The sequence below is a fragment of the Micromonospora sp. B11E3 genome (assembly GCF_039871625.1).
Lineage (GTDB): Bacteria > Actinomycetota > Actinomycetes > Mycobacteriales > Micromonosporaceae > Micromonospora.
The window spans coordinates 1-115,343 of sequence record NZ_JBDPMC010000008.1 but is presented as its reverse complement, the minus strand read 5'-3'; the positions used below and the strand labels follow the sequence as shown (position 1 = coordinate 115,343).

Sequence of the window (115,343 nt, the reverse complement as noted above, 5' to 3'; positions counted from 1 at the left end):
TGCGGAAGCCCGGCCGCGATGCCCTGCTGGAGGAAGCGGGCATCGCCGGAGCAGAACAGACGCGGCGGTAGGACCTAGTCCTCGGAGCTGTCCGCCGGGCCGGGAAACGGCCGCCGCGGGTCGAAGAGCCCCAGGGGATGCTCGGTCGAGCCGGACATCGCCAGGTCGGCGAGGATCTCCCCGACGACGGGCACGAACTTGAAGCCGTGGCCGGAGAACCCACACGCCACGGCGACCTCCGGATGCTGCGGGTGCGCCGAGATGACGAAGTGCTGGTCCGGGGTCAGCGAGTACATGCAGGTCGCCGCCTTCAGGTAGCGCCCGGGCAGGGTGGGCAGCACGCCGGCCAGGTGGGCCTGGATGGCGCTGACCTCGGCAGGGCTCACCTGCCGGTCGATGGTCTCCGGGGTGCAGACCTGCCCGCGCCGGAAGAACGCCACCTTGGCGCCGCCCTGCGGCCCGTCGATGGCGGGGAAGCCGTAGACCTGGCTGCCGGCGGCGTCCTCGTGGATGTAGATCGGCTGCCGTTCGGGCGCGAAGGCGGCCACCCCGTGCTGCGGCTGGAACCAGAACATGACCTGCCGTTCGATGGTGATCGGCACGCCGAGGTCGGCCAGCAGTTGCGGCGCCCAGGCGCCGGGGCAGATGACGAGCCGATCGGCGTGGTAGAGCCCGGCCGCGGTCGCCACCCGTACGCCGCCACCGGGCAGCACCTCCCAGCGCGACACCGGCTCGTCGTACCGCAGCTCGGCGCCGTGGCTGGCAGCGAGCCCGGCGTGCGCGGCCACGGCCGCCTCGGGGCGGACGAAGCCCGCCTTCGCCTCGAAGAGCGCGATCTCCTCGGGCCCCGGGGCGAAGGTGGGGTACCGGCGACGGAGTTCCGCGGCGTCGAGGATCTCGTGGGGAAGGTCCCACTCCCGGGCGGCACGCAGGCTGCCGGCGAAGGTGCGGCTGTCGGGTGAGCCGAGGAACAGTCCCCCGGTCTGCGAGATGACGTCCTGCCCGGTGTCGCGTTCCAGGCGTTCCCAGAGCTCGTAGGCTCGCAGCAGCAGCGGCACGTAGGCCGGGTCCTCGAAGTACGCCTGCCGGATGATGCGCGAGCCGCCGTGGCTGGAGCCCAGGTTGTGCGCCAGGCCGAACCGTTCCAGGCCGAGCACCCGCTGCCCGCGCGACGCCAGGTGGTAGGCGGCACTGCTGCCCATCCCGCCGAGCCCGACGACGATGACGTCGTACGCTGCCACGCTGCGTCCTCCTCGCGAAACCGACGCCTGCTCCCCCGGCAGCCTGCCACGCCAGCGGCACGATATCCCAGCACTCCGGCGACCGGGACGTCCGAGGTGCCCGGCTGCCGCGCCTGGTCGCGCCGCCGGCTCCGGCAACGGCTTCGATCACACGTCGTGGCCGGCCGCCTCCGTCCGGCTGGGCTGACACCCGGCCGCCTGCCAGGCCGAACGCCGGCACCGGTCAAGGCAGCGGGTCGGCAATGCCGCGCGGCACCTCCGGCCGGCAACGACGCAGCCGGGCCGCCGCGAGCCGCCCGCCGACGGCCAGCCCGTACCGGTCGACGGCGGCGAGTCCGTACGCGCTGCACGTCGGCGTGTACCGGCACCGCCCCGGCCAGCGGTGCGACAGCCAGCGGCGGTAGCCGCGGATCGCGGCGAGACCGGCCCGGTCCAGCGTCCCCGGCCGGTTGCCGGCCGTCCGGTTCGGACGGGCGGGCGCCTGGCCGGCGGCGCCCGCCACGACGGCGCCCAGCGTGAGCAGGGTGGAGAAGAGCCCGAGGTCGCAGCAGCCCGGGCTGCTGCACGGGTCGTCGCCACAGGAGTCCAGGGCTCCCTTGCGGCCCTTGCAGCCGGGTCCCTGACGCCGCTTGCCGACCTCGCTGTGGCAGTGGCCCATGGCATGGCAGTGGGCCGGATTGCGGCAGCGGCAGGGCGCCTGGCCACCGGAGTGGCCGACGCTGGTGATCTTCACAGGTGCAATCATGCCCGGCCCGGGCAAGACGTCCGGCCACCGAGGGTCACCGGCGGCATGGTCGGGTGGCCACGGTCAGGCGAAGGCGAGGGACCCGTCCGGTCGCACCGGAAGCGACCGTTCCCAGTGCACGTAGTCGTCGGTCGCCAGCGCCGTCTCGTCGATGGTGACGCCCCAGCCGGGACGGTCCGGGCGGAGTTCCAGGTGGCCGTCGACCGGCAGGTAGGGGTCCGGACACCAGGTCACGTCGTCGAACTTGTACTCGAGGTACGCGAAGTTGCTGCACGCGGCGGCACGATGCCCAGCTCGCCGAGTCCCCCGCGATGGCCGCGTGGTAGTCGATCCAGCCCTGGCTGGAGATGTACGGGTGCAGCGGCTGGTGCACCATCGCCATGGTGGCCCCGGCCGACTGCGCGAGCCGGCCCTCCTCGACGGCGGTCTGCACGTCCAGGCCGATTCCGGCGACGAAGGTGGCCCGGTCGGCTACCGTGCGGCCGCTGAGTTCGAGGAGTTCGCGCCGTTCCTGCGCGGTGAGCGCGTAGAACTCGCTGGTGTTGCCGTTGGGCGTCACGACGTTCACGCCCGCGTCGAGCAGGCGCTCGAGGAGACGGACGAAGGTGGCCTGGTCGACCTGGTTACCGTCGAACGGCGTCACCGGGATCGCGACGACGTCGGCGAGCGCGCTGCCCGAGGGGCTCATGTGCCGGACTCCAACTGTTCAAGGGCCCGCTGGGCCCGCTGACCGAAGGTGAAGATGTGCGCCTCGGTGAGGCGGCGGGCCTCGTCGCTGTCACCGCGGCGGGCCGCGTCCAGGATCGCGGCGTGCTCCTCCGCCTCCGTGTCCCAGGACGGGAGACTGTTCCAGGCGGTGACCGTGATCAGGGCGGTCTGGTCCCGCAGGGAGTCGAGGATGCCGACGAAGACCGGGTTGTCGCAGCCGGCGTACAGCAGCCGGTGGAACTCCCGGTTCGCCATGCTCCGCTCGGCCCCGTCGGCCGCCTCGGCCGCGCGGTTCAGGGCGTCCTGGGCGGGCCCCGTGTCCAGCCCGGCCTCGACCGCCCGCTGCACCGCCGCCGGCTCGAGCAGCACCCGGACGTCGAACACGTTGTGCGCCATACGCGCGTCGACCACCCGGACGAGGGCCCCCCGGTAGTCGCTGATCGTCACCAGGCCGACGCCGGCGAGTGTCTTGAGCGCCTCCCGGACGGGGGTCTTCGACAGCCCGAACGACCGCGCGAGGTCGGCCTCGACGAGTGGCTGACCGGCGCGAAGTTCGCCGTTCAGAATCGCCGTCCGCAGCACATCCACGACAAAGCCGGTCCGGGACGCGTAGACGACGGTGGGCGCAGCAGGCGCGCGGGCTTCACCGGCTCGCTCGGCGGCGGCCGCGCGCTGTTCGACCTCGCCAGCAGCCGGCCGACCCCGATTCCCTTCTTCGCCGAGATGAGCAGCGTCAACCCGGTGGTGGTCACGGAGCTGGCCGCCAGACGCCGAGGCGCGAGCCTCGGCGCCCTCCTCGGCCAGGCCGTCGTCGGCAGTGTGGGGCAGCTCTGCACCAAGCCCGGTCTCGTCTTCGTGCCCCGGGCCGGCGCCGCCGAGCTCGTCGCCGGGATCAGGGACGCCATGACCGCGGCCGGGCCCCAGCGCATGCTCTCCGGCCCGATCGCGGCCCGGTTCGCCGAGGGACTGGACGGCTGGCGGGGCGGCGTCCGATTCGAGCTGGACGGGGTGCTGGACGCCGACGCGGCCGCGCCGTCACTCGCGGCGGTGTCGATCGCCGACCTGCGGCCGTCCCTCACCCACGAGTTGTTCGGCCCGGCGGCGATCATCGTGTGGTACGACGCCCTGGACCAGGTCACCGACGCGATCGAGGCGCTCGGCGGCCAACTGACCGTCTCCCTCCACTTCGAACCGGAGGACCGTGCCGCGCTCACGGCCCTCGTCCAGACCGCCACCCGGCAGGCGGGCAGGGTGCTCGCCGCCGGGGTGCCGACCGGCGTACGGGTGGGCTGGGCGACGACGCACGGAGGCCCCTACCCCGCGACCACCGCCGCGGGCACCACCTCCGTCGGCGCCGCCGCCATCGCTCCCTGGATGCGTCCCGTGACCTGGCAGGACGTGCCCGAGTGGATGTTGCCGGACGAGCTGCGGGACGAACCCGAGACACCGTTGCCCCGTCGGATCGACGGTCGCCTGTCGGCCCGACCATAACGCCGGCGGGGTCGATCGGGCAACAATCCAGCAATTTTCGGTTCATCGAAATGTCTCGTGCGAAATACGTCATAGTCGGTGGCCATCGATAAATCGTGTCACCTCTCCCCAGGTGGGGACGGCCGAAACTGGGAGCCCGCACACCCGCAGGCAATGCGGAGTGTCCACCCGACACATTCGCTCCGTCACCACCGGCCGACCATTCTGGTCCCCGCATCCGCAGTAGGAAAATGAGGGGGACGCAGATGTACCGCACCATTGGCCGGATCGGAATCGCGCTCGCCGTCGCGGTCGGGCTCGTCGCCGGGGCCGGCGCCGCCGCGCAGGCTGCCACCAACCCGGTCACGCCGCAGTCGCTCTGCGGGCTCGGCTACACCGCCCAGGACCAGGACCCGATCCACCACGCGCAGACCGGCGAGCTGCTCGGCACCGTCTACCTGATGTACAACCCCGTCGTCGGGTACGGCTGCACGGTCACCATCAAGTCCGCGTACGCCGGCTCGCTGACCCGCACCCAGGTCTACCTGGCCGCGCAGTACCTGCCCACCCAGGTCGACGACGGCGACAGGCTCTGGGCGGCCGGCCCGGCCAGGGCGTACGTCAAGGGCGGCTGCACCATCTGGGGCGGCTTCATGGCCGACCCGGCCGGCACGATCCATTACCACGACCGGGCGAACCCCGCGATCGGTGGCATCGGCACCTGCTTCTGACGGAGCTGACGGGGAGGCCCGCGACCCGACGCGGGCCGCTCCGTTCCGCAACCGCCCGTTCGGCGGCGTCCGACGGACCGCGGAGCGCTCCGTGGCCTCGCCGAGGAGGCGCCGCAACGTCAGGAAGCGGCCCCCGACCGGCTCCCGGCCGGCGACGTCCGTCCCGCGCTCCACAGAGCCAGAGCCAGCGCCAGCCAGACCGATCCGACCGCTATGAGCAGGCCGTGTGCGACCCGGACGGCCGCGGGCGTGTAGAACTGCGGGAGGAAGAGGGCGAAGCCGAGCGCGAAGAGGATGCCGCTGAGGCGCGGCAGCACCCCCGAGCGCCAGATCGCCACGGCGGTCACGATCGCCGACACCGCGAGCGCGATCAGGCCGATCCCGAACGTCGTGATCGCGGCCGGGGCGTACCGGACCGTGTCGACCAGGTCGAGCAGATCGAGAGGCTGGCCGGCGGCGTACTTGCCGGCGACGGCGTGCAGGCCGAAGTCCTCGGCGCCGTAGTAGGGCAGGACCAGCCCCACGCCGATCCAACCGGTCACGACGGCGGCGAAGGCGAGCCGCTCGGCCCGGGTGTGCCTGACCGCGTCGCGCACGGCGAGCAGACCCAGCGTCACCAGGATGAAGCCGATCATGGCGAACAGGTGCGAGGCGACCCACCAGTCGGAACTCATCGCCCGCGTCGCGCCGTCGACCGTGGCTTCGTCGTGCCATGGTCGGGTCGCCGGGTAGAGGGCGAACAGGACGCCGGCGACAGCGAGGGCGGAAGCGCCGAGCCGGGGGCGGGCGGGGGGTGTGGACACGTCGTTCTCCAGCGTCGAGGTCAGGTGCGGGGCAGGCTTGCGATGAACATGCGGACCAGTTGCTCGTGGGTGGTGTCCAGGTCCTCGGGCAGGCCGAAGCCGCCGGCCGCCTCGATCGAGGCGAAGCCGTGGACGATCGCCCGCAGGCAGCGGGTGGTGTGGATGGCGGCCGCGCCTTCGAGCCCGTAGCCACGAAGCACCGCGAGGAAGACCTCGAGCAGCCGGGCGCCGGCGCTCGCCAGGGCGGGGTCGTGCAGCGGATCCGGCGGGATCGCGGCGTGGCGGGCCGGATGTTCGATCGCGTAGCGGCGGTAGGTGCGCATCAGGGTGGCGACCGCGTCGGCGCCGCCGCGGCCGACCAACGCGGCGGTGAAGCGTTCGGTCAGTTCTTCCATGATCCGTACGGCCATCAGCGTCCGCAGTTGAGCGAGGCCGCCGACGTGCTTGTACAGCGAGGGCGCGGCGACTCCGGTGCGTTCGGCGACCGCGGCCAGGGTCAGGGCGTCCAGGCCCCGCTCGTCGACGAGGTCGAGAGCCGCGTCGACGACGGCCGCGGTGGACAGCCCGGCCCTAGGCATGATCGCGTTCCCGGCCGCCGGGGCCGGCCCGGCGCGAGCTATGGCTAACCTTCATAGCCATGAGGCTACGGCGAATAGCCGTAGCCGTCAACGCGGCCGGTTCGAACCACTCGCCTCGACCGTTCTCCGCACCGCGTCGACGACCAGCTCGGGCTGGCCGTAGTGCACGTAGTGATCCTCGGTGGCCGCGACCACGTGCTGTCCTGCGCTGGACAGCGCGGCCAGCCGGGCGTCGTGATCCAGCGCCTCCCGCGGCTGCCCGGCCGCGGAGATCACCACCACCGGCCAGGCCCGCCACGCTTGCGGACGTACCGTCGACCGGACCAGGCGGGCGCTGTCCACAGACGCCTCGGCCTCGTCGGCGGCCGCGGCCATGCTGGTGCTGCGGTAGACGACCGCGGCGTGCTCACGTACCGGCGAAGGCGCCGCGGCGGGCACGGCGAGGCCCGGAAACAGGCGCACGGCGCCGATCCGGGCGGCGAACCGGAAGGCCGTCATCTGCGTACGGATGACCGGCGAGCTCGCCTTCAACGCGCCGACCGCGCGCTCGTCGGTGACGTCCACCAGCACCATGCCGGCGGTCTCGGCGGGCCAGCGGTCGGCGAACAGGCGCACCACGAAACCACCGACCGAGTGGCCCACCAGGATGAAGGGCCCTCGTTCACCAGCCCTGTCCAGGAGCGTGTGCAGCTCCTCGGCCAGCCGCCCGGCGTCCCGCCGCCCGGGTCCCGACTCACTCCACGCGTAGCCGGCGCGGTCGTAGCTGCACGCCCGCACCCCGGCGGTGTCCGCCAACTTTCCCTGCACCGTCGCCCATGTCGTGGACGACTCGCCGAGCCCCGCTTCGAAGACCACCGTCGGCGCGTCGCCGGCCGCTCCGGTGCAGTTCAGATGCAGCCGGTGGCCCCCGACGTCGACCAACCGGCCCGGCGCCGGATGCTGTCGGCCGTCGTCGCGCCTCGACAACGTCTCGTAGGTCCACCCGGTGCCACTGAGCACCGCGAACGCCGCCACCAGGCCGGCGAGAATCCGTAGCAGGGTGCGCCGCCACCGCGCCCGGGCGGGTCGGCCGGTGCCGGGCACCTCGGTCCGCTCGAGATCTTCTTCCACGGCTCACGACGCTAGGTGGTCGCCGCCCTCGCGCCATCGTCCTGCGGTCGCACCCGCCGTACGACGGGCGTCGCTGGCGCTGCAGGCGGCCCTCGGTCCCGGGGCGGATGAACGGCTGCCACGGGTCAGGGATCACCCCGGCGATGGCCCGCAGCAATGGCATTCCCGCCCGCCGGGTGGACGAGTGGCCCGACACCGTGGGCCCGACCAGGGTCGCCGGCAAGCGGGCCGGCACCTCCTCCCCCGGCATGGGCCCCGACCCGACCGGTGGGGGGCAGAGCGGCCCCACCACCGGTGGCCGGCCGCCGAGCATCAGTGCCGGTCGTCGCGGAGCATGCCCGGGCCGAACACCTCGTACGCGATCCGCTCTGCCGGCACGCCCCGGCGCAGCAGGCCGCCCCGGACGATGTTCATGAACGGCAGCGGCCCGCAGAGGTGCACGTGGGCGTCGGAGGAGAGCGGGATCAGCGCGGGGTCGACGCGGCCGCCGGCCACCTCGGCGGTCAGCCCGCCCAGTTCGGCGTCGGTGACGTCCTCGTACCACAGGGCGATACGCAGGTTTGGCAGCGCGGCGTGCAGGCGCGGCAGTTCGCCGCGGAACGCGTGCGCCGCGCCGGCCCGGTCGGCGTGCACCAGCACCACCGGGCGCTGCGGCGCGGTCGCGGCAAGGTGCTCCAGCGCGGCCATCGCCGGGGTGAGGCCGATGCCGGCGCTGACCAGCAGCAGCGGGCCCTCCCCGGGCACCGCGCTGACCTCGCCGAAGGGCGGGCTGAGCCGGAGGATGGCGCCCTCGGTCACGTGCTCGTGCAGGAAGGTGGAGACCATGCCGTCGGGGGCGCCGCCGGTGCCGCGTACCCGCTTGACGGTGATCCGCCAGTGGTCGACCCCGGGCCGGCCGGAAAGGCTGTACTGGCGGATCTGCTGCCCGCGACCGCCGTCCAGGTCGACGGCGACCGAGGCGTACTGGCCGGGGACGAAGCTGGGTGCCGGGCCGCCGTCGGCCGGGACCAGGGTGAACGAGACGACGTCCAGCGCCTCGGTGGCCCGGCCGGTGACCCGCCAGTCCCGCCAGACCGTCTCGCCCTCGGCGAGCCCCGCCCCGGCGTAGAGGCGGGCCTCCCGGGCGATCAACTCGCAGGCCAGCAGCCAGTACACCTCGTCCCAGGCCGCCGCGACCTCGGGGGTGACCGCGTCGCCGAGCACCTCGCCGACGGCGGCGAGCAGGTGCCGGCCGACGATCGTGTACTGGCCGGGGGTGATGCCGAGGGAGGCATGCTTGTGCGCGATCCGGTCCAGGACCGGGCCCCACGGCATGTCGCTGCCGCCGGTCAGGTGTTCCGCGTACGCGACCACGGCCGCCGCGAGCGCGGCCTTCTGCGCCCCCGTCCCCTGGTTGCCCCGGTTGAAGATGTCGAGCAACTCCGGATGGGCGTCGAACATCCGCTGGTAGAACCGGCCGGTGATCGCCTCACCGTGTGCCTGCACGGCGGGCAGGGTCGCCGTCACCACTGCTGCTGAGGACCCCGAGAGCACGACTTGCCTCCTTCTTCGCTGAACCGTTCGGTCCCCACCAACAAAACAGGTATTTCAGATACCTCTTCAGGGCCGAAGGTCCCGGATCGGGGGTCAGGTGGATCACAGACCGGGCCGCCGGCCCGTGGTGGGCGGCTTCCGTGCCGGTTAGGGTCGATACGTGAAGCTCAACCGGGCTACCGACATGGCCCTGCGGATCGCCATGCTCACCGCCGCGAACCAGCGGCGGATGACCGTGGACGAGCTGGCCGACCAGCTCGCGCTGCCCCGCAACCACGTCGCGAAGGTGGTGCAGCGGTTGCAGCGGCTCGGTGTGCTGGTCACGATCCGGGGCCGCGCCGGTGGGGTCGCCTTCGCCGAGGGCGGCCACGACGTCACGGTCGGGCGGGTGGTCCGGACGTTCGAGGGCGAGGACGAGGTGGTTTCGTGCGACGAGACCGCCTGCCCACTGCGTGCGGCCTGCCGGCTGCGGGGCGAGCTGCGCCGGGCCCGGGACGCCTTCCTCGCCGTGCTCGACGGGGTGACCCTCGGCGGTCTCATCGACGGGCCGACCGGTCCGGCGCTGCTCGCCCTCGGCCTGCCCCGCGCCCGCCCCGCCCCCGACGCCCCGCCGTCGCGCGCCGGCGCCCCGCAGGGGGCCGCACCCGGCACGACCTGACCGGCGCCCATGCCCGGCGACCCCGTGGCGAGTGGGTGTGGTTGGCCGGTCATCACCGACAGGGCGTCAGCGTTGATCGAGCCGGTGCTGACAGCGTGGTGGGCGGCCCAGGTGGGCTTGGGCATCAACCGGCAACTCGGGAGCGTGGACGGTAGCAAGGTCACGTACAACTCCTAATCCTCGCAGATTATTTGGCGACGTGATGGGGATGCGCCTCAGGTGGGTGAGTTGGAATTTCGGGACTCCCCGTCGAACGGAGGTGTTGTCGTGGCTACTACCGGCCGTCGAGCGACCCCGGCGGACCCCACCCCGCATCTGACGCCGGAAGATCAGATCCCCGCCCGGCTGGTGCGCAGCCTCCCGCCCGAGTTGGGGCCGAACGCGGTCGCGGTGCTGCAGGCGCATACGTTCATGTATTCCGACGCGGCCGGCAATGTCTCCGTCGGGTCGATCGGTGGCTTGGTGCACGACGACACCCGCTTCGTTGATCGGTGGGAGTTGACCCTCGGCGGGGCGTCGCTGATGGTGCTGAGCTCCGGTCAGGAGAATCCGTCCGCGGCGGCGTTCTTCCTGACCAACCCGGAGTTGCCCGGTCTGCCGGCGAACCACGTAGGGGTGCGCCGGCAGCGGTTCGTCGATGGGGGGCTGCACGAACGGATCGGGTTGCAGATTTTCACTGGTGAGCAGGTGCCGATCGAGCTTCGGCTGACGGTGGGGACCGACTTCGCGGATCTCTTCGAGATCAAGGAGACGGTCCGGGACCGGTCGGCGCAGATCACCCGCGCACACGCTTCGGACGGCTCACGGTTGGTGTTCACGTATCGCAATGACACGTTCGAGGCGCGCACGGTGGTGGAGGCTCATCCGGCAGCCAGTCGGGTGGACGGCGACGCGCTGGTGTGGGATCTTCGCTTGGCGCCGGGCCAGGAGTGGGAGTGCGAGGTACACGTGCCGCTGCGGGCGCGGCCGGAGGAGTTGCGCCCGCCATCCCGACCGTTCGACGAGGTCTTCGGTCGCGGCGCGACTGACCGGCGCGCCCAATGGCGGGCCATCCTGCCCAAGTTGTGCAGCGACAACGAGATGCTGCATCGCACGTGGGAACCGGGAGCGATGGATCAACTCGCGACGACTTCCGCGACGAGGAGCCGGGCAAGATCCTGCACGAGATCCGCAGCGGCGAGTTGACCCAGCTCGGCATCAAACCGCACAACCCCTACTACGGGACCGCCGACGCCACCCAACTCTGGCTGATCCTGCTGTCGGAATACTGGCGCTGGACCGGCGCAGACGAATTCATCCGCGGGCTGCGCGACAACGCGTACGCGGCGCTGCGGTGGATCGACGAGTACGGCGACCTCGACGGCGACGGCTACGTCGAGTACGCCACCCGCTCACCGCAGGGACTCGGCAACCAATGCTGGCGCGACTCGTGGGACGGCATCCGGTTCGCCGACGGGTCGATCCCGGTGCTGCCGATCGCGACCTGCGAAATTCAGGGCTACACCTACGACGCGAAACTCCGGCTGGCCGAGCTCGCCGACGGCCCACTCCAGGACCCGGAACTCGCCCGGCGGCTGCGTGCCGAAGCGGACGAGCTGCGCGACCGGTTCAATCGGGACTTCTGGATCGACGATCGGGGCGGCTACTACGCCGTCGGCCTGGACGGCGACAAACAGATGACGGTACCGGCGGGTGCAACGGAGGCGATTTTCCGACTGTACAACGGCATGCAGGGCGTTCCGGGAAATAGGTGCAACCGGCCCAACTCCGCATGCCAGCGACCAACATCAACATCCGTCACAGGCAGACCAACGAACCCGAACCGAACTCGATTCGTTGCGAGGTGCCGGAAAGCCATTGCAGGATCACGACAGGCGTTCGCCAATGCGACGCGGGCAAGACAGGGAGATCGGACGGCGCCAGAAAGAAGCCGGTACCCGAGGCCGCCCCGCCGCGGACCAATTCCGCTCCGCACCACCGGCCGACCAGACCCCCGCGAGGGCGCGCCGCCGGCCCACCCTGCACCTCAGCGGCCGACGCAGCCGCGAGGACAGCCGCGAGCGAGAGCCGCGCAACCGGGATCGAGCATCGAGCAGGAGCCCGAGTTTGCCACAGAAAAGGAGCCCGACGGCGCCGGGGGTAGCGTATTCCATTTTACTTTCGGCTCGATTCAGACACGCTCGACCCAGCGGGCAACCCATTGACCTGCATCTTTATGGTTTTACCGCACGACTCCGACAAGTCCGAATCATTGAATTTACCACCTTTGCGCCTTTATCGGATCGAAAAAAACATTTGCAAACCTTGCCGACCACGGAGCGCGTTGCTAGCATTACCGTCGCCCGCAAGATTCAGAACAACGGTCCATCAATCACCGTACTCCTACCCTGTGCCACCCAGAATATGCCGGCTGTCCACTCGCAACCGCCTATGACCAGACGGTGAATGAATGCCGCAGGGGGAAATCATAATGGTGTCCCACGCCAACCACGGGCAAACTGACCGCGCATCCGCACCCGCGAACCACCATGGCTGATCCGGTCCCCGCCCCGGCGCTGCGGTTCAACATCCTCGGCCCGCTGGAGGTCTACCGGGACGGCGAACCGTGCGCCCCGACCGCCCCGTTGCAACGCACACTGCTCGCCCTGCTCCTGTTGCACGGCAACGAACTGCTCCCGGTCACCCGGATCATCGACGCCCTGTGGGGACACCGGCCGCCACGATCGGCCCTCGCCGCACTGCAGATGTACGTCTCAGCGGTCCGCCGGGTCCTGACTCCGTCCGGCGCCGGGGCCCGGGGCGGGATGCGCCAGCATCCGGTCCTGCGGACCCAGCCGTGCGGATACGTCATCCGGGTCGAGCCCGGCCAGTTGGATCTCCACCGGTTCCGGTCCCTCGCCGCCGACGGCCGCCGCCGGGTCGCCGAGGGCCGGTGTGCGGAAGCCGGCGAGCTGTTCCGGCAGGCCCTGGCGATGTGGCGCGGACCGGCGCTGGCCGATCTCAGCCGCTCCGACCTGATGCAGCGGTACGCGGTACGCCTGGAGACCGAACGCCTCGCGTTGCTCCAGGAACGGATCGGGGCCGACCTGTGCCAGGGGCGCAGCCTCGAACTGGTCGGCGAGCTGGCCGAGCTCTCCGCCCGGTACCCGCTGCGGGAGAGCTTCCACCAGCAGTTGATGCTGGCGCTCTACCTCTCCGGCAGTCGGGTCGAGGCGCTGCAGGTCTACCAACGGGCGCACCGGATCATGGTCGACGAGGCCGGCGTCGAGCCCGGGCCGGGGCTGCGTGCCATGCAGCAGATGATCCTCGACGGCTCGGCCACCCCGCACCCGCACCACTCCGCGATCTGGTGTCCGGCCTGCGCCGACCGGCCCACCACCGACTGCCGGTGCCGGGTCAGCACCTGCCAGGCCGGCAGGCGCCACCCCGCCACCGTCTCGAACCGGTAGTCGCCCGGCGACCGATCACCGCGGGCCGCGGCTGGGCGGTTCCAGCCGCCAGTCCAGAGCCCGTCGGTAGTAGACCAGCGGCTCACCGTGCGATATCTCGCCGTCTGCCACCTCGCCGATGAGAATCGCGTGGTCGCCGTGTTCGAACACGCGCCTGCGCAGGCAGCGCAGATAGACGGGTACGTGGTGCAGGCGCGGCACCAGGTCGTCCCACCCCCAGTCCAGGCCGGCGAACTTGTCGTCACCCCGGCCCGCGAACACCTGCGCGACCGGGCCGTCGCCGCTACCCAGCAGATGCACCCCGAACTCGGCCTGCCCGAGCAGGGCCCGGTACGACCGGGACTCCCGCCCGATGGACACCAGCACCGAGGGTGGCCGCACGCTGTAGGAACAGATGGAGGAGACCAGCAGGCCGCAGGGCGCACCGTCCGGCTGTCGGGAGGTGACCACCGCGACCCCGGAGGCCAGCCGCGCCATCGCCTCGGTGAAGACCTCGGTCCGCGACGGGACCGTGCGCTCCTGCGTGGTCATCTCGGCGACCCTACACGCCGGCTGACGCGGAGGCCGCCCGCAGGCAGTCGTCCAGCCGTGCCGCGGCATCGGTGTCGTCCGCCACCTCCAGGACGGCCCGGTAGTCGGCCGCCGCCTCGGCGAACCGGCCCGCCGCCTCGTAGACCACCGCCCGGTTGTACCGGATCTCCGGGGCGCCGAGCAGCTCGACCGCGCGGCTCAGGTCGGCGATCGCCGTCGCCAGGTCACCGGACTCGTAACCGAGACCACCCCGGATGGCCCACGCCTCGGCCAGGCCGTCGTCGATCCGCAACGCGGCCGACACGGCCTCCCGGGCCGCCTCGGCTTCGCCCCGTTCGACCAGCACCCGTCCCTTGACGCAGAGCAGGTGCGGATTCTCCGGCGCGAGCGCCAGTCCGGCCGTGACGTCGGCCCAGGCACCGTCGACGTCGTCCAGATCGCATCGCAGCCCGGCCCGGTTCAGCCTCGCGTCGACGTGCTCCGGGTCCAGTTCGAGCACCCGGTCGAAATCGGCGAGCGCCCCGTTGACGTCGCCCAGTTCCAGCCGGGCGTCCCCCCGGTTGTAGTACGCCTCGGGGAACGGCGGGGACAGTCGCAGTGCCCGCTCGTAGTCCTCGACCGCCTCCTTGTTCCGGCCGAGGCGGCGCAGGATGTTCCCTCGGTTGAAGTAGTGGTCGTGGAAGTTCGGGTCGACCTCGATGACCGACGAGTAGTCCGCCAGCGCCTCCTCCAGCCGGCCGGACATGCCGTACACCTGCGCTCGGTTGTAGCGCAACCCGGTACGGTGCAGCAGTTGCTCGCCGGGTTCGAGTTCCTGGTCCAGCCGGGCGATGCCCTCGTTGAGCAGCCGCAGGGCCTCCTCCGGCCGGCCCTCCCGGGTCTCCACCAGGGCGATGCCGTTGCGGTGGAACACCGAGTAGAAGGCCCGTTCCTTGGGGTCGGGCAGCAGCGACGCGATGGCGACCGCCTGGTTGAGCCAGCGCCGGGCCCGCTGCGAGTCGCGCCGCTGGTCGCCGTAGTGCCGGGCGAAGAGCATCGCGGTGCCGTACGCGGCGTGCATGTGGATCAACGGGTCGGTGGAAATGGCCCGAGCCTCGCCGTAGAGCGCCTCGGCCTCCTCGGCCCGCCCGATCGCGGAGAGCGAGGTGGTCACGTCGCCGGTGAGATCCCACCACAGCTCGGGCCGGCTCGCCCGGTCGACGACCGCCCGGCCGCGCTCGCCGAGCTCCGCCGCCGCGTGGTAGAGGCCCAGGTTCTTGCAGTACAACTGGGCCTCACGCAGCGCCGCCGCGCCCGCGCCGGTCGGGTCGCTGCCGTGCTCGGCGTGGTAGGGAACCGCGCCGAGCAGCAGGGACCGCTCGCCCCGGGCCAACAGGGCCTGCCGGCGCTCGTCGTGCAGCGCGGCCCGGTCGGCGGCGGACAACGCCCGGTACGCGGCCCGCTGTCGCGGGTCGTCGCCGGTGCACTCGGTCGCCACGTACGCCCGGGCCAGCTCGCCGAGCGCGGCGGCGTCCAGCCCCGCCGACGGTGTCGCGTCGGACCCGCTGCCCGCCACGCCCGCCGGGCCACCGGACGCGCCCGGCGCGGCGGGCGCGGCGAGCCGGACGGTCCGGTCCCGCAGCGCCGCCAGCAGCGAGATGCTCACCGGCCCCGGCGCCTCGGCCGGCGGCTCGGCGGCGGTGCCCACCACCACGGTCAACTGGCTGGGCGCCAGTCGCCGCAACAGCACCGCGACGAACTCGTGGTCGGTCGGATCGGCCTCCTGCACGTCCTCCACCACCAGGGTGCGCGGACCGTCGCCGAGTGCCGCGAGGTAGTCGCGGAGAAACTCGGTGAGTCCGTGCGCGATCCGCAGCGTGTGCAGCCGGGCCTGGTAGCGGGTGCGGGCGCCGGACTCCGACTCCTGCTCCAGCGTGGACCTGATCCGTGGTACCGAACCCTCGAACTCGGGCGCGGCGGTCAGGATCTCGATGTGGTGCCGGGGTCCCAGCTCCGGGCACCGGGCCAGCGCGTCGCCCCCGACCGCCCGCAGCACCGCGCCGGCCGCCGAGTACGGGCCACGCAGGCGACGGTGCGCCTCGACCCGGGCGAGCAGCGGCGGCAGGTCGAGGCCCGCCCGGAGCCGGTCGCGGTCCGCCCGACGATCGGCGCTGATCCAGTAGTGGCTGCCCATGCTGGCGACTCCTTCAGGCGATGACGTGCTGGAACTGTTGGTTCTTGCGCTGCCGGCGTTCCCGCACGGCCAGCCAGACGGTGAGCGCGATCTGGGCCAGGTTCAGCCCGAGGAAGACCACCGAGTCGAACGTCTGCCCACCGGTCGTGGCGCCGCCGAAGAGCCGGGCGATCGAGCTGGCGAACATCCGGTACACGGCGGGGGCGACCGCGACCAGGAACGTCGTGATGCTGAAGGTGCATCCGGCGACGATCAGCCAGGAGTACCAGCCGGCGGCGCGCCGGTCGACCGGGTGCCACTGCGTCTCGTCCGTCGCCCGCTCCGGCCGGCCGAGCAGCCGCACGGCGCGGTTGCGCAGCAGCCGCTTCGCGGTGGTGTGCAGGTCGACGCAGCCGAGCAGGGTGGACATCAGCACGTACAGGTCGGTGCGCAGGTAGAAGAAGAACTGCCAGAGCACGCGCAGCACGGTGGCGAAGGCCAGGGCCAGGCAGAGGCGGCCCGCCATCGAGAACGACCCGTCGGGCCGGCGGTTGAGGTCCGCGGCGACGGTGAGCGCGGCCAGGGCCAGCACGTCGATCAGCATCCCGGCGAGGATCGGCAGGTACCGCTTCCGGCGGGGTATCGCGACCAGTCCGTCCAGGCTGGTCTCCAGCACCACGTAGTAGAACCTGCGGCCGATGCTGACCCGGGAGCGTACGCCGAGGCGGCGGGCGGCGAGCACGTGGAACAACTCGTGCAGGATCAGCAGCGGCACGGCGCCGGCGAACAACGCCAGCTCGATGAGGGTGAAGTAGTCGGTGAAGAACAGGTTGCGGTAGTTCGGCACGAGATCGGGCGAACGGACCATCGCGACCACCGCCCAGGCCACCAACGCGCCGTAGCCGATCCAGGCCGGCACCGAGAAGAGCGCGGCACCCAGCCGCTGCCAGCGCACCGGCGCCAGGTCGACCGGCGCCTGCTCCGGGGTGGCGATGAAGCCCAGTTCGTCCAGGGCGGCGAGGACGTGCTCGATGTCGGCGCTCTCGCCGTACTCCGCCTGGTACCACCGGTCCACCTCGCGCGGGGTGTCCCCGGCCGCCAGCCGGCGGACCACCTCGGCGCCGTCCGGCGGGAAGATCCCGTACGAGTCGATGTCCGGCCGGCCGATGGTGACCTCGTCCCCGTCGGCGAGGTACACGAGGGGATGGAGGACCACCCCGCGGTCCTGGTCGTACTGCACTCCGGTGTCCACGGCCGTCCTCCCCTGCGTCCGCGATGCAGAATGAGACGTCGGGGGGGGGGGGCCCCCCCCCCCCCCCCCCCCCCCCCGACGCCGGACCCGTTAGAGCTTGGTGGGGTACTGCGGGCAGGCGGACGCGGTCAGCCGGACCGGACCCGCCTTACGGATCTTGATCTTCTTGAGCTCCTTCTTCTCCATCTGGGGCACCTCCTCTCGCTGAGAGTTCCTGCCTCAACGGTGTCGCCGGCCGCCAAAGTCTCGCCATAGCCCCACCAATACGCTCGGCAACCGACCCGACTCGCGTCGTAGTCGATCCCCAGTCGACGGCCGCGATCGGCCGCGCCGACGGGGATGGCCGGCGGTCGCCCAGGTGTGGCCTGGATCACTTCCCCGCCCGCCATCGGGCCGCCGCCCGACCGCGCGCGGCGCATCCCGAATCGGCCGGACCTGCGGCTTCCGCGGGTTCGGCCTTTCCTCGTCGCCGGCCCCGACCCCGGTACGCCCACCGCCGGATCCCTGTCGTGTCGGTCACTACTGTTAGCGTGCGCTGCGTTGTTGATCGTGGCCGATTCATCGCGAAATCTGGCTAATTTGCCACTGCGGAGGGTATTCCTGATGGGCTGGCTACCGGTGGGAGACTCGTACGAGATCTCCCTCGTGGACGGAAAGGTGGCGGCCCGGTCCGTCGGCCCGCGGGCCACCGGCCGTCCCCTGAAGACCCTGCCGAAGGCGCTGCGGGACGACCCCGAGGTGGACCGGTTGCGCCAGCTCGCCCAGTGGCTGGACCGGCACGCCGCCGAATGCCTGGCCCGGGTCGACGCCTGGGTGGTGTCCTCGTTGCCGGTGCCGACCGGACTGCTGGCCCGGGTCTGGCCGGACCCGGCCTGGCGGGGCGCGCTGCACGACCTCGTGGTCCTCGGGGACGACCCGGCCGAGCCGGGCTTCCTGCGGGACGTCACCGACACCGGTGACCTGCGTGTGGTCAACCTCGACGGGGAGACCGTCCGGCTCTCGCCGGCCAACGCCACGCTGCCCCACCCGGTGCGCCTGACCGACCTGGCCGACCTTCGCGATTTCGCCGACGAGCTGGACGTCACCCAGCGGATCGACCAACTACACCGGAGCACCTGGGGCAAACCCGCCGATCTGAAGGACCGGGACACCACCGTCACCGACTTCCGGGGCACCACGGTCCCCAACCGGCTGGCCGCCCGGGCCGCCACGCTCGGCTTCCGGGTCTCCGGCTCGCAGGTCAGGTGCCGGGTCTGGGAGGCCGGCCGCACGGTCGAGGCGGCCATGTGGTTCGACGAGGACTACTGGGACTCCGAGGCGACGCTGGGCGCCCTCTCCTGGTCGGTCGTGGACGGACCAACGCTGCGGTTGACCGAGGTCGGGCCGGTGGCCTGGTCGGAAGGAATGCGGATGGCGACGGCCCTGTCCGGCGCCGTGACCGGAACGGGGAAGAAGGCATGACCGGGATGACGACCGTGTCGGGCGAGGACTCGGCGGAGAGCCTGCTGACCGCCGGCGCGGTGCTGCCGGCCGACGCCACCGGGACCGGCGACCGGGCGGTGCCGCTCACCGCCCGCACCTACCGGCACCCGGCCCTCGACGACCGGCCGGTGGTCCGCCTGGTCGACGCCGCCCTCGGCGAGGGCGAGGACATCGCCGTCGGGTTCCTCGGCCTGACCCCGGACGCCGAGCCGGCCGTCGTCGGGCTGGGCCCGCGGCGCCCGCTGGCCTTCCCGGAATGGGTGCTGGTACACCACCCGGCCGACGGCCGGCACGCGCTGGCGGTGGTGCCGGAGTTGCAGAAGCTGGCCAAGCAGGTACGGTCGCGGCCGAAGGCCGCCCTGGGCGGGCACCAGGGGATCGCCGACCGGTTCGCCCGCACGCTGCCGCACTTCCTGCCGACGTTCTACGAGCAGGCGGCGCGGGTGTTCCTGGCCGCCGGGCAGGACACCTACGCGACGCAGCTGTTCAACAAGGCGCGCAAGGCGGAGGCGCAGCACGGCCTGCCGGTCGACCTGCACCGGCTGGACGAGGTCTACCTGGAGTTCGCGTCGGCCAGGGTGGTGTCCGCGACCGCGTTGGCCGGCTACGCCAAGGAGCTGTCCGCCCAGTTGCCGGCCGGCGAGGCGCTGGACCGGTTCTGCCGGCTGGCGCTGCGGGCCTCGGCCGCCGGCGTGGTGCCGTCCGCGCAGGCGGCCACCGCCGTGAACCGGCTGGTTCGGGCCGCCGCCAAGGCCGCCGGTAGGGCCGGCGCCGCCGCCGTCGCCGACCGGGAGGCGGCCTACCTGACCGAGCTGCTCCGGCTACCCGTGGCCGCCGAGGCGCCGGCCGGCTGGTGGAAGGCGCACCTGCCGGCGGTGACGGCGCTGACCGGCCGCGACCCGGCGATCCGCGGCAGCCTGCTCGACCTGATGCCCGCCGACCGGAACAACCTGGTCCCGTGGCTGGCCCTGTTGACCGACACCGGCGCGCTCGCCGGACTGTTCGACCCCGACGTGCCGGACGCGGCCCGCCCGCAGGACGGCTCCGTCGGTTGGCTGCGCCGCTTCGTGAGCCGGGCCAACTCCGGCCACCACCACCGCCGCCGCGTGCCGCAGCTGTACCCACTCGTCGAGCGGATGGCCGACCGGCTGCGCGCCGAGCTGACCGACAGCGGCGAGACCCTGACCGCCGACGGCGACCTGGACCTGCTCGACCTGCTGCTCGCCCTCGACCTGCCGGTGGCCCCGCCGAAGGAGCGCGACACCCTGGACCTGGCGCACTGGGTCAAGGTCGAGGGAGAACGGGATCTGCTCGCCGTGGCCGGCGACGACCGGTTCGCCGGGGCCCTGCGCCGGGGCCTCGACCAGCTCGACGACCAGCAGCACGCCCTGCGCCGGCTGGTCGGGACGCCGGGCATCCGGCCGTTGCTGACCGACTGGCTGCGGGCCCGGATCCGCCACCGGTTCGCCGCCGGGCTGCCGTACCTGCCGGAGTCCGTGAGCTGGCTGGGCAAGCTCCCGGTCGAGGCGCTGCGCCTGGTGTTCGACGACCTCGACCGGCCCGGCGACGCCGGTCAGGGCGGCGACCTCGGACGCGCCCTCGGCGTCGACCTCGCCGATCGGGTCGCCCGCAGCCTACGCGGCGGGATCATCGACGAGTTGGGCTGGCCGGACTGGGAGCTGGCCTGGCAGGAGGTGACCGGCGGCGACCACCGGGTCGAGGTGACCCGGCAGGAAGCCTGGCCGTACGTGATCCTGGGTGGGCCGACCACCGTGCGGGTGCTCGGCGCCGAGGGCATCGTGCTCCGCCACGACCTGCGCATCCCGGCCGGCGACGTGTGGGGCCGGCCCGGCTACCAGTACGTCGACGGCCAACTGCTGGTCTGCTGGCATTCCAAGGCGCTCGGCTACAACCTGTGCGGCTACTGGCACTCGTCGCCCGATGAGGCGCAGCCCGTCCACGGCAACCACCACGGCAGCCAGCCGCGCGCGAACCAGATCACCCTGCCGCTGCCCGGCGGCGGGCGGACCACCGGCGGCGGCGTGCTGCACGCGGGTGACACCACCCTCCCGGTGGAGCTGCCGGTCATCACCGACGGCACCGCCCACTGGGTCTACCGCCGCGGCGAGGACGACGGCGAGCACGGCTGGCGAGAGTACGACCCGGCCGGCAACACCCACGGCCGGCGCAGCCTGCCCCGGTTCCTGGCCGACCTTCCGGTCGCCGGAAGCCACCTCAAGGAGTCGGCCAGCTGGCTGCGGCCGGCCCTGTCCGACCGGGCCACCCCGGCCGCCGTTCCGGTGGACGGCCTGCTCGGCTGGCGCGTGGTCACCCTGCCGGACGGCTCGGTACGCGGTGCGGACCTGGCCGGTCGTACCGTCACCGTGGCCCCCGGCCAGGAGCCGATCGCGGCGCTGGTGCTGCCCGGCGACGACCGGCCGCGGGCCGTCCTCAAGAGTTTCGCCCTGGTCGACCCGGACGGGGTGGTGTCGGCCGCCGCCGGCAGCCGAAGCTACACCCCCGACGCGGTTCCGCTGCCGGGGCAGCGGTTCCTCGGGCACCTGGTGCCCCGGGACCCGGCCGGCTCCGCCGCCCTGCGCCGGATGGACCGGGACACCGCCGCCGCGCTGTTCAAGGCCGCCCTCGACGAACGTCGCGCCGCCCTGGCCGAAGCGGCCGCGCGGGCCGCGGCGCAGACGGCCGCCCGCTTCCGGTCGCCCACAGCCGCGCAGGCCGTCACCGGCCGTCACGCCGCCGTCGCGGCGTCCCTGGTCGGCGCGCCGGCCGGCGCCGCCGGCTCCGGACCGTCCACCACCGGCGACGAGGGCGACAGGGACGAGCTGGTCGAGCTGGTCCGCTCGACGTTGCCGACGGTCAGCCACAATGCGGTGCTGGCCGGGGTGGCCGGGGCGCTGCGGCTGGCCGCCCGGGTACGCACCGACCTGGACGCGGTGACCGAGCGGCTCACCAGGGCGTTGTCCGCCCCGAAGGCGGCGGCCCCGGTGGCCACCGCGGCCGGACCCACCGACGAGCAGCTCAACGCGGCGCTGGACGGCCTGCGTGGCTCGACCTACTGCAGGGGCAGCTCTGCCCACACCTTCACCCAACTCCAGGCGTTCGCCGCCCAGCGGTCCGCCCCCACCGGGGGCGAATCCGCCGTACGGCTGCACCTCGACGGACCGGCCCTACCGAACGCCCTGGGGTGGTGGCCCCTGCTCGGCGGTGTCGCGGCCGTCGCCTACCGGGCCGTCGCGGCGGTCACCGCGGACGAACACCGGGAGACGCTGCGCGCCCTGCTCACCGAGCTGGACCGGCTCGACCTGGGCGCGGCGGCCGAGCCGGCCCGGTGGCGCCGGTTCACGCTGCACCTGCTGGACGGCCACCTGGACAACCCCGACGGCACGCGCCGATACGTCACGCCGGGCATCCTGCCGCTGCCCGACGGGGCGTTCATCGCCGTCCTGGACTCCGGCGGCACGGCCACCGGCCACTCCTTCGACGCGCTGTACCACGATCCGGCCGGCGTGTTCGCCGTGCCCGAGCCGTACACGGTGCAGTCCTCGGCACCGGTCGGCGACGAGCGGCCGGCCGGCTGGCTGGCCGGTCTCCTCGAAGCGTGGGCCGCGCGTGGCCCGCTGCCCTGGCGGCCGGAGGCGGCCGAGCAGTTCGCCGAGCTGACCGGTGTCACCGCCACCGCCGCGAAGCTGGTGCTGGCCGGCATGCCGTACGCGGACTCGGCGGGCACCGTGCCGACCGAGCTGCGCAGGGCGCTCGGTATCAGGCAGGTCGGCGAGGTCAAGCTGGCCTTCGGCGTGCTGAAGGAGGCCAGCGCGCCGCTCCGGCGGGCCGTGCTCTCGGCGCTGCTGCCGGCCGACCCGGCCCGGCTGTGGACCGACGGTCCGGACGTGGCGGCCGCCGCGGCGGTCTGGAACGCCGCCCTGGGGCGCCGGGTGGTGGTGCCCGAGCAGCTGCTCGCCGATGCGGTGCGCGCGATCCGGACCGGCTGGGGGCCCGCGAAGGCGCTGCCCGCGCTGCTCGACCCGGCCCGCTCGGTCGAGCTGAGCACCGACCTGACCTTCGAGATCAATGGCGACCGGGCCCGGCAGGTCGACGGACGGGCGGCGGGCTTCACCGGCGGGGTGCTGCGCTCCACGGTCGCCCTGGCGGCCTGGGTCGCCCACCACACGCCGGCCGGCGACCCGTGCCGGGCGGCGCTGCCGGCCGCGCTGGCCGTGATCCGGGACCGGCTGGCCAACCCCGGCCTGCTGCTCGACCTCGACCAGTACGTCTCCCTGCCCGCGTTCCGCCAGGTGGCGGGCACCCCGTCCGAGACCGGCCCCGGCTGGGAACGGTATGGCGCCATCGTCCTGGCCACCTACGACAGCCAACCGTCGCCGGCGCTGCGGCCGGACCTGCTCGACGCCGAGGGGACGGACCCGTACCTGCCGGCGCTGCGGGAGGACGCGGCCAAGCCGTACCCGATGGAGGTGGCGCTGCGCCTGGTCCGCGACCCGCGGTTCGCGGCGCTGCTCGGCGATCCGGGGGAACCGGACGGCGGCGCGCGGGCGGCGGACGGGACCTGGTGGCCGCAGGATCCGACCCGCTCGGTGTCCGATCTGGTTGCCGAGGTGGCCGGGGAGCACGGCCTGGGCGCCGACGCCGCGGCGGTGTACCTGATGCTGCTGGCCATGCCGGATCCGACCGATCGCAACACGGCGAAGTGGACCGGTTGGAGGCCGGCCCGGCTGAAGGCCGCCCGCGCCGAGCTGGCCGGCACCGACCTGGTCGTCGAGGCCGGCCGGCCCCGGGCCGGCCGGTCGCTGTTCCTGCCCGGCCCGTGGCTGGAGCGCCGCGGCGGGCACGCGCCGATCGAGGGCTGGAAGGTCGTCCTGTTCGACCTCGCGCCGGACGGTACGGCCGGGCTCGGCGTGACCGTGCCCTTCGAACCGGCCGCCGACCTGTACCGGCGGGCCTGGCAGCGCCTCCGCGACGGCGACCGGCCCCGCTTCGACAACCTGCCCACCCGCGGCACCCGCCGCTGACCCCTGTCCCGAACACCCCTTCCGAGCCAGAGAGATCGAGGAACACACCCGTGACCGTGACGGAACACGTCCGCCCCACCGCGGCACCGGAGACCACCGCCCAGGTCCTCTCCGCCGAACAGCGGTACGCCGACGAGCTGGCCTTCCTGGCCGCGTACGACGACGGGGCCCGGCCGCCGGGCTGGGCGCTGACCCCGCGCGCCGTGGTCACCTTCGTCCAGGGCAGCGACGGCGAGGCGTTGACGCTGCCCGCCGACCGGCGCATTGGCCCGGACGGCGCCGAACTGCCGGCCGGCATGATCATCCCGCCGAAGTTCGTCGGGGAGCGGAGTCTGGTCGAGCGGTGCGTGGTCACCCTGGCCGGCGAGCGGGGTCTGCTGCTGGTCGGCGAGCCCGGCACCGCCAAGTCGATGCTGTCCGAGCTGCTCGCCGCCGCGGTCTGCGGCACCAGCGCGCTGACCGTGCAGGGCACCGCCGGCACCACCGAGGACGCCTTCCGGTACGGCTGGAACTACGCCCTACTGCTCGCCCAGGGCCCGACCCCGCAGGCACTGGTCGACTCGCCGGTGCTGACCGCGATGCGCACCGGCCGGGTGGTCCGGATCGAGGAGGTCACCCGCTGCCTGCCCGAGGTGCAGGACGCGCTGGTGTCCATCCTGTCCGACCGGCGGATGAACGTGCCGGAGCTGGCCGGCACCGAGGGCGGCCTGATCCGCGCGGTGCCCGGGTTCACCGTGATCGCCACCGCCAACCTGCGGGACCGGGGCGTGTCGGAGATGTCCTCGGCCCTCAAGCGCCGGTTCAACTTCGAGACCATCCACCCGATCGCGGACGCGGACACGGAGACCGACCTGGTCCGCCGGCAGGCCACCGCCGCCGTGCGGCGCGCCGGGGCGGCGTACGCGGTGGACGACGCGGTGCTGGACGCCCTGGTCACCGTGTTCCGTGACCTGCGTTCCGGCCGGTCGGGCGAGGGCTGGGACGTGGAACGGCCCGGCACGGTGATGTCCACCGCCGAGGCGGTGCAGGTGGCGGTGTCGCTCGGCCTGTCCGCCGCGTACCTGCCCGGTCAGGACGCGCTCGACCTGGTGCCCGGGCACCTGCTCGGCGTGGTCCGCAAGGACGACCAGAACGACCACGCCCGGCTGCTCGGCTACTGGGACGGCCCGGTGCGCCGCCGCGCCGAGGACGGCTCCGCGATGTGGCGCCGGCTCTGGGACCTGCGGGAGAGCCTGCGTTGAGGACCCCATCCAGCACATCGACCGGTGCGGCCTCGCCGACCGGCGACCTGGCGGCGGCCGGCCCGTCGACGGTCGATCCGACGGCGGCCGACCTGTCGACGGCCGATCCGCGCGCCGTGGTCGACGCGCTCGCCGGATCGGTCCGGCCGTACCTGATCGGGGTGCGGCACCACAGCCCGGCCCTCGCGGCGGTGGTCCCGGCGCTGCTGGACGCCGCCGGGGCCGAGGTGGTCTGCGTCGAGCTGCCGGCCGACTTCCAGCGCTGGTTGCCGTACCTGTCCGACCCGGTTGCCCGGGCGCCGCTGGCCCTGGTCGGCAGCCACGGCGCGGACGGGCCGACGGGCTTCTACCCGTTCGCCGACTTCTCCCCCGAGCTGGCCGCGATCCGCTGGGCCCGGCAGCGCGGCGTCGAGGTGGTCTGCTGCGACCTGCCGCTGGCCGACCCCGGCTGGACCGCCGACACCACCGCCTCGGCCGCCGACGCCGAACCGACCGTCGGTTCCGAGCCGGACGCCGGCGGCGATACCGACCCGGACGCCGCCGAGGCGGCGCCCGGCCCGCGCCGGACCGGCTACGCCGCCGCGCTCGGCGCCAGCGGCACCGGCCGCGACGGCGACGACCTGTGGGACCGGGTGGTCGAGGTGCGCGCCCCGGGCTGCCCGCCCGAGGCGGTCCGCCGGGCCGCCCTCGGCGTCGGCTGGGCGATGCGTGCCGACAGCGACGGCGGCGACGGCGTACCGGCCCGGGACGTGGCCCGCGAGCGGCAAATGCGCCGGGTGCTGGCCGAGGCCGGCGCGGACGGTCGGCGGGTCGCCGCCGTCGTCGGCGCCTTCCATGCCCCGGCCCTGCTCGGCGCCCCGTCGGACAACGTCGGCGCCCCGTCGGACGGCATCCGCGTCCCGGCTGCCGGCGCCGCCGCTCCGGCGTTGGCCGCCGGTGTCGCCGCCGCGCCCGCCCGGCCCGTCGCTGCCCCGGCCGGACCGGTCCGTTCCGTGGCGACCCGGTCCGGGCCGGCCGCCGCCAGCGGCACGGCGGTCACCTCGCTGGTGCCGTACGCGTTCGACCTGCTCGACTCCCGGTCCGGCTACCCGGCCGGGATCCGCGACCCGCGCTGGCAGCAGGCCGTCTTCACCGCCGCCGGCGACCCGGAACGGATCCGCGCCGCCGCCGCCCGGGCGGTCACCGACCTGTGCCGGGAGCTGCGCGCGGCCGGTCACACCGCCGGTACCGGCGAGGCCGCCGAGGCGGTGCGGCTGGCCGGCGACCTGGCCCGACTGCGCAACCTGCCCGCCCCCGGCCGGGGCGAGCTGCTGGAGGCGGTGACCACGGTGCTCGGCCAGGGCGAACTCCTCGGCCGCGGCCGGGCGCTGGCCAGGGCGCTGGAGACCGTGCTGGTCGGCGCCGAGCGGGGCCGCATCGCCCCCGGTACGCCGCGGTCCGGGCTCGGCCCCGCGGTCGAGGCGGAACTCGCCGCGCTGCGGCTGCCCAACCCGGACAGCCCGAAGTCCCGCGAGGTGCGGCTGGACCCGCTGCGCACCGAGCTGGACGGACGGCGGGAGATCCTGCTGCACCGCCTCCAGGTCTGCGGCGTCGGCTACGGCGAGCCGATCGCGGTGTCCGGCACCGGCGACGGCGCCGCCCTGACCACCCGCTGGCAGCTGGCCTGGACGCCGTCCGTGGCGGCCCGGCTGGACCTGGTCGGCGTACGCGGGGTGACCGCGGCGCTGGCCGCGGCCGGCACCCTGCGGGAGCGGTTCCGCCGGGAGACCGCCGACGGTGGCCCCACCGCCGCGCAGCTGCTCACCGGGCTCCGCGACGCCGCCCGGTGCGACCTGCCCGAGCTGGTCACCGACCGGCTCGAACTGGCCGCCGCGGTGCTGCCGGGCACCGGCACGCTGCCCGAGCTGCTGGCCGCACTGGACCTGCTGGAGGCGCTGCGCCGGGAGCACCTGCCCGGCACCACCGCCGACGGCCGGGCCCGGGCGGCCGAGCTGGCCGTCGTGCTGCTGGACGCGGCGGTCCGCGGGCTGCCCGGCCTGGCCGGCAGCGATGCCCCGGCCGACGCCGCCGCGCTGGTCGACCTCGCGGTCCGGGCCGGTGAGGACCGGATCGGCCTGCGCCTGGACGACGCCCTCGGCCACCTGGCCCGGGCCGGTTCGCCGCTGATCCAGGGCGCCGCCCTGGCCGCCCGGGTGCTGCTCGACCTGACCGACCTGGAGACCCTGGGCACCCGGGTGGCCGGCTGGATCGACGCGGCGACCGGACCGGACACCCGGCGGCACCTGCACCGGCTGCTCGGTGGTCTGCTCACCGCGGCCCATCCGCTGCTGCAGTCCGCCCCGGCCGCGCTGGACCCGCTGCTGGACCGGATCGAGCGGCTCACCGACGCCGAGTTCCTGGACCGGCTGCCGGCGCTGCGCGGCGGGTTCGACGTGCTCACCCCGGCGGCCCGGGACCGGCTGCTGCACACCGTCGCCGAACGGCTGGGCGACCGGCTCGACCTGGCCCTGTCGGCCCCGCCCGAGCTGTTGGGCCGCTGGGCCGCCGCCGACGCGGCCGGCCGGGCCGCCCTGGTCGCCCGCGGCATCCCGATCCCGGGCACGCCGGCCGACTCCGCCGACGCCCCCGCCGGCGCCGAACCCGGGCCGGACACGCCGGCCGCCCGGCTCACGCCTGCGGACCGGTGGCGGCTGCTGCTCGGCCGCCAGCCCGACCGGTTGCCGGCCGACGCCCGCCGCTACGCCCGCGCGCTGGACGAGCTGTACGGGGCGGGTCAGGGCGAGGGCGCCACCGACCTCGGCAAGACGTCCGGCGGCGGCCAGGATGCCTCCTTCCCGACCGCGCGCGAGTGGGCCGACGAACTGGAGGCGCTGTTCGGCACCGCGGTACGCGAGGAGGTCATCGCCCGGGCTGTCGAGAGCGGCCGTACCGACGTGCTCGCCGAGCTCGACCCGGCCGCGGTACGCCCCTCGATGGAGCTGCTGACCTCGGTGCTGTCGCTGGCCGGCGGCCTGCCCGAGGCGCAGCTGGCCACCCTGCGGCCACTGGTGCGGCGGCTGGTCGAGGAGCTGACCAGGCAGTTGGCCACCCAGGTGCGCCCGGCGCTGACCGGGCTGACCAACCCGCGTCCGTCCCGCCGCCCCGGCGGCCGGATCAACCTCGCCCGTACGCTGCGGGCGAACCTGGCGCACACCCAGCGGCTCGGCGACGGCCGGACGGTGGTGGTGCCGGAGCGCCCGGTCTTCAACACCCGGACGCGGCGGGAGGCCGACTGGCGGCTGGTGCTGGTGGTCGACGTGTCCGGCTCGATGGAGGCGTCGGTGGTGTGGTCGGCGTTGACCGCCGCCGTACTGGCCGGGGTGCCCACCCTGTCCACCCACTTCCTCGCCTTCTCCACCGAGGTGGTCGACCTGACCGACCGGGTCGACGACCCGCTGTCGCTGCTGCTGGAGGTGCGCGTCGGCGGCGGTACGCACATCGCCGCCGGGCTGGCCCACGCCCGCTCGCTGGTGACCGTGCCGAGCCGCACCATCGTCGCGGTGGTCAGCGACTTCGAGGAGGGCTACCCGCTGGCCGGGCTGCTCGGGGAGGTCCGCGCGCTGGCCGGTTCCGGCGTGCATCTGCTCGGCTGCGCCGCGCTGAACGACGCAGGAGTGCCCTGCTACTCGGTGCCGGTCGCCCAGCAGCTCGTCGCGGCCGGAATGCCGGTCGCCGCTCTCAGCCCGCTCGAACTCGCCCGCTGGGTGGGCGACCGCGTACGCGGAGGATCACGTTGACGGACCGCACAACCACCATCGTGGACACCGACCGGTTGCCGCCGGTGCTGCCGAGGGTCGCCGCCGCGGCGGTGGCGGCCCTGCCGCCCCGGCTGCACAAGCGGCTGGACGCCACCGTCGAGCGACTGGCCGGGGTACCGGTCGGCCGGGTCGACGGCGCCGTGTCGGTCGACTGCGGCCCCGAGGCCCTGGTCACCCTGACGCCCGGACCGACCGGCGCGGTCACCGACCCGCGGCAGGCGCGGTGCAGCTGCCTGCTGACGCCCCGCTGTCTGCACCGGACGGCGGTCCTGGTCGCCTGCCCGGCCGCCGACCCGGCCGGCCACCCCGATCCGGCGTCCACCACCGTCGCGTCGTCCCACCCGGACGGCGCCGGCGCGGCCACCGGCCGGACGGGGCGCGCCGGAAAGTCGGCTGGCCCGGCCGCCGGTCGTACCGGCCGGAGCGCGGCACCGACGAAGGCGCAACGGGCCGCCGCCGGCGCGCTGTGGCGGGCGGCCGCCGCGGTGCTCGCGGCCGGCGTGCCGGCCGCCGGCGCGATTCCCCAGGCCGAACTGCTGCGGGCCGCGCACGGCGCCCGGCTGGCCGGGCTGCCGCGGGCCGAGAGCGCCGCGCTGCGCGCGGTACGCGGCCTGCGCGCCCACCGGGGACGGCAGGCCGGCCACCGGCTGGCCGAGCTGGTCGACGTGCTGCACGACCTGCTGTACGTGGCCGGCCGGCTGGCCGCCGGCGATTCCGACCCGGCGCTGGTCGGCGTCCTCCGGCGGGCCTACCAGCCGGACGGCACGCTGGAGGTGTACGGCGTCTGTCGGGAACCGGTGATCAGCGCGACCGGGTACGCCGGCGTGGTCACCCACCTCGTCGCCGCCGACGGGCGCCGGCTCTCCTTCGGCGACGTGAAACCGGGCGGCCCGGAGCGGGCACAGAACGGCGCCCGGGCAGTCACCGAGATGGGCGCGGTCGCGGTCAACCACGCGGTGCTGGCCCGCGGCGGTCTGCGGATCACCGGCACGACCGTCTCCCCCGACGGCCGGCTCGGTGCCGGCAAGGGGGTCCGGGCCACCCCGCTGCCCGGGTCCGACTGGTCCGCCGGGCCGCTGGCGGAACTGTTCGCCCGGCCGCTCGCCGAGGTGGTGACCGCCCAGCTCGCCGCCGACGACCCGGAGGACCCGGCCCGGGCCGGGACGGCGCTGCTCGGCTGCGACCTGATGGTGGTGGGCGCCGTCGGTGACCAGGTGCTGGCCCGCGAGCTGGCCCCCGCGACCGACGCCGGAGGAGACCGTGCGCCGGTATCGGACGGGCCGGTGATCCGGCTGGTGCCGGTCAACTCCCACCCGGTGCTGGCTCACGTGGCCAACCTGCGGCGGCTCGCCTCCCGGCCGGGTCTGCGGATCCGGGTGGTCGGCCGGCTGGACCCGGACCGGGCCAGCACCCTGCGCCCGCTCGCGGTGGGCCCGGTGCCCGGTGCCGCCGCGACGCTGCGGCTGCCGGCGGACTGGCAGGGCCGGGCGGACCTCGGCTACGACCAACTCCAGGGCAGCCACCTGCCGCCGGGCGACGCGGCCGCGACGACCGAACCGGTTCTCGCGGTCGGCGCCGACGCGGTCGCGGAGTCCCCGCTGTGGCGGGTCCGCAGGCTGGTCGAGCTGGCCGTCTCCGGCGGTCGCCGGGCCGTCGCCGAGGCGGCCCGCGGCGAGGGTGCCGGGCTGGTCGGTCCGCTGCGCCGCGCCGGCTTCACCACCGCCGCCGCGGTGGCCGCCGGGCTCGCCGACGAGTCCGACCGGCGGGGCCGGGACGCGTTCGGCCGGCTCACCGATCCCGACCCGGACCGGTACGCCTGGGCGTGGCTCGCCGCGGCCGCCCACCTCGCCGCCACGGAGCGGGAGCTGATCCGGTCCTCCTGGACCGCCCCACCCGCCGGCTGACCCGCCGGGATCTGGTAACGGGGCGATCGAGCTGCGGGCCGGTGGGTGGCAGGCGAGGTGAGCGCAGAACGTGACGCGGCCACCGGTGCCCTGGCGCCCGCCCGAATCTCGGGCGGGCGCGTCCACCGGCGCGGAGTCGGCGTCGGGGGCGTCCGCGGCCGTGCTGTTTGGCATCGTCTGAGGCCGTTGGTCGGCGGCCGTCGCGGGTACGCGGGGCGAATGGCCGAACTGCTGGAGGACGGGGACATCTACTTCCTCTACCGACCCCGCGTCGAGGAGGAGCACGTCGACTCCCTGGAGGAGGTGCAGCGGCTGCTGGTGGTGCTGCACCCGTGGCACGGGAGGCACCTGCGGCTGCTGGTGATAGGGCGGAAACGCCTGCCCGACATCGAGGAGCACGACCGCTTCTGGGCGTTCGTCGACGAGGTGGTGGACCGGCCGGAGCAGTTGCACGAGGCACTGCGGGCGCGCGCGTACCGGACGCGGACCCGCGGCCCGCGGGAGCAGCCGCCGGCCCGGCCCGCCGCCGAGGGCGCGTACGTGATCGCCCGGCACGACGACCACACCCACCTCGCGTACGAGCTCGAACTGCCGCTGCGGCTCGGCGAGGCGCAGCACGACCTCAACATCGAGTCGGAGGCGAGCTACATCGTCACGGTGAAGAACCCGCAGGCGCCCTCCCCGCCCGGGGTCGGGCTCCAGGGGTCCCGCAAGGTCAGACTGCCGGGCGCGTTGCAGCGCAGGTTCCACGACCGTCGGTTCGCCCCGCTCGACCCGCCGGCGTTCCTCGACCACCCCGGGACCGAACTCGTGCTCATCGGCGCCGCCCACGACGCGTCCGAGGAACTGCACATCGACCTGGACGCGGAGGTCGACCGGGCGCAGCGGAGCACCGTCTTCGGGGACCTACGGATCGGCCGCCGGGAGCGCCCGGTCACCCCACTGTTCGAGGGAGATTGGGCCTGACCGGCGTACCGGGCCGTGATCCCGACCGGGCGGACCCCGCGGGCCACCGACCCGGTGCGGACTCCCGGTCAGCGCGAGGTGGCGGACAGGTGGCCCAGCGCGCCCGTCACCGCGAGGTGGCGGGCGGTCTCGGCTCGGACGCCCTCGGCGGCGAGGACCTGCCGCTGCGCCTGCGTGTAGCCGATGCAGTCGAGGAAGACCACGTCGGCCCCACCCGCGGCGACCCTTCGGCCGGCGGCCGCCACCTCGTCGGGTCCAGCCGTGTAGGGGTCCACGGCCGCCGCGACGACCGACCGGCCCAGGCGTTCCTCCCACCGTTGGCGGATGTCCGGCAGCTGCTCCGGCACGGGGCACAGCACGCCCAGGCGCCCCGCGCCGACGAGCCGCACCATGAGGTCGTGGGCGATGTCCTCCGCGTGGAGCACCGGCACCGACGCCGGACCGTGCTCGACGCGGCCGGTGCACAGCACGAGGACCGCGCCGCAGCGGTCGGCCACGCACCGCCTGATGGCGTCGTCGAGCGCCGGGCCGATGCTCGTCGCGCCGAGGCGGGCCCGCGAGCCGTCGCGCAGCCGGGAGACGAGGGTACGCTCCCCGCCGCGCGGAGCGAGCCGGGCGACGCCGTCCGCGTCGAGGAGGTCCAGCGCGCCGTGTTCCACCCAGTCGACGCCGGAGAGGGCGGCCTCGACGTCGGGGATGAGGTCGACGCGGGGTGCCTGGCCGATCGTGACGAGACCGAGTTTCGGCCGTACGCCGGTTGACCCGCCCGCAGCCGCCGCGTGCATCAGGCCACCGCCTTCTCGGGCAGGTCGGCGGCCGCGACGCCACGCTCGACGATGCGGCGCCGCACGGCCCGGTCGACCCGCGCGGTGGGGTCGGCGACCGGGATCGCGGCGAGGAGCGCCTTCGTGTAGGGGTGCTGCGGCGCCGTGAAGATCTGCTCGACGCTGCCCCGCTCGACGACGCGGCCCTGGCTCATGACGACGATCTCGTCGGCCATCATCTCGACGACGGACAGGTCGTGCGAGATGAAGACGTAGGTGAGTCCGAGGTCCCGCTGCAACCGCTTCATGAGGTCGAGCACCTGGGCCTGCACCGACACGTCGAGTGCCGACACGGGCTCGTCGCAGACGACGAGGCTCGGGTTGAGGATCAGGGCCCGCGCGATGCCGATCCGCTGGCGCTGGCCCCCGGAGAACTCGTGCGGGAAGCGGTCGATGTCCTCCTCCCGCAGGCCGACCGTCTCCATGACCTCGACGATGCGGGCGCGGATCGCCGCGTCGTCGAGGTCCGTGTGCAACCGCAGCGGCTCGGCGAGGGCCCGGTGGATCGTCCACCGCGGGTCGAGCGAGGCGTACGTGTCCTGGAAGACGATCTGCATCTGGGCGCGGAGGCGACGCAACTCGTCGTCACCCGCCGCGAGGAGGTCGACCCCGTTGAAGGTGACCGCCCCCGACGTCGGCTCGTGCAGGCGCAGCAGCGCCCGACCGGTCGTCGACTTGCCCGAACCGGACTCGCCCACGATGGCGAGCGTGCGGCCGCGGCGGACCCGGAAGGACACGCCGTCGACCGCCTTGACGGCCTCGGCCGGACGTCCCAGCCGGCGGCGCCGCCCGGTGAAGACCTTCGTCAGGTCGGTGACCTCCAGCAGCACCGGCGCGTCGTCGTCGGCTTCCTCGGGGCGGGCGTCGGCGGGTGTCTCGACGCGAGCCGAACCGGGCGCGGCGCCTCCCTCGGCGAGCGCCTCGACCGCCTCGACGACGTGCTCGTTGGCGGAGGGGATGAAGCTGAGCAGCCGCTTCGTGTAGTCGGCCCGCGGCGCGGCGAAGAGCTGCTCCGTCGGCGCCGTCTCCTGCAGCTCACCGCCGTACATCACGGCGACCCGCTGGCAGGTCTGGGCGACCACACCGAGGTCGTGCGTGATGAGCAGGACCGCCGTCCCGTGCTGCTCCTGCAGGTCCATGATGAGGTCGAGGATCTGCAGCTGGGTCGTCACGTCGAGCGCCGTGGTCGGCTCGTCGGCGATGAGCAGCTTGGGCTCGCACGCCATGGCCATGGCGATCATGACGCGCTGGCGCATCCCGCCGGACAGCTCGTGCGGGTAGCCGGCGAGGACCCGCGCGGTGTTGCGGATCCCCACCATGTCGAGCAGTTGGCCCGCCCGGTCCGCCGCCTGCCGGCGACCGAGGCGCAGGTGCCGGCGCAACGGCTCGGTGAGCTGGTCGCGGATCGTGAAGACCGGGTTGAGCGCGGTCATCGGCTCCTGGAAGATCGTCGCGATGTCCCTGCCGCGGATCTCGCGCAGCTGCCGGTCCGACAGCGCGGCGAGGTCGCGCCCGGCGAAGCGGATGTGCCCGCCGGTGATGCGCGCCTGCCGCGCCGGCAGCAGTCCGGTGATCGACATGGCGGTGACGCTCTTGCCCGAGCCCGACTCGCCGACCAGTCCGACCATCTCGCCGCGCGAGATGGTCAGGTCGAGGTTCCGGACCGGATGGATCGGGCCGCGGGACGTGTCGATGCGGATCGAGAGGTTCTCGATCGACAGCAGGGTCTCAGCCATGTCCGTGCTCCTTGTTCCGTGGGCCGCCGGGCTCGGGCGCGGGCGTCCGCTCAGGCCTGCGTGGGGGCTGTTCCAGTCGTCTGCAGGTGGGTGGCCGGGCCGTAGAGACTCTCGAGGAGCGCCGCCTGGGCCTCGTCGTGGAAGGACACCACGCCCGCGGTGAAGCCCTTGGCGACCTCGACGGCGAAGCGCGCGGCCAGTGCGATGTCGACCTCGTGGCTCGCGCCGGTCGCACAGCCGGCCACGGGCGTCACCGTGGTGATGGCCACGCCGACGACGGGCGCGGCCGTCGCGACGGCCGGCTGGAGGATCGAGTTGATGTGGTAGAGGCCGTTGCCGTACGGCGTGATGTCCTGCGTCGACAGCGGGAAGACGACGGCGGGCTCGCCCGACACGGTCTCCAGGACGCTGACGAGGTCGGCGCTCGTGGGGAGGATGTAGCCGGCGCGGACCGTCGGGGAGATGGCGATGCCGCGGTGGTTGACGATGCGGTTGCCCTTCGTGGTGTCGATGGACAGGACAGCGTCCATCTCCGAGGTGACCTCGTGCTCGTTCATCGCGGTGATGTCGACGGGCGAGTCCATGAAGGGCACGGGGTCGTGCGGCCGGGTCGGCGCGTCGGGGCAGATGTGGGTCGAGATGACGACGTCGCCGGGCAGGATGTCGCCGCGGGCGTGCATCGCGAGGAGCTTGGCGGCCGTGGCGACGGCGGCGGTGGCCCCGTCGCCGTCGGACACGTAGCCGATGAGCTCCGGCCGGGCGCCGATGCCGCCGAGGCGCCCGACGACACCGAGCGTCGGGGCGTCGCCGCCGACGGTCCTGCCACGGCTGCCCGGGACGGTGACCTGGATGAAGTCGGTCGAGCCGCGCTCGCCCGCCACCGTCTCGACGGTGATCGAGCAGGCGTCGTCACCGAGGGCGCGCAGGTGCTCGGCGACGAGCTTGCCCGAGGCGTCGGGACGGTCGAGGAGGTCGAGGGCCGTGAGGACGTGGGACAGCACGATCATTCGCTTTCGACAGCGGTCTCGGCGACGCCGAGGTACCGGAGGGTGGTCAGGGCGTAGGTCTTCGCGGCGAGGACGACGTCGGCGACGGGTGCCTTCTCGTCGAAGCCGTGGATGGTGGCCAGCTCGGCCGGCCCGTACTGGAGCACGGGGATGCCGTGGCTGCGGAAGGTGCGGGCGTCGGAGGACGCCCACTGGAGCACGCCCTCCGCGGTGGGGTCGCCGGTCAGCTCGCGCAGGGCCGCGACGAGCTCGGTGACGACGGGGTCGCTCGGCAACGTCCAGTTCGGCTCGCTGCGGAAGCCGATCGGCTCGATCGTCGCCTCGACGCCCGCCTCGGCGAGCAGCTCGTCGACCCGGGCGAGGACCTCGGCGCGCGACAACCCGATCGGCACGCGGGTGTCGACGTCGACGACGCAGCGGTCCGCGACGACGTTCGAGGAGGTGCCGCCGTGGATCGTGCCGATGTTGACGGTGACGTGCTCGAAGACGGCACCGATGCCGGGGGCGTAGCCCTCGCGCTCCTCGGCGAACGTCTTCGACCGCTCGATGAGCTCGACCACGTCCTCGGGCGGGGACGGCTTCATGTCCCACAGCCGCTGCAGGGCGACGACGGCCCTGGCCGCGAGGAGGTTCGCGCTGACGCCGTGCAGCGGCTGGAGGCTGCCGTGCCCCGGCCTGCCGTCGATCGTCATCCGGAACCAGTTGCTGCCCTTCTGGCCGATCGTCGGGTGCGTGCGCTCGGCGGGCTCGGCGATGATCGCGCCGGTCGCGCCGTCGAGGACGCCCTGGTCGAGGAGCCAGTCCGCCCCGCGCGAGCCGCCCTGCTCCTCGTCGGGCACCGCCGCGAGCGACAGCTTCCCGGCGAGCGGGACACCGAGGCGGTGGAGGACGACGAGCGTGTGGATGACGCCGGCGAGGCCGGCCTTCATGTCGCTCGCCCCGCGACCGCGGAGGTAGCCGTCGACGATGTCACCCGCGAAGGGTGGGAACGTCCAGCGGCTGAGGTCACCGACGGGGACGACGTCGGTGTGGCCGGCGAGCACGAGGTGGCGCGCCGAAGTGGGGTCGCCGTCCACCGCGGCGTTGCTCGCGGCACGGTGGACGACGACGCTGAGGCGACCATCGCCCGCGTCGTGGACCTCGGGGTCGAGGCCCTCGGCACGCAGGTGGTCGGCGATGAACCTGCCGACGTCCGTGCAGTCCCCCGGCGGGTTCTCGCTCGGGATGCGGATGAGGTCTCCGGCGAGCGTCAGCAGTTCGTCCCGGGTGCGCTCGATCTCGTCGAGGACCCGGGTCTCCCAGTCGGGGGATGTCGTGGTCAAGTCAGGCTCCAGGTGTCGTATTCGCCTGCGGGGAGGTGGGTTCGCGGTGGTGTGGAGGAGGCGGCCGCCGGGCGCGTCGGGGATGGCGGCGGGCCCGGCGGCGCGCCTCTCCTCAGGGCGTCAGCCCTTGCTCATCTGGAAGAACCGGATGATGCCGTCGGGGTACGAGGTGTACCCCTGCACGCCCTCGCGCTGCGCGACGACGATGTTGTACTCGTAGAGGTACGCCCACGGCGCCTGGGTGTTGATGATCTCCTGCGCCTTGCCGTACAGCTCGTTCCGGACGTTCTGGTCCGTCTCGGTCGAGGCCTGCTTCCAGAGCCTGTCGACCTCGGCGTTGTGGAAGTTGGCGTAGTTGCTCGTGCCGTCGCTGGTCAGCAGGAGGCCGAGGTGGTAGCCCGGGTCGTTGACGAACGAGGTCCAGCGGGTGATGTAGCTCTGCACCTTGTTGGTCGCGAGCGCCTCGAGGAACTGCGGACGCGCCATCTTGTTGATGTTCATCGTCACGCCGATCTTCGCCAGCTCGGCCTGGATGAGGACGGCGTCGTCCGACCAGTCGTCGAAGCCGCTGCCGAGGGTGAAGTCGAAGCTGAAGCCGTTGGCGTAGCCGGCCTCCGCGAGGAGCGCCTTGGCCTTGTCCAGGTCGTGCGAGTAGACGTAGCCGGCGTCACTGAAGCCCGGGGTCGAGCTGGCCACGGACGAGCGCATCGGCGACGCCTGGCCCTTCATGACGTCGCTGATGAGCTTGTCGTACGGGATCGCGTACGAGATGGCCTGCCGGACCTTCGGGTTGTCGAACGGCTTGATGGCGTTGTTCATCCCGAAGAAGAGGACTTTGTTGCTGGCCCGGGAGTCGATGGTGACGCCGGACTGCTTCGACAGGCTGTCGACGTCCTTCGCCGGGACCTCGAGGGCGAGGTCGACCTCGCCCTTGCCGAGGAGCTGGACGCGGTTGCTCGCCTCGCCGATGAACTTCGTGTTGATCTTGCGCAGGGCCGGCTTGTCACCCCAGTAGGTGTCGTTGCGCTCGAGCACCGCCTCGGTCGCCGGGTCCCACTTCGTCAGCCGGTACGGGCCGGAGCCCGCGGTGTGGGTGTCGAGCCACTTGGCGCCGCCCTCGGCGTTGACCTTGTCGATGTTGATGATCGAGAACGAGTACATCGGCAGGATCTGCAGGAAGAGGTGGTTCGGCGCCTTGAGGTCGATCTTCACCGTCTGCGGGTCGACCGCCGTCACGGTGTCGATGCCGGCCATGCCGTAGAGGAAGCTCGCCGATTTCGACTTCTTGATGAAGTCGAAGCTCTTGACGACGTCGTCGGAGTCGAGGGCCGAGCCGTCCTCGAACTTCACGCCCTGCCGCAGGGTGAAGGTGTAGCTCTTCGAGTCGGCGCTCGCCTTCCACGACTCCGCGAGCATCGGCACGATCTTGTCCGTCTTGGCGGTCGGCTTGCCGTTCGTCGTCGTGCGGTCATACGTCACGAGCTGGTCGTAGGCCGCCACGACGAACGTGTCGGACGTGACGTCGTTCGCCTCGGCGGGGTTGAGGGTCTTGCCGCCCTCCGAATAGGCGGCGACGAGGGTGTCCTTGGCTCCGTCGGCCTGCGAGGAACCGCCCTGGTTGGCGTTGGCTCCACAGCCCGCCGCGACGAAGATCACGGAGACCGCGGCGGCCAGGGTGGCGCTGCGCTTCACACTGTTCTCCTTGAGGTCAGAGGTGGGGGATGGGGTGGGCGGATGGGCTGGCGTCCGTGGCAGGTCCGCACCGGATCATCGGCTCGTCCGCAGGCGCGGGTCGAGGACGTCACGAAGGCCGTCGCCGATGAGGTTGAAGCCGAGAATCGAGGTGGCGATGGCGATGCCGGGGAAGACCGTCATCCACCACTCGCCGCTGATGATGTAGCCGCGGCCGTCCGAGATCATGACGCCCCACTCCGGCGTCGGCGGCTGGGCGCCGAGGCCGATGAAGCTGAGCGAGGCGGCCGTGAGGATCGCGTAGCCCATGCCGAGGGTCGATCGGACGAGGATCGGGGCGACGGTGTTCGGGATGATGTGGCGGATGAGGATCGTCCGGTCACGCAGGCCGATGGCGCGCCCGGCCTCGACGAAGTCACGCTCCCGCAGCGAGCGGGTCTGGCTGTAGACGATGCGGGCGAACTCCGGGATGCCGACGACGCCCACGGCGACCATCGCGCTCGCCAGGCCCGGGCCGAGGGCGGCGGCGATCGCCATGGCCAGCACGAGCGACGGGAACGCGAGGAGCACGTCCATCACCCGCATGAGCACCGCGCTCACCGCCCCGCCGACGAAGCCGGAGACGGCGCCGATCGGGACGCCGATGAGCAGCGAGATCCCGACGGCGATGAGCCCGGTCCAGAGGGAGATCCGCCCGCCGGCGAGCACCCGGGCGAGGATGTCACGGCCGAAGTTGTCCGTGCCGAAGAGGTGCGCGGCGGAGGGCGGTTCGAGGAGCCCCCCCGTCCCGGTCTCGGTGGGCGTGTACGGCAGCAGCCCGGCCACGAGAGCGCCGATGGTCCAGATCGCGATGAAGACGAGACCGACCATCGCCAGGCGGTTGCGGACCAGGAGACGCCAGGCCGTCGTGGGCCTCGACCCCGCCGGGCCGGGCGACGCGGCCCGGTGGCCGGTCGCGGTGGCGGACACGGTGGTGTCAGGCATTCTCGATCCTCGGGTCCAGGCGGGCGTTGAACAGATCGACGCAGAGGTTGACCGTCAGGTAGACGGCCGCGGCGAGCAGCGTGAAGGCCTGGACCGGCGCGTAGTCGGTGGCGAGCACGGACTGGACGACGTAGAAGCCGATGCCCGGCCAGCTGAAGACCGTCTCGGTGATGACCGCGCCGCCGAGGAGCTGGCCGAACTGGAGGCCGACGACGGTCACGATGACGGGGGCGGCGTTCTTCAGCGCGTGCTTGAGGATGACCTTGGCCGGCGGCAGGCCCTTGGAGCGGGCGGTGCGCACGTAGTCCTGGTTGATCACCTCGAGCATCTCGGACCGGGTCATCCGGGCGATGATCGCCGTGCTCCCGGTGGCGAGACACAGGGCCGGCCAGATGATGTGGGCCAGCGACGACTTGAACGCGACGACGTCGCCGGTCAGGAGCGAGTCGAGGAGGTAGAGCCCGGTGATCGACGTCGGCGGGTTCACGCCCTGGGCGATGCGGCCCAGCGGAGCCGGTTCCCACCCGAGCCTGTTGTAGAAGACGAAGATCACGATGAGGGCGAGCCAGAAGAGCGGCATCGACGCCCCGATCAGCGAGAAGACGCGACTGGCGTGGTCGATCGGCCGGTCGCGGCGCGTCGCGCTGACGACGCCGATCGGAACCCCCACGAGCAGCGAGATGAAGATCGCCACGATGGCGAGCTCGACCGTCGCCGGCAGCCGGGAGGCGAAGTCCGTGAGGACGGGCTGCCCGGTGTGCCACGCGAAGCCGAAGTCCCCGGCGAAGAGGTCGCGCACGTAGGAGATGAACTGGGCGACCAGCGGCTGGTCGAGGCCCATCTCGACGCGGATCTTCTCGACGGTCGCCGGGTCGGCCTGCTCCCCCGCCAGCGTCCGGGCCGGGTCACCGGGCAGCACACGCGTGAGAAGGAAGATGCAGAGCACGACACCGAGGAGCGCCGGGAACATCGCGAGGACTCGTCGCACGACGTGGTTCACGGCCACCTCCAATCTGCGCTTCAGGGGGTCTGACCTGGGTCTCGGCGCCAAGGATTCGCTCGCCCGACGTCTGCGCGCAATATTTTCTCTGTATTTGAGAGGGCATCCCGAGCTGACTCAGGGTGCGGTAGGTTCTGACCCGTCCCACCCATCCCGGAGGACCCATGTCAGACAACGGCGCCCGCCCCCGCTCGCCGCTCCAGACCGTGGACCGCGCCCTGGAGGTGCTCCTGTCGTTCACGGAGCGGCGCCGCGACTGGGGCGTCATGGAGCTTGCCGAGGCCTTCGCCATCGACAAGTCGACCGCGCAGCGGATCCTCGCCGCGCTCGCCGCGCGCGGCTTCCTCAGCGCCGATCCGGTGACCCGGCGCTACAGCCTCGGACCGACGATGTGGCGGATGGCCGCCGTCTGGGAGCGCACGGGAGGGCTGGCCACCCTGGCGCAGCGGGTGCTCGAGCCGCTCGCCTTCCAGACCGACCGCACGGCCATCTTCGCCGTTCCGGACGGGCTCCACGTCCGGTGCGTCGCCGCCGTCAACGGCGGCGAACCGCTGCGCAGTCATCCGCTCGTCGGCGAGCTGTACCCGGCCAACGCGGGCGCCACCTCCCGCGGCTACTTCGCCTTCGTCGACAGCAACGAGCGCCGCGCCCTCATCTCCGGTCGCGTCTTCGCGACGTTCACCGAGCTGACGAAGGTCGACGAGCACGAGCTCGAACGGCTCTTCGTCGAGACCGCCGCGCAGGGCTACGCCTACTCCGAGGGCGAGTACGACTACGCCACCAGGGCGCTCGCCGTACCGATCATGCTCAGGGGGCGGCCCGTCGGCTCGCTCAGCCTCGGCGAGAGCAAGTACCCGGCGCGTCCTGACGACATCCGGGACCATCTGCCCGCACTGCAGGCCGCGGCGGAGCAGCTGTCCGCCCTGCTCGAGGGCCGGGCGAACTCGGCAACCGCACCCCGGCAGACCAGGACGGCCCGGGCCTGAGCGCCGCGCCGACGTGCCAGACCGGCATCAAGGAGACACCAATGACCAAGGGCCACCAGAACCTCCTGCTCCTGTCCAACTCGACAGCCCCCGGGCGGGCCTACCTGGAGCATGCGCGCGACGCGATCCTCGAGGCGCTCGACGGCCGGCGGTCGATCGTGTTCGTCCCCTTCGCGCTGGCGGACCACGACGGCTACACCGACACGGTCCGGCGGGCCGTGAAGCCGCTCGGCATCACCGTCACGGGAGCACACGAGGGCACGCCGCGCGACCTGATCGCCGGCGCCGAGGCCGTCTTCGTCGGCGGCGGCAACACCTTCCGTCTCGTCAAGGCGGTCCACGAGCTCGACCTGATCGGCGTCGTGCGCGCCCGGGTGGCCGAGGGGATGCCCTACCTCGGGTCGAGCGCCGGCACCAACGTCGCGACGCCGAGCCTGCGTACGACGAACGACATGCCCATCGTCCAGCCGCCGTCCTTCGAGACCTTCAATCTCGTGCCGTTCCAGATCAACCCCCACTACCTCGACCCGGACCCCGGCTCGACGCACCAGGGCGAGACCCGGGAGGAGCGGCTCACCCAGTTCCTCGAGGAGAACGACGTCCCGGTGCTCGGCATGCGCGAGGGCACCTGGCTACGGGTGCGCGGCGGCTCGATGCGCCTCGACGGGGTGGCCGCCGGCGCGCGGGTCTTCCGCCGGGGGTCCGCGCCGGTCGAGGTGCCGAGCGGCGCCGACGTGACCTGGCTCGCCGAGAAGGTGGGGTCGTTCGACGTCGGCCGTTGACGCCGACCGGTCGAAGACGATCCGCGGACGCCGCGACCACGTCCGTGGCCGGGCCGAGGGCCGAGCACTCGACGACCGCCGCGCCGGACAACGGCCCTGCGCGGCGGACCCCCAACCCGAGGCGACCGGCGGAGCACTACTGGTCGGACACGACCTCGCCGGTGATGGCACGGGCACGCTGCGCGACGGCTGCGCTTATCGGTGCGAGCGCCGGAAGGTGCATGCCCTGTGGGCCGAAGACCAGCCAGGCGACCGCCACCGCGTACCACGGCGCCGCCGGGCCGTGCAGCATCAGCGGATTGCCCTCCTGATAGCGGAGGATGAACGACCACTGGGTCAGGTCGGCGGTGAATTCCTGTACGCCGTTGTGCCAGAAGCTCAGCAGGTTGCCCCGGTAGTCCCCGAGCAACCGCTGGTTGGTCAGGATCATCCGCACCTGCGCCTGGTCCCGCCACTGCGCCGCCGCCATCGCCTGGGCGCGGCTGCGCGCACTGGCGTTGCTGATGGCGTCAGTGGCCATGCCGGCGAGCACGAAGCCCGTCGAGCCGAACCAGAAGTTGCTGCTCTCCCGGTACTGCACCGTAGTGCCGTAGAAGCGTGCGTAACCCAGCACCGTGTCGCTGAAGATCGTTTCGTTCTGGCCCAGCCGCAGTCCGCTGGGCGGCAGGGCGGCCAGCTGGCCGCCGCGCGCCAGGTGCTCGTACAGCCGGCAGGCACTGCTCCAGCCGTCGCGTAGAACGGCGTCGAGGGCGGCGGCAGAATCCTTACGGCGACTCACGTGCGGTTCCTCCGGCTCTCCAGTACGGGCTCGTGGCGGCGTAGCGCCCACCGCACCGCCGCGGTCAGCAGGACGGTCTGGCCGGCCAGGACAGCCACCGCCCAACTCCACGCGCCGGTGGTGTGCGCCCAGAGCGCGTCCGGCGTGGGCTTCACCATTATCGCGCGCAGGTCCACCGTGGCGGCTGCGGCGGCGTACCCCCAGCGGGCCGGAGCCAGCCAGGAGAGCTGTTCGATACCGGCGCGCTCGACCACGGCGAACAGCCCGCCGCAGAGCACGAGCTGCGCCATCACGAGCCCGACCAGCACCGGCATGGTCTGCTCGCTCGTGGACACGTAGACGCTGACCAGCAGCCCGAGCACGGTGGCGGCCAGTGTGGTCAGCCAGACCACCGCGATCAGCTCCACCATCGGCACGCCCAGCACGAGCGCCTCGGGTGGCGCCGGCCGGCCCACCATGCCGAGCAGGACGAACAGTGCCGCCTGGAACGCGTTCAGTACGGCGAACACGACCAGCTTCGCGCTCAGGTAGGCGCCGGGCGCCATGCCCACCGCCCGTTCCCGGCGGTAGATGGCGCCCTCCCCCACGAACTCCCGGATGCCGCCGGCCAGCCCGATGAAGATCGCGCCGATGGTCAGGATGACCAGCAGTTGGGCGGCCTCGGTGCTACGTCCGGGCGGCTGTGCGGGCAGCCCGAGACCGTCGGAACCGGGGACCACATGCAGCAGGGCGGCGAGACCAACCGGCAGGCCGAGGGAAAGCGCCGCGTACAACCGGTCGGCGAGGGTGACGGCGACCGTACGGCGGGCGAGGATCGCCATCTGCCGCCACCATCCCTGGCGCGGCGGTGACGCGGTGGCCGCCGCCCGCTCGCTCGGCGGTGCGGTCTTGACGGGCGGGCGGGTGGCCGCGAACTTGGCGGCCCAGACGTCCGGCTCGGCGGCGACCGCGGTGAACACGTCGGCGTACTCGGCCGCCCCGAAGAAGTCGAGCAGCTCGTCCGGCGGGCCGAAGTAGGCGACCTTGCCGCCGCGGGCGAGCACCAGCACCCGGTCGCACACGTTCAGGTGCAGCGGGCTGTGCGTCACCACCACGACGGTCCGGCCGCGATCGGCCAGCTCACGCAGCCCGTGCATCACGTCGCGGTCCAGCGCCGGGTCCAGCCCGGAGGTCGGCTCGTCGAGGAAGAGCAGCGAGGGCTCGGTGAGCAGTTCCAGCGCCACCGAGGTGCGCTTGCGCTGTCCACCGGAGAGCGTGTCGATGCGCTGGTCGGCGTGCGCGGTGAGGGCGAGCTGGGCGAGTACCTCGTCGATGCGCTGGTCCCGCTCCGCAGGCGTCACGTCGGCGCCGAAGCGCAGCCCGGCCGCGTAGCGCAGGGCACGGCGTACGGTCAGCTGGCGGTGCAGGATGTCGTCCTGCGGCACCAGGCCGATGCGGTGCCGCAGGTCGGCGTACTCGGCGTAGAGGTCGCGGTCCTGGTAGCGCACCGTGCCGGCCTGCGCCGGGCGGTTGCCGGTCAGCGCCCCCAGCAGCGTCGACTTGCCGGCACCGCTCGGGCCGACCACCGCGAGCAGACTGCACTCGTCCAGCTCGAACGAGACCCCCGAGAGCAGGTTCCGCGCGCCGACCGTGACACCGAGCCCTTCGGCACGCAACGACACCCGGCCGGCGTCCACGTAGTCGTGCAGCGTGATGCCGTCGAACACCATCTGGTGGTGCCCGAACGAGAGGAGGTCCCCGCCGTTCAGCACCGCCTGCTGGATCTGCCGCCCGTTGACGTACGTGCCGTTGCGCGTACCCAGGTCGATGACGCGGAATCCGGCGCCGTCCCGGACAAGGTCGGCGTGGTAGCGGGAGACCAGCAGGTCGTCGAGGACGATGTCGTTCTCCGGCGCCCGCCCGATCCGGATCCGATCCGCGGTCGGGTAGCTGGCTGAGGGAGTCCGGCCCAGCGCGAATCGTACGCCAGGTGGTGGCTCGGCCGCGGATTCGGACCCGCTCGGCGGCGCCTCGGCCGACGGGGCCGGCTGTGCCGGACCGGTCACCGTCGGCGGGACAGCGGGAAGCCCTTCCGGACGGAAGGTGAGCACCGGACCGTCGTCGGCGTTGCCGAGCCGCACCGCGTAGGCGACCGTGAGCTCCAGCTCGTGCACCTGGCGGCCGTCGAGGAACGTGCCGTTGCGGCTGGCGAGGTCACGCAGGTGCCACCGCCCGGCCCGGTAGGTGAGCTCCAGGTGCTCCCGCGAGGCCCGCGGGTCGTCCAGGACGATCGAGCAGAGGGGATCACGGCCGATCCGCAACGGCCCGCCGGCCGCCGTGACCCGTCGCTCCCCGCCCCCGCCGGGTACGCCGACCAGCAGCGTGACGCTCACGTCGTCACCCGCCTCGGAGGCGGTCATCGCTTCGTCTTGGGTTTCGGCAGCCGTTTGGCCATCGACGTCGCCATTTTGATCAGGTCGCTCTGGACGCTGCCACCTTCGTAGTCGTTCTGGATCGCGACCTGGAAGAGCGTCTGACCCGACCGGACGAAGATCATCGCGTAGACGCCACTGGAGCCGCTGACGGTGATCCCGAGCGACTCCTCACCCAGCTTCGGCACCGTGAACGGTCGCCAACCGCACCGCTCGGCCGCCTTGCGGACGGCGTCGAGGAACGGATCGGCCGCGTTGCCGTAGAAGCCGGCGACCGCCGAGCCGAGGTACGGGTACTGGCCGCTGGACACCCAGTAGCCGTTGCTGCTGTGGGCACCGATCGCATCGCCGCGAACGTTGCCGTCCGAGCAGAGCGCAAGCTTGGTCAGGCCATGGTGCAGCGGGTCGGTGGTGGCGCTCGACTTGACCGACTCGCGGTCGACCTTCATCGCGGACCCGACGTCGGCCACCGACAGCAGCACCGGCTCCAGTGCGGTCACCTCGGGCGGCGGGGAGGCACGGTCGACGCTGGGGGTCGGACTCGCACCGAGATCGCCGGGCAGGTTGTACCGGACGAGGTTCAACACCGCCGGCGCGCAGCAGGCGGCCAGGAGGAGCGTCGCCACGATTCCGATGATCATCGGGGTCTTGGACTTCTTCCGGGGCTGGCCGGGCGCCCCGGGGAAGCCTGACTGCCCCGGGCCGGGCGGCAGCGGGTAGTCCGACGACGCCGGTGCCCCCGCCGGCCGCGGGCCGGGCGGCAGCGGGTAGCTCGACGGCCCGAGGGTGGGCGGCGGCGGAGAGCCGGGCGGCCCGGAGGTGGGCGGCGGCGGAGAGCCGGGCGGCCCGGAGATGGCCGGCAGCGGAGAGCCGGGCGGCAGCGGGTAGCTCGGCCCGGAGGTGGGCGGCAGGGAGTGGATCGACGGCTCAGGGGCGGGCGGCGGCGGGGACAGCGACGGTGCCGCGCCGATCGAGGTCTGCGGCGGTGCGGCGCGCAGCGCGTTGACCCAGGCCGCCGCGGCGGCCGGCCGGCGCTCGGCGGCCACCGCGATCATCGACAGGATCCCGCGGATCACCCGGTCCTGCCCCGGGCCGAGTGACGCGGTGAGCCGCCGGGTCATGCCGTCGACGTCGCCGGGCACCGGCATCTCGCCGGTCACCGCGTAGTAGACGGTCGCGCCGAGGGCGTAGCGGTCCGTGGCCGGGGTGTACTCACCCCGGGCCAGGGACTCAGGTGCCATGAACGGCGCCGTGCCGTACACCCGCGCGGTGCCGCTGGTGCTGCGCAGCCGGACCAGGCCGAAGTCGACCAGATAGGCCCGCCCGCTGCCGGAGACCAGGATGTTGGCCGGTTTGATGTCCCGGTGCAGAACCGGTACGCCGTCGGTGTCCTGGCCGCTGTGCAGGTAGTCGATGGCCTCGGCGATCGGCTCGAGCGGCTCGAGGATGTCCAACCCGCGTACCCCGCCGCTCTCCAGCATCTCCTGGAGGCTGCGGCCTTCGATCCACTTCATCACGAAGTACAGTCGGGGTCCGGTGTCCGTGGTGGACTCTCCGGCCCGATGCGGCGCCGGGCCGACGAAGACCTCCTTGACCTTCACCAGCGCCGGGTGTTCGAGTTGAATCGCCAGCGCCGCCTGCAGCCGGAGGCCCTCCAGGCCACGGTCGGTCTGGTCCTCCGCCGGCAGCCGGAGGATCTTCACCGCGTACGGGAACGTCACGTCTCCGTGGTGCTCGCGAGCTCGCCAGACCTCACCCTCGCCACCAGCGGCGCGCCGCTCGATCAGCTCATACCGGTCCGGCGCGTCCGGCGGTCCCACGTAGCTGTACTGCGCATCCGACACAATGATGATCGTGCCAAATCATGAATCGTAGTTCGAGTTCGCCCCCCTGCTCCCAAACGACAGTAGTTCGGCCCTGCTCACCCCCCACATCACGCGGTCCACGGGAGCACCGGCTTGATCGGTTCCACAAAGGGAACCGACCGCCGGCGGCCGTCCATTATGGGCTGACGGCGAGGTCCGACGCCCGTCAGGTGCCCTCCACGACGCGGTTCTCCCACGCCCACGCGGCGATCTCCACCCGGTTGCGGGCGTCCAGCTTCGTCTGGATCCCCGAGACGTGGCTCTTGACCGTGCTCAGCGAGATGAACAGCTCGGCGGCGATCTCCCGGTTGGTACGCCCCCGGGCGATCTCCCGGACCACCTCCAGCTCCCGTTCGGTGAGGTTGGGGGCGCGCCTGCCGGCGGTCGGCCGAACGGTGGACGTGACGTGCCTGAGCAGCCGCAGCGTCACCGACGGCGACACCAACGCGTCGCCCTGGTGGGCCGCGCGTACGGCCTCGACCAGCAGCGCCGGCCCGGCGTCCTTGAGGATGAAGCCGACCGCGCCGTAACGCAGCGCCCCGTAGACGTACTCGTCGAGGTCGAAGGTGGTCACCACGACCACCCGCATCGGCTCGGGAACCTGGGGTCCCGCGAGCGCCCGGGTCACCTCGATGCCGTCGAGTCGGGGCATGCGGATGTCCACGAGGCAGACGTCGGGGCGGAGCCGGCGGGCCTGGGCGACCGCGTCGACGCCGTCGGCGGCCTCGGCCACGACGGTGATGTCCGGCTGGTCCTCGAGGATGAGCCGCAGGCCACCGCGGACCATCGCCTGGTCGTCGGCGAGCAGCACGCGGATGGTCATCGTGTCGTCCTGGCGGGCACGGGAAGGGTGGCCAGCACGGACCAGCCGCCGCCGGCGCGGGGGCCGACCCGCAGGGCGCCGCCGAGGCTCTGCACGCGCTCCCGCATGCCGATCAGGCCGTACCCGCCGCGCTGGCCGTGTCGCGCGGGCGCGGGTGGCGCGTCGTCCACCACCTCCACCGTGATCTCCTTGTCGTCCTGCTCGACAGTGACGGTGACCGCTCGGGCGTGCGGCGCGTGCCGGGCCACGTTCGTCAGCGCCTCCTGCACGATCCGGTAGACGGTGCTGGTCACCTCCGGCGGCCAGTCGTCCGTCCGCCCGGGCATCCGCAGCCGCGCCGGTGGCCCCTGCCCGGTGAACCGGTCGACCAGGGTGGTGAGCCGCTCGGGGCCGGGCGAGGCGGGCGCCGCATCGGCGGCGTCGCGGAGCAGGCCGACCACCCGGCGCATCGCGGCGAGCGCGTCGGAGCCGGCGGACTCGATCCCGGCGAGGGTGCCGGGCAGCCTGTCGGGATGCTTGCCGGCGACCAGCTGGGCGGCCTGGGCCTGCAGGACGATGCCGGTGATGTGGTGGGCGACGACGTCGTGCAGCTCACGGGCCAGTTCCAGTCGCTCGTCCTGACGGATCTTCTCGGTGGTGGCCTGGTTGCGGGCGTCGACCAGGCGCAGGGAGAGCCCGACCGCGACGGCGGCCAGCCAGGCCAGCCCGGCCAGGCTCGTGACGGCGGCGATCCCCGGCGAGGGGCGGGCGGCGAGCTGACTGCCCACCACGATTCCGAGCCCGGCGGCGGCCACGGCGCCCGCCGGCGCGGGCGCGAGGGCACGTACGGCGGCACCGACCAGCACCGCCAGTGCGAGCGCCATCGCGGGACCCGGCTCGGCCGGCAGGTGGGCCAGCCGGGCGACCAGCATGGTCAGCGCGGCAACGGTGAGCCCGGCGGCGGCGAGCCAGCCCCGATGCCACCGGCGCAGCAGGGCGAGCAGGCACACCACGGCGGCGGCGGCCCCGCCGAAGAGCCAGTAGCGGACGCCCCAGCTCTGCGCGATCGCGACGGCCTCGACGAGGATCGCCACACCGAAGGCCCCGCCGAGCGCCACGTCGGCGGCGGCGCCGGCGAACCGGTCCATCCTCACCCCGCCAAGGCTCATGCCTGCCAGCCTAGGGAAACGGTGAGCGGGGCGAACCGGTCAAAAGTACGGTCCGGCCCGGGGGAACCGTGCTGTGGAGCGATGATCCGCCGGCGGCGCCCCTCGCAGGATGTGGCCATGCCACAAGACGTCTCCGAACCGGTCCTGCGGGCCGAGGGGCTGACCAAGCGGTACGACCGCCACACCGCGTTGACGGACTGCGATCTGACCATCCCACGGGGCCGGGTGATCGGCCTGGTCGGCCCGAACGGCGCCGGCAAGTCGACACTGCTGCAACTGGCGTGCGGGCTGATCGCCCCGACCTCGGGCACCCTGCGGGTCCTCGGCGCCCCGCCGGCGGCGGACGCGGCGCACCTGGCCAGGGTGGGCTTCGTCGCCCAGGACACGCCGGTGTACGGGAGCTTCACCGTCGCCGAGCACCTGCGGATGGGCGCCCGACTCAATCCCACGTGGGACGGAAGCCTCGCCGACCGGCGGATCGCGCAGGTCGGGCTGGACCCGGCGCAGAAGGCCGGCGGCCTCTCCGGCGGCCAGCGCGCCCAACTCGCCCTGACCATGGCCGCGGCGAAGCGGCCCGAGCTGCTCATCTTCGACGAGCCGGCCGCCGCGCTCGACCCGCTGGCCCGCAACGGCTTCCTGCGGAACCTGATGGAGTTCGTCTCCGAGTTGGAGGCCAGCGCGATCCTCTCCTCCCACCTGCTCGGCGACGTGGAGCTGGTCTGCGACCACCTGATCGTGCTGTGCGCCTCCCGGGTCCAGATCGCCGGTGACGTGGCCGACCTGTTGGCCGACCACCATCGCCTGGTCGCGCCCCGGGGGGCGCTGGATCAGCGGCCCCCGGGGCTCGACGTGATCGGAATCGAGCACACCGACCGGTACAGCCGGGCGGTGGTCCGCGCGCCGCGGTTGCGGCCCGAGACCGCCTGGACGGTCGAGCCCGTGCGCCTGGAGGAACTCGTCCTCGCGTACATGAGCCGGGCGGCCGGGATGCCCGCGGGCCGCACGGTGACCGCGGCCGGGGAGGTAGTCCGATGATCTGGATGAGTCTCCGGCAGTTCCGGGCCCCGGCGCTGGTCGGCGTCGCCGCCCTCGCCCTGCTCACCGCCTACCTTCTCCACCTTGGCCTCGACATCCGACAGGCGCGCGACGGCTACCTGGCCCAGTGCCGGCCGCAGGGCGACTGCACCCGGGCGCTGGCCCAGTTCGCCGCCGACTACGAGAACCTGCTGCTCTTCCTGGCCGCGCTGCTGGGGCTGGTCCCCGCCGTCGTCGGCATGTTCTGGGGCGCGCCGCTGATCGCCCGCGAACTGGAGGCCGGCACCCACCGACTGGTCTGGAACCAGAGCGTCACCCGCCGCCGCTGGCTGCTCGTGAAACTGCTGGTCGTCGGCGTCGGCAGCATGACGGCCGCCGGCGTGGCCAGCCTCCTGCTCACCTGGGCGGCCAGCCCGGTCGACGCGGTCGCCGACGCCCGGTTCAGCACCGTCGTGTTCGGCGCCCGCAACATCGCACCGATCGCGTACGCGGCGTTCGCCTTCGTCTTCGGCGCCGTCGTCGGGCTGCTCACCCGGCGTACGCTGCCGGCGATGGCGATGACCGTGCTGGCCATCCTCGTGGTCCAGTTCGCGGTGCCGAATCTGGTCCGGCCGCACCTGATGCCGCCGGTCACCGTCGACAGGGCCATGACCGAGGACGCGATCAACGAGGCACGTGCCCTGGGCAGCATCACCAACGGCGCCACGGTCAGAGGCATCACCGTCCGGGATGCCTGGGTGACCGACGTCAGCGACCTGCGTACCCGTGCCGGTCGTACGCTCGACAGCCGCACGTTCAACGACTGCCTCTCCGCCCCGGACGACCCGGCCGTCCCCGCCTCCGGCAGGTTCGGCGCCGCTGCACGCTGCCTCGGCGACCTCGACCTGCACGTCGAGATCACCTACCAGCCGCACCGCCGCTACTGGCCGTTCCAGTTCCTGGAGTCCGGGCTCTACCTCCTCGCCGCCGGGCTGCTGACCCTTTTCGGCCTCTGGCGGATCCAGCGCCGGATCACCTGACCGGCGAAGTCCCTGACCAGGTGAAGGCGAAGTCCGGGTCGGACACGGGGCCGACCGGGGCTTCGCCGTCGGGCCGCCCGATCGGCGCGGTGTCGGGCGACCGGACGGGTACGGCGACGGCGGTCATCCCGCCCGGCGGCGGCGGTCATCGCGGCGGCGGCGACGCGGAGCCGAACCCGGTGTCCAGGTCCGGCTGGTCGGGCATGCGCCGGCCGTCCTGCCGACCGAGGGCCAGCCGGCTGTGGTGACGGCCGTAGAGGAAGTAGACGAGCAGGCCCAGGGCCATCCAGGCGAAGAAGCGCAGCCAGGTCGCGACGGCGAGGAACAGCATGAGCACGGCGCAGGCGACCATCGCGAGCACCGGTATGACCGGCCCCCAGGGGACGCGGAAGCCGCGGGGCAGGTCCGGCCGGGTGCGGCGCAGGACGATGACCGCGGCCGCGACCAGGACGAACGCGAAAAGGGTGCCGATGTTGACCAGTTCGGCGAGTTCCTCCAGCGGGATGAACCCGGCGAGCACGGCCACCACCAGGCCCACGATGACGGTGATGCGGTGCGGGGTGCCGAAGCGGGGATGCACCCGGCCCAACCAGCGTGGCAGCAACCCGTCACGGCTCATGGCGAACGCTACCCGGCTCTGCCCCAGCATCAGGATCATGACCACCGTGGTCAGCCCGGCGAGCGCGCCGACGGTGATCAGGTTGGCGATGAACGGCTGGCCGACGGCCTGGACCGCGGTGAGGAGCAGCACGACGAGCGTGGCGGGCACGTTGAACAGGCTGCCCGCGCCGCCGCTGACGGCGGCGGGCAGCGTCACCCCGATCGTCTCCAGGAGCACCGCGAAGTACTGGGACCAGCCCACCGCCACCGTCGCGCCGGCCAGGACGAACTCCAGGATGAGATCCCAACCGATGATCCACGCGACCAGCTCACCGAGCGTCGCGTACGAATAGGTGTAGGCGCTGCCGGCGACCGGCACGGTGGACGCGAACTCCGCGTAGCACAACGCCGCCAGCGCACAGGCGATGCCGGCCACGACGAAGGACAGCGCGACCGCCGGCCCCGCGGTCCGGTGCGCCGCCACCCCCGTCAGCACGAAGATCCCCGTACCGATGATGACCCCGATGCCGAACACGGTGAGATCCAGCCCGGACAGATCCTTGCGCAGCCGGTGCTCCGGCTGCTCCGTGTCGCGGATCGACTGCTCGACCGACTTCCTGCGCAGGACACTCACGACCGGATCACCTCACCGCCCCGCACCGACCTGACGATGCGCCCATCGGGCTAAACGACTGATCCGAATCCAGGACAGGTGTCTCGGTCGAGGCGTACGACAAGGTCACCTCAGGGCAGGTGGCCCAGTCGGCCCACAAACTGCGCAACCGCGGCCACACGAACCGGAAGCGGCGCCGCCGGAACCTCGAAGAGATCGAATCCGACCTCGCGGTAGATCAGTTCATGGACTTTCTCGAAGGCGAGCGCGTCCTCGAAGCTGATCCGACGAGCCGCGGTGGCCTGGACGAAGCCCTGATGTCGTACGAAGAAGGCCGTCCGCCCGTACCATCGCTCAGCGACGATGCGATCGATCTCTTCGAACAGGTGACCCGGCGCTGTCAGGCCGAGATAGCGGCACAGGGCCAACGTGCAGACCGGTGAACGGTCGAAGAACACGACGCCACGGCTGTCCGCCTCAGCCGCGAACTGCCTCCTCCGCTGAAGATCCAGCACCCGGTCGGCGAAGCCGGGCTCTCGCCACGGCTCTGGCCGGCCGAGCGCCTGCTGGAGCGCGATGACGTCCGTTGCGGCTTCCTCGACGACGGCATGGCCGTCGATCTCCAACTGGCGCAGAATGGCCGTCTTGCCGGATCCCGAGGCCCCGGTGAGGATGTACGCAGGCATCGTCCCTCCCATGACACGAAAGGCCGGCGGCGACCGCCGATTCCGGGCCGCGATCCGGCGCGTGCAGGCGAAGTGATTGCGGTCAGCCACAAGAAAGCCGGGAGCAGAGCTCGGCCGGCGCGGTGCCGACGGAAAGACTATCCGAACGGCAGCACCGTGTCATCGGCGCAAGCGGATGCTCACCGGGCGGGCGGCGGGTCCCGACGGTCATTGTCCGCCGGTGATGAGCGCGGCGACCAGGGCCTGCGGCGCGATGGCCTCTGGCCGGTCGCTGACCTGGCCGTCGCCGACTTCGACGACCCGCCAGACGCCGTCGGCGCGAAGCGCGAGGTCCACGGTGACGAACGGCAGCCGAAGCGCCGCCACCAACGGCGCCAGCCCGGTGACGTCCATGTCCGGGGGTGGGCGGTCGCCCGGGGTGTCCGGGTGCGGGCCGACCAACCGGCAGGCGCCGTCGATCCACCAGGTACGCACCTCGGCGCCGGTGAGGCGCTCGAAGCGGCGCAGGACGAACCCGCCGGCGAAGTCGTCCTCACGCAGTTCACGGAACCTGGCGGCCACCGCCCACGCCGCCGCCCGGTCGTCGACCTCCGGGATGAACATCGCATCGTCCCAGTAGTGCTTCATCGACTTCGTGTAGTCACGCAGCACGGCCGGGCCGCCGCCCAACAGGGCGCACACCTCGTCGAAGGCGACACGATCGGTCCCGGTCGTCCAGACCGAGGCCGGGGTCATCCGCTTCAGGCACGGGTACCATTCGGGCAGTTCGTGCGCCCGCCGGTACTGCTGCGGGCTGGTGCGCAGGACCACCCCGCGCCGCGCCAACGCTCCGGCGAACGCCGCGTACTGCGCGCTGGTCAGCATCCAGCCGCGATAGACCGCCTCACCACCGCCGGTCACCCGGGCCACCGCCCGCTGCACACCGTCGGGGCGAGCCAGGGCGTCGTGGTCGACCAGGGCGACGTCCACGCCGGACTCTCGCGCCGCGTCCGCCTCGGCGGCGAAGTGTGGGTCCGGGCGGCGTGGACGCAGCACATCGGCGGGAACCAGCAGCATCACCCGGACATCGTGATCGACGACGCCCACCGCGTCCACGCTATTCGGCGACGCCCAGCGGCACGTCAGCGCACATGGTGAGGCCACCGCAATACCGGTCGCGGGCGATGGACTCACCCGCGATGATGCCGGTCGTGAGTAGTCGACTGCGGGCGATCGCCCGCGAAACGGTGGACATCGCCGAACGCGGCACCTACCGTGCCGCCGACGGCGAGGTGCTCATCGGTGCGCAGGTCGCGCGGGCGGTGGCCGGCACCCGGCTGTACCTCCCCGACGAGGATGTGGCGGTGCCCGCGCCGGTCGGCGGCACGCCCACCATCGAAGTGACCAACGAGTCGACCCTGACGGCGACCCGCCGGCTCGGTGGCGACCTCGCATGCCTGGTCTTCGCCTCGGCACGCAACCCCGGGGGCGGCTTCCTCAACGGCGCCCAGGCCCAGGAGGAGAGCCTGGCCCGCGGTTCGGCGCTGTACCCGTGCCTGCGCGCGGCCGGCGACTTCTACGCCCACCACCGCACCCACTCCGAGCTGACCTACAGCGATCGGGTGATCTACTCGCCTTCGGTGCCGGTGTTCCGTGACGACAAGGGTGCCCTGCTGCCGGCGCCGTACCCGGTGTCGTTCCTGACCGCCGCGGCGCCCAACCGTTCGGCGATCGCGCGCAGCCAGCCACAACACCTGGCCGACCTGCCAGCGGCGCTGGCCCGCCGGGCGGCGCGGATCCTTCAGGTCGCCGCCACCCACGGCCACCGCCGGCTCGTACTCGGCGCATGGGGCTGCGGTGTGTTCGGCAACGATCCCGTCACCGTCGCCACCGCGTTCGCCACCGCGCTGCGCCACAGCCCCTGGTTCGACGAGGTCGTGTTCGCCGTCCTCGACCGCCAGCCCGCCACCCCGACCCACGCCGCGTTCGCCGGCATCCTGCTCAGCGGGGCTGGACCCCGTCTCGCAGACCGGCCGCTCGGCGCCAGCGGGTGACTTCACCTTCGTGTGAACCTGAAGCGGTCGCGGCCGCGACCGCCGCCGGGTCCGCTCCGCCGGTCAGTAGGGTCAGGGGCCAGGCCGGCACGCCGCCCGCACCGTCGTAGGCGGCCCAGATCCATGGACCGCCGAAGCGCCACGCACGGCCGTCGGCGTCGGCGACGTCGTCGCCGGTCTCCAGGAAGGCGTACGGCCGGAAGACCGGTTCGATGGTGAACGGAACACCGCCACCGGGCTCGATGCTCGTACCCTGGAACTCCGCTGCCGCGTCCGGGGCCTCACCGGCCCGCAGAACGAGCAGACTCAGGCTCGGGCGGGGCAGCCAACCCGTCTCCTGCGGCGGATCGTACTCGTGGACCTCGATCACGTGGATGATCCGCGCGGGGATACCGACCCGGCAGGTATCGCCGGGTGCAAGGCGACCCGAGGGCGGGTCGGTCGCGTACAGCTCGTCCGGATCGTCGCGGCCCAGGGCCACCTCGCCGTTCCAGCGCACGCCCTCCGCGTCCGGGTCGATCTCCCAGCAGGGCCAGCGGACGCTGACGTGCGCGGCGTCGACGCCGGTGACGATCGTCGGCGTGAACGGGCAGGAGATACGCAGCACGTCCCCGACTCGGTAGATCACGCGCGACAAGTTAGCGTGCGGCGAGCCGGCCGTGGAGCACGCCAGGAACCGACGTCGCTGATGCCACTCGTGGAGCAGAGGACGCCGGGATACGGCGTACCGAGCCCCCGACGAGCACTACAGGGTCTTCGTCATGAAGACGCTGTTGGGATCCTCCGTGTAGGAACCGAACGGAGCGCAGGGAACGAACCCTGCCTTGGCGTACAGCGCTCTCGCCGGCGCGAAGAACCCCATGCTGCCGGTCTCCAGGGAGATCCGGTGGATGTGGCGTCCCCGCGCATTCTGCACGAGATGGTCGAGGATCCGGGTGGCGATTCCCTGACCTCGTCGCTCCGGATCCGTCCGCATGCTCTTGAGTTCCTCGTGCCCCGGCTCCAGGTTCGCGAGAGCTCCGGTCCCCACGATCTGTCCGCCGACGGAGGCGACCCACAGGCGGACGTCTGGTGTCTGCAGCCCACCGAGGTCCAGTGCATGCCGGCTCTCCGCAGGGGCTGTCGGCGCGAGATCGTCGAGATGCGCCTGAAGGAACGCACTGAGGTCGGGGGCGGTGAAGTCGGCGCGTTCGATACTCAACTGCATGCTGGCATGCTGTCGGCCCCTTGTTGCGGTTACGTTTCGCCGAGCCAGTGACGGTCGCCACTACTTCATCGCCCTCTCATCGGCACGCCCGCCCATGCGGTTGTTCCGGTGCGTGTTCCCGCAGCGGCTGCACCGCTGGGAGGTGAACGCGGCTGACACCTTGACGATCCGGGTGCCGGTGGTACGTGCACGGTTGGCCAAGGCTGCCTCGAACATGCCCCAGCCCTTGTCGAGGATCGCCCGGTTCAGCCCGTGATGCCGGGCTCTTCGATGGTGCCCTTCGCGGTGGCGGTCATGGCCGAGATGCAGAGGCGTTCAAGGCTGATGGTGGCGTGCCGGACCTCGAACCGGGCCCGTAAGGTCCGTGCGGAAACCGCCCGAACCTCAGCGAAGGTCCGCCACCGGCGCCACGACTTCGTGATGTGGGCGGCGAACCGCCTCTGCACCCGTGCCGCCGTACGTGCGGCGGGCGGTCTCCTGCCAGCCGGCCTTCGACGTCAGCCTGGCCAACTCCCGCTCCTGACCGGGGCTGACGAATGTGCGGTTCCACATGCGCCCGTCGGACATCGCCACGGCGACCTTACGCCGCGGTCGACGCCCACGACCCTCCCCGGCCGGACGTACGCCTCGGGCGTCTTGACGCCGGCATGGGCGCCGAACCCGACGTGAAAGGACCCGGCCGAGGGGGATGCCGTAGCCGTCGACCATGGTGGAGCGTTTCATGCCCTGCTTGCCCCGGTCGACCGGGGACCGCCCGGCGCAGTCACCGCCGCCGGGGGCCTTGGTGATGCAGCCGTCCACGGCGATGTCGTCCAAGACCAAGCCGACGAGCCGGTCGTAGGCGTCCACGGCGATCTGTTTGAGCTGGGCGAACACCCCGAAGCGAATCCACTCATCACGACGACCGCGGATCGTGGTGGCCGAACAGGTGGCATCGGCGAGCGCCTCGTAGGAGCAGCCGAATCGCAGCACCTGGACCAGCTTGTCGAACACGATCCGGTCATCGACCCGCCTACGGTGACAGCCCAACGGCTGTGCCGGCTGGTACATCGGCCGCTCGGGTAGCAGCGCGGCGAACTGGACCCACAACGGCTCGATCAGCCATGCTGGGATGGCAGGCACAGAACCTCCCGTGATCACGAAGCGTCAGCAACTTCATGATCAATGGATCTGTGCCTGCATCCGTTCAGGCGCGCGATATTATTCCGGTGTCGTATGTCTTGCGGATGGCCTCCAGACGCGGGTCGTCCGCCTGCTCGGGCAGCCAGATGTCTCCCCGGTAGGGGCGCTCGGGCCCCGGATCCTGCTTCGACAGCAGGATCGAGTGAACCTTGTCCGTGAAGTCGCGGCTCCATGCCTCCTCGGTTTCGGGGTCATCCCAGTGCAGCTCGAACCGCGCCAGCGCCTCGCCCAAGGGCATGGAACAGCTATCTTGCAGGTCCGTCATCCGTCCGCCGCCTAAAATGACGAGCGTGTACATCCGCTCGCGCAACGGATGCGCCTGCGCCGATTCGAAGGCGGCGTATAGTTCGAGGAGCATAGGCTCGCAGTCCGGAACGACCCAACTCGAGATGGACGTGAAGTAGGAGCTGGCCATCTCCCGCGCGGACGAGGTCTGCTTCCAGTATAGTAAGGGATTGGCGTGCAGCGCCTGCGCGGTTACCTCCCCCAGCATCTCTGGGTGGGCTGCCAGAAAGTCCGAAGCCGGCAACATGCGCAGATCGAGCAAAGTCTTCTCTGACCACGCCGAAAGATCGGCCACGATGTCCGTAACCTCGTCTCCCAGGTATTCGCGCAGCAGTTGCACGGTGGCCTCGGCGGTCAGTAGGCTTACAACGTTGAATGAGCACACCGGCGCCAGCTGATCCGGCTCGAAGTGGATGCGGACCGAGACTGACACCTCCTGGGGCAGCTTGGCTGATCGTCCGAAGAAGCCATGGCCCACGCAGGTGGCCAGCTGTTCTCGAGTGATCCGCGTGAATCGCCAGGTCGCCAGCGCCGGCTCGTCTATCAGCTTCAAGCGTATTTCGGTGACGACTCCTACGCAGGCGATGGCACCGCCGCGCATCGCCAGCAGCAGGTCTGGATGGCTTTCTTCGTCCACGTCGATGACGCTGCCGTCCCAGAGCACGACTCGACCGCCCACGACGGATTGACACCCAAGTCCGTATTTGCGTCCGAGGATAAGGTCCCACCCGGCGGTGAGGAAGTGCCCGCCCGCGCCGACTCCGAAGCAGTCGCCATGCGGCACTGCCTTGCGGTTCTTGGCCAGAATGTTGATGGTCTGCCCGAGCACGCAGCCCGGCTCCAGGAACAAGGTGTCGCCTGCAATGCGACGCTGGGTCATGTTCGCCAGGTTGATCATGATGCCGGTGCAGGTCGCGCCGTTAAAATAGCCATGGCCGCCGCTCTTGACCGACAGCGGGACCTTCCCGTTCAGTTTCAACTCGGCCATCAGTTGCAGCGTCTGCACGACGCCCCATTCGCTGCGCGGAGAGACGACGACGGCTGGGACGACGGCCGCGCGGTCGTGCATCGCGGCGTTCGCCGGGAAATCGATGCCATTTGTCTCCTCTACCTGAATTCCTCGCAACCTCAATCTGTTCACGAATTCTCGATAGCTGGTTACATCTTCGCGAGCTTTCATAAAGACGACCTCCTGGGGGATGAAGAATTTGACGCGTCTGGGTTAGTCACAAGCGCTGTAGGGGCCTCCACGCCTGAGAGTCAGCAGTTCCAGCCCGCTGATTAGGCGGGTCATCCCCAAGTAGAGAGACCGTACGACCACACCGGCGCCCATGGGGCTGTGCCGAGAAATCCGGGTTCACCAGCATGTGCAACGAGTTTGGCGCGGTGCAGGCAGTTTGATAGATGTCGCAACCCCATAACCCCTACTTTTTAGACAGGCTTGAATTGGAGGCAACTAAACGATTGGCGATCCGCGCGGCATTCGCACCGGGCGTGCCGGCGATCTTGAACGCACCAAAGCGAGAATTCGCTCAAAGGCTACTGGCTTTCACCCGGCTCTGGTCATATCGGCGACTTAGCCAAGCTCATCGCCACCAGTCGATGCGGGCCACCGCCGCTATCCAGGGAAGGGCCGTAGGAGGTGGTGGCGCCTCACGACCTCGTGCGGGCGCTGGGCCGGGCCGGGCTTGGCTGCCGACCGCGCCAGCGGTTGGGGTGGGTAGCGTGGTCACGGTGGGCACCTCCGCTGCGACGAACTGAGTGATCAGTCAGTGTGGACACATGGACGACGAAGGTCACTAGACCGTGTCCACATTTCAGGTGTCCTCGCTGGACCGGGGTTGATCAAATCGAACTATGTCTGCTTGCCCGATTGACGTCCTCGTCGGCCAGTCGGTCCGCCGCCTCATCGGCTGTTTGCGCTGGTCAAGCCGTTCCGGCAGCGCCCCGCATAGCACCTCAACCTCGAACGGCGGGGCTATGCCCTGTCCTAAGTTGCGTGAAGACGATCTCTACGGGATGGATGCGATTGTTCTTTACCATGGCACACACTGTCGCATCAAGCCCAATATCCCTAAATTAGGGCCAAACCGGTTGCTATGATGGCCTGCCCGTGCCCGGTCAGGATCACTTCAGTCGGCGCCTTCTACCGCCTCATTGAGCCGCAATCCAAATGGTCCGTGATCATTGTCCCCCTATGGGCGTTGTGGTACGAAACGCGCGGCGGCTTTCCCCGCAGGCACAAGAGGCTCAGGCTGGACTCGGCCGCGGTAGGGGCGCTCGGTGGCGTGGCGGCGGCCATCGTCGCCTTCCTCACCTACGCGTGGCCGCGGAACACTCCCCCGACACCTCCGGTCCGAGACTCAGAGGTAGCGCATCCTCAGGAGGCCGAGCCGACCGCGCCTGTCCATGCCGGACCAAGCACGGTAGGGCCACAGACGACAGCCTGAGCCGAGCGCGAGGCCCTCTCGACCGATCAGTACGACGCCGCAAACGCCCGAGACCAGGCCGTCGTTGTCGCTGGCGCCGCTGCTTCCCGCCGGCTGCCAGGAGGCACTCGGGGTCGTCGACAGGTACTAACCGACCGCGGGGTCGACCGAACTGAGCCAGCAGGCCGCCGCGACGGAGGCGTACCAGGGGATGATGCGCGCGGGCCTGGCCGCGGAGGGAGCCGTCCAGCCGGTGACATCCGCGCTGTCGCAGGACTTCTCGAACATGCGCTTCATCCTGTCGGGCACGGTGTCGGGAGACTACGCCGCGGCGCAGGCCAGGACGAAGAGGGACGCACAGCGCCGTCGACGGCGGGCTGACCCGACGCGTACGCCGGTTTCAGCGGCGGGCCGCGGCGGCGTCGAGCCGGTCGAGGACTGCGCTGGCGAGCCGGTACAGCGTCTCCACCTCGTCGGGGTCGAGGGCGTCGAAGAACAGACGGCGTACGGCCTCGACGTGGCCGGGCGCCGCGTCGGCGATCGCCTGCCGGCCGGCGTCGGTCAGCACGACGTACGCGCCGCGCCCGTCCTCGCCGCACTCCTCGCGGCCGACGAGGTCGCGGCGTTGCATGCGGCTGAGGTGGTGGGACAGTCGGCTCTGTTCCCAGCCCAGGGCGCGTTGCAGCTCGAAGGGGCGCAGCCGGCCGTCGGGGGTGTCGGTGAGCTGGACGAGGACGTCGTAGTCGGCCAACGACAGGTTCGAGGTGGACTGCAGTTGCCGGTTCAGCTCGGCTGTCAGCCGCCCCTGCATGCCCAGGTACGCCCGCCAGGCGCGCTGCTGACCCTCGTCGAGCCAACGGGTGTCCGCCATGCCCACCATCCTACTCCATCTGGATGACGCGTCATGCTTGTGGAATGAATGACGCGTCATGTAGGTTGAGGCAATCGCATGACACGTCATCTTCTGGACGGAGCCACCGACATGACCGTCAACCTCGCGACCAAGACCGCCTGACCCGCCGGACGCCGCCGCCCCACCCGACCCCTCCCCCACCTCACGCACGCCCCGAAGGGACATCCCATGAGCACCGCGCTGACCCCGATCGTCGACATCCGCCGCGCGGAGGACCGGTTCAAGACCAACATCGCCTGGCTGGACTCCAAGCACTCGTTCTCCTTCGGCGGGCACTACGACGCCGCCAACACCCACCACGGCCTGCTGCTGGTCAACAACGACGACATCGTCCTCCCGGGGACCGGGTTCGACACCCACCCGCACCGGGACATGGAGATCGTCACCTGGGTGCTGCAGGGCTCCCTGGTGCACCAGGACTCCACCGGCCACTCCGGCGTGATCTACCCCGGCCTGGCCCAGCGGATGAGCGCCGGCACCGGCATCCTGCACTCGGAGAAGAACGACTCCTGGCGGATCCAGGGCCAGCGGCACACCGACCCCGTGCACTTCGTGCAGATGTGGGTCGTGCCGGACGAGCCCGGCATCACCCCCGGCTACGAGCAGCTGGAGATCGACAACGAACTGCTGCGCGGTGGGCTCGTCCCGGTCGCCTCCGGGATGGACAAGCACGACGGCGCCGCCGCCATCCGGATCAAGAACCGGCACGCCGCCCTCTACGCCGCCCGGCTGCAGCCCGGCCAGAGCGTGCAACTGCCGGAGGCGCCGTTCCTGCACCTGTTCGTCCCGCGCGGCACCGTCACCCTCGAGGGCGCCGGGACGCTCGGCACCGGGGACGCCGTCCGCTTCACCGCCACCGGTGGGCAGCGGGTAACCGCGACCGAGGCCGCCGAGATCCTGGTGTGGGAGATGCACGCCACCCTCGCCAACTGACCACCGCATCGCGGCGGGGCCGACGGGGCCGGTCAGGCGTCGTCGGCCACGGTCAGGGTGCCGTCACCGGAGCTCCGTGCTGCCGTTGGGCCCGCCGAGCCGGGCCACGAGCGCGGCGTCGGCCGCGGGTTCGACCTGCACGTCCGCGCCGAGGGCCGCGAGTACCGGCCTGAGGGACTCCGGATCCGGATGCTCGACGTGGAAGGATTCGAGGAGGAGCCCCCGTGGCGCCGAGCGGGCGGGGTGCGGGGTGTCGCCCCAACTTATGAGGAACGGGACCAGGCCGGCGTTGAGCGCGTTGCGCGTCAGTCGCCACCGCAGCATCTCCCCCGTCGGCCCGACCCTACGGCCGTCGATCACGTCACCCGGGTCGAAGCCGTGCCGCCGCGCCCTGGCGAGCGCCGCGTCGATGTCGTCGCACTCGACAGCCCAGCCGACCAGGCCGCCGCGGGTGACGCCGTCGACCCCGTAGGGACGCGGGTGGGGCGGCTCGGCCTGGTCGGGGTCAGGGGCGACGATCTCCAGATAGGTACGCGGGCCGAGCGCGAGCAGCTTGTTGTGCGTCCCTTGACCCACGTGCTTCCCACCACCGAGGGCCCGCACGCCGAGACGCTCCTCGAGCTGGGTGACGGCGGTGTCGAGGTCCGGATGGGCGTAGATGATGTGGTCGATCGGCATGGCAACCTCACTGCGGCAAGGAGTGGCGGCTCGTCGACCTCCGCCGTCCACCCCGACCTCGGCCCGGCTGGACGGACGGCAGCCCGCGGGTGCGTCCGCTCCCGCGGCTGCCGTTGTATCACCGGATCCGCCTCCCGGGCCGGGGCAGGGTCAGATCCGGTCGACGATGTCCGCCAGCGCTGGCTGGAGCCGCAGGAGTGGCCCGGCAGCCGGTCAACCCGGCGGCGGCGCCCCCGGCGTACGGCGCCCGGATCGGCATCCGTCGCGCACGCCGGCGCCGTCGCGCGCCGGCGACGCAAACCCCGTGTGACGCATTCGGGTGATTCGTTCGCTGCTCGGCGTGACGTCCCGGCCGGTGCCGGACATAAGCCCCAGTAGGAGGTGCCATGGACGTCGCGAAGATGCGGTTCACCGAGTTGTACGAGCGTCATCACGGTCACGTGTGGCGGTACGCGGCTCGGCGGGTCGTCGGGTCTGACGTCGGTGACGCTGTCGCCGCCGAGGCGGCGGTCGTCCTGGGTCAGTCCCGGGCGGCGTACGCCATGCGGTTGATGCGGGCCCGCCGCGCGGGACCTGGCCCGCATCCTCGCTTCCGACCGCGCCACGGGCACCGTCGAACCGGAGCGTCCGCGACGCCGTCTCGTCCTGGCGGCAGCCGGGGCGGCGATCGTGGCGGTGGCCGCCGCCGGGGTGGCGATGGAGACGTACCGGCAGCCGCAGCCGGCTTTCGCGGCCACTCCCACGCTGCTCACCTACGGTCCGCCGGCGAGCGGGGAACCCGCCGCCGCGCGCCTGCGGCGCCTGGCCACCGTGGCTGTCGGGCAGCCGCCACCGCAACGGCCGGCGGGGACGGTGGAGCACCTGGAGTCGGCGAACTGGTTCCTGCGGCACGTTCCAGGACCACGGTTCCATCCTCTGGTGGTGCGTCACCTCGGGATGACGGTTCGCCGCGCCGCGGACCGGAGCTTGTCCAGCTCCGCGTCGTCGACGGCCCGGGTCCACCGCGCCCCGGACCGGGTGGTGGACAGACTGGCCACGCAGACCGCTGTCTCCGCCGCCGCGACGAGGTCCGCTCCGGCCGCGAGCTCGGCGGCCAACACCCCGCACAGGCAGTCGCCCGCGCCCGTCGTGTCCAACACCGGCACCGTCGGCGGGGCGATGTGCGTGACCCGGTCGCGCTCCCGCTCGTACACGTAGGCACCGGCGCCGCCGAACGTCGCGACCACGTCGCCGCGCCCGGGGGCCTCCCGCACCGCGGCGGCGGCCTCGTCCGGACCGATCAGGGCGTCCCGGCGGAGCAGGCTCCGCAACTCGAACTCGTTCGGGACCAGCACGTCGACCCGGTCCAGCAGTTCGACCACCCCGTCGACCATCGGCGCCGGGTTGAGCACCACGAGCCCGGCGGCCCGCTCGGCGACCGCGCGGGCCGTCTTCAGCGGGATCTCCAGTTGCAGAAGGACGACCCGGGCCGCCGCCAGCGGCCCCGGCGGGATGTCGGCGGTGTCCAGCAGCAGGTTCGCGCCCTGGTCGACCACGATCGAGTTGTCGCCCGAGCCCTGCTCGACGATCACCACCGCCGTCCCCGACGCCGCGGGTTTGACCACGAGGTACGTGGTGTCGACACCGGCGGCGGCCAGGTCCGTCCGCAGGAACTCGCCGATGTCGTCGTCCCCGACGGCTCCGACGAACGCGACCCCGGTCCGGGTGGCCGCGGCGACCGCCTGGTTGCCCCCCTTGCCGCCCGAGTGCCGGGAGCGCGACGACGCCGACAGCACCGTCTCGCCCCGGATCGGCAGCTCCGGCACCGGATAGATTTCGTCCAGGTTGACGCTCCCCACGACCAGGAGGTCAGTCACCACGCGCCTCTTTCCCCATCGGTTGCCCCTGCCGTCCCGGTGCGCTGCCGGCGGCCCGGATCCCCGCCACGAAGCATTCCAGCACCGCGTCGACGTCCAGCCCGGTCGCGACCTCGATCGGCGGATGCGGGGGCTCCGGCTTGCCGGCGACGAACGGCCGCCGGTCGGCCAGCGTCGCGCCCCGGGTGATGCCGCGCGCCAACTCCACCTGGACGCTCCACCGCCGGTACTCGCCGTACTCGGGGTGCAGCAGCAGGATCGCGGCGGTCGGGTCGTGGATGGGACAGCTCTGCCGCCCGTAGGCCACCGAGAAGTACGCGGAGAACCTCTCGATGATCTGCTGGGCGAGCCGGCCGCCCGGGGTGGTCAGGGCGTCGATCGCGGCCAGTTCCGTCGGCCGCAGCCAGGTGGTGAGGGTGACGTCCAACCCGGCCAGTACGCAGCGCCGCCAGCCGGCCGAGAAGACCAGGCTCGCCGCCTCGGGGTCGTGCGCGATGTTCGATTCGGCCCAGGGAGTGTTGTTCCCGGGCACGGTCACCGCGCCGCCCATCACCGAGATACCGGCGACCAGGTTCGGCAGGTCCGGCTCGATCATGAGCGCCAGCGCGATGTTGGTGAGCGGCCCGACGGCGACGATCTCCAGCTCGCCCGGGTGGCGCCGCGCGAGCTGGACGAGCTGCTCGGCGGCGGAGTTGTCGGTGCGTACCCGCACCTGGCGGTCGACGGGGATCTCGCCCAGCCCGTCGGAGCCGTGCACCCTGGCGCTGTACTGCACCGGCTGGGCCAGTGGGCGCCGGGCCCCGACGGTCACCGGCACGTCCGTGCGGCCGAGGGTCTTGAGCACGGCGGCGGAGTTGTGCGCCCCCTGTACGGCCGAGACGTTGCCGTGCACCGAGCCCACCGCCACCAGGTCCACGTCGGGCCGTCCGGACAGGAAGATCAGCGTCAGGGTGTCGTCGAGACCGGTGTCGCAGTCCAGCACGATCCGCCGCCGAGGGGTCGCGGTCTCCGGCATCACGCCGCTCCCTGTTCCGTCAGCCGGGCCAGGTCGTCGCGGATCAGGGCCAGCTCGGCCGGGTCGAGCGGCGCGAGCGGCGGCACGGGCTGCCCCACGTCGATCCCCAGCGCGGCGAAGAGTCCCTTGACGCCGCGGCCGGGGCCGAGGGTGCGGAACACGTTCAGCGCCGAGTCGAGCCGGCGTTCCCTCGCCTGCGCCGCCGCCCACTCACCCCGGACGGCGAGGTCGTAGATCTCCACCGACTCGGCGGGGAAGGCGGCCGCCGGACCGGCCATCCAGCCACACGCTCCGGACAGCATCGCGGCGGTGGGGGGTACGGCCGTCGCGGAGAAGTACCGGATCCCGCCCGAGGTGGCGTCCAGCCAGCGGGCCACGTTGGTGATCCGCCCGGAGGCGTCCTTGACGTGGTGCACGCCGTGGTCGCGGTGCGCCGCCGCGATGACGTCCGCGGAGAACTCGACGTGGGTGAGATGCGGGTGGTGGTAGAGCACCACCGGCACCTCCACGGCGGCGGTGACCGCGCCGATCATGCCGAGGATCTCCGCCGGCCGCAGCGGGAAGTAGGCGAGGATCACCAGCAGGATGCCGTCGCTGCCGGCGGCCACCGCGGCGCGGGCGTCCCGCACCACGGACGCGGTGTCGAAACCCCCGACCCCGGGTACGACCGGAACGCGGCCCGCCGCGGCGGCGACGGTGCCCTCGATCACCGCCAGTCGCTGGTCGCCGGTCAGGTAGGGCAGTTCGCCGCTGCTGCCCAGCGGGGTCAGCCCGTGTACGCCGGCGGCGAGGCAGCGCTCGACGATGTCGGCCAGCGTCGTCCGGCGTACCGTGCCGTCGGCGTCCAGCGGCGTGGGCAGGTACGGGAAGACACCGGACCAGGGTTGCTGTGTCATTACTTCACTCCGGTTCCGGCGATCGACGCCACGAAGTACTTCTGCGCGTAGAGCAGCAGGCAGAGCGGAATCGCCGCGGTGATGACCGTGCCGGCGAAGATCGCGCCGAAGTCCACGAACGTCTCCTGGGAGAACTGCGCGATGGCCACCGGGGCGACCTGGATCGCCGGGTCCGGCGCGATCAGCAGCGGCCACAGGAACGCGTGCCACTGGAAGACGAACAGGATGAGCGCCGCGCTGATCAGCGCGGGCTTGGACAGCGGCAGGTAGATCCGGAACAGGATCCGCCACCAGCCGTACCCGTCCATCTGCGCGGCCTCGAGCAGCTCACGCGGGATGTTCCGGAAGAACTGCCGCAGCGCGAAGATCGCCAGCCCGTTGCCGACCGCCGGCAGGATCAACCCGTCGTAGGTGTTCTGGAACCCGGCGCCGGAGAGGACCTGGCTGAGCGGGATCGCCAGCGCGTCGAAGGGCATGAGGAAGCCCACCAGGGTGACCCCGAACAGGAACTTCTGCCCCCGGAACTGCAGTACGCCGAGCGCGAAGGCCGCCGCGGAGCAGAGGATCAGCCCGATGACGATGGTGAGCAGCGCGACGATGACGGAGTTCACCACCGGCGCGCCGAATCCGGTGTCCATCAGGGTCCGGAAGCTGGCCCCGGTCAACGTGGTCGGCCAGATCGACTTGATCGACAGGGGCGAGAGGTAGCGGAAGATGTCCCCCTCCGGGCGTACCGAGCTGACCAGCGCGAACCACAGCGGGATCACGGAGTAGAGCGTCGCGCCGATCGCCAGGGCCAGCAGGACGCCGCGCTTCAGCCGGCTCCCCGACCTCGCCTGAGGTTGGTCTGCGGTCGACATGTCAGTCCTCCGAGGGAAGCAGTTTGAACTGGATCGAGACCACCGCGAGGATGATGCACAGCAGGATGAAGGTCTCCGCCGACGCCGCCGGCAGGTCGCCGGTGACGTAGGCACGTTCGTAGATGTCGAACATGATCAGGTTCGTGGAGTGGTCCGGGCCGCCGGCGGTCAGCGTCTCGACCGGCGCGAACACCAGGAAGTTGGCGATCGTGTCGGCCACCAGCACGAACAGCAGCGGTCGCTTCAGCTGCGGCAGGGTCACCTTGAAGAACGTGCGGAACGGTCCGGCTCCGTCGATCTTCGCCGCCTCCAGCGTGTCGCCGGGGATGTCCTTCAGGCCGGCGACGAGGAACATCATCCAGTACCCCACGCCCACCCAGGAGACCAGGATGATGATCCCGGGCAGGGCCTGGAACTTCGAGGTGAGGAACGGCTGGTGCGGCAGGCCCAGCGCGCCCAGCACCGCGTTGAGCGGCCCGTCCGGGCGGAACATCACGCCCCAGATGATCGCGCTGACCACCTGCGGGAGCGCCGCGGGCAGGAAGATCAGGGTCCGCCAGAGCCCGACCAGGGGCAGCCGCTGGGTGAGCAGCACGGCGAGACCGAGGGCCAGCAGGATCTGGAACGGGTTCACCAGGACGGTGAACAGCAAGGTCTGCCGTACCGAGGCGAGGAACGCCGGGTCGGCGAAGACCCGGGCGTAGCTGGCGAACGCCCCCTGCGGGTCGGACAGGCTGGTGCGGATGGCCTCGACCGCCGGCACGAGCCGGAAGAACAGGATCGCGACCAGCGCCGGCCCCAGCATCAGCAGCGCGGCCAGGCCCGTACCCCCGATCTTCTTCACGGGACGCCGGCGCCGGGCCGGCCCGCCGGCGCGCCTGGGGGGCGCGCCGGCGGGCGTGACGGACGTCGTCATAGGAATCGCGGCGTGGATACCCCCGCCGTCATGCGGGGGAGGAAACGCCGCTCCCTCCCTTCGGGTGATCGTCCTACATGGATGGCAGAATGTGCGGTATGGGTGAGGTGGTGAAGCGGGCGTTCAAATACCGCTTCTATCCCTCCTCGGAGCAGGCCGAGCAATTGAACCGGACGTTCGGGTGTGTGCGGCTGGTCTACAACCGGGCCTTGGAGGCGCGTACCCGGGCGTGGGCGGTGGACCGGCAACGCACCAGCTACGCGCAGACGTCGACGTGGCTGACCGAGTGGAAGCGCACGGAGGAACTCGGGTTTCTCAACGAGGTGTCTTCGGTGCCGTTGCAGCAGACGCTGCGGCACCTGCAAGCCGGCTTCGCCGCGTTCTGGGACAAGCGGTGTGGCTACCCGCGGTTCAAGTCCAAGCGCAGGTCGAGGGCGTCGGCCGAGTACACCCGCTCGGCGTTCCGCTGGCGCGACGGACAACTGACCCTCGCGAAGATGGACGCGCCGCTGGACATCGTGTGGTCCCGTCCCCTCCCCGAGGGCGCGCAGCCGTCGACGGTCACCGTGTCCCGGGACGCCGCGGGCCGGTGGTTCGTGTCCCTGCTGGTGGAGGACTCGACCGTCATGCCCCTGCCGCCAGTCGACGCGGCGGTCGGGGTGGACGTCGGAATCACCAGCCTGGTCACCCTGTCCACCGGGGAGAAGGTCACCAACCCTCAGCATGAGCGTGTCGACCAGCGGAAGCTGGCGAGGGCGCAACGTGACCTGTCCCGTAAGGAGAAGGGCTCCCGCAACCGGGCCAAGGCCCGCGTGAGGGTGGCCCGGATCCATGCCCGTATCGCCGACCGGCGGCGGGATTACCTGCACAAGCTGTCGACCCGACTCGTCCGTGAGAATCAAGCGGTCGTGATCGAGGACCTCAGCGTGCGCACCATGGTACGCAACCACTCGCTGGCCCGTGCAATCTCGGACGCGGCGTGGTCCGAGTTGCGGAGCATGTTGGAGTACAAGGCGGCCTGGTACGGGCGGACAGTCGTCGCCGTCGACCGGTGGTATCCGTCGTCGAAGACCTGCTCCGCGTGCGGCCTGCTCCACCCGGCCATGCCTCTGTCGGTGCGGTCGTGGACCTGCCTCGGCTGCGGGGCCGGGCACGACCGGGACGTCAACGCCGCCAGGAACATCCTCGCCTCCGGGCTGGCGGAGAGGTAAAACGCCTGTGGAGGGACGGTAGGACCCGACCCGCGCAAGCGGTGACGGCACGGCCCGACGAAGCAGGAACCCCCTCGGGCGACCGAGGGAATCCCCGCCCTTCAGGGCGGCGGAGGATGTCAATTTCCGAACCGTCCCAGCGTGTTGACCAGTTGCGCCTGGCCGTCGGCCAGTGCGCTGTCGACGTTCGCACCGTTGCCGATGTTGTCGATCATCTTGTTCACCACGGCCTCGAAGTCGGTGTAGCCGATGCTGGAGGGGCGCTTCACCGCGGTCTGCGACAGCTCGTCGGCGATCAGCTGCGAGGTGCCAGCCAGCTCGGGCCCGGCGCTGTCGATGAGCTTGGCCCAGGCGGCGTACGCGTGGTTGTTGGCCGGGATCCGGGCGATGTCCTGACCGGAGAGCACGGCGCCCTCGTCGTTCAGGGTCAGGAACGAGATGAACTTCTTGGCCTCGGCCTGGTGCTTCGAGTACGGGCTGACGGCGAGTGCCCACGAGTCGGTCGGGGTCGCCGGCTTGCCGCCCGCGAAGGTCGGCGACGGCGCGACGCCGAACTTCAGGTCGGGGCTCTTCTTGAAGGTCGCGACGGACGGGGTGTTCGCCAGGAAGTACGCGATCTTGCCGTTGGCGAAGAGCGCGGGCAGCTGGGTGTACTGGATGCCCTTCGGGGTGATGCCCTGACTGAACAGCCCCTGGTAGAACGTCAGCGCCTTCTTCCAGCCCTGGTCCTGGATCGCCGGGGTGAGGTTCTTGTCACCGGACAGCCCGGTGCCGCCGCCGGCCGAGACGATCAGCGGCTCCAGCTGGTAGTAGCGGCCGGGCTGCTCGAAGGCGAAACCGTACTGGGCGCCGGCGGCCTGGGCCTTCTTGGCGTCGGCGGTGAGCTGCTCCCAGTTGAGGCGCTTGTCCGTGGCCATCGCCGGGTCGGCGATGCCGGCCTTCTTCAGCAGGTCCTTGTTGTAGTACAGCAGCATGGTGGACGTCCACAGCGGCAGGGCGTACAGCTTGCTGTCGAAGGTGGTCGCCCGGACGGCCTCGGGGCTGGCCTGCTTGTCGGCCTCGCCCTTCAGGTCGTCGAGCGGCAGCAGGAAGCCCCGGTCGACCATCGAGGGGATCTTCGGCTCGTCCGCGGTGAACGCGTCGATCGAGCTGTCCTTGCCGCCGAGGCGGGCCTGCAGCACCTGGGAGAGCTGGCTCGCCGGGTTGGACACGTACTTCACCTTGATGCCCGGGTTCGCCTGCTCGAACGCCGCGATCGCCTTGTCGTAGTAGCCGTCGGGCTGGCCGCCGACGAACTGGAGGGTGACGTCACCCCCGTCCCCGCTGCCGCTGTTGGAGACGGGACCGAGGCACGCCGTCGTGGCCAGCACGGCCAGCAACGGGACCGAAAATATGATCTTTTTTCCGGCACGCCAATTCATGACAGTATCTACTCCCTATTTCCTGATTAAGCCGTTTGTTGACCGTCAGGCCGCCGGAGCGGCGGTGGAATCCCGTATCCGGAGTTCCACCGGAATGCACACCTCCCGCGCGCCGGTCCCCGACCCCGACCGGACGGCGTCCATCGCCGCCGCCGCGATCGCCCGTACGTCCTGTCTCACCGTCGTGATCCTGGGAGTGGTGTACGACGCCACCGGCACGTCGTCGAAGCCCGCCAGCGAGAAGTCCCGCGGAATCCGCAGGCCGTGATCGCGTGCCGCACAGTGCACGCCGATCGCGATGAGGTCGTTCGAGGCGAAGACCGCGGTGAAGGGCGACTCCCGTCGGACCAGGGTGTCCAGCGCGGCACGGCCGCCCGCCTCGTCGAACGTGCTGGTGACCACCAGTCGCCGGTCGTAGCGGATCTTGTGCGCCTTGAGCGCCGCCCGGTAACCCTCGTACCGTTCCAGCGCGACGTCGCAGAACTCCGGACCGCGCAGGTGCGCGATCCGCCGGTGCCCCAACTCGATCAGGTGCTCGGTCACCGCCCGCGCGCCGGCGAAGTTGTCCGAGTGGATCCGCACCGCGTGGGTGGACGGGACCGCCCGGTCGAGCGCGATGAAGCGCAGGCCGGCGTCCTCGTACGCCTGGACCTCGCCGGAGTCGGCCCGCAGCCCCATCACCAGTACGTGTTTGATCTTCTTCGACAGCAGCACGTCGAGGTTCCGCTGCTCGATCCGCTCGTCGTCGCGGGTGCTGCACAGCAGGACCGCCAACCCCGACCGCTCGGCCAGGATCTGGATCTCCTTGACGAGGCTGGAGAAGAACGGGTTCGAGATGTCCGGCAGCAGCACCGCGACGGTGTTCGACGCCCGGCGGGCCAGGTCGCTGGCCAGGCTGTTGCGCCGGTAGCCCAGCCGATCCGCCGCCGCCAGGACACGCGCCTTGGTCTCCGGCGCGATGCCGTTCGCGCCGGCCAGCACCCGACTCACGGTAGAGGCGGAAACGCCGACCGCCTGGGCGACCTGGTAGATCGTCGGCGGTGAACCGGTGGTCACGTCGTCCTCCTGACAAGATCCTCGCAACCGGTTGCGCAACCGGTTGCGAGGATCCTTCGCCTGCTCAGACCGATTGTCAAGACCCCGACACCACCGCAACAGGCGAGAAACGCGTCCGTCACAGGCCCGCGCCCGCCCTGAAACACCACAAATGTCCGGGCATGCACAGAACGGCGAGCGGGGGCGCCCCTCCGCGCGTCCGATTCGTGGCTCCCCGGTGACACACCGCAAGCGCCAGACACAGCGTCGCGGCCCCGCACCGGCCCACCCCCCGGCCCCGCAGCCGCATCAGGCGCTGACCGCGCGTCTGACGTACTGGAGTGCGGCCGAACAGGTGGTCGCCGACGTGGTGGCGGCCCTCAACACCACGCACGGCACACCGCTGACCGTGGCGCTTCTCGACACGCCCGTCGGCAGCGACCACCTGCCGGCCACCAACACCATCGTCCTGTCCACGAGGTACGCCACGCCCGGGCTCGCCGCGGGCCTGGCCCCGACCAAGGCCGGCAGCGACATCGGCTGCAAGCGTTGGGAGAAGCACGACATCGCCAGGGAGGGCAAGGACCAGGGCTGGAACACCGTCACCCTCGACTTCGAGGTGGCGCTGTCCTACGCCCGGCAGCACACCGAATGGGCCATGGGGATGAAGCGCAACGAGCCGACCCTGCGGGACGTCGCCGACGAGGGCGGCCTCGTCCTCGCCTTCGACGTGCCGAAGACGGTCGTCGACGGCAGCAACCGGTGGCGTCGGGACAACAGCGGCGACCGGAACTTCAGGAGCGTTAGGCCCGCCGTAGGCCAAGGGATCGGGTTCTCCGTCACGCGAACCCACGGCAGTCGACACGGCTGCCGTGGGCTCGCGCTCAAATCGGCCCGCCTCCCAGGTCGGCGCGCGCCACTTCGCCCAAAGTAGACAGTGGGTGGACCGCTCGTCGAGAATGCTCGGGCGCCTTGAGGTGTATGCCCGAGATTTTCTGCATGAACTGGGAGCAGCCAGTGACCACCGCCGAACAGCCGGCCGTTTGCCCGCTGCGGTTCGATCCTCTCGCACCCGAGCAGCTTCGTGACCCGTACCCCCTCTACACGAGGCTGCGGGCGGAGCAGCCGGTCTTCTACTCCGCCGAACACGAGATGTGGATCGTCACGCGGTACGACGACGTGCTGGAGGTCCTCCGCGACCACCGGACGTACTCGTCGGCGAACGCGGTGCAGGCCTCCGTCAAGCCGCCACCGCCCGAGGTCCTGGCCGTGATGCAGGAGGGCTGGCCGCTGCGCCCGACGCTGACCGAGAGCGACGAGCCGGTCCATCGTCGCCTCCGCGCCCCGGTGAGCAGGGTCTTCACCCCGAAACGGGTGGCCGACCTCGAGCCGCGACTGCGCGCGGCCACCGACGAACTGATCGACTCGTTCGTCGCCGACGGCCGCGCCGACGTGATCGAGAAGTTCGGCTGGCCGCTGCCGCTGGTGGCCATCGGCGACATCCTCGGCGTACCGCGCGAGGACATCCCGATGCTGCACCGCTGGAGCTACAACTGGCTCCGGCTGTTGCAGCCGACCGACCCGGTCGAGCGGCGGGTCGGGTACGCCCGGGACGTGGTGGCGATGCAGCGGTACTTCATGGCGGCGTTGGAGGAGCGTGCCGCGCGCCCGACCGACGACCTGATGTCCGGCCTGCTCGCCGCGAGCGGTGACGAGCTGACCATGGTCGAGATGATGCGGGTGCCCATGAACCTGGTCATCGCCGGGCACGTGACGGTCACCCGGGCCATCGGCAACGGGCTCGTCGCCCTACTGAACCACCCCGACCAGCTCGACCGGGTCCGCCGCGACCCCACGCTGGTCGACACCATGGTCGAGGAGATCCTGCGGTACGAGAGCCCCGCGCAGGGCCTGTTCCGGACGGTCACCGAGGAGACCGAGCTGGGTGGGGTGCGCCTCCCCGTCGGCGCCCGACTGATGGTGCACTTCGGCTCGGCCAACCGGGACACCGTCTTCGACGACGCCGACGCCTTCGACGTCACCCGGGACAGCGCGAACCGCCACCTCGCCTTCGGCAAGGGGATCCACGCCTGCGTCGGCGCACCGCTGGCGCGCCTGGAACTGCGGATCGCCCTACCCCGCCTGCTCGACCGGCTGCCCAACCTGCGGCTGGCCGGCCCGGACGCCACCGAGCGGGACGTCATCTTCTTCGCCCGCGGCTTCAAGCGGGTGGAGGTCGCCTGGGACGCGTAGCGCGGCCGCCGCGGACCGGGGCCCGCGCAGGACACCGAACCCTGGGTTCCGCCACATCCGCCGTTCAGCTCCGCGTCGTCATCGCTGGCCAGGCTCTGGCCAGCTCTCTCGGAACCGAAAGGATGACCATGCGCCGCAACACCGTACGACTCGGCCTGGCGGGCGGGGTGACGGCGGTCTGTCTCGCCGTCTCCCCGCTGGCCGCGGCCGCACCGGGCCGCCCCGACGGCCAGCCGCTCGCGGACGCGTTCGGTGCGCTGCCGCTCGGGCCGGCGACCCTGGCCGAGACCCGCACCGTCCGCCAGCTCTCCGAGGGCGTCACCCACATCGCGATCGAGCGGGGGACGGCCTCCGCCGAGGACTTCTGGACCGTCACCATCGGTGTGGCGACCACGGAGGCCGCGGCTGTCTCGCTGGAGCAGCAGGTCCGAGCGGCCGGCTACGAACCGCGGCGGGACCCCACCGCCGGGCCGTCGCCGACCGGTGTGGACGACCGTCCACTCGGGTGGATGGTCCGGGTGGGGCGTTCCCCGGACCAGCAGGGGGCGCAGGCGATCGCGGCCGACCTCCAGACGAAGGGGGTACGCGGCAGCGTCCAGTTCACGGGTGAGGACGGCCACCCGACGACCGGACCGTGGTCGGTCGACGTACTGGTCGTCGACCCGCGTCAGTTCCGGGGGCGGCTCGGCTCGGAGTTGGCCACGCAGATCGTGCCGGGCCGGGAGACGACCAGTTCCCTCGCGCGGCGTACGGGGGCACTGGCCGCCGTCAACGGCGGCTTCTTCGTCATCTCCCCGACCGGGACGGGGCAGCCCGGCCCCGGGCTGGCCGGCACCGACGGCGACCTCGCGGGGATCTCGGTCGTCAACGGCGACCTGGTGTCGGAGGCCGTCAACGACCGGCCGGCGCTGGTCGTCCCCACCGACTCTGGCCAGGGCACCGCGGTACGCCGGCTGGCGACGCGACTGTCGGTGCGGGCCGGTGGCTTCCAACGCGAGATGACCGGTCTCAACCGCAGGCCTGGGCTGGTCGTCAACTGCGGCGGGGTCGGCGAGGCGTACCCGTTCACGCGCCCGGCGCACGACTACACCTGCGGCAACGACAACGAGCTGGTCGCGATCACGCCCGTCTTCGGGCCGGCCGCCCCGGAGGGCGAGGGCTACCAGGTGACGCTCGACGCCCGCGGCACCGTGGTCGCCGTGCGGGAGCGCCTCGGTGGGCCGGTACCGGCCGACGGCAGCCTGCTCCAGGGCACCGGCACGGGCGGCCAGTGGCTGCGCGAGCACGCCCGCCCGGGCGAGCCGCTCGCGGTGAGCCGCACCGTCCTCGATGCCGAGCGCGGTACGCCGTTGCCGCTGACGGCGGCCACCTCTGTCGTCAACGGCGGTCCGCTGCTGCTGCGCGACGGCGAGATCGCGCTCGACCCGGTCCGGGACGGGTTCAGCCCCGAGAGCATCGGCGGCGCGGACCGGGGCTCGTTCTACACCGGCTGGTACCTGCGGCGGAACCCGCGGACCGCCGCGGGTGTCACCGCGGACGGTCGGATCATCCTGCTCACCGTCGACGGCCGCCGTCCGGCGCACAGCGTGGGACTCAGCATCCCCGAGGTGGCGCAGGTGATGCGCGGCCTCGGCGCCGTGGACGCCATCAACCTCGATGGTGGCGGCTCCACCGCCATGGTGGTCGACGGCGCGCTGCAGGGCCTGCCCAGCGACAGCACGGGCGAACGGCCGGACGGGGACGCGATCGTCGTACTGCCGCAGCGGCGTTCCTGACACCGCCGCAGCCGTCTCCCCAGCCCGGGGAGGTCGCGTCCGTCCGGTCGCCGACCTCCCCGGGCTGGCCGGTTTCCCGCCACCTTTCACCAGGTGCTCAGTCCTCGCCGACCACGGCCAGGTCGTCACCGAGTGCGGCAGCGATCTGGGCCGCTCGGGAGTGGTCGTCCAGCCGACGGGTGAGGTAGGCGCAGGAATGGTGGTGGTTGAGGGACCACCAGGCGGCGGAGCCACCGATACCGCCCTTGGCGATCTTGCCGCGGTCGCGGATGAAGCCAAGCGTCCAGGTGAGCCTGGTGCCGAACACGTGGTCGTGGCCGGTGACCTGCGAGGCGAGCATCTCGGCGTGCAACCGCGGACCGAGCAGCTCACGCAGGGGCCCCTGTTCGTCCGTGATGGAGGAAAAGAAGCCGGCCATGGCGGTCGCGGTGGTGTGCAGGTTGGCCGCGGCGAACACCGCCTGCCGCCAGGCACGGGAGTTTGTCCGGCGGGTGTCCAATGCCCCGTCGGGGATCTGCAGCCATTGCGCCGCGGGCAGTTGTCGCGGCCAGTCCGGGCTGGCGTACTCGAGATCGGCGACACGTCCGAGTTCGGTGTCCGGCACGCCGAACCAGGCGTCGAGGGCGAGCGCGGGTCGCACGACACCGTCGAACACCTGCTGGAGGCTGCGCCCGGTGGCGGCTCGGAGGATCCCGTCGATGAGGTGGCCGTAGGTCAGTGCGTGCTCCCCCAGCGCGGTGCCCGGGGCGTACTCCGGCGCCGCCCTCGCGAGACTTTCCCGTAGCCCGGCGTCGTCGAGCAGGTCCAGGTGCGCGGCCTCCCGCGAAAACCGGGGTTGCCCCGCCTGGTGGGTGAGCACCTGGCGCAGCGTGGTCCGCTCCTTGCCCTTCACTCCGTACTCTTTCCAGTACGCGGCGACGGGCTCGTCGAGGGCCAGCGCGCCGTCGCGGACCGCCACCAGCGCGGCGAGGGTGGCGAACGTCTTCGACAGCGAGTAGGGCTGAACCAGCGTGTCGTCGCGCCACGGGCGCTGCCGCTCCGCATCGGCCCATCCCCCGCTGAGCCGGACCACCTCCCGGCCGTCCCGCCACACCGACAGCCCGGCGCCGGTTTCCCGCCCCTCGTCGACCAGGCGCTGGAACACCTGCCGTACGGCGCCGTATCCCTCTTCGGTGAACCCTTCGACCGTCACGTGTCCGCCTCCCCGTCCTTCCGACCACCAGCAGCCTATGCTCGCCGCCATGGTCCGACGTCTGTCCACTTCGGTGCCTCTCCTCGCCGTACTCGCGTCAACCGCTGCCTGCGACCCGGCTCCGGCCACCGGCGGGTCGACGCCCGCAGCGCCGGCCACGGCCCTGGTCGCTCTCTCGCCCAGTGACGGCGGCGCCGCACGAGGCCTGCGGGACCGGCACGCCGCCACCGGGCGCCTGGTCGGGCTGGCCGAGGATCCCGCCCACACGGACGAGAAGCTGGACTCCGACGGGGTGGCGTGCGGCCAACCGCTGCCGCTGCTGGACCGGCGCCTGGTCGCGGTGACGCACGTCTTCGGCACCCCGGACGGCACCGCACCGGAGGAGTTCGCCGAGGTCACCCAGGAGACTGTGGTCTACCCGGACGAGGCGGTGGCGGCCGAGGCCGTACGGCGGATCTTCGACCTGTTGGAGACGTGCGGCCAGGACGTGGAGGCGGGTCAGGTGACCGCTGGGCACACCGCCGCCGACCTGCCGGCCGGGGTCGGCGTGCCCGGCCGCGCGGTGACCGCCACCATGACGCTCCCCGACGGCACGCCATTTCCCCACCGCTACGGCTGCCTGCACCAGGGCCGGGTGGTGCAGTGCGTCGCGGTCTGGACCCGATCGGCGGGGAACACCGCGGCGTGGTTCGAGAAGGCCATCATCGCCACCGGGGAAGGGCTGCGCGCCTGAGGATCCCCAGGAGCAGGCGCGGGGGCGGCCAGCGGCAGCGGGTCTCGCGGGGTCCGGACGGCGGCACCGCCCACCGAGGCCAGCCCGGAACACGGCCGGCCGGCGATCGGTGCCGCCGGGTATCGGTCGTCAGTAGTTGACGTAGGCGGCGACGGCGAGGTGGTCCGAGTAGTCGCCACCGGTCAGCGTCGTGTTGATGGTCCCGACGTTGTTGAAGCCGTTGCCGCTCTTGACCAGCAGGAAGTCGATCCGCCGGCTGCCGAGGGTGTCGTACGCCGACGAGCAGTTGCGGCTGCCGCACTTCTCGGCGATCGGGTCGCGGTACCCGTAGCTCTTGCCGTCGAGCCACCAACCCGCGTCGTCGGGCTCGGCGTTGGTGTCACCCGCGACGATTTTCAGATCGCCGCCGAGCCGGCCCATCGCCTCGTCGGCCTCCTTGATGTTCTCGGCCGCGCACTTCGGGCCGTACCAGGTGTTGGTCGGCCAGTGGATCGAGGCCACCGAGACCTTCTGGTTGGCGACGTTGTCGTGCAACCGGACGGCGATGTTGTGCACCCGGTCCTGGCTGCTCCTGGTCGGTTCGAGGTTCCGGCAAGGGCCAGTGCCCGCGTCGTAGTCCTCCGGGGCGTCGGAGCGCCAGCGGGTGGCAGCCTCGTAGGTGAACCGGTCCGAACGATAGATGACCGCGTTGGTCTGCTGGTTCTTCATGATGCCGCAGGTGCTGGTGTAGCCCATCGAGCCCGGCTCCGCGATCGCGATCTGGCCGGCGTACGTGCCGGGCAGCTCGTCGGAGAGGTACCGGGTCAGCACGTCGAGCTGCGCCTGGTTCGAGACCTGCTGCACGGTGAAGATGTCCGGGCTCAGCGGCCGGCCCTTGATGTAGGTGACCAGCCGATCCCAGATCTTGCCGTCGGCGCAGGATTCGGGCAGCCAGTTCTCGATGTTGTTGTTGTAGACGACCAGGAAACTGGGGGATGTGTTGACGGCGGCCGAGGCCACGGTGGCGCTGGCGGCGCTGACCGCCGCGGTGGTGAGAACCGTGGTCAGCACGGCGACGACGCCGCGCAGAATGCGGCTACTACGCGTGGACAACATTTCCTCCTAGTTGCATCGACTGCCGGCATCAATGCGATTGGCGCCCAGGTCCACCCCACACGCCGACCGGAGCCGCGAGCGCATGAACCAGCGACGACGCATCTAAGCATGTCGATAGGCAGTCCGGCAAGGACGACTCAGGCGCTGTCACGACCTCCCGGCGCAGGCCGCCCTCCGAGAGCCGCCGCCTCGTTGCCCACGGGGGCGGGTCTGCACCGACCCGGCAACCCGGTGCGCCCACTGCGCCCACTCGTCGAAGCCCAGGAACCGGCCCAGCCGACCGAGCTGCGTCACCGGGTCGTCGACGAGGTCCTCGTACGTCATCGTCAGCACCTCCCGCGGCCCGGCGTCGGCGATGGCCTGCTCGGCCTCGCTGGCGAGGAACGCGCACAGGGCCAGGTAACGCCCGACCTCCCGGCCGCGATCGCGCAGCGTCCGGGCCGTCAGCCGGCCGGGCAGGCAGCGCTCCATCTCCTCCGGCACCGACTCGCCGGCGGCGACCTGGAACGGGTCGAGCCCGTACCGGCGGAACGAATCCATACGGAGCTCCAGAAGCTGGAAGTAGGAGTGGCGCCTCATCGACTCGGCGGTGTCCACCCAGTTGCGGGTCAGATAGACGATCTTCGCAGTGGGAAAGGTCCTCAGCAGAGACGGGGCGATATGACTGGAGCCCCCGGAGCGCTCCACCCAGCGCCGTCGGCCGGTGAGCGAGGTCAGTAGCTCCAGGAACATCTGATGGTGCCGCGCCGCCGGCTGGGCCGGAAACCCGGGCACCAGCTCGGCCAGTGTGTCGTACAGGTCGTCGGGGTCGGATGAGATCTTCGGCAGCGTGGTCGCCAGGAGTCGCGGCAGTTCCCCGAGGTTGCCGGCCCACCGGCCGTCCTCCGGGTAGCGCACCTCGGGCGGCGCGAGTCCGATCCGGAAGAGGGTGGTGAGTTCCGGGCCGGGTCTGCTCAACCTCGACCAGTACTCGACACCGCTGAGCCTCTCCTCGTCGTCGATCCAGGACCCCACCGGCACGAAGAACTCCTGGACCGACAGCGTGTCGGGCTGCTCGGCGATCAGGTCGGACAGCAGCGTCGACCCACACCGACCGGTGCTGATGATGATGGCCTGATCGGGGTTCGGTGAATCCATCGACAGCCTCCTGAGTGATGCGGAATCAATGCGAAGCAGCGGGTGAAGGTGGCTGGTCCCGCCCGTCACGCGCGGCTGCGGCCTCCCCGGGGCCGGGGTGGACGCCGCCGTCCCGGCGCAGCCAGGACAGGACGATGTCGCGGACGGTGGCCGGCTGGTCGATGAGGATGGAGTGCCTCTGGCCGGGCACGGTGACGATCCGCGCGTCCGGCAGCAGCCGCCGTACCTCGGGGGCCAGATCGACCACGGCTGAGCATCCGCCGTACAGCCACAGCATCGGGCACCGGATCGCGGCGATCCGCTCCTCGGCCGGTAGCCGGCTGGCCGGCAGGTCGCGCGCGAGGCTCGTGGCAGCGAGCACCTCGCGAGCCACCCTGGCCCGGCGGCTGGCGCGCTCCCCGCGTTCGGCGCTGATCCTGGCGAGCACATGGTCGTGCGGCAGGTGCTCGGCGGCAGCGTCGAGCCGCCTGGCCACCCGCTCGAACCATGCCGCCGTGGGCGGGGACGACTCGACGGCGACGATGGCGGCGACCCGCTCAGGGTGGCGTGCCGCGTAGCTGAACGCGACCGTACCGCCGAAGGAGTTGCCGAGCAGGTGGACCGGGCCGGTCACGTCGAGCACGGCCAGCAACGCCGCCAGGTCGTCGACGAAGTCGTCCAGCGTGTAGCCCTCCGGCGGGCGCTCGCTGTTTCCATGCCCACGCAGGTCGTACATGATCACGCGGAAGCCGGCGGCGGCGAGCGGGTGGGCCAGGCTGAGATACCAGCTCGCCAGGTTGTCGCCGGCCAGGCCGTGGATCAACACGGCGGTCGGGCCGGAGGCCGCCCCGGACCCGGCCTCGCTTGGCACGAGCTGCTCCATGTGTACGGAGAGCCCGTTGGCCCGCACGATGCTCATGCCGGCAGGCCGGCCCTGCCGAGGCCGGCGTCCGCACTGCCGTCCCCGGCTTCCGTCCCGGCGAGCGCGGTGGCGATGTACTCGACGAGTTGACCGACCCGCAGTTCCCGGACGGAGTCCAGGTCGAGGCCGGCGACGAACTGCGCGAAGTTCACCGCGTTGCCGTACCGGACCTGCAGGCGGCCGGCGAGGGAGATGACGTCGATGCTCTCCATCTCCAGGTCGTCCTGGAACCTGGTCGCCATGGTGATCTCACCGTCGACGCCGGCGTCGTCGCGGATCGCGTGCAACATCTCGGCTACTTCGGCGAGGATCCTGGCCTGGTCCACAGACATGTGATGTCCCCTCTCGTGCTCGCGCTACGGGCGGCCGGTCCGGTGGGCAGGCTCCGGTCCCCACGTCCAGCCGACGACGTACCGCCTCGGGGGAAGGCCTTCGGGATTGGACACCTCTCGATGTGCGACCTGGTAGACACGGTCGCCGACCTCGACGGTCAGGGCGGCCGACGTGGCGGCCACCACCCTGAACCGTCGCGGGTCGCCGGCCGGTCCGGTGCCCTCTGCCTTGGCGGCGGCCTCCTTGGCGACCCGGAAGCGGGCGAACCACAGGCACCGGTCGCCGTCGCCGGCCGTCACCGAGTCGAGCATCCGTCGCTCTGGTTCCGACAGTGCGGACGCGACCGCGCCCTCCGGCGGCTCCGTGATCTCGGCGACGTCGATGCCGACGCCGGGTGCGCCGGGCGGCGCGTCAGGCTCGCGGGCCGCGGCGATCGCAACCCCGACCTCGGCGACGCGGGCGAGTGAGACGTCCCAGTCGCGGAAGCCGCGGCCGGGGCGTGGGCGCACCCGGGGGCGGCCGTTCGGGTCGTTCGTGACGGTCAGCTCGATCGGGTACACATCGGTGTGGCCGCCTTCCCACAGCTGGAAGCGGACGGCGTCCTTGGCCGCGATCCGGCCGAGCAGCCACTGCTTGCGCGCCTTGGGCGGCTGCCGCTCGTAGTCGATGTAGCCCCTGTTGCCGAGGATGCCGCGCGCGGTCATGCCGCGGGTGACCAGGTCCGGCCAGCAGTCGAAGGCCATGGCCCAGCCCTCCGGCTGCCGCAGCGACATCGAGTGGCGCTCCGGGAAACGTTCCTCCGGCACGGTGGGGTGGCTCTTGAACCGCCGCTCGACACAGCCCTCGAGCTGCGCCCACACCCGGCCGTCGAGGGCGAGCTGGATGTCGAAGACGTGCTGCGTGTCGTCGGTCGAACGCGCGCGGGCGATGCACTCGAACGTCGTACCGGGTGCCGGCGGCGGCCCGAAGAACCGTGCGTGCCCGATCCCCACCGGCAGCGCCGAGTACGGCTGCGTCGTGACGATCCAGTTGGCCACCAGTTGGAACGTGCTGTCGAGCAGCCCACCGGGCGGGGACGGGGCGGTCACCACGCCGCGGATGTGCCTGTCGCCGACGGCGTGCACCTTGGTCACGCCGCGGAACAGGGGGCCGTGGAACACGAACCGTTCGGCGTACATCTCCTCGGCGCTGATCCGCGGCGGCTGTTCCGTGGCGGGGTCGTGCTGCCAGACCGCCGGACGGTCGGCCGGGTAGGCCGGTGCCACCTCGATCGTCGAACGGGCGTAGCTGCCGAAGGTCACCGCGAGTTGGCCGGGACCGGCGGGCTTGACCGTGATCTCGACGTCCTGTGGCGGCGCGGCGATGCACCAGAGGTTGAACCGGGCGCCGCGCACGCCGACGACCCGCATGCCGGGGGCCGCCTGCTGGGCGGCGTCCATCATGTGTTGTACGGCGGTGGTGCCCGGCACCACGGGCCAGCGGTCCTCCGGGTCGGGCCAGTCGTCGGGTTGCACGAAGAAGCAGTGGTCGCGCAGGTACGGCATCGTGTCGAGGGCGACCCGCAGGACCGTACGGTGGGCGTGCAGCGGTGGCATCGGCGACGGGTGTCCGCTGCCACCGCCGCCGACCGCGCCGTTCGGTGGGTCGGTCAACAGCGAGGCGAGTTCCGCGGCGGCGCTGGAGTGCCCGGTGAGATTGTGCAGCGTCGCCACGGCCGGCGATCTCGACGCGCCGGCAGGGGCCTGCGGGGGCACCGCCGCCTGCGGGGCCTCGGCGGCCCGCGGCGGGGACACGGAGACGCCGAGCAGCTTGTCGGCTCCCTCGCCGAGGCGGACCAGCGCGCCGCCGAGGTCGAGCCGCATGACCGGGCGACGGCGGGCGGGTTGGTCGGTGGCGGGCGCCGCGGCCCGGGCACGACCCGTGGTCGTCGTGTCGAGGGCGCGCAGGTCCGGTGCGGCGCCCTCGACCCACAGCGCCGTGGCGACCCGACGCAGTTGGTTCAGCCCGCCGCGATGCGCGACGTTGACCGGCATCGCGAGGTGGTCGCGGCCGCGCAGGTTGTCGGCGATGACCGAGGCGAGCTGCCCGGCGCCGACCTGCAGGAAGACCCGGATGCCGGCGTCGTACATGGCCGCGACGGTCTGCCGGAACCAGACCGGTTCGAGCATGTGCCGTGCGGAGACCTCCAGCACGCGGTCCGGCTCGGTGGGGAACGGCGCCTTGAGGGTGGTCGACCAGACCGGTACCCGGGCGGGTCGGACCTGCCAGCTGGGTAGGGCCCCGCCGATGGACTCCAGCCCGGTCGCGAACACCGGCGTGTGGAAGGCGGCGCGGAACGGCAGCTTCTGGCACAGGACGCCGTCGCCGCGCAGCGCTTCGACGAGGCCGTCGATCTCGTTCTCGGGCCCGTTGACGATGCACTGGGCGGGCGCGTTGTCGTGGGAGAGGACCACCCCCGGGTAGCGGGCGAGCCGCGGGGTGACCTGTTGCGCGGCCCCGCCCACGACGGCGAACGCGCGGCCGGGCGTCTCCACCGCCGCCGAGTCGAACGTGGCGAGGAACCCGCCCATGGACGCTGGGCTGATCATCCCGGTGGTGGCCGCGGCGGTCCACTCGCCGATGCTGTACCCGGCGACCGCCTGTGGGGTGATCCCCATGCGGTGCAGGGCGTCGTTGAGCAGCTTGCCGAGCTCGATCACGCCGGCGGCGTGCCGGCCGAGGTCGTCGGCGGACCAGTGCTGGTCGGGCAGGCCGAAGTGCGCCGCGACGTCCGCGGTGCGCGGGCTGAACTCCGCCTCGATCCCGGGAAACACGAAGGCGAGCTGGCCTCGGGAGCCGTCGGCGAGCATCGGGGTGGGGCTGAACCAGATGTCGCGGGCGCCGCGCCAGGGCTGCCCCTTGGCGACGGCGCGTCGGGCGGTGGCGAGGCGTCTGGTGTCGGGGGCGACGACACCGAGCCGGCAGCGCTCGTCCGCCGGACCACGGGCGCCGGCGGGACCGGCCCCGCGGGCCCGGGCGGCGCCGAGGGCGCGTACGGCGTGGTCGTCGGTGTCGAGCAGGCGGGCCAGTGCGGCCGGGTCGGGGGCGGCCAACCACAGCACCTCGTCGGGCTGTTCGACGGCCGCCGTGGCTTGGCCGGCCGCCGTGGCTTGGCCGGCCGCCGTCGCCGCGGGCGCCGTCACGGCGCGCGGCGCCGGCCCGGTCGTGCCCGTGCCGCCCCGACGGGACGCGAAGGCGTCCGGCGCCTCCTCCAGGATGATGTGGGCGTTGATGCCGCCGAAGCCGAAGGCGTTGACGGCGGCGCGGCGGGGTCCGTCGCTCTCCCACGGCTGGGCGCCGCTGATCGGCGCGAACCGGGTACGCTCCAGCTCCGGCCGCGGAGTGTCGCAGTGCAGCGTCGGCAGCAGCACGCCGCGGTACACGGCCAGGGCGGCCTTGATCAGGGCTGCGCTGCCGGCCGCCGGCATGGTGTGACCGATCATCGACTTCACCGAGCCGATCACCGGTCGTACCCCGCCCCGGTGCGGGCCGAACACCTCGGCGACGGTGGCGAGCTCGACGGCGTCGCCCGTCGGCGTCGCGGTGCCGTGTGCCTCCAGCAGGCCGAGCGCGTCCGGGGCGGTCGGGTCCAGTCCCGCCGCCGCCCAGGCCCGCCGGACGGCCAGCACCTGCCCGGCGCTGACCGGGTTGACCATGCTCGCGGCGCGCCCGTCGCTGGACCCTCCGCTGCCGCGGATCACCGCGTAGATCCGGTCGCCGTCGCGCCGCGCGTCGGCCATCCGCTTGAGTACGACGATTCCGGTGCCCTCGCCGATGAGCAGCCCGTCCGCCGCGCTGTCGAACGGCCGGATCTCGCCCCGCCGGGACAGCGCGCCGAGCTGGCTGAAGATCGACCAGAAACCGATGTCGTGCACGTGGTGCACGCCTCCCGCGAGGACCGCGTCGAGCCGGCCGCTGGTCAGCTCGGTGATCGCCTGGTCCACCGCGACCAGCGACGACGCGCAGGCGGCGTCCACCGTGTACGCCGGACCGCGCAGGTCGAGCCGGTTGGCCACCCGGGAGGCGACCAGGTTCGGCACCAGCCCGATCGTCCCCTCCGGCCGGTGCTCGCCGAGCCGCTCGTCGAACCTCTGCCGCACAGCCTCCAACCGGCTCTCCGGCAGGTCCGGGATCAGCTCCCGGAGCAGGTGGATCGTCTGGCTGGACATCCGCACCCGCAGGGCGTACCGGGCCGCGGCGGGGCTGATGCTGCCACCCCGACCGAGGATCACGCCGACACGGTCACCGGCGGGAAGCCGGTCGCCGCCACCGGCGTCGTCGATGGCCGCGGCGGCCACCTGCAGCGCGATGAGCTGGTCCGGCTCGATGTCCGCGACGGACGCCGGCATGATGCCGAACCTCAGCGGGTCGAAGGCGGCGAAGTCGTCGACGAAGCCGCCGCGGCGGCAGTACACCCGGTCCGGCCGGTGCGCCTGCGCCGGGTCGTAGAACTCCGGATCCCACCGGTGCGGCGGCACCTGGGTGATCGCGTCGAACCCCTTGACCAGGTTGCGCCAGTAACTGTCGAGGTCACCCGCGCCGGGCAGCAGCGCGGCCATCCCCACGATCGCGATCTGGTCGCCGTGCAATCCGATCACCAGCCCGACGCGGCGTAGACGACGGCGGTGTCCGCAGGATCACCCCAGGCCAGCTCGCCCAGCAGGCTCAGCGCGCCGTCCTCGGGGTCGATCAGACGGATGCCGCGCCGGGCGTACGCCCGGCTCAGCTCCGCGGTGACCATGCCGCCGTGGCCCTCCACCGGCGTCCACGGTCCCCAGTGGACGATCAGGCAGCGGTTGCCGGTACGGACCCTCCAGCGGGTGCCGATCGCCTCCAGGGCGTCGTTGGCTGCCGCGTAGTCGCTCTGGCCGCGGCTGCCGTACGTCGCCGCGATGCTGCCGTACAGCACCACGAACCTCGGCGGGTAGCGCAGGCCCTCCAGCGCGCCCAGCACCGCCTGAGCGCCCGTCACCTTGGTGTCGAAGACTCGGGTGAACGACTGCGGATCCTTGTCGGCGATCAGCTTGTCCTCGATCACCCCGGCGGCGTACACCAGCCCGTCGATGCGGCCGTACTCGCCGTGGATCGCGGTGATCAGCTGCCTGGTCGCCTGCGCGTCACGTACGTCGAGGTTGTGGTAGCGCACCCGGGCTCCCCGCTCGCCCAGTTCCCGCACGGTGGCCTCGACCTCCCGGCCGGCCAGGATCTCCTGAGCCGTGCGGGCGATCGTCGCCGGGGAGCCGATGCCCTGGCCGGCGAGCGCCGCCCGCAGCGCCACCGCGTCGGTGGCCGCCGCCAACACCGGGTCCGGCGGGCCCTGCGGCAGTGGGGTACGGCCGACCAGCTCGATGCGGCACCCGGCAGCCGTTGCGAGAGCACGTGCGAACCAGGAGGTGATGCCCCGCGCGCCACCGACCAGCACGACCACCGAGTCGCGGTCCAGGCCGATCGCCCGGGCCTCTGCCACGCCGTCGCCGGCCGGGCCGGCGCCGCCGGCCGCCAGCGCCCCGAGGCCCGCCGGCATCAGGTCGTACGCGCGCCGCCCGCCGTCGCCGCGGTGCACCACCGTCGTGTCGCCGTCGAGGAGCAACTCGTCGACGATCTGCTGGGCGAGTCCCTGCGCGGGTTCCGTGCGGTCGACGAGGACCAGCCGCGCCGTGGTCGACGGGTACTCCCGGGCGATGGTGCGGAACAGCCCACCCAGGCCGTCCGCGGCGGCGCTCGGGGCGGCGACCGCGAAGACCCAGCGCGGCCCGCCCGCCAGGACCCGTTTGATCAACCCGAACGCGCCGGGTAGCAGCGGCACCTGTCCACCGGCCAACCCGTCGAGCAGGACCAGTCCGTCCACGCCGTCGACGGCTCCGGGCTCGGCTGCCGTGCCGGTGCGTACGGTCGCCCCGTGCCGGCGCAGCAACTCGACCACCTGACCGGCCACGGCACCGGAGCCGGTGACCACGAACGTGGCACCCGCGAGCACCGTCGACGGTCGCGTCGGCGCTTCCGGGACCGGAACCAACGTGGGGAGCATCCGAGTCGGCGCGACGCCCAGCCGCCCGTCCCCACCCGCCGGCGCCCCGCCGCCCGCTGCCGGCGCTGTCCGCGGCTCCTGGTCCTGGTGTCCCGTGGGGGTCGCCGCGGGCGGCGCCGTCCGCGGCTGTGCCGGGATCGTGGGCAGCATCGCGGCCGGTGCCGGCCCGACGGGTGCGCCCGGGGGCGATGCCGGGACCGTCGCGGCCACGGCGTCGTTCACCCGGGTGGTGAGCAGGTCGAGCATCGCGCGCACGGTCCGGGCCTTGATCAGCTCCTCCAGCTCCGACTCGTCGCCCTCGGCCGACAACCCGAGCCGGGCGATCACCTCACCGGCCACCTCCGTCCGCTTGATCGAATCGATACTGAGATCGGCCTCCAGATCCAGATCGAGATCGATCAGGTCGACCGGGTAGCCGGTCCGCTCGCTGAGCACCGCCAGCACCACGGCCGGAAGGTCCGTGCCGGCCGGTATCGCAGCCACGGCCGCGGGCGGTGCCGGTGTGCCGACCGGGCCGACGGGCGCGCCGGCCGGAGCCAGGACGGCGGAGGCGGCACCACCCGCCGGCACGGCTGGGACGACGGAGGCGGCGGCTGCCGAGGTGGCAGCGTCGGCGTCACCCCCCACCGGGGTGGTGACCGCATCGCTGACCCGGGTGGTGAGCAGGTCGAGCATCGCGCGCACGGTCCGGGCCTTGATCAGCTCCTCCAGCTCCGACTCGTCGCCCTCGGCCGACAACCCGAGCCGGGCGATCACCTCACCGGCCACCTCCGTCCGCTTGATCGAATCGATACTGAGATCGGCCTCCAGATCCAGATCGAGATCGATCAGGTCGACCGGGTAGCCGGTCCGCTCGCTGAGCACCGCCAGCACCGCGCTCTGGAGGTCGATACCCGGCGGCTCCGCCACGACTGTGGCGACCGGCGCGGCGACCGGCGCACCGCCGGTGCTGGTGGGGGCCCCGCCGGTGTCGGATGGCGGGACCGCCGGCACCGCGACCGGTGCCGGCGCCACCGGTGCCGGTGGGCTGACCGTGGCCGGTGGGCTGACCGTGGCCGACTGGACCGGCAGGCGCGGACCGGTCGGCGCGGGCGCCGGTGAGACCGGTACGGCGGTCTTCGTCCCGCCCGCCGTCCCGCCCACCGCGGCGCCTGGCGGCGCGGCGGCGGAATCAGGGCCGAAAGGGGCTGCCATGGCTGGCACCGGCGATCCCGGCACCGGTGGACCCGCGGCGGTGCCGGCCGTGTCGACCGGCGAGCTCGCTGGGCGGTGCGTCTCCGGCGGCCGGGCGAGGGGTCCATCGCTGGTGCCGTTGCCCAGGTAGGCGAGCATGACGTCGCGCTGGGAGGCGATCATCTCCCGGTTGGTCCGGAGGAACTCCGCGAGCAGCTCGTCGGGGGTTTCCCGCCCGTTACGATGAGCACGACCGTTGGCGGTGCGTTCGGTTGCTCCGGTCATGGACAACTCCTTGATGCGTCGTGGGGGCGTCATGCCGCCAGGGAGGCGGTTACCGTCGCGGTCACGGACAAGTTGCCCGTCCACCGTCCAGAAGGGGCGGCTGCCGGCCGCGGCCGCAGTGGCCTCGACGGTGTCGCGGCCATGCCACAGCCAGCCGGTCTGTACGGGCACACCGGCGCACGCCAGCCGCGCCACGGCGATGAGGAAGTCACGGAGCCCTTCGCCGGTACGCCGGTCGCAGGCGACGGCGAGGTGCGGCCGGTCGGCGAGGACGGCCTGGACGAGCCGGGTGAGTACCTGCCCGGGGCCCGCCTCGACGAAGGTGCGGGCGCCGGCGGCGTACATGGCTTCGATCTGTTCGACGAAGCGCACGGGGGCGCCGATCTGGGCGGCGAGTTCGTGCCGTACCCCGTCGGCGGCGGCGGGGTAGGCGGCGGCGGTGCGGTTGGACCAGACCGGGATGCCCGGCGGTGTGACCGGCTGGACGGCGAGCGCCTGCGCGAAGCGGTCCACGGCGGCGGCGACGAGCGGGCTGTGGAAGGCGCAGGCGACGTTGAGTCGGCGTGCCGTCAGGCCGGCGGCCTTCAGCGCGGTGACCGCCGCCTGCACCGCCGGAGTGGGGCCGGAGATCACCTGCTCGGTGGGGGCGTTCCGGTTGGCCAGGACGACCTGGTCGGCGAGACCGGCACCTGCCAGCACCTGGACGAGGCGTTCGGCGGTGGAGCCGACCGCCGCCATGGTGCCCGGATCGTCACCGGTGGCGCCGAAGATCGCATCGGCGCGTTGCCGGCTGAGCTGCAGCAGGGTCGACGGGTCGTAGGAGCCGGCGGCGCACAGCGCGACGAGTTCGCCGTAGCTGTGCCCGGCGGCGACGTCGGGGCGGATGTTGAGCCGACGCAGCAGGTGGTCCACGGCCAGTCCGCCGATGCCGAGCACCGGCTGGGCCATCCGGGTGATGCGCTGCTGCTGGGCGCGTTCCGCGGCCGGGTCGAACGCGGCCGGTGGGAAGAGCACGTCCGCGCATTCCTCGCCGAGCTCGAGGTATTGGCGCAGGTCGGGGAAGGTGACGAACAGCTCGGCCAACGCGCCGGGGTACTGGCTGCCCTGCCCGGGGAACAGGAACGCCACCTTCCCGCCGGCGGCGCCGGAACCCGCGGGCTGCTGCGGCGGCTGGATCAGTCCCCGTCCGGGGTCGTGCTCGCCGGCGAGCGCGCGGCGCAACAGCAGGTCGAGTTCGATGGTCCCGCGGGCCACGATCGCGACCTGGACGGGGCCGGAGCGCAGGTCGGCCTGTGCCGCCGCCGTGGCGGCCAGGTCGCGTAGTCGCCACGGCCGGCCGTACGCGTCGGTGGTCTGCAGCGCGGCGGCCAGCTGCCGCATCGCCCGGTGCGCCGCGGAGCGGTCGGGGCCGCGGAAGCAGAACAGCTCTGCCGACCACTCCTGGCGGGCGTGGCGCGGCTCGGCCGTGTGTGCGTGCGCGGCGAGCACCACGTGGTAGTTGGTGCCGCCGAAGCCGAACGCGCTGAGCCCGGCGATCCGCTCGCCGGCCGGGGCGCTCCACGGGCGGGCCTGCGTGTAGAAGACGAACGGGCTGCGCCCCGGATCCCACACCGGGTTGGGCCGGGTCAGGTTGATGGTCGGGGGCCTGACCCCGGTGTACAGCGCCAGCGCCGTCTTGATCAGACCCGCGAGTCCGGCCGCGCACTTCGTGTGGCCGATCTGCGACTTGACCGAGCCGAGCGCACAGCTGCCCGGCTGCGCACCCGACTCGACGAACAGCCGCGTCAGGGCCTCCAACTCGGTACGGTCGCCGACGATGGTGCCGGTGCCGTGCGCCTCGATCAGCCCGACCTGCCGCGGGGAGATCCCGCTACGCGCGTACGCCCGGTCGAGCGCCCGACGCTGCCCCTCGGCACGCGGCGCGGTCAGGCCGAGGGCCCGCCCGTCGCTGGAGCTGCCGACCCCCTTGATGACCGCGTAGATCCGGTCGCCGTCGCGCTCGGCGTCGGCGAGCCGCTTGAGTACGACACACGCGACGCCCTCGCCGAGGGCGATGCCGTCGCCGGTGCTGTCGAACGCGCGGGACCGGCCGGTGGGCGACAGCGCGTGCGCCGAGCTGAACATCAGATAGTCGTTGATGCCGTTGTGCAGGTCGGCGCCGCCGCAGATCATCAGATCGCTGGTGCCCGCGGCCAGTTCCTTGCACGCCGCGTCCAGGGCCGCCAGCGACGAGGCGCACGCCGCGTCGACGGTGAAGTTGGGTCCCCCCAGGTCCAGTCGGTTCGCCACCCGCCCGGTGATCACGTTGGCCAGCACGCCGGGGAACGAGTCCTCGGTGACGGTGGGCAGCTGGTCCTCCAGCTCCGCCGGCACCTCCCCCAGATAGGTGGGCAGCATCATGCGCAGGTTCTGCGCGTGCGCCATGTCGCTGCCCACCTCGGCGCCGAACACCACCCCCGTACGGGAGTGGTCGACGCCCGACGCGCACCCGGCGTCGAGGAGGGCCTGGCGTGCGACCTCCAGGGCCAGCAGCTGGGTCGGGTCGATGCTGGCCAACGCCGCCGGCGGGATGCCGTACCCGATCGCGTCGAACGGGATCGGCGCGATGAACCCGCCCCACTTCGACACGCTGAGCCGGCCCGCCTGTCGCGGCTCCACCTCGGACGCGTAGTAGGTGTCCACCGGCCACCGCCCGGCGGGCACCTCGGTGACCGCGTCGCGGCCACTGAGGATCGTCTGCCAGAAGCTGGCCAGGTCCGGTGACTCCGGGAAGACGCAGGCCATACCCACGATGGCGACGTCCAGCGGCGGCACCGGCGCCCGTCCGGCCGCCTCGCCGCCCGGCCCGAGCGTCGCCGCCAGCGCCGCGATGCGCTCGGCGTGGAAGCGCTGGGCGCCCGTGGTCACTCCGGCGTGCAGGGCGGCCACGGTGGTCCGCGCGTCGCGTAGCACGGCGACCTGGCCCGCCATGAACAGGCCCTCGGCGTGCTGGCCCGCCTCGTCCACCGCGACCAGTTCGCCTCCCTCGCGCCGTCTGCCCTTGCTGGCGATCCGCAGCCGGCCGACGTTGAGCACCTCCAGCGACTCCCACACCCGCCGGCCGGCCACCCCTGCCGCGAGCAACTCGTGCCGGACCCGGTGGAAGTCGTCGACGTACGGGCTGTGCAGGCAGCGCGTCACGTGTCCGGGTGCGGTCTCCAGCACCGCCGTACCCGTCGCCGCGATCGCCTGATGCTGGAACAGCGGCTGGATCGCCCCACACTCGACAGCCTCCCGGGTGAACAGGTACGCGGTGCCCATCAGCACGCCCACCTGCACACCGCGCCGGGCCAGCGGCCCCGCCAACGCCGTCACCATCGCGGCCGAGCGCGCGTCGTGGATGCCGCCGGCGAAGAGCACCTGCACCTGCGCGGCCTTCGTTCCGTCCGGAGCGCCGCCTGGCGCCGCGGAGGCGGAACTGCGGCCGTCGGTCCCGACCGGCGCGCCGTCGAGGAACTCCTCCAACGCCAGGGCCTGCGCCTCCCACAACGAGAAGCTCGTCCGCGGTCCCACGTGCCCACCACACTCGGCGCCCTCGAACACGAACCGCCGCGCCCCGGCGCGCAGGAACTGCCGCAGCAACCCCGGCGACGGCACATGCAGGAACACGTTGATGCCGTCGGCTTCCAGGGCCTTGGCCTGCGCGGGCCGGCCACCCGCGACGATCACCACCGGCGGCCGGGCCTCGCGCACCGCCGCGAGCTGCGCCGCCCGCACCTCTTCGGGGGCGAAGCCGAGGATGCCCACCCCCCACGGGCTCTCCCCCAGGGCCCGCACGGCCTCCCGCAGCATCCGCCGGGACTGTTCGCCGCCGGCGAGAGCGAGCGCGATGAACGGCAACGCACCGTCACCGGCGACCGCCGCCGCGAACCCCGCCACGTCGCTGACCCGCGTCATCGGCCCCTGCGCCACCGGGATCCGCACACCCAACGCCCGCGCCAGCGGCGCACCCGGCGCCAGCAACCCACCCGCCGCGGCGTCCCCGACCGCATCCGCGATCGCCGCGCGGATGCCGCGCACCGCGGCAGCCGTCCCCCGCCAACGTTGCCGGAACACCGCGGCCAACCAGCCGTCCTCACCGACCGGCAGCAACGCGGCGGCGCCGTCCGGCCGGCCGTCGCGGCGCACCCCCCGCACGCCGTCACGCAGCACCGTCTCCGAGCCGTCCATCCGCCCGATCACGGCCCGCACGTCCTCCGGCAGATCCGACTCCGGCATCAGCGCCAACTGGCTGTCCAACACCACCCCGGCCGCGCCACCCAGCACACACGCGGCCGCCGTCCGCGGCCCGATCCCGCCGGCCACCCACACCGGCAGGTCCAACGCCTCGTCAGCCAGCAACTGCTGCAACAGGACGAACGAGCTCAGCTCACCGACCCGTCCGCCCGCCTCCGAACCACGCGCGATCAACCCGTACGCGCCGCTCGCCGCCGCCGTACGCGCCTCCGTACGGCTTGTCACCTCCACCAGCACCCGATGGCGCTCCGCCGCCTCCCGCAGCGGCCACGATCCGTCCGCCGGCAGCACGAGGAGGCTCACCCGGTCCCGCGCGGCGCGCTCCACGTCGGCCGCCGTCGCGGCACAGCCCGCGGGCACCCGCACCCCGATCGGCCCGGCCGATCCCGCCGCCGCCCGCTCCAGCGCCCGCAGCGTCGGGCGGTCGCCCCGGGCCAGGTCGAACACACCGAGCCCGCCGCCCGCACCGGCGGCCGCCACCATCCGCGGACTGGGCTCAACCGCACCACAGGGATTGATTACGATCACCAAATTGCGACTGGCGGGTGCGGTACTCATCGAACTCCCGTCGATTGGGTCAGGCGCGCCGGGTTTCCTGTGCTGACCGGCCCCGCGCGGCAGCGCTACGGATCTTCACGACCGAGGTCGCGCCCGTCGTCTGGGTGTCACCCCAGCGATGTTCGCCGCGCCCCGTCACGACGGCGTCACCGTTCGGGTATGCGGAGTTACCTCACCTTTTGCGGGGCCGTGGGGGCCGACGAGCCTCGCGTCACCGCAGGACTCACTCGACCGAGAAGCGTAGGTCTTTGACGTTTTGGCCGGTCAGGTCGGGTTTGTCTGATAGAACCGATTTCAGCCTCACGTTCACGTTGACTCGGAGGAATCGAGGACCAACGAAATCTGACCTGCCCGCACCCCGAAGTCCTGGCACCAGCCGCCCGACGCATCGCCGCCCTACGAACTTAAGGACCATCTATGGATAGGACCCGGCTCCTTACCCGGTCTCTGCTCCCCGCCGCCATCCTGGCGACCATGCCGCTGCTCGCCGCCGTTCCGACGGCCCACAACCGTTCCAGAACGGATGCGTTGGGACACACACTCGCGCTCGCGGACCAACCACCCCTGACCGACGGGTCGACGGCACCGGCGTCCCCCGAGCCGGAACTGCTGGCCAAGGCCGCACCGGACGAGTGCTTCGCCGGCATCGGCAAGCCGTATCCACCCGGGCCGCCGTGCAGGGTCGGGGTACCGAAGGTGAACCAGGCGTACGTGTGGGGCCTGACCAGGTCGGGCGACAAGCTCTGGTTCGGGACGGCCCCCAACGTCCACTGCCTCACCGCGGGGACGGGCCTCAAGCAGACCAAGCCGGTCGAGACCGACGATTTCGTGTGCGAGTACGGCGAGAGCCAACTGCGGAAGTTCAACCCGCTGCTCCCAGCGGTGGGAGGGGACTGGCGGCCACCGGACGTGTACCGCTACGACACGCGGACACGGCAACTCACCGACAAGAGGAGCGACATCGGCAACGCGTCCGCGCTGGACAGGCTGCGGTTGAACTCGACGGTGGGGATCCGCGCCGCCGGCTCCCACCGGGGCGTCGTGCTGCTCGGGGGGCCGGCTCTCGTCGGCATCAACCTGTTCGCCTTCGACGACGAGTCAGGCCGGTTCCTCGGATCGACGACCCTCGCCCGATACGGCAACATCCGGAACTTCGTGGTCGCCGACGACGCTCTCTACGCCGGCGTCGGCGTGGGGCCCGACGGCCTGGGCGGGGGCGCGGTGCTGCGCTGGACCGGCACCAGGTCCGACCCGTTCAGGTTCAAGGTGGTGGGGAATCTGCCGGGGCAGGTCTCGGACATCACCGCGCACGAGGGACGAATCGCGCTCATCACCTGGCCCAGCGCCAGTGTCCGCGGCCGGGTTCCCGGCGTGTGGCTGAGCCCGCGCCTGGCGGACGGTGAGTCCGGCCTCACCCCCGCCGACGCCAAGGGCTGGAGCCAGGTGTGGAACGTGACCAGGTACGAGCCGGACCCCGTCGTGGCCGGGACGTACGCCCTCGGCGGGCTCGCCTCGTACGGCGGTTACCTCTACTGGGGAACGATGCACGTACCGATGAAGAGCACGCAGGCGCACAAGAAGCGTTACGAGCCGGAGCGTAAGCAGGCAAGCCCCGTCGCGGTGCGGAACACGCAGCGCACGGCGAGCATCTTCCGGGCCGGCAACGTCGACTCCGCCTGCGCCTGCAAGGGCAAGGCGTCGGTCGAGCTTCTGTACGGCGAGTCGAAACTGCCGGCATTCGATCCGAAGGCCAACGGCGGGGCGGGCGGGTGGCGGCTGACCCCGACCGGGTACACGCCCAAGTTCGGCGCGGCGGGATTCGGTAACGGCTACAACAACTACATCTGGAAGATGGTGGTGGCCGGCGGCTCGCTGTACATCGGCACCATGGACTGGAGCTACCTGGCCAGGACGTCGCGCGGCGAGGTCAAAGCCACGCTCGGCGCCGCCGGCGCCTCGTCGTACGGCGCGGACCTGTGGGCGTTCGACAACCCGAACCGGCCTGCCAAGCCCGTGGACACCACCGGGCTCGGCAACTACCTCAACTACGGGATCCGCACCATGGTGGCCGACGATTCGGCCCTCTACCTCGGCATGGCGAACCCGATGAACCTGCGGACCGACAGGGAGGATGATGTCCCGGAGGGCGGTTGGGAGCTGATCCGGCTGTCCCTGGCCGCCGCCAACCGCTCCGCCGCCGGAACGGGGCGACCGGCCCCGCCCGGAGGTGCCTGCGGAAAGTGACGAGCCCGTTCGGGACGGGGGCCCGTCGGTGCGGTGCGCCGACCGGCCCCCGCCGCCGACGACGAGCACCGCGAGGGAGAGACATCAGATGGACCGGCGACCCACGAGGGCGGCCACCGTCAGGCGTACCGCGTCAGCGGTGGCGGTGGCCGCCGCGCTCGTCCTCACCGTGCTGATCGGCTGCGACGTGACACGTCCGCCGCGGCGGGACGCCGCCGTGCCGACCACGCCACACGCGACCGCGCCGACCGCGTCCGGCCCCCGGAGCCCGGTCGCCACGGGATCGTCCGCCCACAGCATCACGGTGGCCGGCAGGAAGCGCACGTTCCGGCTGTACCGGCCGGCCAGGCTGCCGCTGTCCGCGCCGGTACCGCTGGTGGTGATGCTGCACGGCGCCCTTGGCAACGGTCGCCAGGCGGAGACGGCGTACGGCTGGGACGCCGTGGCGGACCGTGAGGGGTTCGTGGTCGCGTACCCGGACGGGCTCCACCGGTCCTGGGCGGTGAGCGCCCACTGCTGCGGGCGACCGGCCCGCGACGGCGTCGACGACACGGCGTTCATCGTCGCCACGGTGGCCGACGTCTCCGCCAAGCTGCCGATCGACGCGAACCGGACCTATGCCGCCGGGATATCCAACGGGGGGATGCTCGCCTACCGGTTGGCCTGCGAAACCACCACGTTCGCCGCGATCGGGGTGGTGGCGGGAAAGCTGCTCGGGTCCTGCCCGTCGCCGGCACCGATCTCCCTGATCCACGTCCACGGCACAGCCGACGACGTGGTCCCGTACGACGGCCGGCCGGGGAAGCTGGACAACGGCGGGGTCGGTGCGCGCCCCGTCAAGATCGACGGTGGACCCGTCGCCGACCAGATCGCCCGGTGGCGCGAGATCGCGCGGTGCGCCGCTCCGGACGTGCGTACCGCTGGAGCCGTCACCACGTCGACCGCCCGCTGTCCGGGCGGGCGCGACGTCGAGCTGATCACCATCGCCGACGCGGGGCACCAGTGGCCGGGCGCGTCGCCGGCGGCGGTGGAGCGCCTGCTCGGGCTGGACCCGCCGTCGACGGCGCTGGCCGCCACCGATTCGATCTGGCGCTTCTTCGCGAACCACCCGCGCAACAGCTGAACCCGCGCCGCGGCTGCTACCACCCGCGGCGCCGACGCGCGAGATGGACGGTGATGTCGGCGGCGACCTCGACGGCCTCGGGAAGGACCTGCATGATCCGGCGGTACGCCTGCTCTCGCGCGGAGGGCGGCAGTTCGAGATAGGCCGAGACGGTAGACAGCAGGCCGACGTAGTCGTGGGCGCTCATCGTCATGCGTCGCTCGATCACGGACTGTCGAACGTCGGCGAACCACTCGGACCGTTGGAGCTCCGTACCCGGCCACTGCATGTGATGTCCCGGAGGCGTCCCGTCCGGAGACGGAACCTCGTCGCTCTCCAGGAACGGTGCCCTGGCCGCGCGCACCGCCTCCTCCACGGCCGGGTCGGCCAGCTGGATCGGCCCGCCGAACGAGGCGAAGACGCCGCCCGGCTCCAGGAGCCCGGCCACGCGCGACCACCGGCCCTCGGATCTCGTCCAGTGCAGCGCCGCCGCCGCGTAGACCAGCCCGTAGCTCTCGCCCGGTCGCAGGTCCTCGAATGCGGCCTGCACGGTCCTGACGTTCGCCGGCACATGCCGACGCAGCTCGGCGAGCATGGCTCCGTCAGGCTCGGTCGCGGTGACCGTGACCCCCCGTCGAGCGAACAGGCGGGTTGCCTTGCCGGTCCCGGCGCCGATCTCGAGGGCCGTCCGAACCGGCCGACCCGCGTACGTCGTCACCATGTCGTAGAGCTCCACCGGGTACCCCGGCCGGAACCGTTCGTACGCCTCCGCCACCGCTCCGAAGCTCAGGGCGCGCCCAGACATGCCGAGCATCCTGACACGATCAGCGCCGCCGGTGCTCGGACTTCTCGCGCGGGCACGGTCAGGGCGGCTGTCGAGGTGGCGGTGCAGCCGGGTCTGTCCGGCTCTCACGTCGGAAAGACCGACGACGACCCGGTCCCCGTCGGATCTCGGCGAGCAGCCCGGTGTCACCGCCCCGGTGGCCTATGGTGAGAGGCCGGAGGGGCCGCGTCGTCGCCTGTCGGTGCGAGGCGGACGTCCCGATGAACCGGCAGGAGCCTTCACGTTGTTCGGCACGAAAGGTGGACCGATGACCGGGAAGACGTACGCCGGGACGTTCGCCGTGCCGAGCGGGAACGTACGCGACGTCGACAACCGCTGAGATGGACTGGGCCGGATGGGCGCTGTTCGGTTTGGTCGCCACCGTGGCGCTCACCGCGGCGCTGATCGCCGCCCAGTTGGGCGGCCTCACCCGGCTCGACCTTCCCCTGGTGCTCGGGACCCTCGTCACCGAGGATCCCGACCGGGCCCGGATCGTCGGGTTCTTCATCCATCTCTGCGCCGGTCAGGGCTTCGCCCTCGGCTACGCGGCCGCGTTCGCCCTGCTGCACCGCGCCACCTGGTGGATCGGGGCGCTGTTCGGGATGCTCCACGTCGGGATCGCGCTGACTGTGCTCCTGCCGCTGCTTCCGGGCGTCCACCCGCGGATGGCCTCGCAGCGGGCGGGGCCGGCCAGCACCGCCGTGCTGGAGCCGCCCGGCCTGTTCGCCCTCAACTACGGGATCCAGACTCCCGCCGTCGCAGCCGTCGTCCACGTCATGTACGGCGCCGTCCTCGGACTGCTCCTCAGGGCCGCTTGACCCACGCCTCGCGACCGTCCCCACCGCCGCGCTCACCGGGGCCCCCCGCGACGTGTCGGGACGCGATCCCATGACCGACGGACCGGACGTCACATGCCCCCGGTCCCCGGCGCCGATCAGCGACTACGGGCTGCTGGGCGACACCCGCACCGCCGCCCTCGTCGCCGGTGACGGCGGGATCGACTGGCTCTGCGTGCCCCGCTTCGACGGCGAGCCCCTGTTCGGCCGGCTGGTCGGGGGCCCGGACGCGGGAACGTTCCGGGTCGGCCCGGCCCGGCCGGCGCCGGTCGTCGAACGACGCTACCGGCAGCACACCGCCACACTGACGACGACCTGGGCGGTAGGCGCCGGCCGCCTCACCCTCACCGAGGCCATGGTGGCCGAGATCAGCGGCCGCCTGCTGCCCGCGACGCTGATCGTGCGGCGGCTGTCGGCCGAGGTGGCGGCGGTCGACGCCGTCGTCGAGTTCGACCCCCGCCTCGGCGCACGACACCGCCGCCCCCGGGTCCACCAGCGGGGCCAGGCCCTGGTGTGTGGGTGGGGGTCGCTCGCGGTCTCGCTGGGCAGCGCGCCCGAACTCGCCATCGAGCCGGGTCGCCCCACCAGGATCACGATCAGGCCAGGCCAGGCGGTCACCCTCGTGCTGGCCGTGGCCCATCGCGAACCGCTGATCCACGTCGAGCCGGCGGCAGCCTGGGAACTGCTCCTCGAGGACGAGCACCGGTGGCGGACCTGGACCGCCGGGATCGACGAGTCGCTGCCCTTCCGGGAGCACGTCGTGCGAAGCCTGCTGACCCTACGGCTGTTGACCTACTCGCCCTCGCAGGCCCCGGTGGCCGCACCCACGACGTCGCTGCCCGAGGATCCGGGCGGCATACGGAACTGGGACTACCGCTACGTCTGGCCCCGGGACGCCAGCATCGGCGTCAGTGCCTTCCTCAGCGTCGGCAAACCGGACGAGGCCCACGGCTTTCTCGCGTGGCTATTGCACGCCAGCCGGCTGGAGCGGCCACGCCTGCCGGCGCTGCTCACCCTCCACGGCCGCCACGTACCAGCGGAACGTGCCCTGCCCGGCTGGCCCGGCTACCTCGACAGCGCTCCGGTGCGGGTCGGCAACGGCGCCGCCGGCCAACACCAGCTCGACGGCTACGGCTGGGTGATCGACGCCGCCTGGGCGTTCGCGCAGGCGGGGCACCGCCTGTACCCGGAGACGTGGCGGGCGGTGCGCGGCTTCGCCGACGTGGTCGCCCGTTGCTGGCGGGAGCCCGACGCCGGAATCTGGGAGGTCCGGGCGCCCGCTCAGCACGTACATTCCAAGCTCATGGGCTGGCTCGCCCTGGACCGGGCCCTGCGCATCGCCGACACCCACCCCCTGTCGGATCGCCAACGCCGACGCTGGCGGGAGGCCCGAGATGCCATCGCCGCCGAGGTCCGGACGCGCGGCTTCGACCCGACAGCGGGCAGCTACGTCCGCTGCTACGGCTCCCGGGATCTCGACGCGGCCCTGCTCGTCCTGCCGCTGCTGGGCATGGACAGCGTCGGGTCGTCCCGGGTGCACGGCACCATCGACGCCGTACGGGACCGGCTCTCCGCCGGCGGCCCACTCCTCTACCGCTACCCGCCGGGGCGCGACGGCTTCCCCGGCACCGAAGGGGCGTTCCTGCCCTGCTCGTTCTGGCTCGTCCAGGCCCTCGCCCGCACCGGACGCCGCGGCGAGGCGGTCGAACTGTTCCAGACCATGCTCGACCACGCCAGCCCACTCGGCCTCTACGCCGAGGAACTGGACCCTGCGACCGGCGCCCACCTCGGCAACTACCCCCAGACGCTGACCCACGCCGCGCTCGTCCAGGCCGCACTCGCGATCCGGGACGCCCCCGTAGCCGATCCTGGATCCGCGTGACTGCCGGAAAAGGCGCCGCGCCCGCCGGGGCACGGCGCCGGGTTCCGATGCGTGTGGCGCGACGGATCAGGGGATGAGCGCGTGCAGGGGCACACTCGGGTCGGCGAGCCGGGCCAGGTCCACCTCCCGGCCGGCCCAGCCGGCGCGCACCAGGGCCTGGATGTCGTTCTGCACATCCCAGACGTTCACGTTCATCCCGGCGAGCACCCGGCCGGCCGACACCCAGAACGCGAGGAACTGCGGGGGTGCGCCGTCGCCGATGGTCGCGTCGCCGCGGAAGACCACGTGGTCGTAGCCGCCCGGTTCGACCCAGCCCGCGTACTCCATGCCCAGGTCGTACTGGTCGGTGAAGAAGTACGGGACCCGGTCGTAGGTCACGGGTTCGCCGAGCATGGCGCGGGCGGCGGCCTTGCCACCGTTGAGGGCGTTGGACCAGTGCTCGACCCGGATCCGCCTGCCGAGCAGCGGGTGGGCGAGCGCGGCGACGTCTCCCGCCGCGTAGATGTCCGGGTCGCTGGTGCGCAGCCCGGCATCGACGGCGATACCGTTGTCGACGGTCAGCCCCGCGGCCGACGCGAGTTCGGTGTTCGGGGTGATCCCGACGCCGACGACGGCGAGGTCGGCCGGCAGTTCGGTGCCGTCGGTGAGCACCACGGCGGCGAGGCGGCCCTCGCCGTCGGCCCGGAAGCCACGCACCCCGACGTCGAAGCGGAACGCGACGCCGTGCGCGCGGTGCAGGGTGGCGAACAGGGCGGCGACGTCGTCGCCGAGGATCCGGCGCAGCGGCGCCCGATCCACCTCCACCACGGTCACGTCCGCGCCGTGGTGACGGGCGGCAGCCGCGGCTTCCAGGCCGATCCATCCTGCGCCGACCACCACCACCCGCCGCGCCGTGGGCAGGTCGGCGAGCAGCGCGTCGGCGTCGGGCAGCGTGCGCAGGTACCGCACTCCGGGCAGGTCGGCGCCGGGCACGTCGAGGCGGCGTACCCGCGACCCGGTGGCCAGCAGCAGCTTGTCGTAGCGCACCGGGTCCCGGCCGGACAGCAGGACGGTGTGGGCGGCCCGGTCGAGCCCGGTGGCTCGTACCCCGAGCAGCAGCTCCACCCCGAAGGTGTCGTACCAGTCGGGCTCGTGCACGTACGCCTTGTCCCGCGGGTCGGCGCCGAGCAGGTAGCCCTTGGACAGCGGCGGTCGCTCGTACGGCCGCTCGGTGTCCTCGCCGATGAGCAGGATCCGGCCGGCGAACCCGGCGGTACGCAGCTCCTCGGCGGCTTTCGCGCCGGCCAGCGACGCCCCGACGATGACGTGGACGGGCGAGTCAACCACGGTGAACTCCTCAGCAGACAGCGGTCAGCCGGCGCGCAGGCCGGCCAGGGCAAAGAACTCCGCGCGTGAGCGCGGATCGTCGCGCAGCGTGCCCAGCAGGCTGGACGTGACGGTGGTGGCACCCACCGCCCGCACGCCGCGCAGGGTCATGCACAGGTGCTCGGCCTCGACGACCACTCCGACACCCTTCGGTTTCAGGTGTTCAGTGAGCCATTCCGCGATCTGCTTGGTCAACCGTTCCTGCACCTGGGCGCCGTGCGCGAACAGCTCCACCACCCGGGCGAGCTTCGACAGGCCCAGGATCCGCGCGCCGGGCAGGTAGCCGACGTGCGCGACGCCGACGAACGGCAGCAGGTGGTGCTCGCACACCGACCGGATCGGAATGGACCGCGCCACGACCAGCTCGTCGTAGTCCTCGTCGTTGTCGAACGTGGTCAGCGCGAACTCGCGTGGGGTCAGCAGCTCCGCGTACGCGCGGGCCATCCGCCCGGGCGTGGCGGCCAGCCCGTCGCGGTCCAGGTCAACTCCGAGAGCGGTCAGGAACGCCGCCGCCGCTCGCTCCGCGGCGGCCAGGTCACGCGCGGGCCGCTGCCGGGCCACCCGCATCGGGGTCACCGTCATGTCAGCTGCCACCCACGCCCAACGCCGCCAGCAGCACCGGCTGCTTCACCTGTTCGCACGGGCGCATGGCCCACCCCCAGCTTTTTCACCAGCAGATGCTGTCGATAATGCTCATCCTGCACTCCGCGCCGATGAATTTCAACAGCAGGAGCTGGTGATAACGTCGGGTTGTGACTGTGGACGACCCGTGGACCGGCGTGAGCGCCCTGGTCGACCCGTCCCGGCGAGCCCTCTACGACTACGTGCGCCGCGCCGGCCACCCGGTCAGCCGGGAAGAGGCCGGCGACGCCACCGGCATGTCCCGGGGCCTGGCCGCGTTCCACCTCGACAAGCTCGTCGGCGCCGGCCTGCTCCGGGCCAGGTACCAGTCACCACCCGGCCAACTCCGCGGCCGGGGCCGCTCGCCGAAGGTCTACGAACCCGCCGGCGAGGGGATCGCGGTGACCATCCCCGAACGCCGCTACCAGCTCATCGCGGAGATCCTCGCCGCCGCCGTCGACGACGATCCCGCCCACGCGGGCCGGGCGGCCGGCCAGCATGCCCACGAACGCGGACGAGCCCTCGGCACCGCACTCGCCGCCGACGGGACCGACCTCACCACGGCACTGACCCACCTCGGTTTCGAACCCCACCCCACCGCCGACCGGATCCTGCTGCACAACTGCCCGTTCCACGCCCTGGCCGCCCGCCACACCGCCCTCGTGTGCGGACTCAACCACGCCTTCCTCACCGGCCTGCTCCACGGGCTGGGCGCCACCGACCGGCGCGCCCTCCTCGCGCCCCGCCCCGGCCGCTGCTGCGTCGAACTCCCCTCCGGGCGTCCCTGAGGCAGCACCTCGCCGCGGCCGTCGCCGCCGGGGCCCGCCAGGGGCGGCCGCCGCGTCTTGATCGACTCAATGTCGGCGACACAGGGGCGTCCGAGCCCCCCGGATGCCGCCATGTCGGCGATATGACGGCATCCGGAGACGTCGGGCGGCAGCGGGTGCCGCCCGACCGCTGGTCTAGTTGTTGCCCTGGTCGTGCGGGACGGTGACGGTGACGGTGCAGCCGACCGGACGGCCGATCTCGTCGTGGCCGGCGTACGTGAGGTGGTAGACCCGGTCCCCACCATCGCCGGCCCGCTCCGCCCTCAGTTCGCCGCTGGTGTCCGGCGCGCCGGTGGCGAAGCCGCTGACATCCGCGGGGTCGCCGCCGGTCACGCCGGTCAGAGCGAACGCGTTCGGGCCGAGCACGCCGTCGCGCAGATCCACCGTCACGGCGACGTCGACCAGTTCGTGGTTCGGCGGCCACAGGACGGGTCGGTCCACCGCGCAGTCGAGCTGCCGTACGGGCACGGGGTCGGCCAGGGTCGCGGTGGCGTGCCCGATGGTCGCGGTGAGCCGTCCGCCGGCCTCGTAGTACATGTGCGCGGTCCGGCCGTCGAAGTAGAACGTCGGCGCGGCCGACCGGCCGAGGTCGGGTGCGCCGGCCATCGAGTCGTGCACGATGCCGAGGTGGATCTCCTGGTCGAAGTCCTCGCCGACGTCCACCGCGTGCATGTTGCCGTCGGCGGCGTGGTAGATCACCAGGTTGCGGTCGTTCCAGCGCAGGAAGAACGGCCCTGAGGCGTTCGGGCCTTCGCCGCCCTGCGGGGTGACGATCGGTTCGGGTTGCATGGCCCAGGTCCGGGCGTCGTTGGAGACCGCCCAGCGGATGCGCCGCGACACCGGGCCGGTCGGTCCGGGCAGCGCCGCGGTCGGGTTGTCCATGAAGAGCATCAGGTACCGGGTGCCCAGGCGCGGCACGGACTGCTCGAACACCCGGGCGTAGGAGGTCTCGCCGCCGGTCGTCTCGTTCCGGCTCACCGCGGTGCCGCCGTAGCTGAAGTGGATGCCGTCGTCGGAGGTGGCGTAGCGGGTGATGGAGTTCTCGCCGTGGAAGTAGAGGAACAGCTTGCGCTCGCCCTCGATCCACACGGCGTGCGGCGAGGAGACGTGGCTGACCGTGGAGTAGTGCGGCAGCCAGGTGTTGCTGATCAGCGGGTTGGCGTCGTACTCGGTCCACGGGCCGTCGATCGAGTCGGAGTAGGCCAGGGCGATCCCGCCGGGCCGCTCGTGGGGGGCGTAGTACAGGTAGTAGGTGCCGAGCGGGTCGGAGAAGTAGTCGGCGGCCCGGATGACACTCGGGAAGATGAACTCGTTGGTCGGGTTGTAGTCGAGAATGCTCTTGTCGAACGCGGTGCCCGCGTAGGTGAACCGGGGAAAGTCGAGGCCCGGCTCCGCGGCGGCCGGGGCGGCGCCGGCCATGGCGGCGACGAGCAGACCGGCGCCGGCGGTCGCCAGGACAGCGCGTCGGGATGATGAGGCGGGTGGTCTCGTCATGCGTCTTCCTTTTCGATCGGGTCGCTCGGACGCTGGGCCGCCTCGACGGACGGTTGCCGGACGCGCGGCCCGGCCAGACGGCGGCACGGGAGGGGTCGCCCTCCCGTCCGCGGTGCGCGGCAGGGCGGCAGGGCGGCACCGAGCACACGAGGTAACTTTCAGTAACGACAAAGGGGTCCTCGACCGGCCGGCAATCCGTCCGGTCGCAGCGCTAATGCGTATTAGCACCAATGTTTCTCGAATGTTGCGCGCGCGGGAGGGCTTCTGTCAAGAGACCCGGCCGCCTCTCCCACGACACCGGGCGCAGCTCCGGCGGTCAGCGACCCGGATCGGCCGAGCAAGCTCTGCCGGTTCGGGCTAATGCGCATTACTCCAGGGAGTTCATCTCGTCGAAATCTCCGTTCACCCTCTTGACACAGGTCGGTCGACGCGCCAGGCTCCTTCCCAACGCCGAGCGCTAATACGCATTAGCCGCACCGGAAGGACCCCTCGTGGCCGCTCCCCCCAAACGCGTCACCCAACGTGACATCGCGCGGTTGGCTGGTGTCAGTCAGGCGACCGTGTCCCTGGTGCTCAACAACCGGGCCGACGCCGACATCCGCATCGCCCCGGAGACCCGCGACCGGGTGCTGCGGGTCATCGCCGAGACCGGGTACGTCGCCGACCCCGTGGCCCGCCGACTCGCCTCGCGGTTCAACCGGATCATCGGCGTCTTCACCTACGAGCCCGCCTTCCCCAGCGGCAGCCGGGACTTCTTCCACCCGTTCCTGCTCGGCATCGAGGAGTACGCCGAGCGGGTCGGCTGCGACCTGCTGCTGTTCACCAGCGCACCGGTGGTGGACGGTCGGCGGCGCATCTTCCACCACGACAACCGGCTGCGCCTGGCCGACGGGTGCATCCTGCTCGGGCGCGAGATCGACAGCGCGGAACTCCAGCGGCTCAACCGCGACGGATACCCGTACGTCGCCGTCGGCCGCCGCGACGACGCCGGCGGGCCGGTGCCCTACGTCGGCGCCGACTACGCGACGGCGGTGACCCGGCTCGTCGAGATGGCGCTGCGGCGCGGTCACCGGCGCCTGGCCTACGTGGGCATGGGCATGACCGCCGAGTCCTCGGCGGACCGCCGCGACGGGTACCTGGCCGCCGCGGCGCCCGCGGAGAGCGCCCGCCAGTTGGCCATGGCCGCCGGGGACTCCGACACGAGCCTCGACGACCTACTGGCCGACGGGACCACCGTCGCCTTCGTGGAGGACTTCGCCACGGCGGTGGCGCTGGAGTCGGCCGCCCGCCGGCGCGGGCTGAGGGTGCCGGGGGACCTGTCGATCCTGACCCTCGGCGACCCGACGGTCCCGGTCCCGACCGACATGGCGTTCACCGGGTTCCGCATCCCCCGGGAGGAGATGGGCCGGCAGGCGGTCGAGGTGCTGACCGGGGTCATCGACGGCAGCGTGGGCGGCCTCCAGCAGCGACTTCTCCCCTGCGAACTCGTCGAGGGCGACACCCTCGGCACCCCTGATCCGGCGGTCGACCGCCGCTGAGCGGACGGCCGCGCAACTGGAAGGAAGCAAGTGGTACTTATGCGTGCGGATGTCCTCGTCGTCGGGGGCGGACTGGGCGGCGTCGCCGCGGCACTGGCCGCGGCCCGGGCCGGCCGGTCCGTCATCCTGACCGAGGAGTTCGACTGGCTCGGCGGGCAGCTCACCAGCCAGGCCGTCCCGCCGGACGAGCACTCCTGGATCGAGCAGTTCGGCGCCACCGCCAGCTACCGGGCCCTGCGCAACGGCATCCGTGACTACTACCGTCGCCACTACCCGCTGACCGAACGCTCCCGGGCCTGGACCGACCTCAACCCGGGCGCGGGCTGGGTGAGCCGGCTCTGCCACGAGCCCCGGGTGGCGGTGGCCGTCCTCGAGGGGATGCTCGCCCCGTACCGGGGATCGGGGCGGCTGCGGGTGCTGCAGCCGTACCGGCCGGTCGCCGCCGAGACCGACGGGGACCGGGTCACCGGTGTCACCCTGGCGCACCGGGACCGGGACGAGCGGATCGAGGTGGTCGCGCCGTACGTCCTGGACGCCACCGAGACCGGTGAGCTGCTGCCGCTGACCGGCACCGAGTACGTCACCGGGTTCGAGTCGCAGGGCGAGACCGGTGAGCCGAGCGCACCGGCCGAGGCGCAGCCGCTGAACATGCAGGCCGTGTCGGTCTGCTTCGCGGTCGACCACGTCGACGGCGACCACACCATCGACCGCCCCGCCGGGTACGACTTCTGGCGCGACTACAAGCCGGACTTCTGGGGTGACCGGCTGCTGTCCTGGCGGTCGCCGCACCCACGCACGCTGGAGATCGTCGACCGCAGCTTCACCCCGAACCCCGACGACGACCCGTTGAGCGTGAACGCCGACCAGCGCCTCAACCCCGGTGACGGCAACCTGTGGACGTTCCGGCGGATCGCCGCGCGGCGCAACTTCACCGACGGGGCGTACGGCAGCGACATCACGCTGGTCAACTGGCCGATGATCGACTACTTCGAGGGTCCGGTGATCGACGTGCCGAACGCGTCGTGGCACCTGGCCAAGGCCCGCGAGCTGTCGTACTCGGTGCTCTACTGGATGCAGACGGAGGCGCCCCGGCCGGACGGCGGCACCGGCTTCCCCGGCCTGCGACTGCGCGGCGACGTGACCGGCAGCCGGGACGGCCTGGCGCAGGCGCCCTACATCCGGGAGTCCCGCCGCATCCGGGCCGAGTACACGGTGGTGGAGCAGGACCTCTCCCTCGCGGTGCGGGGCGAGCACGGCGCGGTGCACTACCCCGACTCGGTCGGCGTGGGGATGTACCGCATCGACCTGCACCCGTCCACCGGCGGCGACAACTACATCGACGTCGGCTCCTGCCCGTTCGAGATCCCGCTCGGTGCGCTGATCCCGCAGCGGATGGAGAACCTGCTGCCGGCCGGCAAGAACATCGGCACCACGCACATCACCAACGGCAGCTACCGGCTGCACCCCGTCGAGTGGAACGTCGGCGAGGTCGCCGGCCTGCTCGCCGACTTCTGTCTGGCGCGGGGCGAGTCCCCGCGCGCGGTCCGCGGCACCCCCCGCCTGCTGGCCGACTTCATTGACCGCGTCTCGGCCGCCGGTGTGGAATGCCACTGGCCGCAGATCGCGGGCTACTGAAACCCCCGTGAGGAGAAGATAGTGAAATCAGGAAAGGGTCTGGGTGTTGTCGCCGCGGCGCTGGCCGGCGTCCTCGCGCTGTCCGCCTGCGGCGGCGGCGAGGCGAAGGACAAGGGCCCGGCCAGTCTGCGGATGACCATCTGGTCGGCCAACGAGGCGCACCTGAAGCTGTTCAACGAGATCGCCGACGAGTACCGCAAGAGCCACCCGGACGTCGCCGAGATCAAGTTCGACCCCATCCCGTTCGAGAACTACACCACCACCCTGACCACCCAGATCGCCGGTGGGAACGCACCCGACCTGGCGTGGGTGATGGAGAACTCGGCACCGGACTTCGTCGCCTCGGGCGCGCTGCTGCCCCTCGACGACACGCTCAAGAAGGCCGACGGTTACCAGTACGACAACCTCTCCCCCGCCACCCTCAAGCTCTGGCAGAACGACGGCAAGCTGTACGCGTACCCGTTCTCCACCTCGCCGTTCGGCGTGTTCGTCAACACCGACCTGCTCAAGAAGTCCGGGCAGAAGACCCCGGCCGAGCTGATCGCGGCCGGGCAGTGGAACTGGGAGAACGCGCTGGCGACCGCCGGCGCCACGCAGCAGGCCACCGGCAAGGCCGGCCTGGTGATCCGGGACTTCGACTACCGGGTCTGGGACAACCTGTCGAGCTTCTGGACGGGCTGGGGCGCCCAGGCCTGGAGCGCGGACGGCAAGAGCTGCGGCTTCGCCAGCCCGGAGATGGTCGAGGCGATGACCACGCTGCACAAGGCCATCTTCACCACGAAGGCGCTGCCCGGCCCGGGCACGACCGCCGACTTCTTCGCCGGTGACGCCGCCATGACGATCACCCAGATCTCCCGCGCCTCGCTGCTGAAGGACGACGGCTTCGCCTGGGACCTGGTCCCCCTGCCGGCGGGCCCGAAGGGACCGTACGCGGTGGTCGGTCAGGCCGGCCTCGGGGTGATGAAGAAGAGCCCGCACGCCGACGCCGCCGCCGACTTCCTCGCGTTCTTCACGAACCCCACCAACTCGGCCAAGCTCGCCCAGTTCTTCCCGCCGCCGCGCCAGTCGCTGCTGACCGCGGAGAACCTCGCCAAGACGAACCCGAAGCTCAAGCCGGAACAGCTGCAGAAGGTCGTCATCGAGGGCATCACCAACGGTGTCGTCAAGCCCAGCCACGTGGGACAGGCCGAGCTGAGCCAGCAGGTTCGCGCTGGGCTCGACCCGCTGTGGAAGCCGGACGCGGACGTCAAGGCCGTCCTGGACGGGGTCTGCGCCAAGATCCAACCGCTGCTGGCGAAGTAGGCAACCGATCATGACCCGTACGGACACCAGGGTGGGCCCGGTCGAGGCCCGGCCCGCCCTGGGCCCGGCGCCGCGGTTCTGGACCAGCCGCCGCCGCGACCAGCTCACCGGTTACCTCTTCATCGCCCCGCAACTGCTCGGCAGCGTCGTGTTCGTGATCCTGCCGCTGATCCTCGTGGTCTGGTACAGCCTGCACGAGTGGAACGTGCTGGCCGGGACCTTCGACTTCGTCGGCACGGACAACTACCGGGCGATCGCCGAGGATCCCAACCTCGGCGCGGTGCTGCGGGCAACGGGGCTGTTCTCCGTCGGCCTGGTGGTGCTCAACCTCGGGCTGGCGTTGCTGCTGGCCGTCCTGCTCAACCAGAGACTGCGGGGCACCATCCTGTTCCGCACCTTCTTCTTCTCCCCCGTGGTGGTCTCGTTGGTGGCCTGGACCATCGTGTGGGGCTTCCTGTTGCAGGACAACGGCGGCGTGAACGGCCTGCTCGACACGATGGGCGTGGACGGGCCGAACTGGCTGCGCGGCGAGGGCACGGCGATGCTGTCGGTGATCGTCGTGCAGGCGTTCAAGAACGTCGGCCTGAACATGGTGCTGTTCCTGGCCGCCCTGCAGGGCGTGCCGGCGAATCTGTACGAGGCCGCGGAGATGGACGGGGCGAGCCGGATGCGCCAGTTCGGGCTGATCACCGTACCAATGATCAGCCCGACCATCCTGCTCACGTCGATCATCACCGTGGTCGGGTCGTTGCAGGTCTTCGCGCAGATCGCGGTGCTGACCCAGGGCGGGCCCGGCAACTCGACGACCGTGCTCGTCTACTACCTCTACCAGCAGGCGTTCCAGTTCCACCACTTCGGCTACGGCGCCACGCTGTCGATCGTGCTGTTCGTCATCGTGCTCGCGCTCACCGTGCTGCAGTGGCAGATGCGCAAGAGATGGGTCTTCCATGAATCGTGACCTGTCGCGACGGACCAAGCTGGCGCTCTACGGGGTGCTGCTGGTCCTGGCGATCCCGTTCGTGTTCCCGACCTGGTGGATGGTCACCTCGTCGCTGAAGCCCGTGGCGGACGTCTTCGCCTTCCCACCGCAGCTGTTGCCGGTCGACCCGCGACTCGACGCCTACCGGCGGGTGTTCGAGTTGCAGCCCTTCGGTCAGCAGTACGTCAACAGCCTCTACATCGCGCTGGTGGTCACCGTCGGCACCCTGGCCGTGTCGGCGCTGGCCGGGTACGCCTTCGCGCGGATCCGGTTCCGCGGCCAGAACCTGCTGTTCCTCGTCGTCCTCGCGGGCCTGCTCATCCCCAGCGAGGTGACGATCGTGCCGCTGTTCCAGATGTTCTTCAAGCTCGGGCTGATCGACACCCACTGGCCGCTGATCCTGGTGCCGATCTTCGGGGCGCCGAGCGTGCTGGCGACGTTCATCATGCGGCAGTTCTTCATCAGCCTCCCCAACGAACTGGAGGAGGCGGCCCGGGTCGACGGGCTGGGCCGCTTCGCCACCTTCTGGCGGATCGCCCTGCCGCTGTCGCGGCCCGCGCTGGGCGCGGTGGCCATCTTCACCTTCCTGCACAGCTGGAACCTGTACCTGGAGCCGATCGTGTTCCTCTCCTCGCCGGAGAAGTTCACCCTGCCCCAGGCGCTCACCCAGTTCATCGACGTGTACGGCGGCCCGATGTGGGACGTCCAGCTCGCGGCGGCGTCGATGACCGCGCTGCCGGTGCTGGTGGTGTTCGTCATCGCCCAGAAGCAGTTCGTCGAGGGCCTGGCGCACACCGGCCTCAAGGGATGACGGCATCGGTCGGCGTCGACGTCGGCGGCACCAAGACGGCGGCGGCGCTGGTCGACCCGGGCGGGAAGGTGTGGCATCGCCGGGAGGTGCCCACCCCCGCCCGGTCCGGGCCCGAGGCCGTGTTGGACGCCGCCGCGCGGCTGGCCGCCGACCTGCTCGGCGGGGCCGGCACCGGGCCGGTCGGGGTGGGCACCGCCGGCACGGTCGACCCGGCGACCGGCAGCATCCGGTACGCCACCGACAGCCTGCCCGGCTGGGCCGGCACCCCGGTCGCCGACGCGCTCGCCACCCGGCTGGGTCGACCCGTGCGCGTCACCAACGACGTGACCGCCGCGGCGCTGGGCGAATGCTGGGCCGGAGCCGGCCGGGACCGCCGTCACGTGCTGCTCGTCGCCGTCGGCACCGGGCTGGGCGGGGCGGTCGTCCGCAACGGCCGGGTCGCGGCCGGTGCCCGTGGCGCCGCCGGTGAGGTCGGGCACCTGCCGGCTCCGGGCGCCGAACTGCTGCGCTGCGGGTGCGGCCGGTACGGGCACCTGGAGGCGATCGCCTCGGGGACCGGGCTGGCCGCCGCGTACGCCGTCGAGACCGGTACCCACGTCACGGGCCGGGCCGTGGCGGAGCGCGCGGCAGCCGGTGACGCCGTGGCCCGGCAGGTGCTGGACCGGGCCGGCGGCGTCCTCGGCGCGGCCCTGGCCGGGTTGGTGGCCCTGCTCGACCCGGACGCCGTCCTGGTGGCCGGCGGCGCGGCCAGCGCCCTGCTGCCCGCCGCATCCGTCGCCTACTCGGCCGAACTGCCCGCGGGCTGGGCCGACGTGCCGCTGCTGCCCGCCACGCTGGGCGCCGACGCGGTCGTCGTCGGCGCGGCCCGGCTCGCCATGGACGCACCGACATGAGCCGTTCCGGTGTCGATGGAAGGACCAGAGGCGTGAGTGTGCTCGACGACCTGGCCGGTGGGCTGGTGGTGTCCTGCCAGCCGCTGCCCGACGAGCCGGACGACCCGATGCGGGACCCGTACGTCCAGGCCCGGGTGGCCGCCTCGGTCGTACGCGGCGGCGCGGCGGCGGTCCGGGTCAACGGGCCGGCCGACGTCCGGGCGGTCCGCGCCGCGGTGGACGTGCCGGTGATCGGGTTGTACAAGCACGGCACGGCGGACGTCTTCATCACTCCGACGGCGGCGCATGCGCTGGAGGTGGCGCGGGCCGGCGCGGAGATCGTCGCGGTCGACGCCACCGACCGTCCCCGGCCGGACGGGCGCACCTTCGCGGACACGGTCCGGGCGATCCGTGAACGGACCGACGCGCTCGTGTTGGCCGACGTGTCCACCGCGGCCGAGGGCGTCGCCGCCGTCGAGGCGGGCGCGGACGCCGTCGCCACCACGCTGTCCGGCTACACCCCGGCCAGCCCGCCGACCGACGGGCCCGACCTCGATCTCGTGGCGCGACTCGTCGCGCTGCTCCCGGTACCGGTGATCGCCGAGGGGCGGTACCGCACCACCGAGCAGATCGGCCGGGCCTTCGAGGCCGGTGCGCACGCGGTGGTGGTGGGCAATGCCGTCACCTCGCCGCTGTGGATCACCCGCCGGCTCGTACCGGCCACCCGCCGCGCGGCGGGGTCCCTGGGGAAGGGGGAGGGCGGACCGCGGCGATCGCCGTACGCGACACCGAAGACCGGGTGATCGCACCGGAGCCCTCCCGGCCGCCCTGGTTACTCCCACTGGCCCCCGGTGAAGGAGAACACCTGGCCGTTGATCTGGGCGTAGTGCTCCGAGTACAGGAAGTAGGTGTAGCCCGAGCCTGCGGAGAGGCACTTCGACGAGGCGACGACCGAGCTCGTGTAGGCGCCGTCCCGGTAGTTGTACCCGCAGGTCGAGACGTACCCGAACCGATCGCGTACCCGGATGTACCCGATCGCCCGCAGGTACTGGGCGGTCCCGTCGCACACGGTTCCGGCGGAGCCGACGATGCCGCCCCAACCGTCACCGTAGATCGAGTGGGTACCCCAGCAGGAGTTCGCCTGCGTCGAGATCGGTCCGAACGTCGTGGGCCCGGATCGCACCTGCGCCGCCTTCGCCGGCACCGCGAACCCGGTGATCGACAGTGCCAGAGTTGCGAGAACCGCGAGTACGCGGGACCTGCGCGCGTTGCTGGACCTTCCCATGACACCCTCTTTCCATCGACTCGTCTCAATATAAATGATCCAGCCTGAATTGAAGAAGGAGAATTTGTATCGGTTCCTCGATCCTGGTCGCGGCGCAGATCGCTCTCGCGGGTGCAACGGCCACGTCGGGGGGTCCGGTGCCGGCTTCGGGGATCAGTGCCGGCCGGTGCAGCCCTGCGTGCCCCAACCGGATGCCAGGTAGATCTGGCAGGCCCGGACCCAGTAGGTGTACTGGATCATGAGGCTGTACGAGCCCTCCGGCGAGGGCGTGCCGGTGTGGTAGATGACCAGCGGCGTGGTGCTGGTGCTGGTGGCGTGCCCCTCGATGGAGGCGGCGTAACGGCTGCTGGCCGTGCCCTTCGCCTGCGCCCAGGCGGCGTGGCAGGCGTCGGATTGACATCCTCTCCGCCCTAAAGGACGGAGATTCCCTCCACGCTGCGCGTGGAACGCGCGGCGTGCGGGTGGGTTACCGCTTCACCGCGCGGTGCCGGGACGAGTCCCGGTCTTACCTGCGCTCCACGGTCGTTTCCGTTGTCCGCCTGTCCGGCGGCCAACACATTCTTGGCGGCGTTGTGATCGCGATCGTGGGCTGCTGCGCAGGGGCAGTCCCACGATCGGACGTTGAGCGCCATTTTCTCGTTGATGCGCCCGCAGTGGGAGCACATCCGGGTGGACGGGAAGAACCGGTCCACCCGGCCGAAGGTGCGCCCGTACCGGGCGGCCTTGTACTCCAACATGGCGGTGAAGCTGGCCCACCCGGCGTCGTGAACGCTTTTGGCGAGCCGGGTCCGGCCGAGTCCGGCAACGGCAAGGTCCTCGACGTACACCGCTTGGTTCTCGCGGATGATCGTCGTGGACAGCTTGTGCTGCCAGTCGCGTCGGGTGTCGGCCACCCGGGCGTGCGCCCTGGCGACCTTGACGACAGCTTTCTTGCGGCGGTTGCTGCCCCTGGTCTTGCGGGAGAGGGCCTGCTGCAACCGCTTGAGCTTGCGGGCCGCGCGGCGCAGGAACTTCGGCGCGGTGACCTTCGTGCCGTCCGACATGACCGCGAAGTGCGTCAAGCCCAGATCGATACCGACCTTCGAGTCCGCCTCGGGCAGCCTTTCGTCCTGCGTGGTCTGCACCACGAACGAGGCGAAGTACCGCCCGGCCGCGTCCCGGATGATCGCCACGGATGACGGGTCCGAGGGCAGCTCGCGCGACCACCGCACGTCCAGGTCGCCGATCTTCGGCAGCCGCAGACGGCCGTTGTCGCAGACCTTGAACCGGGAATTCTTGGTGAACCGGATGGCCTGCCGGTTGTCCTTGCGCGACCGGAACCGGGGCGGGGCGACCTTGCGGCCCTTGCGCTTGCCGGTGACCGAGGCGAAAAAGTTGCGGTACGCGGTGTTCAGATCCGCGAGGGCCTGCTGCAACACCACGGCGGACACCTCGCCCAGCCACGCCCGTTGCGGCGTCAGCTTGGCCTGCGTGATGACCCGCTTGGACAGTTCGGCATCCGAGACGTACTTCTCGCCCTGCTCGCGGGCCTGCTGACGCACACGCAGCCCGTCGTTGAACACCACCCGCGCGCACCCGAACGCCTTCGCCAGCTCGACCTGCTGGCTGGGCGTCGGGTAGACGCGGAACTGGTAACGGAGCTGCACGATCATCACTGTATCATGTTGGTTTATGGCTGAGATTCAACACATCCGCACTGGCAGACACTGCGTTTTCGCGATGCACGTTCACTTGGTTTTCGTGACGAAATTCCGGCACAAGGTGTTCGCCGACCGGCACCTGACCCGGATGGAAGCGATCATGCGAGACGTGTGCACCGACTTCGAGGCGGAGCTGGTCGAGTTCAACGGCGAGAACAACCACGTGCACCTGCTGGTCAACTTCCCACCCAAGGTGGCCGTGGCCCGGCTGGTCAACAGCCTCAAGGGCGTATCCTCGCGCCGCCTGCGGCAGGAGTTCCCCGACCTGCTACGCCACTACTACCGGGCCAACAAGCTCTGGTCGGGCTCATACTTCGCCGGGTCCGTCGGCGGGGCACCGCTGAACGTCATCAAGCAGTACATCGAGCAGCAGAACCGTCCCGGTTAAGGCACTGCTCGGGCCTAGGGCGTGTCTCGTGGATCTTCGGGGCGGGTTTTGGTAGATAGATTGGCGTGTCTCGACGGCATGAGCTGACCGATGACGAGTGGGCGCTTCTGGCGCCGTTGCTGCCAGCGGATCCGCCGCGTGGGGGCCGGTGGCGTGACCATCGGACGACGGTCTCGGGGATCTTGTATCGGGAACGTACTGGGATTCCGTGGCGTGACCTGCCGGAGCGGTTCGGCCCGTGGAAGACGGTCTACCAGCGGAAACGCAGGTGGGCGATGGACGGCACCT

General features: G+C 72.1%; 89 protein-coding genes and 2 pseudogenes. 38 read left to right on the top strand and 53 right to left on the bottom strand.

What is annotated here, in order from left to right:
- Positions 1 to 74: 74 nt before the first annotated feature.
- From solA to ABGB16_RS06895, 3 genes are all read right to left on the bottom strand, one after another.
- A complete protein-coding gene (gene solA, locus ABGB16_RS06905) occupies positions 75 to 1,241 on the bottom strand; it encodes an N-methyl-L-tryptophan oxidase (protein ID WP_347667114.1) in 1,167 nt (388 codons plus the stop codon).
- A gap of 223 nt (positions 1,242 to 1,464) precedes the next feature.
- Entirely contained in the window at positions 1,465 to 1,974 is a 510-nt protein-coding gene (yidD, locus tag ABGB16_RS06900) for a membrane protein insertion efficiency factor YidD (protein ID WP_347667113.1), read from the bottom strand.
- A gap of 75 nt (positions 1,975 to 2,049) precedes the next feature.
- Positions 2,050 to 2,220, bottom strand: coding sequence for a hypothetical protein (locus tag ABGB16_RS06895; RefSeq protein ID WP_347667112.1), 171 nt, complete (start codon positions 2,218 to 2,220; stop codon positions 2,050 to 2,052).
- Between the two features lie 121 nt (positions 2,221 to 2,341).
- Between ABGB16_RS06895 and ABGB16_RS06890 the strand changes: the two genes are divergently transcribed.
- On the top strand, positions 2,342 to 2,716 hold the full coding sequence (locus ABGB16_RS06890) for a hypothetical protein (protein WP_347667111.1): 375 nt from the start codon (positions 2,342 to 2,344) through the stop codon (positions 2,714 to 2,716).
- Here ABGB16_RS06890 and ABGB16_RS06885 read toward each other — a convergent pair.
- Positions 2,671 to 3,282: a GntR family transcriptional regulator gene (locus ABGB16_RS06885; RefSeq protein ID WP_347667110.1), complete on the bottom strand. Its 612-nt coding sequence runs from the start codon at positions 3,280 to 3,282 to the stop codon at positions 2,671 to 2,673. The two genes, ABGB16_RS06890 and ABGB16_RS06885, sit on opposite strands and share 46 nt — an antisense overlap.
- A 135-nt stretch (positions 3,283 to 3,417) precedes the next feature.
- Between ABGB16_RS06885 and ABGB16_RS06880 the strand changes: the two genes are divergently transcribed.
- Both ABGB16_RS06880 and ABGB16_RS06875 read left to right on the top strand, forming a co-directional pair.
- Complete coding sequence (locus ABGB16_RS06880; RefSeq protein WP_347667109.1) at positions 3,418 to 4,185, top strand: hypothetical protein; 768 nt, start codon at positions 3,418 to 3,420, stop codon at positions 4,183 to 4,185.
- Between the two features lie 245 nt (positions 4,186 to 4,430).
- Complete coding sequence (locus tag ABGB16_RS06875) at positions 4,431 to 4,895, top strand: hypothetical protein (protein WP_347667108.1); 465 nt, start codon at positions 4,431 to 4,433, stop codon at positions 4,893 to 4,895.
- 119 nt (positions 4,896 to 5,014) lie between these two features.
- Here the strand turns inward: ABGB16_RS06875 and ABGB16_RS06870 are convergent, their stop codons facing one another.
- The 4 genes and pseudogenes from ABGB16_RS06870 to ABGB16_RS06855 form a co-directional block, all read right to left on the bottom strand.
- The gene (locus ABGB16_RS06870) at positions 5,015 to 5,698 is read right to left on the bottom strand and encodes a hypothetical protein (RefSeq protein WP_347667107.1); all 684 of its coding nucleotides are present in this window, start codon (positions 5,696 to 5,698) and stop codon (positions 5,015 to 5,017) included.
- A 20-nt stretch (positions 5,699 to 5,718) separates the two neighbouring features.
- Positions 5,719 to 6,276: a WHG domain-containing protein gene (locus ABGB16_RS06865; RefSeq protein ID WP_347667106.1), complete on the bottom strand. Its 558-nt coding sequence runs from the start codon at positions 6,274 to 6,276 to the stop codon at positions 5,719 to 5,721.
- Between the two features lie 87 nt (positions 6,277 to 6,363).
- Complete coding sequence (locus ABGB16_RS06860) at positions 6,364 to 7,386, bottom strand: alpha/beta hydrolase (protein WP_347667105.1); 1,023 nt, start codon at positions 7,384 to 7,386, stop codon at positions 6,364 to 6,366.
- A gap of 312 nt (positions 7,387 to 7,698) precedes the next feature.
- Positions 7,699 to 8,931: pseudogene (locus tag ABGB16_RS06855) on the bottom strand (globin domain-containing protein); the annotation flags it as partial.
- 148 nt (positions 8,932 to 9,079) lie between these two features.
- Here ABGB16_RS06855 and ABGB16_RS06850 point away from each other — a divergent pair.
- The 4 genes from ABGB16_RS06850 (at position 9,080) to ABGB16_RS06835 (ending at position 13,026) form a co-directional block, all read left to right on the top strand.
- On the top strand, positions 9,080 to 9,577 hold the full coding sequence (locus ABGB16_RS06850; RefSeq protein WP_347667104.1) for an Rrf2 family transcriptional regulator: 498 nt from the start codon (positions 9,080 to 9,082) through the stop codon (positions 9,575 to 9,577).
- A 267-nt stretch (positions 9,578 to 9,844) separates the two neighbouring features.
- Positions 9,845 to 10,762 carry a glycogen debranching N-terminal domain-containing protein gene (locus ABGB16_RS06845; RefSeq protein ID WP_347667103.1) on the top strand — a complete coding sequence of 306 codons (918 nt, stop codon included), beginning with the start codon at positions 9,845 to 9,847 and terminating at the stop codon, positions 10,760 to 10,762.
- On the top strand, positions 10,672 to 11,781 hold the full coding sequence (locus ABGB16_RS06840) for a hypothetical protein (RefSeq protein ID WP_347667102.1): 1,110 nt from the start codon (positions 10,672 to 10,674) through the stop codon (positions 11,779 to 11,781). The genes ABGB16_RS06845 and ABGB16_RS06840 overlap by 91 nt, the downstream gene beginning before the upstream one ends.
- Positions 11,782 to 12,105: 324 nt before the next feature.
- Positions 12,106 to 13,026: an AfsR/SARP family transcriptional regulator gene (locus tag ABGB16_RS06835; RefSeq protein ID WP_347667101.1), complete on the top strand. Its 921-nt coding sequence runs from the start codon at positions 12,106 to 12,108 to the stop codon at positions 13,024 to 13,026.
- Between the two features lie 15 nt (positions 13,027 to 13,041).
- Here ABGB16_RS06835 and ABGB16_RS06830 read toward each other — a convergent pair whose 3' ends face one another.
- The 3 genes from ABGB16_RS06830 to ABGB16_RS06820 are packed head-to-tail and all read right to left on the bottom strand — an operon-like array spanning position 13,042 to position 16,961.
- Positions 13,042 to 13,557 (bottom strand): flavin reductase family protein, encoded by a 516-nt coding sequence (locus ABGB16_RS06830; protein ID WP_347667100.1) that lies wholly within the window; start codon positions 13,555 to 13,557, stop codon positions 13,042 to 13,044.
- Positions 13,558 to 13,567: 10 nt separating this feature from the next.
- Positions 13,568 to 15,730: a tetratricopeptide repeat protein gene (locus ABGB16_RS06825; RefSeq protein WP_347667099.1), complete on the bottom strand. Its 2,163-nt coding sequence runs from the start codon at positions 15,728 to 15,730 to the stop codon at positions 13,568 to 13,570.
- 13 nt (positions 15,731 to 15,743) lie between these two features.
- Positions 15,744 to 16,961, bottom strand: coding sequence for a hypothetical protein (locus ABGB16_RS06820; RefSeq protein ID WP_347667098.1), 1,218 nt, complete (start codon positions 16,959 to 16,961; stop codon positions 15,744 to 15,746).
- A gap of 603 nt (positions 16,962 to 17,564) precedes the next feature.
- Here ABGB16_RS06820 and ABGB16_RS06815 point away from each other — a divergent pair.
- From ABGB16_RS06815 to ABGB16_RS06790, 6 genes are all read left to right on the top strand, one after another.
- Positions 17,565 to 18,422 (top strand): DUF4132 domain-containing protein, encoded by an 858-nt coding sequence (locus ABGB16_RS06815; protein ID WP_347667097.1) that lies wholly within the window; start codon positions 17,565 to 17,567, stop codon positions 18,420 to 18,422.
- A complete protein-coding gene (locus tag ABGB16_RS06810) occupies positions 18,419 to 23,485 on the top strand; it encodes a hypothetical protein (RefSeq protein WP_347667096.1) in 5,067 nt (1,688 codons plus the stop codon). The genes ABGB16_RS06815 and ABGB16_RS06810 overlap by 4 nt, the downstream gene beginning before the upstream one ends.
- A gap of 50 nt (positions 23,486 to 23,535) precedes the next feature.
- Positions 23,536 to 24,726, top strand: coding sequence for an AAA family ATPase (locus tag ABGB16_RS06805; RefSeq protein ID WP_347667095.1), 1,191 nt, complete (start codon positions 23,536 to 23,538; stop codon positions 24,724 to 24,726).
- Positions 24,723 to 28,502, top strand: coding sequence for a DUF5682 family protein (locus tag ABGB16_RS06800; RefSeq protein WP_347667094.1), 3,780 nt, complete (start codon positions 24,723 to 24,725; stop codon positions 28,500 to 28,502). The genes ABGB16_RS06805 and ABGB16_RS06800 overlap by 4 nt, the downstream gene beginning before the upstream one ends.
- Positions 28,499 to 30,427, top strand: coding sequence for a hypothetical protein (locus tag ABGB16_RS06795; protein WP_347667093.1), 1,929 nt, complete (start codon positions 28,499 to 28,501; stop codon positions 30,425 to 30,427). The genes ABGB16_RS06800 and ABGB16_RS06795 overlap by 4 nt, the downstream gene beginning before the upstream one ends.
- Before the next feature lie 219 nt (positions 30,428 to 30,646).
- Entirely contained in the window at positions 30,647 to 31,393 is a 747-nt protein-coding gene (locus ABGB16_RS06790) for a hypothetical protein (RefSeq protein WP_347667092.1), read from the top strand.
- A gap of 68 nt (positions 31,394 to 31,461) precedes the next feature.
- Here ABGB16_RS06790 and ABGB16_RS06785 read toward each other — a convergent pair whose 3' ends face one another.
- From ABGB16_RS06785 to ABGB16_RS06755, 7 genes are all read right to left on the bottom strand, one after another.
- On the bottom strand, positions 31,462 to 32,178 hold the full coding sequence (locus ABGB16_RS06785) for an AroM family protein (RefSeq protein WP_347667091.1): 717 nt from the start codon (positions 32,176 to 32,178) through the stop codon (positions 31,462 to 31,464).
- Positions 32,178 to 33,953, bottom strand: a complete 1,776-nt coding sequence (locus ABGB16_RS06780; RefSeq protein ID WP_347667090.1) for an ABC transporter ATP-binding protein — start codon at positions 33,951 to 33,953, stop codon at positions 32,178 to 32,180. The genes ABGB16_RS06785 and ABGB16_RS06780 overlap by 1 nt, the downstream gene beginning before the upstream one ends.
- Positions 33,954 to 34,003: 50 nt before the next feature.
- A complete protein-coding gene (locus tag ABGB16_RS06775; protein WP_347667089.1) occupies positions 34,004 to 34,960 on the bottom strand; it encodes a DUF1177 domain-containing protein in 957 nt (318 codons plus the stop codon).
- Positions 34,957 to 36,282, bottom strand: a complete 1,326-nt coding sequence (locus tag ABGB16_RS06770) for a M20 family metallopeptidase (RefSeq protein WP_347667088.1) — start codon at positions 36,280 to 36,282, stop codon at positions 34,957 to 34,959. The genes ABGB16_RS06775 and ABGB16_RS06770 overlap by 4 nt, the downstream gene beginning before the upstream one ends.
- 120 nt (positions 36,283 to 36,402) lie before the next feature.
- Positions 36,403 to 37,974 (bottom strand): ABC transporter substrate-binding protein, encoded by a 1,572-nt coding sequence (locus tag ABGB16_RS06765; protein WP_347667087.1) that lies wholly within the window; start codon positions 37,972 to 37,974, stop codon positions 36,403 to 36,405.
- A 75-nt stretch (positions 37,975 to 38,049) separates the two neighbouring features.
- Positions 38,050 to 38,958, bottom strand: a complete 909-nt coding sequence (locus ABGB16_RS06760) for an ABC transporter permease (protein WP_347667086.1) — start codon at positions 38,956 to 38,958, stop codon at positions 38,050 to 38,052.
- Positions 38,951 to 39,958 (bottom strand): ABC transporter permease, encoded by a 1,008-nt coding sequence (locus ABGB16_RS06755; RefSeq protein WP_347667085.1) that lies wholly within the window; start codon positions 39,956 to 39,958, stop codon positions 38,951 to 38,953. The genes ABGB16_RS06760 and ABGB16_RS06755 overlap by 8 nt, the downstream gene beginning before the upstream one ends.
- 164 nt (positions 39,959 to 40,122) lie before the next feature.
- Here ABGB16_RS06755 and ABGB16_RS06750 point away from each other — a divergent pair, with 164 nt between their 5' ends.
- Positions 40,123 to 40,944 (top strand): IclR family transcriptional regulator, encoded by an 822-nt coding sequence (locus ABGB16_RS06750; protein WP_347667084.1) that lies wholly within the window; start codon positions 40,123 to 40,125, stop codon positions 40,942 to 40,944.
- Positions 40,945 to 40,985: 41 nt separating this feature from the next.
- Positions 40,986 to 41,726 carry a dipeptidase PepE gene (gene pepE, locus ABGB16_RS06745; protein ID WP_347667083.1) on the top strand — a complete coding sequence of 247 codons (741 nt, stop codon included), beginning with the start codon at positions 40,986 to 40,988 and terminating at the stop codon, positions 41,724 to 41,726.
- A gap of 136 nt (positions 41,727 to 41,862) precedes the next feature.
- Here the strand turns inward: pepE and ABGB16_RS06740 are convergent, their stop codons facing one another.
- The 5 genes from ABGB16_RS06740 to ABGB16_RS06720 form a co-directional block, all read right to left on the bottom strand.
- Positions 41,863 to 42,504 (bottom strand): hypothetical protein, encoded by a 642-nt coding sequence (locus tag ABGB16_RS06740; RefSeq protein WP_347667082.1) that lies wholly within the window; start codon positions 42,502 to 42,504, stop codon positions 41,863 to 41,865.
- Positions 42,501 to 44,903 carry an FHA domain-containing protein gene (locus tag ABGB16_RS06735; RefSeq protein WP_347667081.1) on the bottom strand — a complete coding sequence of 801 codons (2,403 nt, stop codon included), beginning with the start codon at positions 44,901 to 44,903 and terminating at the stop codon, positions 42,501 to 42,503. Before ABGB16_RS06735 ends, ABGB16_RS06740 begins: the two co-directional genes overlap by 4 nt.
- On the bottom strand, positions 44,900 to 46,759 hold the full coding sequence (locus tag ABGB16_RS06730; protein WP_347667080.1) for a serine/threonine-protein kinase: 1,860 nt from the start codon (positions 46,757 to 46,759) through the stop codon (positions 44,900 to 44,902). The genes ABGB16_RS06735 and ABGB16_RS06730 overlap by 4 nt, the downstream gene beginning before the upstream one ends.
- Positions 46,760 to 46,946: 187 nt before the next feature.
- Entirely contained in the window at positions 46,947 to 47,603 is a 657-nt protein-coding gene (locus ABGB16_RS06725) for a response regulator transcription factor (protein WP_347667079.1), read from the bottom strand.
- Positions 47,600 to 48,751, bottom strand: coding sequence for a sensor histidine kinase (locus ABGB16_RS06720; protein ID WP_347667078.1), 1,152 nt, complete (start codon positions 48,749 to 48,751; stop codon positions 47,600 to 47,602). Before ABGB16_RS06720 ends, ABGB16_RS06725 begins: the two co-directional genes overlap by 4 nt.
- Before the next feature lie 117 nt (positions 48,752 to 48,868).
- On the opposite strand from ABGB16_RS06720, the gene ABGB16_RS06715 reads away from it, so the two are divergent.
- Complete coding sequence (locus ABGB16_RS06715) at positions 48,869 to 49,786, top strand: ABC transporter ATP-binding protein (protein ID WP_347667077.1); 918 nt, start codon at positions 48,869 to 48,871, stop codon at positions 49,784 to 49,786.
- Positions 49,787 to 49,791: 5 nt separating this feature from the next.
- Complete coding sequence (locus ABGB16_RS06710; RefSeq protein WP_347667076.1) at positions 49,792 to 50,805, top strand: ABC transporter permease subunit; 1,014 nt, start codon at positions 49,792 to 49,794, stop codon at positions 50,803 to 50,805.
- Between the two features lie 145 nt (positions 50,806 to 50,950).
- On the opposite strand, the gene ABGB16_RS06705 is transcribed toward ABGB16_RS06710, so the two are convergent.
- The 3 genes from ABGB16_RS06705 to ABGB16_RS06695 all read right to left on the bottom strand — a co-directional run bounded on the left by ABGB16_RS06705 (position 50,951) and on the right by ABGB16_RS06695 (position 53,790).
- A complete protein-coding gene (locus ABGB16_RS06705; protein ID WP_347667075.1) occupies positions 50,951 to 52,039 on the bottom strand; it encodes an amino acid permease in 1,089 nt (362 codons plus the stop codon).
- A gap of 110 nt (positions 52,040 to 52,149) precedes the next feature.
- Entirely contained in the window at positions 52,150 to 52,704 is a 555-nt protein-coding gene (locus tag ABGB16_RS06700; protein ID WP_347667074.1) for an AAA family ATPase, read from the bottom strand.
- 207 nt (positions 52,705 to 52,911) lie between these two features.
- Complete coding sequence (locus ABGB16_RS06695; protein WP_347667073.1) at positions 52,912 to 53,790, bottom strand: ATP-grasp domain-containing protein; 879 nt, start codon at positions 53,788 to 53,790, stop codon at positions 52,912 to 52,914.
- 104 nt (positions 53,791 to 53,894) lie between these two features.
- Here ABGB16_RS06695 and ABGB16_RS06690 point away from each other — a divergent pair, with 104 nt between their 5' ends.
- On the top strand, positions 53,895 to 54,737 hold the full coding sequence (locus ABGB16_RS06690; RefSeq protein ID WP_347667072.1) for a TIGR02452 family protein: 843 nt from the start codon (positions 53,895 to 53,897) through the stop codon (positions 54,735 to 54,737).
- On the opposite strand, the gene ABGB16_RS06685 is transcribed toward ABGB16_RS06690, so the two are convergent.
- The 6 genes and pseudogenes from ABGB16_RS06685 to ABGB16_RS06660 all read right to left on the bottom strand — a co-directional run bounded on the left by ABGB16_RS06685 (position 54,685) and on the right by ABGB16_RS06660 (position 60,711).
- The gene (locus tag ABGB16_RS06685; protein WP_347667071.1) at positions 54,685 to 55,365 is read right to left on the bottom strand and encodes a hypothetical protein; all 681 of its coding nucleotides are present in this window, start codon (positions 55,363 to 55,365) and stop codon (positions 54,685 to 54,687) included. The genes ABGB16_RS06690 and ABGB16_RS06685 overlap by 53 nt on opposite strands.
- Before the next feature lie 117 nt (positions 55,366 to 55,482).
- Positions 55,483 to 55,944: a GNAT family N-acetyltransferase gene (locus ABGB16_RS06680; RefSeq protein ID WP_347667070.1), complete on the bottom strand. Its 462-nt coding sequence runs from the start codon at positions 55,942 to 55,944 to the stop codon at positions 55,483 to 55,485.
- 666 nt (positions 55,945 to 56,610) lie between these two features.
- Positions 56,611 to 57,066: pseudogene (locus ABGB16_RS06675) on the bottom strand (transposase); the annotation flags it as partial.
- Between the two features lie 64 nt (positions 57,067 to 57,130).
- Positions 57,131 to 58,591, bottom strand: coding sequence for an FAD-binding protein (locus ABGB16_RS06670; RefSeq protein WP_347667069.1), 1,461 nt, complete (start codon positions 58,589 to 58,591; stop codon positions 57,131 to 57,133).
- Between the two features lie 1,396 nt (positions 58,592 to 59,987).
- Positions 59,988 to 60,137, bottom strand: coding sequence for a hypothetical protein (locus ABGB16_RS06665; RefSeq protein WP_347667068.1), 150 nt, complete (start codon positions 60,135 to 60,137; stop codon positions 59,988 to 59,990).
- Between the two features lie 103 nt (positions 60,138 to 60,240).
- The gene (locus ABGB16_RS06660; protein WP_347667067.1) at positions 60,241 to 60,711 is read right to left on the bottom strand and encodes a MarR family transcriptional regulator; all 471 of its coding nucleotides are present in this window, start codon (positions 60,709 to 60,711) and stop codon (positions 60,241 to 60,243) included.
- Between the two features lie 210 nt (positions 60,712 to 60,921).
- Between ABGB16_RS06660 and ABGB16_RS06655 the strand changes: the two genes are divergently transcribed.
- Positions 60,922 to 61,686, top strand: coding sequence for a pirin family protein (locus ABGB16_RS06655; RefSeq protein ID WP_347667066.1), 765 nt, complete (start codon positions 60,922 to 60,924; stop codon positions 61,684 to 61,686).
- A gap of 63 nt (positions 61,687 to 61,749) precedes the next feature.
- On the opposite strand, the gene ABGB16_RS06650 is transcribed toward ABGB16_RS06655, so the two are convergent.
- From ABGB16_RS06650 to ABGB16_RS06625, 6 genes are all read right to left on the bottom strand, one after another.
- Positions 61,750 to 62,364, bottom strand: a complete 615-nt coding sequence (locus ABGB16_RS06650; protein ID WP_347667065.1) for a VOC family protein — start codon at positions 62,362 to 62,364, stop codon at positions 61,750 to 61,752.
- Positions 62,365 to 63,290: 926 nt separating this feature from the next.
- The gene (locus tag ABGB16_RS06645) at positions 63,291 to 64,220 is read right to left on the bottom strand and encodes a ribokinase (protein ID WP_347667064.1); all 930 of its coding nucleotides are present in this window, start codon (positions 64,218 to 64,220) and stop codon (positions 63,291 to 63,293) included.
- On the bottom strand, positions 64,213 to 65,235 hold the full coding sequence (locus tag ABGB16_RS06640; RefSeq protein WP_347667063.1) for a nucleoside hydrolase: 1,023 nt from the start codon (positions 65,233 to 65,235) through the stop codon (positions 64,213 to 64,215). The genes ABGB16_RS06645 and ABGB16_RS06640 overlap by 8 nt, the downstream gene beginning before the upstream one ends.
- A complete protein-coding gene (locus tag ABGB16_RS06635; protein ID WP_347667062.1) occupies positions 65,235 to 66,131 on the bottom strand; it encodes a dihydrodipicolinate synthase family protein in 897 nt (298 codons plus the stop codon). Before ABGB16_RS06635 ends, ABGB16_RS06640 begins: the two co-directional genes overlap by 1 nt.
- Positions 66,131 to 66,991 carry a carbohydrate ABC transporter permease gene (locus ABGB16_RS06630; protein ID WP_347667061.1) on the bottom strand — a complete coding sequence of 287 codons (861 nt, stop codon included), beginning with the start codon at positions 66,989 to 66,991 and terminating at the stop codon, positions 66,131 to 66,133. Before ABGB16_RS06630 ends, ABGB16_RS06635 begins: the two co-directional genes overlap by 1 nt.
- A 1-nt stretch (position 66,992) precedes the next feature.
- Positions 66,993 to 67,835 carry a sugar ABC transporter permease gene (locus ABGB16_RS06625; protein ID WP_347667060.1) on the bottom strand — a complete coding sequence of 281 codons (843 nt, stop codon included), beginning with the start codon at positions 67,833 to 67,835 and terminating at the stop codon, positions 66,993 to 66,995.
- A 170-nt stretch (positions 67,836 to 68,005) separates the two neighbouring features.
- On the opposite strand from ABGB16_RS06625, the gene ABGB16_RS06620 reads away from it, so the two are divergent.
- Complete coding sequence (locus tag ABGB16_RS06620) at positions 68,006 to 69,118, top strand: RNA-guided endonuclease TnpB family protein (RefSeq protein ID WP_347667059.1); 1,113 nt, start codon at positions 68,006 to 68,008, stop codon at positions 69,116 to 69,118.
- A 119-nt stretch (positions 69,119 to 69,237) separates the two neighbouring features.
- Here ABGB16_RS06620 and ABGB16_RS06615 read toward each other — a convergent pair whose 3' ends face one another.
- On the bottom strand, positions 69,238 to 70,539 hold the full coding sequence (locus ABGB16_RS06615) for a sugar ABC transporter substrate-binding protein (RefSeq protein ID WP_347667058.1): 1,302 nt from the start codon (positions 70,537 to 70,539) through the stop codon (positions 69,238 to 69,240).
- Between the two features lie 45 nt (positions 70,540 to 70,584).
- A complete protein-coding gene (locus tag ABGB16_RS06610; protein WP_347667057.1) occupies positions 70,585 to 71,595 on the bottom strand; it encodes a LacI family DNA-binding transcriptional regulator in 1,011 nt (336 codons plus the stop codon).
- Between the two features lie 217 nt (positions 71,596 to 71,812).
- Between ABGB16_RS06610 and ABGB16_RS06605 the strand changes: the two genes are divergently transcribed.
- The 3 genes from ABGB16_RS06605 (at position 71,813) to ABGB16_RS06595 (ending at position 75,602) form a co-directional block, all read left to right on the top strand.
- On the top strand, positions 71,813 to 72,508 hold the full coding sequence (locus tag ABGB16_RS06605) for a hypothetical protein (protein WP_347667056.1): 696 nt from the start codon (positions 71,813 to 71,815) through the stop codon (positions 72,506 to 72,508).
- A gap of 65 nt (positions 72,509 to 72,573) precedes the next feature.
- The gene (locus ABGB16_RS06600; RefSeq protein WP_347667055.1) at positions 72,574 to 73,827 is read left to right on the top strand and encodes a cytochrome P450; all 1,254 of its coding nucleotides are present in this window, start codon (positions 72,574 to 72,576) and stop codon (positions 73,825 to 73,827) included.
- Positions 73,828 to 73,955: 128 nt separating this feature from the next.
- Positions 73,956 to 75,602, top strand: coding sequence for a phosphodiester glycosidase family protein (locus ABGB16_RS06595; RefSeq protein WP_347667054.1), 1,647 nt, complete (start codon positions 73,956 to 73,958; stop codon positions 75,600 to 75,602).
- A gap of 97 nt (positions 75,603 to 75,699) precedes the next feature.
- On the opposite strand, the gene ABGB16_RS06590 is transcribed toward ABGB16_RS06595, so the two are convergent.
- Complete coding sequence (locus ABGB16_RS06590) at positions 75,700 to 76,794, bottom strand: serine hydrolase domain-containing protein (protein ID WP_347667053.1); 1,095 nt, start codon at positions 76,792 to 76,794, stop codon at positions 75,700 to 75,702.
- Between the two features lie 49 nt (positions 76,795 to 76,843).
- On the opposite strand from ABGB16_RS06590, the gene ABGB16_RS06585 reads away from it, so the two are divergent.
- On the top strand, positions 76,844 to 77,527 hold the full coding sequence (locus ABGB16_RS06585; RefSeq protein WP_347667052.1) for a hypothetical protein: 684 nt from the start codon (positions 76,844 to 76,846) through the stop codon (positions 77,525 to 77,527).
- A 129-nt stretch (positions 77,528 to 77,656) separates the two neighbouring features.
- On the opposite strand, the gene ABGB16_RS06580 is transcribed toward ABGB16_RS06585, so the two are convergent.
- From ABGB16_RS06580 to ABGB16_RS06555, 6 genes are all read right to left on the bottom strand, one after another.
- Positions 77,657 to 78,619: a hypothetical protein gene (locus ABGB16_RS06580; RefSeq protein WP_347667051.1), complete on the bottom strand. Its 963-nt coding sequence runs from the start codon at positions 78,617 to 78,619 to the stop codon at positions 77,657 to 77,659.
- Positions 78,620 to 78,769: 150 nt separating this feature from the next.
- Positions 78,770 to 79,759, bottom strand: coding sequence for a sulfotransferase domain-containing protein (locus ABGB16_RS06575; protein WP_347667050.1), 990 nt, complete (start codon positions 79,757 to 79,759; stop codon positions 78,770 to 78,772).
- A gap of 25 nt (positions 79,760 to 79,784) precedes the next feature.
- Entirely contained in the window at positions 79,785 to 80,657 is an 873-nt protein-coding gene (locus ABGB16_RS06570) for an alpha/beta hydrolase (protein WP_347667049.1), read from the bottom strand.
- Complete coding sequence (locus ABGB16_RS06565) at positions 80,654 to 80,992, bottom strand: phosphopantetheine-binding protein (RefSeq protein WP_347667048.1); 339 nt, start codon at positions 80,990 to 80,992, stop codon at positions 80,654 to 80,656. Before ABGB16_RS06565 ends, ABGB16_RS06570 begins: the two co-directional genes overlap by 4 nt.
- 24 nt (positions 80,993 to 81,016) lie before the next feature.
- Positions 81,017 to 85,630, bottom strand: a complete 4,614-nt coding sequence (locus ABGB16_RS06560; protein WP_347667047.1) for a beta-ketoacyl synthase N-terminal-like domain-containing protein — start codon at positions 85,628 to 85,630, stop codon at positions 81,017 to 81,019.
- Entirely contained in the window at positions 85,627 to 93,276 is a 7,650-nt protein-coding gene (locus tag ABGB16_RS06555) for an SDR family NAD(P)-dependent oxidoreductase (protein WP_347667046.1), read from the bottom strand. The genes ABGB16_RS06560 and ABGB16_RS06555 overlap by 4 nt, the downstream gene beginning before the upstream one ends.
- 492 nt (positions 93,277 to 93,768) lie before the next feature.
- Between ABGB16_RS06555 and ABGB16_RS06550 the strand changes: the two genes are divergently transcribed.
- Both ABGB16_RS06550 and ABGB16_RS06545 read left to right on the top strand, forming a co-directional pair.
- A complete protein-coding gene (locus ABGB16_RS06550; RefSeq protein ID WP_347667045.1) occupies positions 93,769 to 95,595 on the top strand; it encodes a hypothetical protein in 1,827 nt (608 codons plus the stop codon).
- Between the two features lie 88 nt (positions 95,596 to 95,683).
- The gene (locus tag ABGB16_RS06545; protein ID WP_347667044.1) at positions 95,684 to 96,718 is read left to right on the top strand and encodes a PHB depolymerase family esterase; all 1,035 of its coding nucleotides are present in this window, start codon (positions 95,684 to 95,686) and stop codon (positions 96,716 to 96,718) included.
- Between the two features lie 16 nt (positions 96,719 to 96,734).
- Here ABGB16_RS06545 and ABGB16_RS06540 read toward each other — a convergent pair whose 3' ends face one another.
- Positions 96,735 to 97,502, bottom strand: coding sequence for a methyltransferase domain-containing protein (locus ABGB16_RS06540; RefSeq protein WP_347667043.1), 768 nt, complete (start codon positions 97,500 to 97,502; stop codon positions 96,735 to 96,737).
- A 359-nt stretch (positions 97,503 to 97,861) separates the two neighbouring features.
- On the opposite strand from ABGB16_RS06540, the gene ABGB16_RS06535 reads away from it, so the two are divergent.
- Both ABGB16_RS06535 and ABGB16_RS06530 read left to right on the top strand, forming a co-directional pair.
- Positions 97,862 to 98,338 (top strand): hypothetical protein, encoded by a 477-nt coding sequence (locus ABGB16_RS06535; RefSeq protein ID WP_347667042.1) that lies wholly within the window; start codon positions 97,862 to 97,864, stop codon positions 98,336 to 98,338.
- A gap of 70 nt (positions 98,339 to 98,408) precedes the next feature.
- Entirely contained in the window at positions 98,409 to 100,238 is a 1,830-nt protein-coding gene (locus tag ABGB16_RS06530) for a glycoside hydrolase family 15 protein (RefSeq protein WP_347667041.1), read from the top strand.
- Between the two features lie 66 nt (positions 100,239 to 100,304).
- On the opposite strand, the gene ABGB16_RS06525 is transcribed toward ABGB16_RS06530, so the two are convergent.
- Together ABGB16_RS06525 and folE are read right to left on the bottom strand one after the other, a co-directional pair.
- A complete protein-coding gene (locus ABGB16_RS06525; RefSeq protein ID WP_347667040.1) occupies positions 100,305 to 101,564 on the bottom strand; it encodes an FAD-dependent oxidoreductase in 1,260 nt (419 codons plus the stop codon).
- Positions 101,565 to 101,588: 24 nt separating this feature from the next.
- The gene (folE, locus tag ABGB16_RS06520; RefSeq protein WP_347667039.1) at positions 101,589 to 102,185 is read right to left on the bottom strand and encodes a GTP cyclohydrolase I FolE; all 597 of its coding nucleotides are present in this window, start codon (positions 102,183 to 102,185) and stop codon (positions 101,589 to 101,591) included.
- Positions 102,186 to 102,355: 170 nt separating this feature from the next.
- Here folE and ABGB16_RS06515 point away from each other — a divergent pair, with 170 nt between their 5' ends.
- Positions 102,356 to 103,012, top strand: coding sequence for a hypothetical protein (locus ABGB16_RS06515; protein WP_347667038.1), 657 nt, complete (start codon positions 102,356 to 102,358; stop codon positions 103,010 to 103,012).
- A 174-nt stretch (positions 103,013 to 103,186) separates the two neighbouring features.
- On the opposite strand, the gene ABGB16_RS06510 is transcribed toward ABGB16_RS06515, so the two are convergent.
- The gene (locus ABGB16_RS06510; RefSeq protein ID WP_347667037.1) at positions 103,187 to 104,545 is read right to left on the bottom strand and encodes a hypothetical protein; all 1,359 of its coding nucleotides are present in this window, start codon (positions 104,543 to 104,545) and stop codon (positions 103,187 to 103,189) included.
- Between the two features lie 491 nt (positions 104,546 to 105,036).
- On the opposite strand from ABGB16_RS06510, the gene ABGB16_RS06505 reads away from it, so the two are divergent.
- The 7 genes from ABGB16_RS06505 to ABGB16_RS06475 are packed head-to-tail and all read left to right on the top strand — an operon-like array spanning position 105,037 to position 112,485.
- Positions 105,037 to 106,083, top strand: a complete 1,047-nt coding sequence (locus ABGB16_RS06505; RefSeq protein ID WP_347667036.1) for a LacI family DNA-binding transcriptional regulator — start codon at positions 105,037 to 105,039, stop codon at positions 106,081 to 106,083.
- A 39-nt stretch (positions 106,084 to 106,122) separates the two neighbouring features.
- Positions 106,123 to 107,718: an FAD-dependent oxidoreductase gene (locus ABGB16_RS06500; protein WP_347667035.1), complete on the top strand. Its 1,596-nt coding sequence runs from the start codon at positions 106,123 to 106,125 to the stop codon at positions 107,716 to 107,718.
- Between the two features lie 21 nt (positions 107,719 to 107,739).
- Positions 107,740 to 109,020 (top strand): sugar ABC transporter substrate-binding protein, encoded by a 1,281-nt coding sequence (locus ABGB16_RS06495; protein WP_347667034.1) that lies wholly within the window; start codon positions 107,740 to 107,742, stop codon positions 109,018 to 109,020.
- Between the two features lie 10 nt (positions 109,021 to 109,030).
- Positions 109,031 to 109,978 carry a sugar ABC transporter permease gene (locus tag ABGB16_RS06490; RefSeq protein ID WP_347667033.1) on the top strand — a complete coding sequence of 316 codons (948 nt, stop codon included), beginning with the start codon at positions 109,031 to 109,033 and terminating at the stop codon, positions 109,976 to 109,978.
- A complete protein-coding gene (locus ABGB16_RS06485) occupies positions 109,968 to 110,810 on the top strand; it encodes a carbohydrate ABC transporter permease (protein ID WP_347667032.1) in 843 nt (280 codons plus the stop codon). Before ABGB16_RS06490 ends, ABGB16_RS06485 begins: the two co-directional genes overlap by 11 nt.
- The gene (locus ABGB16_RS06480; protein WP_347667031.1) at positions 110,807 to 111,703 is read left to right on the top strand and encodes an ROK family protein; all 897 of its coding nucleotides are present in this window, start codon (positions 110,807 to 110,809) and stop codon (positions 111,701 to 111,703) included. Before ABGB16_RS06485 ends, ABGB16_RS06480 begins: the two co-directional genes overlap by 4 nt.
- 32 nt (positions 111,704 to 111,735) lie before the next feature.
- Positions 111,736 to 112,485, top strand: coding sequence for an N-acetylmannosamine-6-phosphate 2-epimerase (locus tag ABGB16_RS06475; protein ID WP_347667030.1), 750 nt, complete (start codon positions 111,736 to 111,738; stop codon positions 112,483 to 112,485).
- Positions 112,486 to 112,514: 29 nt separating this feature from the next.
- Here the strand turns inward: ABGB16_RS06475 and ABGB16_RS06470 are convergent, their stop codons facing one another.
- Together ABGB16_RS06470 and ABGB16_RS06465 are read right to left on the bottom strand one after the other, a co-directional pair.
- Entirely contained in the window at positions 112,515 to 112,967 is a 453-nt protein-coding gene (locus ABGB16_RS06470) for a hypothetical protein (protein ID WP_347667029.1), read from the bottom strand.
- 410 nt (positions 112,968 to 113,377) lie between these two features.
- Positions 113,378 to 114,619 (bottom strand): transposase, encoded by a 1,242-nt coding sequence (locus ABGB16_RS06465; protein ID WP_347667028.1) that lies wholly within the window; start codon positions 114,617 to 114,619, stop codon positions 113,378 to 113,380.
- 19 nt (positions 114,620 to 114,638) lie between these two features.
- Between ABGB16_RS06465 and tnpA the strand changes: the two genes are divergently transcribed.
- The gene (tnpA, locus tag ABGB16_RS06460) at positions 114,639 to 115,055 is read left to right on the top strand and encodes an IS200/IS605 family transposase (protein WP_347667027.1); all 417 of its coding nucleotides are present in this window, start codon (positions 114,639 to 114,641) and stop codon (positions 115,053 to 115,055) included.
- Positions 115,056 to 115,114: 59 nt separating this feature from the next.
- On the top strand, positions 115,115 to 115,343 hold a 229-nt coding region (locus ABGB16_RS06455; RefSeq protein ID WP_347667152.1), incomplete at its 3' end, for a transposase.

Coding starts and splice junctions, on each gene's coding strand:
- ABGB16_RS06880 (WP_347667109.1), top strand. CDS start 3,418: ATGAGCAGCGTCAACCCGGTGGTGGTCACGGAGCTGGCCGCCAGACGC.
- ABGB16_RS06875 (WP_347667108.1), top strand. CDS start 4,431: ATGTACCGCACCATTGGCCGGATCGGAATCGCGCTCGCCGTCGCGGTC.
- ABGB16_RS06865 (WP_347667106.1), bottom strand. CDS start 6,276: ATGCCTAGGGCCGGGCTGTCCACCGCGGCCGTCGTCGACGCGGCTCTC.
- ABGB16_RS06835 (WP_347667101.1), top strand. CDS start 12,106: ATGGCTGATCCGGTCCCCGCCCCGGCGCTGCGGTTCAACATCCTCGGC.
- ABGB16_RS06830 (WP_347667100.1), bottom strand. CDS start 13,557: ATGACCACGCAGGAGCGCACGGTCCCGTCGCGGACCGAGGTCTTCACC.
- ABGB16_RS06825 (WP_347667099.1), bottom strand. CDS start 15,730: ATGGGCAGCCACTACTGGATCAGCGCCGATCGTCGGGCGGACCGCGAC.
- ABGB16_RS06815 (WP_347667097.1), top strand. CDS start 17,565: ATGGGCTGGCTACCGGTGGGAGACTCGTACGAGATCTCCCTCGTGGAC.
- ABGB16_RS06810 (WP_347667096.1), top strand. CDS start 18,419: ATGACCGGGATGACGACCGTGTCGGGCGAGGACTCGGCGGAGAGCCTG.
- ABGB16_RS06790 (WP_347667092.1), top strand. CDS start 30,647: ATGGCCGAACTGCTGGAGGACGGGGACATCTACTTCCTCTACCGACCC.
- ABGB16_RS06785 (WP_347667091.1), bottom strand. CDS start 32,178: ATGCACGCGGCGGCTGCGGGCGGGTCAACCGGCGTACGGCCGAAACTC.
- ABGB16_RS06780 (WP_347667090.1), bottom strand. CDS start 33,953: ATGGCTGAGACCCTGCTGTCGATCGAGAACCTCTCGATCCGCATCGAC.
- ABGB16_RS06775 (WP_347667089.1), bottom strand. CDS start 34,960: ATGATCGTGCTGTCCCACGTCCTCACGGCCCTCGACCTCCTCGACCGT.
- ABGB16_RS06760 (WP_347667086.1), bottom strand. CDS start 38,958: ATGCCTGACACCACCGTGTCCGCCACCGCGACCGGCCACCGGGCCGCG.
- ABGB16_RS06750 (WP_347667084.1), top strand. CDS start 40,123: ATGTCAGACAACGGCGCCCGCCCCCGCTCGCCGCTCCAGACCGTGGAC.
- pepE (WP_347667083.1), top strand. CDS start 40,986: ATGACCAAGGGCCACCAGAACCTCCTGCTCCTGTCCAACTCGACAGCC.
- ABGB16_RS06735 (WP_347667081.1), bottom strand. CDS start 44,903: ATGACCGCCTCCGAGGCGGGTGACGACGTGAGCGTCACGCTGCTGGTC.
- ABGB16_RS06725 (WP_347667079.1), bottom strand. CDS start 47,603: ATGACCATCCGCGTGCTGCTCGCCGACGACCAGGCGATGGTCCGCGGT.
- ABGB16_RS06720 (WP_347667078.1), bottom strand. CDS start 48,751: ATGAGCCTTGGCGGGGTGAGGATGGACCGGTTCGCCGGCGCCGCCGCC.
- ABGB16_RS06715 (WP_347667077.1), top strand. CDS start 48,869: ATGCCACAAGACGTCTCCGAACCGGTCCTGCGGGCCGAGGGGCTGACC.
- ABGB16_RS06710 (WP_347667076.1), top strand. CDS start 49,792: ATGAGTCTCCGGCAGTTCCGGGCCCCGGCGCTGGTCGGCGTCGCCGCC.
- ABGB16_RS06700 (WP_347667074.1), bottom strand. CDS start 52,704: ATGCCTGCGTACATCCTCACCGGGGCCTCGGGATCCGGCAAGACGGCC.
- ABGB16_RS06680 (WP_347667070.1), bottom strand. CDS start 55,944: ATGCAGTTGAGTATCGAACGCGCCGACTTCACCGCCCCCGACCTCAGT.
- ABGB16_RS06670 (WP_347667069.1), bottom strand. CDS start 58,591: ATGAAAGCTCGCGAAGATGTAACCAGCTATCGAGAATTCGTGAACAGA.
- ABGB16_RS06665 (WP_347667068.1), bottom strand. CDS start 60,137: ATGAAGCGCATGTTCGAGAAGTCCTGCGACAGCGCGGATGTCACCGGC.
- ABGB16_RS06660 (WP_347667067.1), bottom strand. CDS start 60,711: ATGGCGGACACCCGTTGGCTCGACGAGGGTCAGCAGCGCGCCTGGCGG.
- ABGB16_RS06655 (WP_347667066.1), top strand. CDS start 60,922: ATGAGCACCGCGCTGACCCCGATCGTCGACATCCGCCGCGCGGAGGAC.
- ABGB16_RS06650 (WP_347667065.1), bottom strand. CDS start 62,364: ATGCCGATCGACCACATCATCTACGCCCATCCGGACCTCGACACCGCC.
- ABGB16_RS06640 (WP_347667063.1), bottom strand. CDS start 65,235: ATGCCGGAGACCGCGACCCCTCGGCGGCGGATCGTGCTGGACTGCGAC.
- ABGB16_RS06635 (WP_347667062.1), bottom strand. CDS start 66,131: ATGACACAGCAACCCTGGTCCGGTGTCTTCCCGTACCTGCCCACGCCG.
- ABGB16_RS06630 (WP_347667061.1), bottom strand. CDS start 66,991: ATGTCGACCGCAGACCAACCTCAGGCGAGGTCGGGGAGCCGGCTGAAG.
- ABGB16_RS06620 (WP_347667059.1), top strand. CDS start 68,006: ATGGGTGAGGTGGTGAAGCGGGCGTTCAAATACCGCTTCTATCCCTCC.
- ABGB16_RS06615 (WP_347667058.1), bottom strand. CDS start 70,539: ATGAATTGGCGTGCCGGAAAAAAGATCATATTTTCGGTCCCGTTGCTG.
- ABGB16_RS06600 (WP_347667055.1), top strand. CDS start 72,574: ATGAACTGGGAGCAGCCAGTGACCACCGCCGAACAGCCGGCCGTTTGC.
- ABGB16_RS06595 (WP_347667054.1), top strand. CDS start 73,956: ATGCGCCGCAACACCGTACGACTCGGCCTGGCGGGCGGGGTGACGGCG.
- ABGB16_RS06585 (WP_347667052.1), top strand. CDS start 76,844: ATGGTCCGACGTCTGTCCACTTCGGTGCCTCTCCTCGCCGTACTCGCG.
- ABGB16_RS06575 (WP_347667050.1), bottom strand. CDS start 79,759: ATGGATTCACCGAACCCCGATCAGGCCATCATCATCAGCACCGGTCGG.
- ABGB16_RS06570 (WP_347667049.1), bottom strand. CDS start 80,657: ATGAGCATCGTGCGGGCCAACGGGCTCTCCGTACACATGGAGCAGCTC.
- ABGB16_RS06565 (WP_347667048.1), bottom strand. CDS start 80,992: ATGTCTGTGGACCAGGCCAGGATCCTCGCCGAAGTAGCCGAGATGTTG.
- ABGB16_RS06555 (WP_347667046.1), bottom strand. CDS start 93,276: ATGGTGGCGGCCGCCGGTGCGGGCGGCGGGCTCGGTGTGTTCGACCTG.
- ABGB16_RS06550 (WP_347667045.1), top strand. CDS start 93,769: ATGGATAGGACCCGGCTCCTTACCCGGTCTCTGCTCCCCGCCGCCATC.
- ABGB16_RS06545 (WP_347667044.1), top strand. CDS start 95,684: ATGGACCGGCGACCCACGAGGGCGGCCACCGTCAGGCGTACCGCGTCA.
- ABGB16_RS06540 (WP_347667043.1), bottom strand. CDS start 97,502: ATGTCTGGGCGCGCCCTGAGCTTCGGAGCGGTGGCGGAGGCGTACGAA.
- ABGB16_RS06535 (WP_347667042.1), top strand. CDS start 97,862: ATGGACTGGGCCGGATGGGCGCTGTTCGGTTTGGTCGCCACCGTGGCG.
- ABGB16_RS06530 (WP_347667041.1), top strand. CDS start 98,409: ATGACCGACGGACCGGACGTCACATGCCCCCGGTCCCCGGCGCCGATC.
- folE (WP_347667039.1), bottom strand. CDS start 102,185: ATGACGGTGACCCCGATGCGGGTGGCCCGGCAGCGGCCCGCGCGTGAC.
- ABGB16_RS06510 (WP_347667037.1), bottom strand. CDS start 104,545: ATGACGAGACCACCCGCCTCATCATCCCGACGCGCTGTCCTGGCGACC.
- ABGB16_RS06500 (WP_347667035.1), top strand. CDS start 106,123: ATGCGTGCGGATGTCCTCGTCGTCGGGGGCGGACTGGGCGGCGTCGCC.
- ABGB16_RS06490 (WP_347667033.1), top strand. CDS start 109,031: ATGACCCGTACGGACACCAGGGTGGGCCCGGTCGAGGCCCGGCCCGCC.
- ABGB16_RS06485 (WP_347667032.1), top strand. CDS start 109,968: ATGAATCGTGACCTGTCGCGACGGACCAAGCTGGCGCTCTACGGGGTG.
- ABGB16_RS06480 (WP_347667031.1), top strand. CDS start 110,807: ATGACGGCATCGGTCGGCGTCGACGTCGGCGGCACCAAGACGGCGGCG.
- ABGB16_RS06470 (WP_347667029.1), bottom strand. CDS start 112,967: ATGGGAAGGTCCAGCAACGCGCGCAGGTCCCGCGTACTCGCGGTTCTC.
- ABGB16_RS06465 (WP_347667028.1), bottom strand. CDS start 114,619: ATGATCGTGCAGCTCCGTTACCAGTTCCGCGTCTACCCGACGCCCAGC.
- tnpA (WP_347667027.1), top strand. CDS start 114,639: ATGGCTGAGATTCAACACATCCGCACTGGCAGACACTGCGTTTTCGCG.